Raw genomic sequence first — 110,852 nt, 5'->3', positions numbered from 1 at the left:
TGGATGGTAATATACTCCGGCGTCATTGGATTCGGACATTTTAACGCATATTTATCAGCCGATACGAGCCGTTTTTTCACTTCAATCCCCACTCTTCATCTCTCCTTATGCCTTTTTCATAAATAGGTGGCATTCGTAGGACAGACGCCTTGAGTATATAGCCCCCGCAATCGGATAAAAGTGGAATGTTTGTGCTTAGGCAAAAAAAAGACCCTTCCTAAGAAGGGTCTTTACTTATGTTTGGTTGCGCGCGGCAATATGAAATGTGCCGTCCGCTTGGTTTTCCAAATGGCTTTCCTGGCCGATTCCCTGTGTAAAGCTGAACCCGACAGCAACAAGCAGCAATCCTGACAACAGTTTAGATTTCATATAGACAATCTCCTCTCTGGATTTGTTTTTGGGCGTGCACCATTTTTTCATAAAACGTGAGCGCTTTTTCAGGCTGTCCATGCTCCATGTAAAATTTGGCAGCGTCATGCGCCAATTCTTCAACATACGGATACAGCATGTGTTCCTCCAGAAACTCAAAGGTATGCCTGACGCATGCGTTATCCATCTTGCCATATAACGCATGTAAAAATTGAAACAGCTTGACAAACAATTCATCATTGTATTCGCGGGCGATACTAAGCCCGAGGCGGTATTGCTTCTCTGCTTCGGCAGTGGTGTTCTGTTTATAAAGGACCTGTGTTAATGAGTAAATAGAATGCGGAAGATTATCGAACTTTTCTGACTTGCAAATGGAAACGGATGTCTCAAAATATTCGGCTGCTTTAGAGAGGTCTCCCATTTTTTCATAGCAGTTTCCGAGATTATATAAGGCTGAACTAATAAGACGGGGATTGCCTTCTTGTTTCGCAAGATCTAAAGCAAGTTCTAAGTGGGGCAATGCTCTTTCTGGATACTGCATGTCATCATAATTCCCTGCAATAACGAATTCACATTGGATTCTGCGGACGTTGTACGTCTCATACGATTGGTACGTTTCAAGGGCTTGTACGGCATAACTCATGGAGACGTAGGTTTGTTTCAGGTTGTAAAATATCTCGGCCATTTTAAAAGCAAACTCAGCTTTCTCGATGTCATCAGAAACGAGTGCAAGTTTTTTTTCAGCCCGTTTGTAATACATCATGGCGTTTAGGAACATCTTCTGTTTAAATTCATACATTCCTCGAAAAAAATTAAAATAGTAATCAAGCAGTCCTGTCAGCTTATACTGGCTGCCTTCAATGTCTTCCAATAATTCTGAAAACTCAGGCTGAGAAGGGTCCTCCTTTAAGGGCTTAATGTAATCCAGCATGACGCGGTGTCTGAATTCCATTAATGAATAATACAGCAGCAGATCCTGATCTTCTTCCATATCCTCGATCTCTCTCTCTACTTCACGTTTGACGCGCTCCGCCTCAAGGACGTGAAACTGCCGGATATGGGTATACCATTCATTAATTTTGAGCCCGACAAAAGAGGACGGAATAGTCTGCTTCATCCTCAATTAATCCCCCCTTTTGGAATGACCGAGATATGTCATATTTTATCATATTTGCTAGAAAAAGAAGAACGCAAAAAGACCGCAATTGTCGAATTTCGGAAATCCGCAACGATTTATCTTCATCAAGAGCTTATTGCTTGTTTCTTCCGTGCCGTTGATATAGCATATCCTTGCATCATTTTAATTCTTGATCAAATGGGGGTTTTCACATGACAGCACAAAATCAATTGGTCAGCCACTTTCTGTCACATCGAAACGTGACGATTGAGCTGGCGGAAAAAATCAGCCGCGAACATTACGATTACAAGCCGGCAGAGACATCAATGTCCGCTCAGGAACTTGTAAAACACATCGTTTATTCTTTTCTCATGTTTGCAAACGTCATTAAAGACGGAGACGGATCAGCCATCCAGAACAAGCCGAAAGAAGAAGCGGAAACAGACCTCGTCAAACTGGCGGAAGCATGTACTGAAAAAACGACAGACATCCTGTCACAGCTGACTGAAGAGCAGCTGAACCGCGAAATTGACCTGACTGCCTCTTTCGGCAGAAAAATTACCGGCTCCGCTCTCCTTCAGCTTGCGATGGAACATGAAATTCATCATAAAGGCAATCTTTTCGTGTATGTAAGAGAAATGGGCCACACGGAACTTCCGTTTTATCAGCAAAAATCATAATCCTGCCATCCGCCGGTCTGCGAAATAACAGCAGGCTGGCGGATTTTTTTGTTCTGTATAAAATTTTCCGAAAATTTAATTGATAATCGCCCCTTAATCATATATAATCTGATAAAAATAGTAGGATTATTCAGGGGGCACACAGATGACTGTAAGCATTGTGTTTATGGGGTTCATTGTCGGAACGCTGGTCGGATTGACGGGTGTGGGAGGAGCGGCGCTTTTGACTCCTTTACTGATCGTTTTGGGAATCAACCCGTCAATTGCCGTCGGCACGGACCTTTTATATAACTCCATCACCAAACTGTTCGGTGTCGTTTCTCATTGGAAGCAGCGCACCGTTCATTTTAAACTTGTCGGCTACTTGGCGCTCGGAAGTATTCCCAGCGCAACAGCCGCCATCGGCATTCTTCACCTGTTTCCCGCTTTTCACCAGCATCAGGAGCAGATTATCAAACAGGCGCTCGGCTACGTGCTGACTCTTGTCGCCATTTCCATTATCGCCCGCCTTTTTTTCGATAAAAAACTGCGGCCGAACCGCTGGCAGCAAAAAACGCTTGAAGAAAAACGGACACTTATGATACTGATCGGCGTCATTTTCGGTTTCATCGTCGGCCTGACATCTATCGGATCCGGCTCATTATTCGCGATCGCCATGCTGTACCTGTTCAGAATGAAAACTGCAGAAGTGGTGGGAACGGATATCGCACATGCCTTTTTGCTCGTAACGGCCGCAGGTCTGTTAAACGCAAGCTTCGGCAGCGTCGATTACCTGCTCGTATTGAATCTTCTGCTCGGCTCCGTACCGGGTGTGCTCCTCGGCAGCTTCTTTTCGCCGAAATTCTCTCCGCGCCCGCTGCAGTTTGTAATGGCGGCGATTATTTTGATCAGCGGAATAAAATTAATATAAAAAAAGCGTCCTTTACAGGAACGCTTTTTTATTTTTCGATATCACCTTACACTTATTAAAATATAAACAGCAAACGCGACAATGTATACCAGAAATGATCCGGTCATAAATTTTACGGGTTTTCTTGAGAAGTTTAATACTCCTCTTAATCCGTCATTCAAAATCATTCCGAAAAATGTCACCAGTGTAACTCCTAAAGCGAGCATTGAAATCCCAAAAATAACCTGATCCATGTCAAATCACCCTCCATTTACATTCTATTTTTTCAAATATGCCTATTAGTCTGGGAAAAAGATAAGACGATTGCGACCGGACATTTTCATTACCAGAAATGAAACGTTACGAGGTTCATTGCAGCAGAAAAAATGTCGCTATTAAAAACCATTCCGTTTTGATTGCTCTTTACAGCGTCATTCCAAATTATAACTTAATCAAGTATGCAGTAACATTTTTCCTCTGCCTGCATTTTCGCACATCCCACTTTCACAATTCATTTCCAAAATAAAAAAGCAACCCTTTCACGGATCGCCTTTTCTCTTATAACGTCACACCGGACTTAAAAATCGCAAGCTCCCGGAAATCATTTTTTATTATTGGTGAATTCTGCGCTTGCCGCTTGAATGATGTATAAAGCCTCTTCCAATGTAATGTGCTGCCAGCCGTTTAAATGAATCATAATCAGATAAAAGATCAATGCCGCGGCTGATGGATTTGACAATCATGAGTTCTACAGCCGGTTTTCCGTCCTTTATTCCCTGCAAAAGAAGCGTAGATACCGTCCTGCTCATTTTAATATTTGATTTTCTCATAGCCTCTCGGCTGTACGGCGGCTATGCTTCTCGTTAAAGTCCGTCAATTGATTCAATTGATCGATCTGCCGGACTGATAAAGCCCGCAAGAAATTGCCTTCACCGAGCTGAAGGACTTTTTCAGGATATTGAATGTATCTGCCGCAAGTTGTCCGCCTCCTGCTGTATTTATGCACACGTTAACATTTTTTTGTGCAAAAAACCCGGATATTCAGACGGGGCAGTTTATGTGAGTTTTTTGATTGAATCTCTTATTATCACCTCAGTGTTTTCATATATTTTTCCCGCCGCCGTATTCGGATCAGCGATAAGCGCCAGAATCTTCTCTGCGCCGAGGATACTGATTTTTTCAACCGGGCGTTTTACGGTCGAAAGTCTCGGCGTCATGTATTGTGAAATGCCGATGTCATCAAACCCAATGACGGATATGTCTTCGGGAACGTTCAGACCTTTGGCGAAAATGGCGTTCATCGCTCCGATCGCCATATCATCATTTGAACAAAAAACAGCGGTAGGCGGTGATTGAAGCGCCAAGAGTTTTTCCATCGCCTGACTGCCGCTCTCCATATCGTAGTTGCCTTTTACACTGTATTCTTGCTTAATCGGAATAGCATGATCAATTAAAGATGACAAATAGCCTTCTTTCCGCTGAGAAGTTGACCTGAATCCTTCTTTTCCCTCAATGATCGCGATATTTCTGTGTCCGTTTGCGATCAGGCAGTCGACCGCCTGTCTGGAGCCTTCTTTATCGTTTGACAGGATATTCGTGAAGCTCCGGTCATCAATGTCCCGGTTCAGCACGACGAGCGGGATGTTTTTCTCACGGATATGATAAATAAAGGAATTATCACTGTCGCTTTGGCTCATTAAGATGATTCCGTCATATCTCATGGGCGTAATGGTTTCAAAGCTTTTCAGGTCGTCAATAGCGCGGACGAACAAATTGTAATCCTCGCTGATTGTGCGGTTTACCCCTTTGATGGTATCGGAAAAAAAGCTGTGTGAAGTTCCGTTTGTGATGCTTGTAAAAAACAGTCCGATCGTATGGGACTTTTGCATGGCAAGGCTTTTTGCATTTACATTCGGTGTGTAATTCAGCTGTGAAGCGAGCTCTAATATCTTCTGTTTTGTATGCTCTTTAATGTAGGGGCTGCCGTTCAGTGCCCGGGATACCGTTGTGTGGGATACGTTGGCGAGTTTTGCGATATCTTTTATGGTTACCATCGGTTTTCCTTTCTCCCTGTATACTGTCATTTATTTCTATTGTACCATTAACGGACAGTCCATAAAATCACTAAAGTTGAGGTTTTGCATGATGTAAGTCCTGAACGGGCTCGGCATGCTGCCTGTCTGTCAGCTTATCTGTCATACCGATAATCAGCATGGCGCACAGCAAAAGGAGCCTAAAACGTGTCTTTCGTCTGAGATGTATTCGGGATATAGCCGGTATTGATCAGCCTGATGCCTGAAAGAAACACTGATGACGGATGACGGAAGACAGAAATTCAGCGCATCAGCCGCGGTGCTGACTGTTCACGTTAACATTCAGACATAAAAAAACACTGCCGAGAAAGTCGGCAGTGTCATTTGAAGGATTAGTAAGCCAGGCTGAATAATCCTTTGATATGTGTTAAATAACGTACGTTACTTGCTTCTTTCATTAAAGATGCCGGAAGACCTTTCAGCGGAGTAGAGTTCGCTCCGATGATGGCAACCGCGTCTTTACGTCCGAGACTTGCAAGCGTACCAGAGTTTACAGGCTTGAATGTTTCAAGCGTTTTTCCTTCTAAGTAAGCGAACAGGTTGTAACCGACAAGTTCACCCATCTGCCATGCGATTTGCGCTGTAGGCGGGTATGGACGGCCGTCCGGCGCAAAGTATACTGCGCTGTCTCCGACAACAAATACATCTTCGTGAGAAGTAGATTGTAAGAAATCATTAACAGTCGCGCGGCCGCGGTTCACTTCAAGACCTGATTCGCCGACTAACGGGTTGCCTTGTACGCCGCCTGTCCATACAAATGTGTTGGCAACGACTTTTGAACCGTCTTTCAGATCAATGACGTTTCCTTCCACGTTTGTAACAGGAAGACCTGTTAAGAACTCAACGCCGCGTTTTTCAAGGCTTTTTGTCGCGCGTTCGATAAGATCATCAGGAAGAACAGGAAGAATTTTCGGACCTGCTTCAACTAGTTTCAGTTTGATTTCTTTATGGTCTACACCGTATTTTTTCGTAAGGTTCGGCATGATGTCAGCAAGCTCACCGACAAGCTCAACGCCTGTTAAGCCGCCGCCGCCGATAAGAATCGTTGCATCAGCTTCGTTTTTCGTTTTAGAGTATTCACGCACACGGTCTTCCACGTGTTTGTATACTTTGTTGGCATCCGCAGCAGATTTGAGCACCATGCTGTTTTCTTCGAGTCCAGGAATGCCGAAATAAGCCGTAACTGAACCAAGTCCGACAACAAGCGCGTCATAAGTCAGCTTAGAACCGTCAGAAAGGGCGACTTCTTTTTTATCAACTGAGAAAGAATTGACTTCTGCGATTTTAATGTCAACGTCTTTTCCTTTAAGAAGTTTTTCAAGCGGCATAGCAACAGCCTGTTCAGACACGTTGCCGGCTGCAAGGCGGTGCAGTTCCGTAATAATTTGGTGAGTCGGGTATTTGTTCACAACGGTTACGCGTGCTTCATCTTTACTGTAATGTTTGCGAACGGTTAAAGCAGAAAGAACTCCGCCGTAACCAGCGCCTAAAATGACAATATGTTTTGACATCGTATATCCTCCGTCCTTTATATCAATTTGAATCTGAGATTATTTTTGTTTTTCGTTCATGATTTCAAGATAGCTGTTAGCAAAACGGAACAGCTTTTGCGCTTGAGGATCTTTCAGCATGCGCAGCAGGCCGAAAAGTCCGATCGTGTCATTGCTTGCATCCGCGCGGTCTTTTGCTTCGATCGCAGTAGCCGCAATGTCTTTCGCTGTTTCTTTCACAGGCTCAAGAATTTCTGTAAGCGCACCCACTGTATCGCTCTTCAATACTTCGTCTGTCGCTACAGACTGTGCAAAATCATAAGACTTCGTTAAAATATTTACTAACTCAGTCAGTTTTGGTAGCTGATCCACTAAAACAGTCAGTGATTCTTGAACTTCAGGTTTTAGCAGCTGATCAATAAGATCGCGTTGGCCTTGGCTGACAGATGCATTTGTTTGATCGATTGTTTCTGGCATATCCGATTCTCCTTTACTATAAGCAGTGTGCTGATTTTTTTGGAAAGGGTAGCCTTTCTCCTCTCATGCAGAAAAGCATGAAAAAGCAAGATTGTGAATCCGTGCACAATCAGTTACAAAAATAAATGTTTACTACCCAGTTTTTCACTTTGCCATATTCAGTATTATTTTTATATCAACAAAAACAATTGAATAAGTCAAAATTTCTTTTTCCTCTCTGAAAATAGCAAACATAAAAAACCCCAATTTGAATTACTCTTATATAATAACACTTTTTGAACAAAATTTGAACGTGAATTGTTTCGTTTATGAAATTATTTATATGGCCGGGGTGTAATAACGTTTCTTTTAGGCTATTTTTTTACAGACCATCCGCTTTTCCCCTGTCATTTCTCCCACAATTTTATAAGCGGGCCCGTTTTTCCCGTAAAGGGATCATATTCCGGGAGCGGGACACGGCTGATTTCTTCTGAAGTTCTATCATTTTTCTCCGTTTTTGTGTCGTACTGCCGGCCGCCCGGATAAGCCCCGATCACGGTGAAATCAGAACTGGCCGACAGTTTTTTATGTCCGGTGCCGGCCGGAATGACCGCTGCGTCTCCAGTTTGAAGAACGGCGTCTGCGCCTTGTTCCCCGCCGAACCTCAAAACCGCGTTTCCTTTTACCGCGACGAGAACTTCGTGGGTGGTGCTGTGAAAATGGTGATACGGAAATACTCCGCCCCTCCAGCTGTTCGACCAATCGTGCCGGCGGAGGACGGATTCCGCTTTCTGTACCGTTTCTTCATTAAATACCGCTTTATAAATGATAAGCGGGAGATTCGGGTTATTCGGAATGCGGCCGTCATCTTCAAAATAAAGAACTTCAATATCCTCTTTCTGCATTGTGTTCACCTCCGTATATGTCTGTTTCCCATTCATCTGTTGTTAAAACGCTATTTTCACATATTCCATTGCGAAGCCTGCCGGTGAATAGTATAGTATAAAAAAATATGTGTCAAAATGAGGGATTTCATGAAAGCCATCATATTCGGAATATTGGCATCTCTGTTTTTTGCAGTTACATTTATTTTAAACAGGGCGATGGAGCTTTCCGGCGGAAACTGGATGTGGAGCTCTTCCCTGCGTTTTCTTTTTATGGTTCCGTTTTTATTTCTGATCGTTTATGCGAAAGGAAAATGGGTGCCGCTCTGGCATGAAATCCGGAAAAAACCGTTTTTTTGGCTGAAGTGGAGCTTTACCGGCTTCGTGCTTTTTTATGCCCCGATTACCTTTGCGGCGGCATACGGGCCGGGCTGGCTGATCGCCGGCACGTGGCAGGTTACAATTGTCGCGGGTGTGCTCCTGTCGCCGTTTTTCTATGAAACAAAAGATTCACCGGCGGGCCCGGTTCCCGTCAGACAAAAGATCCCGCTGATTTCGCTGGTTACTTCCGTCATCATCCTGATCGGAGCAGGCCTGATTCAGCTTCAGCATGCGGGCTCTCTGTCCGGGCGCACGATACTATTCAGTGTTGTGCCGGTCGTCATCGCCGCATTTGCCTATCCGCTCGGCAATCGAAAAATGCTGGAGCAATACGGCGGTAAACTCGACACGTTTCAGCGCGTGCTCGGCATGACGCTCGCAAGCCTTCCGTTTTGGCTTCTGATCGCCGCTTTCGGCTGGCACAGAGACGGGCTTCCGTCAATGGGGCAGACATTTCAATCTTTTATCGTCGCGCTCAGCTCGGGCGTTATCGCGACAGTGTTATTTTTCCGCGCCACCGATATGGTGAGGAATGAGCCGCAGAAGCTCGCTGCTGTTGAAGCGACGCAATCCGGAGAGGTTCTGTTTGCGCTGATCGGCGAGATCGTCTTTTTATCCGCAGCGTTTCCGTCACTTCTTTCGTTTGCCGGACTGTTCATTATTATTGCGGGAATGGTCATGCATACATTCGCTTCACGGCAGACAGACCCGAAAACGGCGGAACAAACGGCAGCCGATCTCACCGGTTCCTGATTTTTTACGAAAGGTGTCATCCTGTATGAAAGAAGAAATTCCGGCAATATCTTTTCTGTCGGCCGGCAAACATTTCAAACAAAACAATACGTCCTTTGATGTCCTAAACCAGGTCACCGGACATATCCAAAAAGGCTCTATTACGGCGTTGATAGGGCCGTCTGGCGCGGGGAAAAGCACGCTGCTGTCACTGTGCAATCTGATGAATACACCTGATGAAGGCGAAGTTCTTGTATTCGAAAAAGAAATAAGGCGCTGGGACATCAGAGAGCTCAGGAAAACCGCGGGCCTTGCATTCCAGTCAGCTCCCGTCATCGACGGCACGGTGCGGGACAACCTTCTGCTCGCAGAAAAACTTCACGGGACACAGCACTATACGCCTGAAGAGCTCGCAGACTTCACTGATCTTCCGCACGGGCTTCTGGATCAGAATGCAAAAGAATTATCCGGCGGACAGCGGCAGAAGCTCTCGTTGGCGAGAACCCTCGCCAGCCTGCCGTCCATCCTGCTTCTCGATGAAATTACATCGGCCCTGGACCCCACATCTGTTCTCATCATCGAAAAGCTGATTACAAAGCTCCATCGGCAAAAACAGCTGACGATCCTGTGGATCACTCATAACCTTGAACAAGCGGAACGGATATCCGATACGGTGTGGTTTATGGCCGAGGGCAGGCTTTTAGAGATCGCGGAAACGAAAACGTTCTTTAAAGAACCGAAACACGAAAAGGCCCGGGCGCTTTTACAAGGGAGCGGGTGCTGATATGGATTATCTCTCTCTGTTATTTACAAGTGTATTTGTCATTATCGCTTTATTTCTGTCTAAATCTTTTAAAGCCGGCGTAGAAAAAGATATGATCATCGCAACCGTCAGGGCCATCATTCAGCTTCTCATCATCGGCTATGTGCTGTCGCTGATTTTCCACGGTGATCACCCGGTGTTTATCCTACTCATGGTGCTTCTTATGCTCACGGCCGCTTCGCATAATGTCGCCAAACGGAAAAAAATGCGGATCGGTTCATTTTGGCGCGTTTTTCTGACACTGGCTATTGTGGAAATCGTGACACAGGGAATTTTACTGGCTCTTCATATCATTCCGTTCACTTCAAGATATGTCATTCCGATAAGCGGCATGGTCATCGGAAACTCCATGGTGCTTTCAAGCCTGTTTTTAAACCGGCTCAGTTCGGAAGCGGATCTGCGGAAGGAAGAAATTCAGCTGATTCTCTCTCTCGGCGGAACGCCTAAGCAGGCAGTCCGCCATATATTGACGTCCAGTATGAAACTCAGTATGATACCGACACTGGAAAGCCAGAAAACATTAGGTCTCGTTCAGCTTCCCGGCATGATGACGGGACAGATTTTAGCAGGGGCTGATCCGATACAGGCCGTGCGCTTTCAGCTGTTGATCGTTTTTACAACGATGGCCTCCGCTCTTCTTACATGTATCATACTCAGCGCCTTAACGTATCCATCCCTTTTCACAGAACACTGGCAATTAAAAAAATTCAGCAGGGAAGCTTAGGCTTTTCCCTGCTGAATGATTGTTTATGACAAGGTCAGAGATTCATAATAACGGGATAATTCAATAATCATCGCTCCCATCCGCTCAATGTCCGGAGCAAGGACTCTCTCCACCCCTTCATCCTTGATCGCTTCAGCCGTCACTTTGCCGACTGCGGCGGCAAGAACATGGTTTTCGAAAGCTTGCTGCAGTTCTTTAGCGGACCCTTTTTCTTTTGCATAATCAAAGAGAGAACGCACTTGAATGGCTGTCGTAAAACAGACAGCGTCAACCTCGCCGTTTAACAGCTCTCCCAGCAGTTTATCAACCGTCTCCCTTTCAGGCGGAATATGCTGATAAGGCAGAACGGGGAATACCTCCGCTCCGTTTTTCTCGAAGAATTCCGTTAAAACGGGCGCTTTTTCGCCATGAAGCTGTATCATGACTTTTTTATCTTTAAAGTCAAACCGTTCCAAGGAGCGGATCAGCCCTCTTGTTGTACCGTCTTCATCAGAGGCATGCGGCGTGATGCCGAGCTTCTTTAAGGCCGCATATGTTTTATAGCCTCTGCAGCCGATTTTCGCTTCATGTACGGCCGCTAGAAATTCTTCTTTCAGACCTATTTTTTCTGATACGGACAATAACGTTTCCGTCCCGATGCCTGTGGTAAATATCACCCAGTCGGCTTTTTGCTCAGCAAATATTCTTATGTCAGGTTCTATCTGATCCTCCGCCAAGTATACGGTTCCTTGGAGGGAACGGGTGACTGCCGTTCCGCCCTGCTTTTCTATTAATCTTGTGATCTCTTCTGTTTTCCGCGAACCGCCGATGGCAATCCGTTTACCTTTCAATCCTTTTCCCATCGCTGTTTTTTCTTCCCTTCAGATGCCGGGCGCCTCATGGCAGGCCGTCATTTATTTCTATTATTGTTACGCAATCAGCCGGGAAAATCAAGATATGCTCCGTTGAATCCCCCGTGCAGTTGCTGTATCATTAACCGGGCAGAATGATTTGATTCGCGGAGGGACTTTCAATCATGGAAACAAAAAAAGAGTTCGAAACAAAAGGTTACGATACTTCGGTCATTTATGAGTTCAATGAATATCCTGATGTTCACAGCGGCCGATGTGATAATTGCGACTATACGCTGTTTAAAAGCTCAGTGAAGGGCGGAAATTTTTTGCGGGAATGCCGGAGATGCGGCATGAAGAAAAATATATAACAAAACAGGCAGCCGTCCGGCGCTGCCTGTTTTTTCAATCAATTTTCGACGGACGCCTCTTTCAGAAATTCTTCAATGGCACAAACAGCCTGTTTGGCGCCGCCGGTTTCTTCTATTTTCTGCTGCATGCTTTTCACACGGCTGAGGATGTTTTTATCACCGTAAACTTTCTGAACATCTTTTTGGAGACGCGCCGCAGTGACTTCCTTCGGCGGCAGATGCACGCCGAGCCCCAATTCATCCACGCGCTTTGCAGTGACCTCTTGTTCGTGCATTTGCGGAACGACAACGAGCGGAACACCCGCATTCATCGCCTCCATTGTACTGTTCATCCCGCCGTGAGATACGAACAGCTTTGCTTTCTCCAGTACATCAAGCTGCGGAACGTGCTGGCGGATAATAAAGTGATCGGGCACATCCGAAAAACTGTCCGGATCAATTGTTGTGCCGACTGACATAATAACCCGCCAGTCTGAGTCCCGAAACGCATCGATACACATTTGGTAAAATTCAGGCCAAGCGTTAAACGCAGTTCCCAGTGAGATAAGCATAAGCGGACGGTCATCAGCCGCATCAATTTCCAAACTTCCCGTATTTGTGCGTTTCCCAAGGGACGGACCGGCAAAACAAAACCGTTCATCAAAGGTTTCCTGTTTCGGCTGAAAGGCTCTTGGCATAAAGACGATATTCAGTTTTTCAGGCATGAAAAACTCTTCCATCGTCATCCGTTTCAGTTGTTCATTTTCAATTTTCTCCTGATATTCTTCTATCGCCTGTTTGGCGGCTTCCATCGTTTCTTCGTCTCTTCCTAATTGAAAATACTCATTCATTGCATAGCTTGGGCAGAACTTTACGGCCGGGATGCCGCCATTATCCGCAAACAACTTTCCGGCAAGCGCTAAAAAATCAAACAGGACGATGTCGGGAAGGTCGTCTTTGTACAGCTCTTCCAGCTGCGGAAGCACTTCAACCGCTTCTTCCAGAAACATCACAAACGCGTCATTTTTATTTACCCGTTCTTTTATCGTCTTCGGATCCGCCTTAATGCTTGTGCGGTATAAAAGAGGAACGGCACCCGTTTTGGCAACGGAAGCCTCGAATTCCTCAGTCGTAGCGAATGTCACTCTGTGCCCGCGATTGACAAGCTCTTCGGCTACGGGCAGCGTGGGATTGACATGGCCGTGAGCGCCCACATTAATAATGGCGATGTGTGTTTGTCTCATCTTTGTTTCTCTCCCTTATTTTCGTTTATCTCCGCTTCTAAAGACTCCAGCCCGTACATGACACTGTTTCGGATCGGCTCAATCCGGACGGGCTCCAGGTGTGGAAAGGACTTTACAATTCCTTTCAGCGCAACTTCCGCTTCAAGTCTGGCAAGCGGGGCTCCTAAGCAGAAGTGTATACCGAACCCGAAGGAGAGGTGCCGATTTGACTCGCGATGAATATCAAATACGTCAGCCTGCTCAAATTTGTTTTCATCACGGTTGGCAGATGCAATATAGCAAAGAACGATATCCCCGGTTTTCAGACGGCGGCCGCACAATTCAGTATCATGCCGGACCGTTCTTCTGACAAATGGAGCGGGAGCGCGAAAACGCAGTGTTTCCTCCACCGTTTGCGCGATGAGAGAAGGGTCCTGTCTCAGTTCTTTATAAAGGCCGGGCGTCTCTAATATACTGTAAACCGCATTTGAAATGAGATTAGTCGTTGTTTCATTTCCCGCTACTAAAAGCAAATTGCAAAACGGAATTAGGTCTTCTGCCGATAGCTTCTCCCCCTCTTCTTCCTCTTTGATCAAAATAGAAATAATGTCTTGGCCGGGCTGTTTTCGTTTGCGTTCTATTATTTCCGCAAAAAACGCCGCCAGCTCCGCCTCACATTGGTCACGCTCCTGCTGATTTTTCTCCGCCGCTTCAGGACTCGCATCTTTCGGCATACTGACGAGAATGTCCGACCATTTTTTAAACTGCTCCATGTATTCGGACGGGACGCCTAATAATTCTGAAATCACCGTAACCGGCAAAGGATAGGAAAGATCTTTCACGATATCAATCCGCCCTTTGTTCTTTGCCTGTTTCAGCAGATTCTCTGTAATGTCTTCAATTCTCGGCTCCCATTCCTTCAGTACGCGCGGAGTGAAAGCGCGATTGACGGCCGATCTGATTTGGGTATGCTTCGGCGGGTCCATATTCAGCATGGACTTTGCAATCGAGCTTTTCACGTCTGGCATAAGGCTTGAGAAAGTCTCTTTATCACTGATGACCCTTTTGACATCATCATATAAAAACACACTCCATACCTTAGTTTCTTCATCAAATTGAATGGGGCTTTCCCGTCTCATTTTTTCGTACCAAGGAAAAGGGTTGTATACGTCCAGGCCGTTTTTTCCTTTCATCAGGGTTCTTTGGATGGCTTGTCTCGGGCTCCTCAGCTTACTCATGTTTTATCACTCCTGATTGTTTCATATTTGAACAGTTGACCTACTTTGAATTTTATCCTAGCACATATTTTCAATTTTTTTCTATTCATAACCTTAACTATTAACATAACACAACAAAAGTCATGAATCCCGAGGTGAAATTTTTCCCAAGAAAGCAGCGTGAACGCACAAAAAACCCGAGCCGTATGAGAGGCTCGGGGGGTGATGTTCACTCATTCGTCTGCGGTTCCTGATGGTGCTTTTGGTCTTCAGGAGGCCGTGTATTTCTCTCCATATCGCCTGTATCAGCACCCATGCCTTTCAGGAAAGAAAACAGCAGCGTGACGGCCTTGTTGATTTCCGGGTCTTTTAAAGCGCGGATGATATCAAAATAACCCGTCTTTTTGCTGCTGTCCTTCTCCTCAACAGCCTTTGTGACGCCCGCGTTGATTTTGACGATAAACGGCTCAAGCTGTTTTACATCAAGCATGCCGAGGACGCCGGTTAACAGCAGGAGATTTTTCAGCATATTGGCCGTTTCCGGCGTATTCGCCTTCTTCACGAGGATATCCATCACTTTGTCGCCCTGGCCGAAAAGTCCGCGCAAAAGCGCCAAAACGCCGCGCTCATTCATGTGCTGAAGAATGTGCAAAGACTCCAAAATCGCGTCTTTATTTTGCAGAAGAGCCGTCTCAATCTCTTCTAAATCCTTTCTTCGTTTGTCTTCTTCCGTGACGGTCTGTTTTCGGATGGTGCGGGTTGCTTTAGCCATTTTGCTGTTTCCCCCTTTTTACCGCGTCTCCCGGAAATACATAATCTTTTCGCGCCCATTTCCGCTCAACCTGGACACCGATCTGCGGCTGCGGGTTTCCGTAACGGAAATTGATTTTCGGAAGCGGATTAATGCCTTCTTTTTTCAAAATCTCCATCTTCGCTGAGGTTTCTTTATAGGCTGGTGTATCCGTATCCTTATCCGCATAGCTGCTTGTTAAAAGGTTAATGGCGGCATCTTTTGAATCGTTCATCGGCAGATAAACCTGTTTGCCTTTTACCCGGTCTGTAATGACGCATTTGACTTTCACATTTCCGTACGGTGATGTCAGGCGGACAAGCGTCCCGTCTTCAAGCCCTCTTTCTTCAGCGAGTTCGGGTGAGACCTCCAGAAACACACTCGGTGTTTTTTCGGAAATTCCTTTTGACCGGTAAGTCAGGTTTCCTTCGTGAAAATGCTCAAGCAGCCGCCCGTTATTCACATGGAGATCATACTCTTCATCAAATTCTTTCGGCTCGGTCCACTGAACGGGATAAAGAACCGCTTTGCCGTCTGAAAACGGGAACTTCTCCGTAAATAAAAGCGGTGAATCGGTTCCATCCGCTGCAACGGGCCATTGCAGTGAATTGTAGCCTTCGAGACGTTCGTAAGTGACGCCTGCGTAGAGCGGTGAAAGCATCGCCGCTTCTTCCATAATGTCTGCCGGATGTTCATAGCGCCAATCAGCGCCCAGCCGGTTGGCGATGTCCGTAATAATCTGCCAGTCAGGCTTTGAATCGCCCAGCGGTTCAAACACTTGGTAAAGGCGCTGCACCCTCCGTTCCGTATTCGTAAATGTGCCTTCTTTTTCAAGGCTCGGGCTTGCTGGGAGCACCACATCGGCGAACTCGGCCGTCCGCGAGAGAAAAATATCCTGCACAACGAAGAAATCAAGCTTTTCAAAGGCGGCATGAACATGGTTAATGTTGGAGTCGACAAGCCCCATTTCTTCTCCTTTTAAGTACATCGACTTCAGTTTTCCCGAGTGGATGCCTTCGATCATTTCATGATTTGTCATTCCGATTTCTTTCGGCAGGTCTGCTCCCCAGCCCTGTTCATACTTTTTGCGGGCTTTTTCATCCGTTACTTTTTCATAACCGGGGAAGCTGTCAGGCATGCTGCCGAAATCACTGGCACCTTGCACGTTATTATGGCCCCGAAGCGGATATGAGCCTGCCCCGGGCTTGCCGTAATTTCCGGTCACAAGCAGCAGGTTGGAAATGGCCGTGCTCGTATCACTTCCTCCGATATGCTGGGTAACCCCCATTGCCCACAGCGCACACACACTGCCGGCTTCATGAATCATCCGCGCTACTTTGATTAAGGTCTCCTTGTCCACACCGGTATGTGTTTCAGCATATTCCATCGTGTAAGGTTCAAGGCTTTTCACGAATTCATCTAATCCGTTCACTCTTTCATTCAGAAATGCAGTATCCGCCAAATCGTGATCAAGCAGATACTTCGATACGGCGTTCAGCCAGACAATATCCGATCCGGCACGCGGCTGGAAAAACACGTCGGAGCGCTCGGCCATTTCATGCTTTCGCAAGTCCGCCACGACGAGCTTCTGTCCGTGCAGCTTATGGGAACGTTTAATACGTGTAGACAGAACGGGGTGAGACTCAGACGTATTTGAGCCGATAATCAGTACGAGCTCAGCTTTTTCTATATCTGTAATCGATCCTGAATCGCCGCCGTAGCCGACCGTTCTGAACAAACCGGCCGTAGCTGGAGACTGACAGTAGCGTGAGCAGTTGTCGACATTATTTGTGCCGATCACGGCTCTGGCAAGCTTCTGCATCACGTATGATTCTTCATTCGTGCATTTGGAAGATGTGATAAAAGCAAGCGCGTCCGGGCCGAAATGTTCTTTTATATCGGTAAATTTATCGGCGATCAGCTGCAGCGCTTCATCCCATTCCGCCTCCCGAAACGAATCCCCTTCCCGTATAAGCGGTTTGGTAAGGCGCTTTTCACTATTGACGAAATCCCAGCCGAATTTCCCTTTTACACACGTCGAAATTCCGTTTGCGGGCGCCTCGGCCTGAGGTTCTACCTTTAAAATGTCTCTTCCTTTCGTCCATATATCAAAACTGCAGCCGACACCGCAGTATGTGCATACGGTTTTCGTCTTTTTGATTCTTTCATCACGCATGGCTGATTCCATATCCGATATGGTCAAAATCGATCCGTAGCCGGTTTCGACGCCTTTTGTGATGTCAATCATCGGCCGAAGCGTCTCTTCATTGATGCCTGTTAAATAGCCCGCTTCGCCTTCCATGCCTTTTTCCATCATGGCATTGCACGGACATACGGTTGAACAATGTCCGCAGGAAACACATGATGATTCATTAATCGGCACATCCTGATCCCAAATGACCCGCGGACGTTTGCGCTCCCAATCGATACTTAACGTCTCGGTTACCTGTACGTCCTGACAGGCTTCGACGCAGCGTCCGCATAAGATGCACTGATCGGGATCATACCGGTAAAACGGATTTGATTCATCTTTAGGATACGGTTTTTGATCGAACGGAATGCTTTGATGATTGATTTTCATTTCCTTTACGGTATTATGTACTTCGCAGCTCCCATTGTTGTAATCACAAACCGTGCAGTATAATTCATGGTTGTGCAGAATGTTGTCCATGCCGATAATCTGCGCTTTTTTCACATCGGACGAAAGCGTATCAATGACGTCTCCGTCCTTTATTTGTGCGGAACACGAACGGACGAGTTCCCCGTTAACACTGACGATACAAGTATCGCACGTTTCAATCGGACCGAGACTCGGATGATAGCACACGTGCGGCACGTCAATTGAACTATTGTTCAAAAGCTGCAAAACGGTTTGTCCGTCTGCGGCTTCCATTTCAACGCCATTGATTGTAACCTTCTTTGTATCAGCCATTTTCTTTTCCCCTTTCTGTTCCCCTCTATACATCCTTTATGATTCCCAGCCCACCTTTCACTAAAACATCCCGTTTAACTGAGGAAACATACGGGTATGAGCGGTAAAAAGGAGGCATTCACATATGCTGAAGAAAAAAACACTCATCACGGGATTGTCGGCCGTGATGCTCACAGGCGGCGCACTCAGCGCAGAAGCAGTTTCGGATACACAGTCCGTTCATGCCGAAGCCGCTTCAAAAACGGAAAATCAACGTGCACAAGAACTGGTGAACAGCCTTTATCAATCGGCGTTTCAAGGAGAAATGCCGCAACAAGTGAAAGGCCTGAAAATCAACCAAAGCACAAGACAGGATGTTTACGATAAAATCGGCGAGCCGGAACAGAAAGCGGACAGCCGCTATCCATTTGATTTATACAGCTGGAACATGGGAAACCCCGGTTATGGATTTTCCTATCATAAAAACGGCAAAATCTCAGAAATCCGCTATTTCGGGACAGGGGTGGAACGGCGTTTAAACCTCGGCAGCGTCACACCTGACGTTTTAAGCAAACAAATCGGCAGCGCTGACAAAATCCTGACAGTGCCGAAAACGGGCGAAACAGATTACGTCTATCATACGGGACAGTATGAGCTCCGCTTCGTCATCGGCAGTGATCAAAAAGCAGACCATGTCAACCTAAAAGAAAGATAATCCGAAAAAGCGGCCTCCCGGGCCGTTTTTTTCATTCATAGACAGCTTCTCCGTCATTCCTTACAATACATGGGAGTACAAAAAAAGGGGAACAGTGTGAAGTGAACAGACATCGATTGACATACGGGGAATTGACCGTTCTTATCATCGCCCTCGGTTTACTATCCAGAACCGCCTGCATTACCAACCTATTGCCCGGCATGATAAACGCTTATTTAGGAGATGCCCTGTGGGCGGCAATGATTTTTACCGGATTCGGTTTTTTATTTCGAAACATCCGGACGGAAACAGCCGCTATCCTGAGCCTCTCGTTTTGCTGTCTGATTGAATGCAGCCAGCTGTATCATGCGCCATGGATTGACGCGATCAGAAGCAGCACGCTCGGCGGGCTGATCCTCGGCTGGCAATTTGTCTGGAGCGACATTTTCGCCTATACCCTCGGAGTATGCGCGGCCGCACTTTTAGAATGGGCCGTCAAAAGAAAACGCCGGCTCTCTTCATAATCGGAGCACGCCGCCGATATGAAGGGATAAGGAGGTGGAAGCTATGGATATCCCTGCGTTATCAATCGCTATGCACCAGGCATCTCTGGCGCAGAATGTAAATATCGCGTTAACAAAAACCGTCATGCAGAATGCCCAGGCCGCTGCGGAAGAAACCGTAAAAATGCTGCCGGTCCAGCACCCGACTGCCGGCCATTCCATTGATGTGAAAGTGTAAAAAAAGATGCCGGATGATAACCGGCGTCTTTTTTTCTGCCCGGTGTTCGCACACCATACCGGGCATACAGGAATATGGTAAACGGAATAACTCTTTCAAAGGAGGTTTTCCTCTTGTACGATCCTTTTTATCATGAATACACAGCCGAGAGCCACGAACGGGTGCCGTATCATTATCCCCGGCCGCCTTATTATTTCCCCAGACCATATCCATACTATCCGCGGCCGCCTTATTATTTCCCCAGACCGTATCCATACTATCCGCGGCCGTATATCCCGTTCTATCCTTGGTATTAATGTTTGAAAAAGAAATGACCGCAGAAAGGGGAGCTTCCCCCTTTTTGCTATTCAACTTTGACGGACAGGATATACGGGAGGGATTGAACTTTCTCCATCACCGCGGCTTTTCCGCTTTTGCTTTTCACCCTTCCCTTCACTTCAAGCACCGCCTTATTCAATTCATAGGACGTGATGAGAATTCCCTTTGCTTCAAGCGAAGTTAAAATTTCATGCATAACGGCTTTCTCCTCAATCTGGAAACTGACAGACAGAGAATGCGCCGCCGGTTTAAACAGAAAATTTAAAAGTTCAAGCCCGATTAACGCCAATATCGTGCCGCTGATACCGATGACATACATACCCGCCCCGATCGTCAGACCGATCCCGGACGTGGCCCAAATCCCCGCGGCTGTCGTAAGCCCCCGCACGACATGCCGCTGCAAAATAATCGTGCCGGCCCCTAAAAATCCGACACCGCTGACGACCTGCGCCGCCACCCGGCTCGGGTCAAAGGACGTATGGCTGTTGGATAACAAATCAAAAAATCCATATTTGGAAACAATCATCATCAAGGCGCTGCCGACGGCCACTAGAAAATGCGTCCTCAAACCGGCCTCCTTCGCCCTGAATTCTCTCTCCAATCCAATCAGAGCCCCAAGCAGCCCCGCAACCGCCAGACGAATCACAAAATCAAGTTCCATCCGTCTCTCTCCTTTCCTTATCTTCTTACCCGCTTTTACAACCCAATCATGCGGTGTATCTTTTTTTAAAATGCACCGACTAATTGACATAAGGAGGTTTTATGAAATATATTCTGTGGTTTTTTATATTATTGTTATTTAGCTTATTTATTTTGGGAGGATATAAAGCATCCGTTTCTCACCCGGATTTCCCGGTGCCATTATTCGCTATGCACAGCAAAACAAAGGAATATGAAAAAGGAAAATACGTTTCAAACTATACATACCGTTTCGCAAAAGAAGAAGAAGGTCCGAGCGGTTTATACCAATTGGAAATAGCCCGAAAAGGCTGGAAACTTAAAAGTCAGGAAGGACTTATCGGAACCTATGAAAAGCGAGGAGAACGCGTTTCACTTTTTTTCGGTACGGGGGAAATAAGCGTCATTGAAGAATGATCCTTCTCAAAAGAAAGGCTGACATCCGCAAACGCCATATCTTTTTCAACTCCCTTTATCTTCTCAATTAAGGCGAACACCTTTCTGATCCAAAAAATGCCGCCTCCGATGAGAAAATCATTATAAAAACAAAAGCGCAACTGAAAAAGGATAAGCACCTCATAAAAAAAGCCCTCTTTTTAAAAAGAGGGCTTGCTAAATAGGACTTTTTCTACCTTCAACATTGTAAACCCTATTATGAAGAACAGCTGTTGAAGTGTTTTGCAAAGCTCTTAAAATTTTTTGCGATTCCACCTATCCCAAGCAGATTTATATTCTAAATATATTCATTTAGAACTCCTTCAGTTATGTCCTTGAACCATTTCTTTAGTTTGCAACTGCATCTCTCAAACAGAATGTCCGGCTATCACCTCAAAAAACGAGGTGAAATCTGTCAGTATCCCGTCATCCGCCAGCTGTTTTTCTTCAAATAACGCGCGGTTTTTTCCGAACGGGTCAATAGCCACAATCTTGCCCGCACCTGCTTTTTTCGCTGCTGTGAGCCCGGAAAAGGCATCTTCAATGACTAGGCACTCTTCAGGTTTAAGGCCTAATTTTTCCGATGCGATGATAAAAATATCCGGCGCCGGCTTTCCGGGGAAGCTTCCGTCATCAAACGTGACTTTGTCAAAATCAAACCACTTCCCCAAATGAAAGACATCAAAGTAAAACTCGACATTTTCCTTTACCGTAGCCGTGGCGATGGTCATCGGCATTCCTGACTTTTTCAGATGGTTTAAGACGCCGGTCAGGCCCTTCGTCAGCTTTAACTCCGCTTTGTTTTCAAGGCATAATTCTCTGTAGTAGGCTTCTTTTTCAAAAGACATCTTCTTGATTTCTTCATTTGTTAAATCGCCGGAAATAAAATGCGTCAGGATTTCACTGTTTGTTCTTCCGTGAATGTTAATGAAAATATCTTCATCAGAAATCGCTTTCGGAGCGTATTTTTTCACCATGTAAAACCACGCTTTTTCATGGAGATGTGAATCTTGAAACATCGTGCCGTTGAAATCAAAAATAACCCCTTTCATCGAACCGCCTCCCCTTTTTATTTTTTTGCGATTTTGACATCCACATATTGCTCATAATGGATCTGAACATCTTTCATCACTTTATCATCCGTAATCAGATAATCCATATCGTGTAAGTTGTAGAACACGTAAAAATCTTCCCGGTTGAATTTTTTATTGTCCGCCAGCAAAAATTTCGTCCGCGAATTATTCAGCGCGATTTGATGGGCTTCTCCTTCTTCAATGCTATAAGAAGAAATCTCATCATTATGTATGCCGTTTGCGCTGATGAAGGCTTTCGTAAAATTGAATTTCTGCAGATTGCCGTTTACAATAGGCCCAACAAATGCACCCGTGTTTTTTCGGAAATCGCCGCCAATCAGAATGGTATCCGCAGTGTCGCCATGCTTTAAAATATCAAACACGGGGTAGTTATTGGTGATAATTCGGATCCTCTTATGCAGCAGGTGTTTCGCTAAAAGTTCAATTGTCGTGCCCGGTCCTAAAAAAACGGTATCGCCATCATTTACATATGAAGCCGCGAGTTCCGCGATTTTCCCCTTCTCCTCCATTTGAACATCCAGTTTTTCATTATGCGATAATTCGTGGTCAATGGAATAAGAAATGCTCTGTGCGCCTCCATGAATACGCACGATTTTTCCGGCTTTATCCAGCTCATCCAGATCTCTTCTCACCGTCATATCAGAAACTTCCAATTCATCGATAATATCACTCACCGTAATAAACCCCCGCGAGTTTACGATATCGATGATTTTTAAAAGACGCTCTTTTTTTAACATGCTCAATCATCCCCTCAACTTTACACACAATCTAACATACCGCGGCACTTCGGTCAACAAAAACAAACATTAACAAACAATATTATCAACATATAAAACATTGAAAAACTTGTTTTACCCTTGTAAACACAGTTATTATTTCCTTATGAAGCTATTGACAACAAAAATGTATGCGTTTACTATTAAACAAAAGATAACATTTACAAACATTAACAAACTTCAATTTACACATTGGCGAAGGAGGATTCAGTAATGCTCAAATTACCTCATGACTTTATTTTCGGCGGGGCGACTGCGGCATACCAAGCGGAAGGCGCCACAAAAGAAGGCGGCAAAGGGCCTGTAGCCTGGGATGAATTTCTTGAAAAACAGGGAAGATTCAGCCCTGATCCGGCAAGTGATTTTTACCGGCAGTTTCCGGAAGATATCAAACTATGTGAGAAATTCGGAATAAACGGCATCCGCCTTTCTATAGCATGGACGAGAATTTTCCCTGACGGCACGGGCGAAATCAATCAGGAAGGCGTGGATTACTATCATCGTATTTTCTCAGAGTGTCAAAAACGCAGCGTCACCCCTTTTGTCACGCTTCATCATTTCGATACGCCGAAAGGATTATTTGATCAGGGAGATTTTCTCAACCGCGCCGCAATAGATGCGTTCGTCAGGTATGCGGAGTTTTGCTTTAAAGAATTCAGCGAAATCCGATATTGGAGCACGTTTAACGAAATCTATCCTACAGCCACCAACCAGTATTTACTCGGCGTTTTTCCGCCATCTGTTAAAAGTGATATCACAAAAGTCATTCAATGCCTCCATCACATGATGGTCGCGCATGCGATGACCATCAACCTCTTTAAAGAAGGCGGCTATCCGGGAGAAATCGGTGTCGTCCACTCACTGGAAACAAAATACCCCGCCAGTGACTCGGAAGAAGACCGCCATGCCTGCTTTCTCGATGACGCGTTATCAGTGAGATTCCTCCTGGATGCCACCTACCTCGGCTATTATTCTGAAGAAACGATGCGTGCTCTGGATGAAATCTGTGAGGCGAACGGCGCTTCATACGAGTTTTCAGACAGCGATTTTGACGTGATGAAAAAAGCGTCAACGCGCAATGATTATCTCGGCATCAATCATTACCAATGCCATTTCGTCAAAGCGTACGACGGAGAGACCGTTATTCACCATAACGGAACGGGCGATAAGGGCACTTCGGTCTATAAAGTAAAAGGGATCGGCGAAAGAATTTACAAAGAAGGCCTGAAACGGACCGATTGGGACTGGCTCATTTATCCTGAAGGCATGTATGACATGCTGATACGCATCAAACGGGACTATCCGCAATATAACAAAATTTACATTACCGAAAACGGCATGGGCTATAAAGATGAGTTTGAAGACGGCATCATTATGGATAAGGCAAGAATCGACTATTTAAAAGTATATTTAGAAGCCGTCAGCAAAGCGATTAGCGACGGGGTCAACGTAAAGGGATATTTCTTATGGTCCTTAATGGATTTATTTTCATGGACCAACGGCTACAACAAACGTTACGGTCTTTTTTACGTCGACTTCGACACCCAAAAACGGTATCCGAAAGAATCGGCCTACTGGTACAAACTTGTAAGTGAAACAAAAACAATCATTTAACGATCATACATGGTGAAAAGAATCTCTTTTCATCATGTGTGCCGTCTTTAGGAGGTTTTTTCATGACAAAGGAAGAATTGCAGATGCTCGGTTTTGAAATTGTCGCCTATGCCGGCGATGCCAGAAGCACTTTATTGAAAGTCTTGAAAGAAGTCCGTGCGGGAAACTTCGAAAACACGGAAGCAGCATTAAAAAGCGCAGATGAAAATCTAACCCTCGCCCACAATGTGCAAACGAAAATGTTAGCTGAAGAAGCTGACGGCAAGGACATGGAATTAGGGTTTATTTTCGTTCACGGCCAGGACCATTTAATGACAACCCTTCTGCTCCGTGATCTTATTCAGGATTTTATAGAACTCTACCGAAGCCGCCGATAAGGAGTGGAAAAATGAACGGTATCATCAAGCAAATCGAAAAGGGAAAACCGTTTTTTGAAAAAATCTCAAGAAACATTTATTTAGGCGCGATCCGCGACGGCTTCTTAACGGCCATGCCTGTTATTTTATTCGCCAGCATTTTCATCCTCACCGCGGCTGTGCCGGAAGTGTTGGGTTTCACTTGGCCTAAAAGTGTTTCTGAATGGCTTTGGAAAGTTTATAACTATTCAATGGGCGCCCTCGGCCTGATTGTTGCGGCAACAACTGCGAAATGCCTGAGTGAATCAATGAACCGGAAAATGCCGAAAAACAAAGGGATCAATCCCGTTTCAGCGATGCTTGCTTCAGTCGTCGGGTTTCTCATTTTAAGCGTCACTCAAATCGACGGCGGATTCTCGACGGAATATCTCGGAACAAAAGGCCTTTTAGCCGCTTTTGTATCCGCTTTCATAACAGTGAACGTATACAGATTCTGCGCTCTGAAAAATATTACGATTAAAATGCCGAAAGAAGTTCCGGGAACCATTTCACAAACATTTAAAGATGTTTTCCCGTTCGCCTTTTCCGTTTTGGCCATGGTGATTATTGATTTATTGATCAGGAATACGCTGAACGTATCGTTCGCGGAGGCTCTCTCCTCTCTCTTATCGCCGTTTTTTACCGCTGCAGACGGTTATCTTGGGATTTCTGTCATTTGGGGAATGATGGCGCTGTTCTGGTTTGTCGGCGTTCACGGGCCTTCTATTGTGGAGCCTGCCATCGCGGCTATTATTTACGCAAATGTGGAGGCGAACCTGCAGCTTCATAATGCCGGTGAGCAGGCGTCCAACGTGCTGACCGTCGGACTCGGAAATTTCGTCGGCACAATGGGAGGAACCGGCGCAACCCTTGTTGTTCCGTTTATCTTTCTTCTTTTCGCGAAATCCAAGCAATTGAAAGCAGTCGGAAAAGCATCCGCGGTTCCGGTGTCTTTCGCAGTAAACGAACCTCTTCTCTTTGCTGCGCCGATCATTTTAAATCCATATTTTTTCATTCCGTTTGTTGTAACGCCGATGGTGAATGTCTGTCTGTTTAAATTTTTCGTTGACGTCATCGGAATGAACAGTTTTATGTATGTTCTTCCGTGGGCTGCCCCGGCTCCCGTCGGCCTGATTCTGGGGACCGGGATGGGGCTTTCGGCTTTTGTCCTCACAGCCGTGTTAATCATTGTCGATTTCCTGATATACCTGCCATTCTGCAAAGCTTACGACAATGTATTAGCGGCGAAAGAAGTCCAACACACCGAATCTGAAACCGCGCCGCAAACATCCCGGGAGATACAGCCCGCAATGGCCGGCGCCTCAGAAGACGCGGCCTCGGTCATCAGCACAAATCTTCAGGAATCCTCATCCGCCTTGGAACACGGCACCAATGTGTTAGTGCTGTGCGCCGGAGCGGGAACGAGCGCCATGCTTGCGAACGCACTGACAGAGGGCGCCGAGGAATATAACGTGCCGATCACCGCCTCAGCAGGCGCCTACGGATCCCATTACGACATCATGAAAGACTTCGATATGATCATTTTGGCTCCGCAAGTCGGCTCTTATTACGATGACATTAAAGAAGATGCGGACCGCCTGCATGTGAAACTCATCGCAACGAAAGGAGCGGAATATATCGGCCTCACCAGGAATTCACACAAAGCCATTCAGTTCATACTGGAGCATACCTCAAAATAGAATCGGAGGGTTATCATGGATGACAAACGTTTGAAATCAAGATTTAAAGACGTTTTCCAGAGAAGTAACGGGGAACTGTTTTTCGCACCCGGCCGGATCAACCTGATCGGGGAACATACGGATTATATAGGCGGCCACGTTCTTCCCTGCGCGATTACGATCGGAACATATGCCGTCTGCGCAAAACGCGGAGATCACCAAATCCGGTTATTCTCAGAAAACTTTCCGGACAGCGGCATTGTCTGCCTTGATCTCCACGATACAGCATACAAAAAAGAAGACGGCTGGACCAATTATCCAAAGGGAATGATCCGTTACCTTCTCCAAGCCGGCGGCCAAATAGACAGCGGAATGGATATTCTTTTTCACGGTACGATTCCAAACGGCGCCGGATTAAGTTCCTCCGCTTCTATTGAAATGTTAACCGGTGCCATTTTAAGAGAGTTATTCAGTCTGAATGTTTCCGATACTGAACTGGCGCTTATCGGAAAAAGAGTCGAAAATGAATTTATCGGCGTGAATTCAGGCATTATGGATCAATTCGCAGTGCAAAAAGGCAAAAAGAACATGGCCATTCTTTTAAACTGCGATAAGCTTGAGCACGAAATGATTCCGGCTGCTTTTAACGGATATAAAATCGTCATCATGAATACGAACAAGCGCCGGGAGCTGGCAGCTTCAAAATATAATGAACGCCGCAGTGAATGTGATGAGGCTCTTTCAGAACTTCGGCAATATCGGAATATCGCATCACTTGCGGAATTAACGGCAGAAGAATTCAACAAACTCGAACACCTTCTCTCCCGTGAAACATTGCGCAAAAGAGCCCGTCACGGAATCAATGAAAACGAGCGGACCCTCTCAGCCGCGGAAGCTCTCAAATTGAATGATTTGAAAACGTTCGGAGAGCTGATGAACGCGTCCCACCGTTCATTACGCGATGATTATGAAGTGACCGGTGCCGAATTAGACGCGCTCGCTGAAGCAGCCTGGAAGGAAGGTGCGCTCGGGGCGCGGATGACGGGCGCGGGGTTCGGCGGCTGCGCCATAGCCATTGTGGAAAGCGGAGAAACCGCCGGCTTTATCCGGGCCGTTTCATCTCAATACCGCAGCAGGACGGGACTTGAAGCTTCTTTCTACGCCGCGGATATAAGCGATGGCGCTGCTGAATGGAGGGTGAAATAAGCGATGGCCATTCTCGTTCTCGGCGGCGCAGGCTACATCGGTTCTCATGCGGTTGATCAATTAGTAAACAAAGGATTTAAAACGATAGCTGTGGATAATCTCCAGACAGGCCACCGGAAAGCCGTTCATGAAAAGGCAGTTTTTTACCATGGAGATATCCGCGACAAACCGTTTCTTCGCTCTGTTTTTGCGAAGGAGAACATAACGGGCGTTCTCCATTTTGCCGCTCAATCCCTTGTCGGCGAATCAATGAAAGACCCGCTTTCATACTTCAATCATAATGTGTACGGCACACAAATTACACTGGAGGTCATGCAGGAATTCGGGGTAAAACACATTGTATTTTCTTCATCCGCCGCTGTATACGGCGAACCTGAAAAAGTGCCCATCACAGAAGACATGCCGGAAAAGCCGGAAAGCGCATACGGCGAATCAAAACTCATGGCAGAAAAAATGCTGAAGTGGTGCGATGCCGCCTGGGGCATAAAATATGTCTCCCTTCGGTATTTTAACGTGGCCGGCGCGAAAACGGACGGTTCCATCGGAGAAGATCATCATCCTGAAACCCACCTTATCCCTATCCTTTTACAAACCGCGCTCGGTCAGCGGGACGAGGTTTTGATATTCGGCACTGACTATGATACTAAAGACGGCACGTGCATCCGCGATTATGTTCATGTTTCTGATTTAATCGATGCCCATATTCTCGCTCTGGAATATTTGCAGAACGGCGGAGACAGCGGCATTTTCAATTTAGGCTCAAGCAGCGGATTTTCCGTATTAGAAATGGTCAAGGCAGCCCGGCAAGCAACCGGGAGAGGCATAAAAGCAAGAGCGGTCGAAAGAAGACCCGGTGATCCGGGTACTCTCATCGCATCAAGCGATAAAGCGCGGAACATTCTCGGCTGGAATCCGAAACAAACGGACATAACGGAAATCGTTGCATCAGCATGGAATTGGCATCTGCGTCATCCAAACGGATACAAAGACAAATGAAATGGAGGCGGCGGTCATTGAAGTTTTTGAATCAGTGGCAGGGTTTCTGAAAGAGAGCACTGTCTTAGGCGACATAAATGAAACAGATGTAATTTATACAAGAAACAGGCTTCTTGATCTGCTCGGACTGACGGATTATGCAGAACCGAAGCATATCAAGAAACAAAACAGGCTTCACTATTTGGACGAAATGGTGAAAGACGCGGTAAAACGGTCAATCATCAACGACACACCGGCTGAAAAAGACATGCTGGAAAGCAGGATCATGGATGTAATCACACCGGCCCCTTCTCTGATCAATGCCACATTCAGCGAATTGTTATCAGATGGCCCGAAAAAAGCAACAGATTATTTTTACCGTCTGAGCCAAAACAACGACTATATGAAGACGCGGGCCATCCGAAAAAATATCGTGTACCGCTCACCAACACCTTTTGGCGAGTTGGAGATCACGATTAATTTATCAAAGCCGGAAAAAGACCCTAAAGACATCGCCCTGGTTAAAAACAGCCCGGAAAACCGTTATCCGAAATGTCTGCTCTGTATGGAAAATGAGGGATATGCCGGAACTTTACATCACCCTGCCCGTTCAAACCACCGCATCATCCGGCTTGACTTAGCGGGAGAACAGTGGGGTTTTCAATATTCACCTTATGCGTATTACAGCGAGCACGCCATTTTCCTTTCAAGCGCGCACAAGCCGATGAACATCAGCTGCTGCAGCTTCAGAAGACTTCTGGCCATTACGGAAATCTTCCCGCATTATTTCGCGGGATCAAACGCAGACTTGCCGATCGTAGGGGGATCCATTCTTTCACACGATCATTATCAAGGCGGCGCTCATGAGTTTCCGATGGCAAAAGCGGACTCCCTTTATCCTTTTCGTATGCATCATTTTCCAGACGTTCAGGCTTTTGTCGTGAAGTGGCCGGTATCAGTGATCCGCCTGCGGGCAAAAGATCCGGATTTGCTGACTGAGGCGGCTGCATATGTTTTTGAAAAGTGGCGGGAATATACAGACGAAACTGTCGGCGTCATCGCAAAGACGAATGAATTCCATAATACCGTCACTCCAATTGCCAGACGCAGGGGAACGGATTTTGAAATCGATCTCGCCCTCAGAAACAACCGCATCTCCGAAGATTATCCGGATGGCATTTTTCACCCGCATCAAGACGTTCATCACATCAAAAAAGAAAATATCGGTCTGATTGAAGTGATGGGGCTCGCCGTTTTACCTCCCCGCCTGAAAGATGAGCTGGCAGAAGTGAAAAAGTATTTACTGAATGAACCTCATGACATCAAAGATATTCATCTTCCGTGGGCTGAAAACATCAAAGCGGATAAAGACGTGACACCAGAAAATGCAGCCGCTGTTTTACAAAGAGAAACCGCGAATGTATTTTTACGCGCGCTGACCGATGCAGGCGTTTTTAAAATGACAGCCGAAGGCATTCAGGCGTTTCAGCGTTTCACGACGTTATTGGAGAATGGCAGCTGAAACATTCAGAGTGAACTCAATCAACAATCTTTTTTATCAGGAGGTATTGTGATGTTCAAAAACCAGGTGAAGCGTGTATTTGTAAATATCATCTGTCTTTCCCTCATTTTCACCGCTTTTACATTCATTGAGAAGTCTCCTAAAGCAAAAGCGGATGCCCCGTTTGCCTATGGCGCTGATATAGGTTGGCTGAAACAAATGGAGGATGAAGGTGTGCGCTGGCTGGATGACGGCGGGAAACAGAAAGATGCCTTGCAGATTCTTAAAGATCACGGAATAAATGCCGTGAGACTGAGAGTGTTTGTGAATCCGCCAAGCAGCTATTATTGGCTGAAAGACGGCACAACATGGACCATGCTCGGCTATAGTGACAAAGCGGGCGTACTTGCGGCGGCCAAAAGGGCAAAAGCGTTAGGAATGAAGGTCATGGTTGATTTCCATTACAGTGATGTGTTCGCCGATCCCGGCCATCAAATCAAGCCGAACCAATGGACCGGCTATTCAAACAGCCAGCTGCAAGGAGCGGTGTATAACCATACGTACGACGTCATGAAAGAACTTAAAAATAACGGCATCTCCCCTGATTGGGTGCAAGTAGGAAATGAAATGAATTCAGGAATTTTACTGCCCGACGGCAGCACGAACGATTTCAGCAAATTGACCGCCTTATTGAACACAGGCTATGACGCCGTGAAATCCGTCAGCCCGGCCACCAAGGTAATCAGCCATTTGGCACACGGCACGGACAACAGCCTATTCAGATGGTGGTTTGATCAATTCTTTAAAAATGGCGGCAAAACCGACATCATCGGCGTTTCGTTCTACCCCTATTGGGAAGGTAAGCCGTACTGGGAGCTCACCGGCCAATTATCCTCTAATTTAAATGACATCGCCTCCCGCTACAACAAGGAAGTCATGGTGGTTGAACTGGGCGGAGATGAAAATAATCCGAAAGATTCCTACTGGACCATAAAAGACACCATAAAACTGGTGAAAGCGGTTCCGAACAGTAAAGGAACCGGCGTATTTTACTGGGAGCCCGAGGCTCACTCCAGCGTTCTGTCAGACGCGTATCCATTAGGCGCAACCGCCAAAGTGTCTAAAAACGTCTTGAAATACACCACCGCAATCGACGCTTTTTATGACGCCGCAACAGGAAAATGATTGATGCGATTCTCAAGCAGGCTATTGCGCAGCCTGCTTTTTTATAAGGCTGTAGAGTTGGCCTGTTATGAAAAAGAGCAAGTAACGAATACGGAAAGAAAAATACCCGAAAAACCACGTTTCGGTTAACTCTCAGTTCCTAAAACAGCTTTACGATTGTTGAAATAGAAACAAAAATTTTATACTATTGTGTAAGCACCACCGAGCAGGAGGACGGGCCATGGACAAAAAAGAACAGCTCCTCACGAATTTCAGGGACTTTTTTAACAAGATGGTGTGGCTGAATAGGCTGAAGATGGAAGAAAGCCTTAAGGGGCATAAACCTTCTGAAGTGCATTGCATCGAAAAAATCGAGAAAATTGAAGAAGCCAATGTGACTAAACTTGCGGAGTCCCTTTATATGACAAGAGGCGCCATCAGTAAATTAACGAAGAAGCTTATCAATAAAGACCTTATCGAAAGCTATCAGAAGCCGCTTAACAAGAAAGAAATCTATTTCAGGCTTACCGAGCAAGGAAAAGTCATTTATAAAATTCACGAGGAATTGCACAAAGAGTTTCAAGAACGGGACAAAATCGTGTTTGAACAAGTAACTGATGAACAATTTGACACGATGCTGAACTTCGTGGAAACATACAGCAGGCATCTGGATTCAGAAATAAAGAAACTTGGTGCAGACATAAAATCGGAATAAATATGAATAAAACAAAAGGCAGCCCTGCTCCATGAAAACGGGCTGCCTTTTTATCCCCCTCTTATTGTTGACAAAGAAACAAAAACACTCTATTATTTTGTTGACAAGGAAACAAAGACAGCAATTTTGAGAGGAGAATAATATGTCAACACATAAAAGAAAGGAACTTCGGCTGCCAAAAGAAGTTCTCACAGCCGCCTGGGCTATTGCATTGGGAGCAATCGCTCCAATGCTTGATTCTACGATGGTAAACATCGCTATCGGCAAACTGACTGAAGACTTCCACACGACATTGGATGCCATTCAGTGGTCCGTTACAGGCTATATGTTAGCACTTGCGATTGCAGTACCCGTATCCGGCTGGCTTATGAACAAATATAACGGCAAGAAAATCTTCATCGGCTCAGTCATCGCCTTTGGTGTCATTTCTGTTTTTGCGGGAATGAGCCGTGACGTTTCCAGCTTCATCTTCTTCCGTTTGCTTCAAGGATTCAGCGCCGGCATTATCACTCCGCTTATGTCAACACTCTTGGTTAAAACGGCAGGTCAGGAAAACCTGGGAAAAGTGATGGCAATCGTCAGCACCCCTATGATCTTCGGCCCGATCTTAGGACCTGTCATCGGAGGCTTCATCGTCCAAGGTGCTTCATGGCATTGGATTTTTTACATCAACGTGTTCATCGTTTTGATTGCTGCACCGCTTATGATGAAAACCATTCCGAACTTTGAACCATTCAACAAAGATCGGAAACTCGATATTTTCGGGATTATCAATTTGTCATTAATGAGCGCGGCATTGATGTACGGTATTACGAAAGCGGCGGCTCATGCATCATTTAACAATAGCGACACGATCTTATGGGTGGTCATCGGTCTTGTTTCAGCAGCGATTTACCTCGTATATAATCGGATCAGAAAAAATCAAACCGTGCTGCCGATGAATTTGTTTGCTCACAAGAGCTTCTTAGCATCAGCGATCGGGTTGTTCTTAGCGAATGTTGCCATCATGGGGCCGATGTTAATACTTCCGCTGTTTTTTCAAAACTTCCGTCATTTCACGGCAGTCGAAGCAGCACTCGCTTTAATCCCCCAAGGAGTCGGAATGCTCGTAACTCGTCCGCTGACCGGAAAAATGATTGATAAGATTGGTGCGAAATACGTGGTTATGGTCAGTCTTGTTCTGTCGCTGATCGGATCAGTCCCGCTTATTTTTATCACCGATAACACAAGTATGATTTGGATTTCCGTCATATTGTTTATCCGCGGCACCAGTTTTGGAGGAATTATGCTCCCATTGATGAGTGACGCTTATACAGGTCTTGACAGTAAACAGCTTCCGGAAGCAGGTGTCGGTATTCATATGATTGAAAACCTCGGTTCCAGCTTTGGGTCAGCTGTGATCGCAACCGTTACCGCAACTGTCATACAAGGATTGCAGCCGACGATTTTGAACAGTTTAAAAGGCTACCATGCCGGATTCTTAATATCCGTCATCATCCTTGCGGCCATCTTCATTCCAAGTCTGTTCCTTACCCATAAAAAGACTGCAGTATAAAGAACTTTTCAAAGTAAAAAACCCTTGCGCAGCAAGGGTTTTAGTGAATAAAACTGATAATTGTTGCTGACAGAGTCGGCCAACAACAGACAAAGCCTTTTACTCATTCACATTGCTTTTCATTAACCATTCTACTTCCGTTAATTTTTGTTTTTGAACGTCTTTTGTGTGCTTTTTCGTGAAATGGATTTTAACAGCTTCTTCGTTTTCCCAAATCTCCCAAAGCATGATTTTGCGTTCTGATGGTTCAAGCGGATGAGCATGGAACTGAATACAGCCTTCTTCTTTGTTCGTTTCTTCCTCAAGTTTTTTGAATTCCTTCATGATTTCATTAAGGTCTCTGTCGCTGATGATTTTTAAGCATGCCGTTATGTAATGCATCACAATTCCCCTTCTTCCCATTATTTTATGGCTCTTCATTATCACATTTATCGAAAAAAATACCGCGTTCTCAACATATAAAAAACCGGTCATAAAAATGAACGGCAATGTTTATTTAAGGCCATCAAGGGCGGCTTTTGCAGCCTCCGAGATAAGAGCATTATGATAATTGGCATCTTCCGTAAACCGGTTTGACAGGATTGCCAAAACAATTGGAGCTCTGTCAGGCGGCCAAACGATCGCAATGTCGTTTCGTGTGCCGTAACTTCCGGCTCCGGATTTATCGCCGACTTCCCATCCTGCAGGAGCGCCTGCCCGAATCAGTTCGTCGCCGGTAGCGTTGCCCCGCATCCAATCTGTTAAAATCGTGCGCTTGTCAGCCGTGAGAGTATTACCCAAAGCGAAAGTCTTAAGGTCAGTTGCCAGTGCTTTTGCGGTGCTTGTGTCACGACGATCCCCGGGAATCGCAGAGTTTAAATCCGTCTCGAATCGATCAGCTTTCGTTACATGATCCCCGATCTGTTTCAATGACTTTTCGAAACCTTTAGGGCCGCCAAGCTGCTGCAGCAATAGGTTCCCGGCGGTATTATCGCTGTAACGGACAGCGGCTTCGGAGATTTCTTTCAGGCTCATGCCTGTATCCAAGTGTTTTTCTGTGATTGGAGAATATGTAACAAGATCATCTTTGGTGTAGCGGATGATGTCATTAAGTTTTTCATTTGAGCTTGTCTTCAGAACTGCAGCTGCGGCCAGCACTTTATAGGTTGATGCGTAAGCAAACCGGTCATTCGGCCGGTAGGCGATTGTCTTGTTTGCCCCCGTATCAATCGCATAAACCCCGAGCCTGGCATCAAATTTTTTCTCAAGCTGAACAAATTTTTTGTTCGTTGTACAGCTTGTCATTTTTGTGTCTTCTATGGATTTCGCTTCAGCATGCGCTGAGCCGAATAAAGGGCTGAAACCGGTAAAGCTTAAACATAAAAGCCCAATGCATATTCCAACCTGTATTCTCGCTTTATTTTTCACATCCAGACCTCCTCATTATAATAATTTTGTATACTCCTTCTAATAAACATCACAAACAGGAAAACAGTCAATATTTTTCCTGTGAAATGTTTTCCGTGACAGTTAGGAAAGCAGCTAAAAAACGCCTGCTGACGGTAAACAGCCAGAGTCAATCAATCGAGCAGAAATGTTTACTGCCTCCTGTGAAGGCGGTCAAGGCCCGCACTCATTTACTGAGCCCGATAAAATGCGCCGCCCTCTAATGGAAATAAAACCAGAACCCTACCCCCTCAGCCCCAAAACTATTCTCAGCGCCATCGAATCCCCCTTATTTGATTTGACAATTGACTGATTCAAATGTTCCGGTGGCATAGGTCCCCTTTCCAGTCTTATTCCGGATTGTTTTCACGTTGAATAATTTCAGAGGCGTTGCTGTTTTAAAGCTGCCTGCTGTGCTTCTTGTATAAGTCGCGGCATCCGTGAACACCCGGATTCATTTTGCAGCCGGACCAAGCCGCGGAAGCAGACGGCGCAACGACCGCCGCTCTCGTAAGTAATACCGCTGATAGAAATTCCTTGTTATTGCTTCTCCTGCTTTTTGTATTCTGCGATTTCCTTAGGGGTGGCCCTCCGGATTCCGTCTGTGTCTGTCCTGTTTGCCGCTTGAACGCCCTCCATGTTTTTCACCTCGCCGACTACTCCCAAATGCTTTAAATACACATGATCACCAATCTTGAAACGATTCTGTTTGGCCCGCTCCTCGATCACGCTCCTGTATTCAGTTGCGGCTTTCTTTTTTAAATCAGCCAGACACTTTTCACAAAGTGTTACTGTTACAGAATTGCCGTTAAAATCAGTAAACGAAACCGCTCTGACAGATTTCTTTTCCGGATGCATCGTGCATGTTTTCTTCATAGGCGATGGCCGTGTAAATTTAATCATTCCGCTTCCTCCTCAAAACATGTCTTTTCGTCCCTCTGACATAACAGCGGATGAATGGGAAGGTCCATTCACCCGCATACGAACCGTCACGACACATGGAGATTGCCTTTCCTTCGCCGGCTGACGGATATTCATACATCCTTCATAGCTGTAAGCCTATTTTTCTTTATATTCCCAATGCTCACCGCATTTCCCTGTTATGATGAAGTTTTTAAAGCTGTTGACCAGTTGCCCATGTTGGTTCCATGCGAAAAGCAGTTTGGACGTCGTAGCCTAATTCATTCGGGTAATTTTCAGCCCTCTAATATGTGTGTATGCTTTTTAAAGGAGATGCATCACATGATGTTCTAACAACCCATTCAACTTAAACAAAGTGATTTAGTCGACAAAAAGATTGTCAGGAGCAAAAAGAAAGGTGAATCTAAAAGCAATTGATCTTTTTGAATATGGATTGTAAGTCAACGCATTTTCCAAATTAATAAGAAGCCCCCCTCAGTTAATGGTGGGGGGGCTTGATAACGTGGCCGAATATTTCTTTATTGAACTCAAATGTCTGCATTCCAATATCGCCTGCAGGTATCCTTTCTCTAGATTGGAATAGCATGAATAAGGATAACAACTGAAATATACGAAGATTATGCAAAAATTGATTGATGAGGTGATGATTTTGCCGCCATGTTAATGTACAAATATTCAATTAAAAAGGAAAAGAATTAAACAAGGGGTTAGATGTTTCAAATTAAGGTCCTTCAGAGCGATGGAGAAGAAACATAAAGAACTTGCTTAATGCTGATTTTTTATCCTTTAATGCTCCGCTTTATTTTTCACTTTTGTTATTAAGATAAGAGAACCACAATAAACTTATGAACCCAGCAGCTCCTATAATTGTAGATATAATGTAAGTCCAATTAAGTAAATCCATAAACTTTCTCCTCTAAGAAAAAATTTCAATACGTCTAAATAAAATGATTATTTCATAACTGTAAGGAGTTTTAACATTTTATGTTTTTTCCTGATTAATAAATCGCCTTATTCTTCCTCAAATTTATTTATTCTGCTTAACATTCTCCTATCATTTTCCGAAGCTCTTTTCAGTGATTTTTTCTCATATGATTCACCTTTATTTATCACCACAAAATCAGAATTATTTTGCACGTAAACTTGAGAGTCAGATGATTCATAGTAACCCGTAACGTTTTCTAAAACCGTCTTGGAATTGTCTTTATTATATAGATCATAGTTGACCGGCGGTCTGCTGATTGCAAATTTCCCAAAAACAGCAACATCATCCTTACCGGGAGTATGGCTCGCTCCTTTAATAAATATTACGCTAAATATTAAAATCAAAAAAATTGCAATTAAAGTTCCTGCAAACATAAATTTTTCATTTCTTTTCCAATTCAACATAAACAACCCTTTTCTTTATCATGCCGTGTTGATATAAGTAAATCTCACAATTTATGTACTAACAAATTTAAACAAGCAGCTTTCATTCAACATACTTAAATCGTGGCTGCTGATAAATGTCTCCCAGGATTGATGCCCATTTCCCCCAGCCTTCCGCAACAACAATGTTTTTTCTCTCTATCCTCAATCCATTCACTTCAAAGTTACTCACTCTTCCGAAATTGTACAATATTTGAAGTGAAGGGAAGAACTAAAGATCAGAGCAAATAATACGCTGAATAAATATATCTCATAACTCGCTAGTATAGACCCTATTGGGTTATAAGGTTCAAAGAGAACCGCCATGATTAGCCATGCAATAAATGAAAACACTGTGTATATTAAGAGATATTTAAAATTGAACCTTCTAGCTTTTCGGTTTAAGAAAAGCTGCAATGGCAATTCAAAAATTGAATAACATGTCAACATGATCCCGCTAATTATAAGATAAGGGACATATTCAGCTTGATCCAAGGTGATAACATATACCAGTGCAGAGCATATGGCCGACAAAATAAGGACAGCTACGTATCTTACTGCCATCAAATCTATCTCCCCTTACGGTTAAAAATCAAACATGCTTGCAATTGCTATTTTTCGTAATAATAAGATTTGACCCAAGGATAGCTTCTGCCCTTATTTTCACACCATTCAACAAATCCCTTTGATTGTTCTTCTTTAAACAACAACCAGTCATTCAACAAATCTTGATAATAGTTAAGCTGTTCGTTATTGCTTTTTCTTGTTTGTTGACATTCTATCTTATTGTTCAACTGCCGGGACTTGGTAAGAAGTGCTTGATCTTCTTTAATATCGCCTAAGTATAAATCTTCGGATATGTGATGAAATGAATACCACAAGGCGTTCAAATGAATATCGATTAATGTTAATAAAGATAATTGTTCATTACTGCCGCCTAGTCTAAGTGCATTATTTAAGTAATCGACACGGTTTTCAGTATTTAAAAACACACCATACCACCTGTATGGTCTTGGATCTTCGGGGTTAGCCTTCATCCATGATTCAAGCAAAGGCTTTAAAAGATCCATTTCTAAAGGGTGAACAAGTATATGGTGAATATCATCGGAGGTTTCTAATAAAGCGAATAGCCAACAAGCAAAATTCTGTTGTGCATGATTATCCCACGTTTTGGCTTCATCGATAAACGAAGATAATGCTTTAAAGGATTCTTTACGTAACCCTTTTTCTTTGAGAGAGCAAAACTTTTTAAATAATGGGTATTCATCCAGTCTGTCATTTTTTAAGATATTAGTTAAGACATCTATCATGATTCACAGCTCTCTTTGCCAAGAGTAAACTTAAACAATTTGAAATACGGCATACAATGCAACTTCAGCGACAAGCAAATAAATTATATATCTAGCATAATTTAATACTTCTTCATCAGTATTTTTCTCTTTTTTAAAAGTCCATGCAAATAACCCTAATACAGTTGCCACTAACACGATTTCAATTATTGTTAAAATTGACATACCTTCCTCCTAAAAAAGAACAGGATAAATAGGTTAATTTTCATTGAATTAAGTCTCTTCAGTCAGGATGTACCTTATGAAAAATTTCCATTTCTTCATGTTCATTACCTTCAATGAGTTCAAAGCCGCCCGGTACATTATACATTATTTTCCGTTAACATATCAATTCCGGTTAATAACTCACCTTTATCCTGAATTACACCATTTTCATCTTTTACACACTACAATTCATTATCTAATAATACTTTCTTTTCAATGAAATTGTTTCATAATTATTTCTCCTTATTAAAGTAATATTGTCTTTAATAAGACTGTTCCAACCTTTTTACCCCGCTTACTCTTTCCAATTCACTTAATTAGGTCAAATGATTCATTTTTCCATTTTAGATAGTACATTGACATTGACCTTATTACTCATTCCTCCATGGTAAAATCTTGTTGAAATATTTCGAGTGAAAGGACATGGTCATGAAAGTTTTCGAAGCAACCACCCTGCTGTCCGCTGCCAAACAGCGCGCGGGTGAATATAAAAAACTGCGCGGTCAGATGGTCAATCTGAAAAAAGCGTTTCAAGGTATGGCTGATCTCGGTGACGGCGATTTCTCAGGCCGGGGCGCCAATAACATTAAAGCTTTTTTCAAGGACCACGCCGGCGTCACAGACAGCTGGCTTGATCTGATCGATATGAAAATCGCATTTCTCACAAGCCTTCCCGGTAAGGTCGAAGATGCCGGACTTTCCAATTCGCATGTGGAGGAATCATTTCTGGAGCACGAGCTCACCCATGCCCTCAGTAAATCAAAGGCGATTATGGAAGAGCAGAAAAAGGACATGCGCTCCATCCTCGGAGAGATCGAAGACATCATCTCGCTCGAATTGTTTTCAACCGAAAACACGGATCAGAAGCTCTCTTCAGCTGACAAAAAAAGAAGCGAAACGATACATAAGCTCGGCAAACTTGATCACGATTTAACGAAAGAATACGCAGAAACCGAAGCGAACGAACAGTTCATTCAAGCCGACTTCCAGCAGCTCCAAAACGCCACAGGCAAAGGAAAAAGCGCCACGCCGCTTCACTACAATGCCCAAGCGTACCGAGAAAGCGACACCCATAAGAAAAAAGGCGATATCGCAAGACATTCGGATGCTTATTTGACGATTAAAAAGGAAGAGGCGAAAGAGCGGGAAATCAAGGATCTAAAGAAAAAGCTGGCTGATGGTGTGACCGATCCGGATGAATATTTGGAAATCGCGAAGAAGATCGGCTATGAAAACCTTGAACACGCTCAGGTGCAATATGTGATGCAGCTTGAACAAACAAAACAGCTCGAAGAAGTCGGCGAAACGGCTTGGGATATCGTCAAAGGAATAGGCGTCGGCCTTTATGATGTCGGAAAAGACACCATAACAGGCGTCAAAGATCTGGCTGTCGGCGCATGGGATTTTTACCATCTCTCTGATGAACAAAAAGTCGCTAAAACCATATCGGCTGTACTGAACACGCCCTCTTACGCAAAAATCATATGGACAAACCTGGCGGATTCATGGAATGATAAAATGGTTAACGGGGATGCATATTCAAGATCACATTACATCACCTACGCCATCGGGAGTATCGTCGGACTAAAAGGTTCCGGCTCAGCTGTAAAAGTATCAAGCAAGCTCGCGAAAACAGGCGCCGCCAAAGTGGATAACGTCTTGGAAGCCGGAGAAAAAGCGGCTGCAAAACATGTAAAAACCGGGATTGAAAAAGGAAAAAATTATATCAATTCCGTTTCGAAAAACAAGTACGAACCAGCGCTTGCCGGATTAGCACAGGATATTGAAAATACTCACAATGTGAAGAATACGCCTTTGTTGAAAAGTATTATTGAAGAGCAGAAAGAGAGTGTTCTCAGGCAATCTGTCAATTCAAATGGTATTAATAAGAAAACGATAAAGCACGTATATCATGGTGAAGTTAATAGGAAAAATAAAGCTGTAGGTTATCATCATGAGAGTATGATGGGTGGCAATATAATACCTGGAACAGAAGAAGTGCCTGATATAAATGGGGTATATAGAGCTAAAGTAGAAGTAAAAGGAATAAAAAAAGTAGCAAGGTCAACTTTCTTTCCAAAAGAATGGGATAGAATAAAAGTTTACAATACAATTTCCGAAGCTTACAAAAACAAAAAACAAGTACGAGATAATAAGTATATCGGCAAAACATCATCAGGGATTGATGTAGAAATGTATATTAATAAAGATGGCTCAATAGCTACTGCATATCCTTTATATAAAAAACCAAGGGAATGATTGAATTTATTATGGAATATTCATTTGAATGTAAAAGAGACCATTTAGGATACTTACGAGTAGTTCTCCCCGCAGGGTTAGAATACTTTTCTGACTTCATTGAAGACATTGTTTCGGTAGATGAAGCTGATGAATACTTGAAAATGATTCAAGACGTATTGGATGGTTCTTCTGAAGAATATGAGATTCAACTAAATACAACCATTGCATATATAAAAGAAGATCAAACAGTCATAGAACACCTTTATACAGAAAATGAAAACGATAGAAGCTCCATGGAGACAGAAAAATTCAAAAAACTTATACTCGACTGGAGAGACAAGATCCCCCAAAGGTATAAGAGTGATGATTAAAACTTTAGGTCCCTTGAAATTCAAGGGACCTTTTTATTACCTTAATACCGCTTCAAGTTTCACTTTGTTTTCGATCCGCAGTTACTATCTGGAGAACTCATAAGGAACGGTCTGACGAATTTTTGGTTTTCAGTGCATAATAGCTATCAATGCCATTTCCTTGCCCTTCTTACTGGAATAATGTAAGCCTCTAGAGCCGTTTCAATAAAAAGTAAAAAACCCTTGCTACGCAAGGGTTTCGGCTATGATTCCGACTGGGCTCGAACCAGCGACCTCTACCCTGTCAAGGTATCCGCAAGTGATCCGATAAGTCAGTCGGTAAGTCAAACGTTGGTATATCAGCGTTAAGTCATGCAACTAACATTGAACGTCCTTATTCTATTATCTCCGATTATAAACTATGGCCCCTCAACCACGCAAGGTAAAGAAGAGTATAATTTTAACACTCAGTCAATCTCGATAGAAACTTTGTTTTACGGTTGCTCTCGTAATTCGTCGTCAGCTAATTCCGCAAGCTTTTGAAAAGCTGCGTTATTTTCTAACGGTCCTGCCTCGCATTCATACCCGCAGCTCTTAAGTTGTTCAACGATTTCATTTAGCGTTTTAAATTCAGACAATTTCCTCATCCTTTCGTCTAGTTTTTGAAGGTATTTTGATCTTATATGCAGAAATATATACCAAATGGAGGTGATAAAATGAACCTAGTCCCAGTTAACTCTTCAAATTTAAGCGCTGTTGGATACAATTCTCAATCCAAAGTGCTACGGATTGTTTTTAACAGCGGCACTTACGATTATTTTGATGTGCCCCAAGGTGTGTATGATGGTCTAATGTCGGCTCCTTCTAAGGGAAGATACCATCATGCTTTTATTAAAAACAGCTATAGATATGCAAGAGTTTAGAAAATTCCCTTATATTTTATAGTTGGCAAACGTATGACGAATGAAACTAAAAGGCGGCATTAGCCGCCCTGCTTCGTCAACTCCGGTATTACCACCCATCCAACAACTCCGCCGTGTTGATTTCATCCATCATTTCCCGATCAGAGTATGGAAAAGTAGCGTCGGCAACCTTCTGACTGTCTCTGTTTACTCCTGATTCAATCGCTTTCAAAACACTTCACCCCACACCACTGCGAGGCCGCTGGTTCCGTACGCACTTTCTAAGCACCCTTGCGCGATTACAAGACTGGCGAGAATTTTATAATTCACGTATATTTTCTACGCATCCGGAGCGATTTTCTTTATGAAGTCCGTATTTCCCATTCGAAATCACCTCCCGCTCCTTAGACTTTCTATATCGAGGCCGTCTTGTTGGATCGCGCTGATATGCGGCTCAATGACGTGGCCTAGTTCGTATCCATCTACGATTATGGAAGCGCCGCCTTTCGTCTTAATCGCCTGCTCAATCGAACTGAGCGCGCGCAACATATCCGAGGATAAGCCAGACTCTCCTCCGAGCCCCGCCGTATGCCCTGCGTCAATCATTCGCATAAGATTCGCCTGTTGCGCTTCAGTAAGCACCATTTCGTTACGCAGGGCCCGGATATCGACTTCGTGGCTCATCGGATTAGCAAATTGAGACGCTAGGCCGCCGATGTGAAGTTTATTGATCTGTCCGAGGCCGATAACGCCGCCAGTGTGGTAGGCGCCCTCATTCCCTCTTCCCCGACTTACAGCTCGCTCTGTCTTCATGGAGACATCCGATGTGATTGTTGTTATTCGCTTCGAGATGTCCTTACTTAGAGCAGCGTTCATTCTATTGGCTTCTGACGTAATCTCCTCGACTCGTCCTCTTGCGGTACGAAGGTTTGCGATCTCATCGTCAATTGCTTTAACAGACTTTCGATATTCATCCGTTTTACGATCGGCTGCTGTCGTGTTGTTTTTCAGATTCGCCTTCGCATCTTGTAAGCGCCCAATCTCCTTATCGATCACTCTCACGCCTTCGCCCTTTTTGGCGTTTAATCCAACTTGACGGAGCTCAAGGTCGATCATCTTCTGACGAATAGTATCCAGCTTAGATATTTCTTCGTTTACCTTATCAAGTTCGGTCTTTTTAGCTGAAATTTTCTGTAAGCTGGTGTCTAATTGGCTTCTTAGTGTCTTTAAGGTCCCTTTCTGAACTTCAAGGACAGTCTCTTGTGAAGCTACTTCTTTCGTGTTTCCTTCGAGTTTAGCGTCTCTTATATTCCCTTCAGTTTCTTCAATTAGAGCAAGCTGATCTGCTATCTCACTCTCGCTTTTGTGCCTCTCTTTTGTCAGATCTTTTATTTCTCCTGTAAGCTGCTTCTGCTTACTTAGGTTGTCTTCATAATTTTTATCTGCGAGGTTTTTCTGTTTTTCCAGATCAAGTCGCAAATCTTCCGCCTTTTCCTCAGTCAGCCGCTTTAACGCCTTAGTATTTTTTGCGAACGCATTACCTTGATCGGTGATCGCAGCGCTTGTTTGCGGTGCCTTCTCTAAAACCTTGTCGTTAAGCGAAAGGTAGCGATTAAATTCCTCGTTTGTCAGTCCAGATTTCTTACGCAACTCTTCCTGTTCTTCCTTCATTCGTTTGATAGAATTGGCATCCGTCTCCGTTTTAATTCGATCATTCAAATCGAGATAGTAAACGAATTCATCGGCAGTCAGCTTCGTTTTATTTTGAAGTTTATCGAACTCTTTCGTTAAGCTGTTGATAGAATCTATTTCCTTCTGTTTCGACTCGGCCGCCTCTAAACTAACAGTATTCATCTGATCGTATCCCGCTTTTACCCCGACAAGTGCTCCCGCTAATAAAGATAGCCCGGTGATTACCCATCCGGCCGGACCCATCGCAACGAACAAACCGCGTACTGCAATTCCGAGTTTCATCATGGACGACGCAACCAGCGCCACTGCTGCCGCCGCGCCCGCCATTTCGAGGCCCGTCGTGATGATCCCCGGATTCAGTTCGCTAAGGAACTCGACTACCTTCGTACCAGTTTCGACAATTTTTCGGAAAGTAGGTAAAAACTCGTTACCGATCGCGATTCCGAGGCCGTCGAGCGCAGACGTAAACTGTTCGAACGACCCTTTGAGGTTATCCATCTGCGTTTTCGCTACTTTGTCCGCAGTCCCGCCGGCTTCCTTCAGTGTCTTCGAATAGTTGCGCAGTCCCTTTTCTCCGACGCCCAAGAGCGTAACGAATCCGGAAGCCGCTTCAACTCCGACGAGCTGTGCCGCCGCTGCCGTTTTCTGTGCCGATGTCATCCCTTCGAATTGCTTCGAAATATGACCGACAAGTTCCGGTATCGGCTTTAGATTTCCCTGCGCGTCCTTTACTTCGATGCCGTACTTTTTCATCGCTTTGGCCGACTGCCCGACCGGATTCGTAAGGTGTAAGAGTGACGCACGAAGCGCCGTACCCGCCATCGATCCCTGAATACCGGCATCTGACATTTTCGCAACGGCCGTCGCAGTGTCTTCGATTGAATATCCGAGAGAGTGCGCAACAGGGGCGACGAATTTCATTGCATCGCCTAATTGCGGCAGATCCGTGTTGGCCGTCGTCATCGCTTTTACGAGTACGTCAACGGCATGCCCGGAGTCTTCCGCTTTAATGCCGAAGCCGGTCATGATGTTCGAAACGATATCCGCGGAACGTCCGAGCCCTTCGCCTGAAGCTGCCGCCAAGTTGAGCACGGCCGGCAACGATCCGACTTGCGCTTTTACGCTGAAGCCCGCCATCGCAAGATATTGAAGACCCTCGGCCGCTTCGACCGCGGTATATTTTGTTTCGGCGCCCATCTTAGCCGCGATATTCTTCAGATCTTCGAAGTCCTGACCGGTCGCACCGCTGATCGCTTTAACTCGCGACATGGCCTCCTCGAAGTCAGCCGCTTTCTTGACGGAAACACCGATGCCGGCTACGACTGCGCCGCCGACCGCAAGCGAAGCCTTTTGGATGAGGCCCATTTGTTTCGACAGATTCGCTGATGAACGGCCCATTCTCGTCATATCGCCCCTGACTTGCGTCTGTCTCCGCGACCAATCATTCATATCAAGTACAAGGCGCGCCCGGATCTCACCTACCGTCGCTCCGCTCATTCTTTACCGCCTTCTTGTGAGCGATTGAAGAAAAGCACAATCTCCTCTGCGCTGTATTGATCTAAGACCTTAGTTGCTTCAACTATTTTTTCTCCCTGCTCGTCTGTAAAATTCCCGTTGCCTTTAAGGACTTTTTCTGTCACCCATTCGATAACACCAACTGCATATGCGACTCTGTCTGCTTCTTCTTTCGTTACAAAAGGAATTACTTCTCCCATCTCATTCGCTCCTTTTAGGTAAAATAAAAAAGGGCGCCCATTTCGGACACCCTTGCTTTTCGTGCTCTATTAAATTACTCTTGGCTGGAATACGCTTCTGGATTACGGAGATAGTCAGCCACCTGATGGCCAAACGTTTTAGTCGCAACATTATAATACTGATCATATTCCGGAATAAGTGGCTGATCTTTTTTACTCAATGCGGACTCCTTAATCTGTTGAGCTTGTTTTTGTTCTTCGGTAGACGCCACGTTTGTCAGCTTCATATTTATATGGCCGAGCTTGAGTTGGCTTGATACATCTTTATCAACAAAAGAAGCTGCCAACGCCGGAAACTCAGCCATCATTTTCCGAGCAAAATACGGGTTATCAATCGTGTTGACGAAAGCTTCTAGTTTACTCAATCCTGTTTTAGTATTTGCCGCCAGTACAGTATCCGTTTTAAGGGCGGTAAGACGTCGCTCAAATTCCGCTTCTACTGCTGCGGACGGTTTTTCAGGCTCGGCGAGAAGGATTTCATCCGCAAAAGCGACCGCACTATCGGAAATCTTATCGAATTCCTTTTTAGCACTCTTAAGTTGGCCTAATAGTTGGTTTAAATATTGAGCGCGCACCTTATCTAGTTGCTGTTTTTGGCCTACATGTGTAAGGGTAACGTCTCGAAGGATTTCTGTTTCGCGCCTCTCAAAACCCTGTTTAGCCTCCCTAACCAAGCCTTTGACTGATTCACGAATTTGTTCCATTTGCGCGTAACTCTGGCTCATCTTTTCAAATCTATTCATTATAAAGTCCTCCTTTATTTTGTCTTACTGGTTGTTTATTCAGCGGGGATTTCTCCTTTTAACCATGCCCGGTGTATTTCCGGCTCAATGATCCCGTATGGGTTTGTCCCGTTAGGTCTATACGTGAAGGTCGGCTCTGTGACGTAAATTCTCGGTTTGTGCCTTTCGAATAGCCCATCGTAGGTAGCGAATTGCGCTTCACCTATCTGTCGGCCTACATCGAAGTACGTTTGACGGCATTGAATATTAATTAAATCGTGGTAACTGGCTGCGGCTTCTAAGTATTCCATCTTAGCTTTACGTACGCGGTCAAGCGCTGCCTGCTCATGTTTGCTCTTATGTGCGGTTACTTCATCTGATAACTTCCGGAGGATGTCTCCTTTGACCGCATGTATCTTTTGTTCGTGCGCCTGCTTAACGGACGTTTTCCTCTCGTATCCGCCCGAAACTTCCAGCCGCAACGATGCAACGGTTTCCCTCGCCTTACGCTCTTTCGTTCTCTTTGCTGAAGATGCGTCGAGCGCTAGTTCCATTGTGGCCGCTTTCAAATCTTCCTCAGCCTTTTGAAGCTCCTTCGCTAACTTTTCGTCGTGTTCCTGAAGCCTTTCGAGTGCTTTTTTCTTCTGCTCCTCTAGGCCCTCAAGCTCCGACAATTTTTCTTTGAGTTCATCTGAATACTTAAACTTCATCGTACCCCTCCTAAGAAATGATAATTTTATTGTTGAAAAGGCAATTTTTCAGCAGTAATAAACGCCCCTTAAACGTCCGCCAATTACCCAGAACCTCCATCGCATCATCCATTACGGAAACTTCTTCCGGACATGCTCCCATTTCGTTAAAATCTGTCGACGCAAATTCATGCGACTGGAACCGGCCGGTCAAACGTACAGAATTCTGATAGATGGTTGGGTATTTCGGACGCTCAACCTCGACCATTTCGAATGCCAAGTCAATGAGCGAGTGGTCAAAGACGATCGTTAGGTCGACAACGCCCGCTAAAGCCGATGCAGCTCGTAAAGCGCGCTGAAAAGCGATATGATCGGTCATCTGGCCGTCGTGCCTGTGCTTGCCCGCAGTGATGAAATGGCCGGCGGCCTGTATGCCCTCGTAATTTGTAACGATGTAAGCGTAGGCCGCCCGTTTCTCGTCGCCCACCTTCGCGATATAGAGTGTATGCTTCATATGTCCGCCTTCTCTTCCGCAAATAATTCCGCCTCATACTCATCTAACGGCACTCTTTCCGATCCGCGTAGCACAAACGCATTCTTGGCGCCGAAGTGTATTGCGGCATCGGTGACCGCTTCGAGGAGTACACGTCGGAAATCGGTGTCACTGGCCTTCTGATTCCGCTTGATGGTCGACATCGCTATGATCCCGCCATCGCGACCCGATACAATATAGGTTCCTCTTTCCGTATCCAGTTCGATAAGTGCAATGCGGCCGGGCAGCAATCCCGTAAAGCTCCCGCCTTTTGCCTCTCGGATGTACGAGCCGCCTGATTCTCCGTAACTCCCCCAAAATTCGGTCATTTTAGATACGCAGTACATACATCTTCCTCCCTCTGATAAACGATTGTGGGTACTTCGCCGGCATTCTGGCAGTAAAAAAGCGCCTGTGACACGAGTAAGTCCCGGTGACAGCCGCTAATCTTTCGTAATATTTCACCTGTTTCCACGTCTACCGTGAGCACTTCGTCAGGTTTTACGTAGACCAAGACGTTAGTCAAAGATGTACCTCCTTTAGATTCAAAAATCGAAATCTAATAGTAATATAGCCGGGTGCCGGTTTTTGCATTTGAAAAGCCCGTCATATCAACGTTTACAGACGTCTAAATCGTCATTCTTTTTCTTTGTCTATCACGATAATCTCGATTCCTTCGCCGACTATTTTCCTTTTCACTTTTAACCGCACATCCGGCGCAGTATAGTTGCCGGTTACTTTTGCGCTCGAATCGATGGCCGCAACGTTTGCATTTTTCCGCCCTGTTCGACTTGCTCTGTAACGGATGATCGGATTGTAAATATTCGAGATACTTCCGCATTAAAACCGGATCTACGGGCAGAACGTTTCGCATAAAGTAGGGACAAACATTCCCCGGCATTGAATCCGTTTTGATTTCAACGGTACACACACCGCAACGCTGAAGATCACAGGCACCACTGCTTTTGTAATTAGCGCATTGGTTTCGGGCGAGGCGGCCAAGTTTCGTTCGCATCGTGTTGATCTTTCGCTGGTTCATTTAATAACCTCCGTCTGCGCGTAGAATTCAAGCAGGCTAATCACTTTAGCAGGGTTAAGATCCAATTTATCTGCTAATCTTGTAGAGACTTTTGGAGTAAGTTTTCGCTTCCCGTTTTCGACCATGCAAATGAAAGCTTCCGAAACCCCTGTTAAATCTGCTACATCTTTTTGGGATAGCCTGTAAATTCGGCGAATTTTTAAAAACTGATCACCGGTTAATTCCATATGGTCTACCCTCCTTGTTAAATTTTCTTAACTTAGTATCGAAAAAAAAGGCAGAAAAAAACATTAGCCAGAATGGCTAATGCAAGATTGAAGGAGATGCCACGCGCCAGCACCCTTCTCACTATATACGTGTTTTTTCCCGTTTGTATGGTAGATTTTAAGACCGGACGCAATATCAACCGTAAAGATTCCCGGACTTTCACCATCCCTGAATCTTTCGTACTCCGATTTCTCTTCCCCGCTGCCCCAAACTCGGCCAAACTTTATATCGCCGTGCTGTTTTGCTTCTGTATTTCTACGAGGAGAATACGGGCGATTTCCGTTCAATTCACGCTTCCCATATAAATGTATTCGATCAGAAAAAACGAGTCTCCCTTCGTCTTTTTTTCCGGCATTCTCTTCTCGGTTAAGCAAATATCCGTCACGTTTTGGAGCTAAGTACGTGCCTGTTCGTTCCAACCGTTTACTGGCGTCTCTTTGCTCTTGACCGCATGCGTCACTGCAATATTTCTTTTTTCCGAGGCGCTTAAAAACATTATTACAATTCCAACAGGCGCACACTCGATATCCTGATTTAACCTCGGAAGGCGTTGGCGGTATGTACTTGTCCTCCTCGCGCTCCCACTCTTCGCGGGTACGTTCCTTTACTTGAAGCCGCTCGATATTTTCGTGAACCTTGACGAGCAGATCGCTTATAGGCTTCATCAATCCGGACGCCGATTGCATCGGGCTTTTTCCGGTGGCCTGAACGTATTCCGAGAGCGCGGCATCAATCTCGCGATTCAGGTGGAAAGCGTCCACAAAATCGGAATTAACTTCGGTTTTCCATCTATTTATTTTTTGTTTGAGCTCTTCCTTCGGTTGACTTATTTTCATTTTTATTTCCTCCTTTCTTTTTGAAACAAAGCAATCGTTCGCTTTCGCTCAATCTTGCAGATATTATTTATCGCGATAGAATTCATTTAATTAATAAGTATCTGCGCGAAAGTATTTTAATTGAGTGCTATTATTTGTTGGTATGTTTAACGTTGGTATGTTTCTATTGGTATGTTTACTTGGGTATCTAGCACCTTCTTGCATACTCTCCTCTTATACATGTATCCAAACAGCCCTCTGTTGCTTGTATCACTTATAAACAGAAAGATCGGGCAGTATTTTTTCCCCACCTTCCGAAACTATATAGCCGTCATCACTGATCCTCGGACAAAAAGAAACAAAGTACCATTTATACCGACTTGTCCCGATCCAAACGTCCCTCGCTTCGAGTAACAAACCGTTTGTTAGCAAAATATCAACGAGCGGCTTAATTCGCTTCTCTGCAATCCCTAAGTCATCTGCAATTTTCTGTCTCGCTGGAAAGCTAGCTCCAAAGCGTTTACTTTTTTCGCCACTCTCTAACGTATGCTTGCCGTCGACATAGGAAAGTAGATAAAAGTACAAAGCGATAATGTCTCTAATTTGTGGCTTTCTTTGTTTTCGTTTATAAATTTGATCAAACTCATCAATAATACGTGGAAACACCCTGCGCATAAGATCGAGGTTATACATTTCAAAGTTTGTTTGTTCTAATAATTCAGTCTTATCATTCGGCAAATACTTTTTAAATTGCTCCATTTACTTATCCTCCTCCCACACAATGTTGTGAGTGTTTTTATTTCTCACTAATATAACGGGTAGGTAGCAGCCAGTATTGCGACATCTTGCACAAAACAATATGCAAGTAAGGTGAAAACCGCGCAGTTCACTAGATAATACCCGTGACTTTTTCAAACCGCACAATTCAACGTGGATTTGTTCCATCGTTTTAACTGCGTACCAACTTCCGGATTGGCACAAACTTCCGTCGGTTTCGTCCTACACTTGTATAATGGGTAGGCTACCGTCAATTTTGCGACATGGATGACGAAACTTTCTCCCCCGTCATTTATAACTGCGAATACACTTCGGAAAATGGACAAAAAAATAAGCCGGCGTTTAACCGGCTTTTATTGCGGAACCTCAATCAATTAACTTTTCCGGAACATCGTGAACGGTTCCCCGCTGTCCCTCGATCGTATATATCCGCTCTTCGTGCTGCCGGCGGATTACCTTACCGGTCATGGCTTCGGCTGATAACCACGTCAAGCCGTCCGTCTTAACGCCCCAAAAACGCACAGTTTCGCCTACTTTATACATGGCCTTCTCCTCCCGTGAAAAACATCCGCTTGAACTGCGCGACACTCATATCTGTTATTTCGCGGCCGTCGAGCTTCTTTAGGGCCGCCGTAGTCTTAGCGAATTCAAATGTGAATGATTCCGGGTGCGCATCGGCGTATAAGTGGTATCCGTCATTCTTTTGCGTTAGGCCGCCCGTGTCGTAAAACGCAAATCTGCCGCCGCCCCACGCATCAAAATCGCACAATGCTACCGTATCAGCTGCGATTAAATAGGCGTCATGGGTTTCTTTATATGGAAAATCCGCCGATCCGTGCCGGACCAGATGCACCTTCTGCGCTTGGAACTGGCTCATGCTGGCTGCGCCTCCTGCTCACCAAAAAGTTCAAATGCCGCAGCAACACTAATTTCTCCGCAGCCAGAACGTACCCACTGAGATACTTGCGGTAAAAGAGCGAAAAAGTCCTCCGGCTTCAAATTGACATAACGGTCAATTCCTGCCGGATACACGTTAAACCATCCGACAATTGTGCGTGCATAACGAACTTGCATTTACGCCGCCTCCTTTCGATATTTACCGGCTAAGAACAGCATAAGCTCGACCGCTGACATGGATGCGATCTCTTCTAAACTCGGAATGCGGCCGTTTTTCGGTATTGAATACATTACATTTTCGCTTATTTCGGAATGCCAGCCGATTTCCGGACCGTAAGAACCTTCATATATCGTATGAATCATGACATAATGATCCGGTTCAGTTGCATCGGTCATTGTAAGCGCATAGCCATTCCCAAGGTCAATTGCCTCGACTGTCTCCTCAATTCGTTTTCCTTCCTCCATAAAATAAAAGTGATTGATTTTGATCTTTTCCATTATTCTGCACCCTCTTTCGATTGAGCTATTTTAATCATGAATTCAAGTACGGTCATATTTGCGATCTCTTCGGATGTAAGTTCAATTTCAATGCCGGTTTCAAATTCAGCAAGCTCCTCGGCTTTGTCGCCAAGCTCCGGTTTACCTTCTTCGTTGTAATGCAATCGCGATAAAGATATATAACCTGAGCTAACATCTAGCGTGATGTCGTTTCCGATATGCAAAACCTCAATCGGCTCTCGATAGCCTTCCGGATCACAGACGTTTGGATAGTTTACATAGTCGACAGTTATTCGTTGCCATTTGTCTGCAGAAAGAATTTCCTTTTTGATATCAATCGTTTTCATTTAAATGTTCCTCCCTTTAAATTGTTACGCTTTTAAGTACCAACTTACTTCCGATTATATGGTACGCTATTGCGTATAGTCAAGAAAAAAATACATCTGGAGGTCAATTAATGAAAAAAGTTAAAGTTAATATAGGGGATCTTTTGGAAAAGCAGAATCTTTCGCTCCGAGCTCTCGCTGATATATGTGGAATTAGACATGCAGCGTTAAGTGAGTTAATAAACGGTAAGAGGCAAAATATTAATTTCGGACATATTGAACGTATAGCAAATGCCTTAGACATTGAAGATATAAACGAGATTATAAGTTTAATCGAAGTAGAAGGAGAGAATCATGATATTTGAAGGAGAAAAGCAAGAATGGCTACTCTTTAAGGAAAGGGATCTATCGGTGAGAGTTTTCGAAGCCAATAATACATACGAAGCATACGCGACAATAGCAGGTAAAGGTACGCATGTAGCACGCGGACTAGAAAAATGGTCAACAATTTCTGAGGCAATAGAAGGTGTCATAAATAAAAAATAAAAAGGAGAGGTTCCTAATTGATTTTCAAAAGCAATATTGATATTTATAAAAATGCTTATCCTAACTGGCAGAAAACTTTCAGATCCCACGATGAACATTTAATACTATATTCCAATTACTTTAAAGAATCTGCCGATAAGTTAATTTCATCATACGAAGGCTTGAACAATCATTCCATTGATAGTACAATCATTCCAATTATTTATCTATACAGACACTCAATTGAGTTATGCCTAAAAGCAATTTTATATCATGCTTACATAAAGAGAAAATTAGACAAAACAAAAATCCAAGATAAATTAAATAGACATAACTTAAGTCCATTATGGGATATGGTTACCTCTGAATTACGTAAAAGTTATTTATTTTCAAAAGATAATGAAAGCAAAAAAGTATTAAGAAAGCTTCATGTATTAATAATTGAGTTAAATAATTTTGATCCATACTCCATTTATTTTAGATATCCTTTCGACCAACAGCTTGAGGAGAATGTTTACGGTGATGGTAAAGAAAACTTTGGCATTGATTACATTCATATGAAGAACGAGGTTAATTTTTTGTATGAAAAACTATATTACTGGATATACGATAAAGTATCCAAAGATAATTATGTATAACTAACATTTAAGCAGATTTTTTTAAACTAGACATCGTAAACTTTTTATAAAGTGTGAAAATCCACTTATAAAACTCAGTATATTTTTTGCATCGCTTATAGTTAATACAAAAAGGACGCCCGTAAGGCGTCTTCTTCATTTTTAAAGTATTCTAAAGTTACCCGCGTCTAATTGTTGAAATTTAACGCCCTTAGACTGCTTTAACGCTCCAATTATAAGACTAATATCACCTGAACAACCTCTTAATTTTATTACGTACAACAAAACTCCAAAATAAAACACATCTGAAAATTGAGATAAATATGTCTTGAAAAGTAATAAAAACAACAAAAATATTAATGAAAGCGTAATTGCAGGCGCAATTGCAATAGTAACGAAAGCAATCTTACTGATTTTTGCATCACCCTTAAATAGACAACATGGTTTGAAAAATTTTTGTCCATCTCTAAAATGTTTTTTATCTTTATTACGGTAGCTAATCTCAGTTTTCAATGAAAAGCAAGAAGCCGCGTATGCATGAGCTTTTTCGTGTACCACAGTGAGTAATACTTGCAAAAACATAAAGAAACTTAAGTTCAGTAATATATAGTAAGGAAGCTGGAATTCTCGCATGTAAGCAAAACCGAAGAGTAAAATTGGATAAATAAACCAGCACAGTATACTAAGACACATCGCTAACCTATCAACAATTGGGTGTGAACTTTCTAAATAGCGCAATATATATTATCACCTCAAATATAATATCGGTTGTTTTAAAAAAATATTTAGATCAAACGCTTTTTGCGATAACATTATAAATTAAACGAAGGGATCTCCTATAATCCGTTTTTCTTCTTAATCCGGTGCTTTAGCTAGCGATCTGATTGCTTATTTTTCGCATTTTAAATCTGCGCTAAAAAACTGGATAAACTATCCGTTCTCTATTTAAATAAATTATAATGGTCGCAGAGGTGGTCGAAATGAAACTAAACGCAACGCCGCGTCTAAACGCCGTTATGAAGACGAAAGGGTGGACGCAGGTAAGACTATCGGAAGCATCGGGTGTGCCGCAAGGTTCAATATCACGTTTCGATAAGAATAGTCGACATGAAGACTGGCACGTTTTTTCGATTGCGAAGGCGCTCGGCGTAGAAGTCGATGAGCTATTCGAAATTGAAGAAGCCACGGAAGAGGACGCTGAATAAATCGGCGTCTTTTTTCGTATGCAGCAACCCGTCGAGTTTAAAAATTTGTGCGCTAATTAAAAACAGAAGTTGCGGGGGTCGTGTTAGGGGGCTTTGGGGGTCGTGTGATTAAAAATATTCTTTTCGGTTGGTTCTGTATACCTGATTCATATTATTGAATACCGAATTTAACAGAATGAACTTGAGTTACATTCGAAATCATCGACAATCATTGATACAATAACGTTTAAAGACGTTTCGAACGCGCATTGTTTCTTACGTATTTTATGCAACGCTTAAACCGCGCCGTATCAACGTCATGCCGGATGCCCTATGCCGCATACAATGTATAAGATACTGCATACTGGTTATGCGTTAGTGTTACATGCAGTCATACACATGGGCGCAATATGCCCCGAATATACTGCGGCCTATTATCCGGCTAATCGTTGATCTGACGCGGTTTGCTGCGCCTTCATTCCTGTGCTACCTACCGCATGCCTACGACTCTGTGCCGTATTGCTGGCGTAACATGCCGCCACCCCATGAGTTCGGGGCGACCGTCCTCGGTAGGTGTGGCTGGTTACTGTAACCCCTATACTTCGATAGCCTCGTAAGCTACTTCGGATTCTTCCGCAGTAATGCCGATATACCTCAACGTCTGGGACGTCGTATTAAACTATAATTTTCAAGGTAATTTTCTAAAATTTTTATCCGTATCGTTGTTAACTTTTCTCTTACGACCAGCCTTACTACTGATTTGCACAAGAGGCGAGAATTTATCGTGCTGTTCTTTCAACGATTTTCCGGATAAATGCGTATACCTCTTGATCATTCGAAGATCATTATGTCCAAGTATCATCTGTAAATGCCGGATGTCTCCTCCGGCTTCTAAAAACATAGTTGCCCCGGTATGACGCAACAAATGAGGATGCACGCGCTTTTTGATGCCGGCCCGATCAGCATAGTTGTTCAAACGCTGCCTAAAGTTATTAGTTGTCATCTTCTCACCGTAGTTTGCTAGAAAAACATACTCACTATCGAATTCTTCGTTCTCTTTAATCAGTTCTTTTATAAGCCTCACTGTCCTACCTTGTAAAGGTATTAGTCTTCCTTTTCGGGTTTTCGTATTTGTCCCTTCTAATATTAAAAAGTTTGAAGAAAAGTCTATATTTTCAATTTTCAACGAAAGTATCTCGCCTACCCTACACAAAGAATCGATTAAACAAGTCATAATTACGAAGTCTCGGAATTCTGGATAGGACCTTAGGTATGGTGCAGCTAGTAATTGTCTAAGTTCTGATTTGGTCAATATCTCAATAACATCTTGCGGTTCCGTAAGGAGTTTCAACTTCAAAAAAGGATTTTCCATAGCCAAATCCTCATCGATCAAAAAACGAAAGAAAGTCCGTATGGTCTTGATATAGTCGTTAACTGACCTCGGGGATAACCCCTGCGTCTTATGCTCGTTCAATTTGAAATTATGACCGTCGAACTTTATTTTATCGTTGATCAACCACGCGACAAACCCGCGCGCAAAGTCAACGTCAATATGGCGTATGTCTGCGGACACCCCGATCTCTTCCGCGTACTTCGTTAAATACCGACAAGCGCGCATGTACTTATCGATCGTTTCCTGAACGACGTTTTCGGCGCGCTTGGCACGCACTAAGCGTTCAAATAATTCCTCTAACGAATAAATATTTGTACGCTCCATTTTCATTTTTCTTTTTACACGTTTACCTTTTCGGTTTTCTGAATGCATAAAAAATCGCCTCCCATTTTGAGATTACCGAAAACAGGCATTAAACATAAGAGTAATAACGAAAAATAACCCTATTTAACTAAATAAAAACAAACATATCCCAATAAAAACCGAACTATAATAGGTAATTAATCCTTAAATACCAACGAAACACGAACGAAACTATCCGCTAACAAAACGACGAATTAACGCACGAAGACGTTAACAAGGCGTTAACGAGGCGTTAACGAATCAAATCGCGCAGCAAATAGCCCATCGAGCATCCGATCCAGTACGCCGTTAAAATAGCCGGCCAAGTTGCGGATAGGCTTCCGTTTAGTCGCTATAAACGTTTGACGAACGGATTCCAGTCCGATTCCTTGAAGAATATCGGCAGCATACACGCCTTTTAAATACGACGTATGCGCAAGGTATATGCCGTACAGCTTGCTCGTTAATTTCCGATCGCTAACAAACGTATTGACCGCAGATTTAAACGCAGCATACGTATTCTGTAAGAACTTTAATTTGCTTTGAGAAATAACAGCTTCGTTTTCCGTTTTCGGTGCCTCGGCCGTTGTCTCCGTTGGCTTTTCGGCTTCTTGGCGGGGTAACACAGACGGAGTAACATCGGCCGCCGGCTGGATGACGTACATATTGGCGCCGTTGCCGCCGGATATCGGCCGGTATTTAATTTCTTTGCGGATAATACCGAGATCGACTAAACGCTTAACGGCCCGAATCACGGTAACGCGGTGCCGGCCGATTAATTCCGCGATAGATGCGAGCTTCAGGTACGCCACGCCCGGCGTTTTGACGGCATGACGAGACAACACCTTTAGAACCTCGATTGCGGCAGGCGTTAGATCGGACTTATTGTGGTATATGTGCGTACGGATGGCGCCATTTAGCTCGTCCACTGAACGGAACGACGCCATTTTAGAGGCTTCTTTCGTGTACATACGGCTTTCTCCTCGTTAAGAGACACCGTTCCGTCGGAAAATCAGGCGCGCTTAAATAAACGTAGACAAGTACGCTTTTTTTCGATAAGATAGACGTAGGTTAGGGCGTCCTATCTATCGGAATTTATTTCCTTTGGATGGCGTTCTTTTTTTTGTGTGTGTTTTTAGGATCTTTTTATTTTTCGGGGCATAGCTTGAGCTTTGATAATATAGTTCATCACTGTATGTTTGGCATGCGCCTTCGCTACGGATTTATCAGCCACGTGTGTATATCTCTGAATCATTCGTAAATCTAAATGACCGAGTAGCTTCTGAAGCATTCGGCTATCTCCTCCATTCTCCAAAAACATAGTAGCGGCTGTATGCCTAAATAAATGAGGGTGCACCTTCTTTTTCACGTTAGCTTTTGCCGCGAAATCAACTAATCTCTTTCTAAAATGATTTCTGTCAAGACGAGCTCCGTAGTTTGTCAGAAAAACATAATCACTTTTAAAATCCAATTCATTTTCTGCGATTAACTCTTGAACTAACCGACATGTAGTAGGTAGTAAAGGTATATATCTTGTCTTTCGATTTTTCGCAATAGATGATCGAATCGTTAGAATATAGGATTTAAAATCAAAATCTCGCTTTTCAACATGTGTTATTTCACCGATCCGCATCATTCCGTCTAACAATACGTTCATCAATACATAATCACGAAAATCTGCAAAGTTTTTCTTATCAGGCGTTTTTAAAAGGCGTTGTAGCTCATCTGGTTGCAAAATAATAATAGGCTCTTCTATTTCTTGTACGTTCTTAACTCTGTGCATTATATTATTATCAATAAGTCCTTCGCTTTCTAAGGTGTTATACATTACTCGCAGTGTTTTTAAGCGCGTATTTATCGTGCTATCTGATAGACCTCGCTTCTTTTCCTCATCCGATATATAAACGTTCCCCTTAAATTGCACCCAATCATTGCGCATATAGTTTATGTAGTCCCGTATTGTATCTCGATCAATAGCCGTAGGAGAACGAGGTATATCGAATTCCTCAAGAAACGTAGTAAAAGATTTATAATTATCGCGATACTGTTGTAACGTTCCTTTCGCTTTCCCTTCGGCCGTCTTTATCGTGATGAACGTCTGAAATAATCCGTCTAAGTCACCGAGATCACGGAGTTTACGCCTGCGTGTTCGCTTAATCGGTTTCCCTTTTCGAATATCATCCATAAAAAAAGAACGCCTCCTATTCCGGTTTAATAGAATAAGAAACGTTCAAACACGGTAACGGCCCGCCGCTACCCTGCGCCTTAATACGACTAAGTCAACACAATAAAAAACGGCTAGAAACGTTAATATAACGCCTCTAACCGCAGTGTATGATTCCGACTGGGCTCGAACCAGCGACCTCTACCCTGTCAAGGTAGCGCTCTCCCAGCTGAGCTACGGAATCATGATATGTATGTGTTGCTGGGTATGTTGTTGTCTCTCTGACATTTATAATTATATATCCTGCTTAGCCGTTCGTCAACACTTTTTTATCAAAAATAAAAAAAGGGGCGGCGCTCAATTGGCGCCGCCCTTTTCATTTATAATCTGACTTTGGCGGGAGTTATTTTTTTCAATGCCTGTTCGAAGTCGCGTTCTAAATCTTCGGCGTTTTCGACTCCGACGCTCAGGCGCAGAAGGCCGTCTGTGATGCCGCGTTTTTCCCTCTCCGCTTTCGGCATGGCGGCATGCGACATAGTTGCAGGGTATGAGAGAATGGATTCAACGGCGCCGAGGCTGACCGCAAATACCGGAAGAGATACATTTTCGACCAGCTTTTTGACGGCTTCTTTGCTTTCCAGTTCAAAGGACAGGACGGCGCCCGCTCCGCTTGCTTGCCGTTTATGGGTATCGGCTCCCGGGTGTCCGACAAGGCCGGGATAATAAACGTTTTTGACGGCGGGGTGCCCGTCAAAAAAGGCAGCCAGCCGTTCAGCCGTCCGGCTCGCTTTTTCCAGTCTGACCTGCAACGTTTTTAAGCCTCTCAATACGAGCCAGCAGTCCTGTACGCCGAGCACCGCTCCAAATGAGTTTTGCAGCTTATACAGCTGATTGCCGAGCTCTTCATCCTTGACGGCGGCAAGGCCTGACAGCACATCGCTGTGGCCGCTTAAAAATTTCGTCGCGCTGTGAAGCACGATATCTACGCCGAGATCAAGCGGCCGCTGCAGTGCAGGCGTCATGAAAGTGTTGTCAAGGTATGTCAGACAGCCGTGTTCTTTTGCCAGCTCGACGACGGCTTTAATGTCCGTGATGCCGAGCGTCGGGTTTGACGGTGTTTCCATATAGATGGCTTTCGTATTCGGCCGGATGGCGCGGGCAACCGCTTCTGTGTCCGTCATATCGACAAAAGTGTGTTCGATTCCGAAACGGGACAGCACTTCTGTCACCATGCGGAATGTTCCGCCGTACACATCCTCCGTGACAAGAACATGGTCGCCTTGGGATAAGAGCAGAAACGCCGTCGAAATCGCCGCCATTCCGGAGCTGAAAGCAAAACCTCTCGTTCCGCCTTCAAGACCTGCGATCGTTTCTTCAAGCGCTGTTCTTGTCGGTGTGCCTGAGCGGCTGTAGTCATATGTCCCGAATTCTTCAAAGGAAGACTGATGAAATGTGGAAGCATGCTGAATCGGCACGCTGACGGCTCCTGTAGCTCCGTCAGTTTTAAATGGATTGTGCACGAGCTGGGTTTCCAGCGTCCAATTTTGATTACTCATATGACACGGCCCCCTCTTTTACTTGCTGTAACGCCTGCTTTACATCCCGCTTCAAATCTTCTGCATGTTCAATTCCCACTGAAAATCTCAGCAGGCGGTTGCAGACGCCGTTTGCGATACGGATATCTTCCGGAATGTCCATGTGCGTCTGTGTCGCGGGGTATGTAATAAAGCTTTCCACCCCGCCGAGACTTTCTGCAAAACAGATCGTTTTCAGCGCCTTTAAAAATGGATTGACCCATTCCTCTTTTTGCAGCCGGAAAGAAAGCATTCCGCCTCTTCCGGGATATAACACGTCGGCGATTTCTTCTTCCTGTTCTAAAAATTCTGCAAGTTCACGGGCGTTTTCTTCATGACGCCGCATTCTGAGCCCGAGTGTTTTCATCCCTCTCATTAAAAGCCACGAATCAAACGGCGGGAGAACGGCTCCGATCGCATTTTGGTGATTAAACATGATGTCGCCGAGCTCTTCATCCTTTACGACAGCAAGACCGGCAAGGAGATCATTGTGCCCGCCTAAATATTTTGTGGCGCTGTGAATGACGATATCGGCTCCCAGTTCAAGCGGGCGCTGGATGACCGGGGTATAAAACGTATTATCGACAATCAAGAGCAGGCCGGCTTCTTTCGTAATCCGGGCGATTTTTTCAATGTCCGCCTCCTGCATTAACGGGTTTGTAGGCGTTTCAACAAATACCGCTTTCGTGTTTTCCGTTAATTTGGAGCGTAAACAGTCTTCATCGCTGAAATCATCGTAAATAAAGCTTAAGCCGTATTTTCTCCATTCATTTTCAAACAAACGGTATGTGCCTCCGTATAAATCGGAGGATACAATCAATTCATCCCCGCTTTTAAATAAAGCCATAATCGTTTGAATGGCTGCCATTCCCGAGCTGAAAGCAAAGCCTCTCGCACCGTTTTCCAACACGGCGATAGCGTCTTCAACGAGCTGGCGTGTCGGGTTTTTCGTGCGCACGTAATCAAAACCTGTAGATTCTCCTATTCCTCTATGTCGGTAAGCGGTGGACAGATAAATCGGCGGACTGACCGTTCCTGTTGCTTCTTCGCTTCTATTTCCAATTTGGGCTAATTTTGTTTCAACATGCTGCGTCATCAGTAAGCACCATCCTTTTCAAAAATAAAAAAGCTCCCTCTTCATAAGAAGAAGGAGCTTTTCTCTTCCTCTTATCTTCCAAGCATGTGAATCGCTTGCTGGATTTAGCACCTTGGCACTTTGCCTTCCCGCGGCAAAGCAAACCGGTTGCTGAGGTTTCAAAGGGCCAGTCCCTCCACCTCTCGTGATAAGAATATTGTTTTGTATTTTCTGATTGTTCTATATTAACGCACTATAAAATGGATTTCAACAACTTTTTAATTTTCTGAACTCTCGCAAGAAGTGCATCTGAAGAAAGAAATTTCTAATAATTCATGGTACAATAGGGAAAAACCATCAAGACAAGAAGCGGCCTGGAGGAATGCGAAGTGGCACCGAAAACCGGAATCATTCATGAGAAAAAACTTTTCTCTCATGAGCTTGAAGAAGAAATGACCGTTTTGGTCTACCTGCCCAACACTTACTCCCCTCTGTATAAATATCATACGGTCATCGCCCAGGACGGCCATGATTATTTCAGATTAGGGAGGATCGGGCGGCAGGCGGAAGAGCTCATGTCAAAAGGGGAAATTGACCGCTGCATCATTATCGGCGTCCCATATAAAAATGTGCGGGAGCGAAGAAACACATACCATCCCGAAGGCTCTAAGTTCGCCTCATATAAACGGTTTATCGCAAATGAGCTCGTTCCTTTTATCGACAAAGAATATCCGACTTATCAAGTCGGATACGGCCGCACCATGATCGGGGATTCCCTCGGCGGAACCGTCTCGCTCATGACGGCGATTGACTATCCGAACATGTTTGGAAACGTCATCATGCAGTCTCCGTATGTTGACGGGCACGTGCTGGATGCCGTCCGGCAGTCGGAGGATCTCAAACAGATTTCCGTTTATCATCAAATCGGAGAAAAAGAAACCGATGTCCACACGACGGACGGCCAGGTGCTTGATTTCACCGCGCCGAACGAAGAGCTCAAACAGCTGCTGGAAAGCAAACAGTCTGAATACACGTATGAAACCTTTGACGGGGATCATAAATGGACATACTGGCAGCCGCTCATCACGCCGGCGCTGAAAAAAATGCTGTAACCATTCATTAAGGAGGGAACTTTCATGAAATACGGTATTGTTTTATTTCCATCAAAAAAATTACAGGATCTCGCAAATTCGTACCGGAAACGCTACGACCCGAGCTACGCGCTCATACCGCCGCATCTGACGGTAAGAGATCCGTTTGAAGCGACAGAACAGGAAATCGAGCAGATCGTATCACAGCTGAGACAGACGGCGAAAGAGTCGCATCCGCTCGTTCTGAAGATCACAAAATACAGCTCGTTTTCTCCTGTGAATAATGTGATATATATGAAAGCGGAGCCGACGGAGGAATTAAAAACTCTGAGTGAGAAATGCTATTCAGGAGCATTGTCCGGTAAGCCGGAATACAGCTTCGTTCCGCATGTCACGGTCGGCCAGAAGCTGTCGTCAGATGAACATTCCGACGTACTCGGACAGCTGAAAATGCAGGACATTTCCCACGAAGAAGTCATCGACCGTTTTCACCTGCTGTATCAGCTGGATAACGGCTCATGGACTGTGTACGAAACATTTTTATTAGGCGGAGGAGAATAACTGTTTGGAAGCCATCGTTGCAAAAACTGAAAAACATCTGAACGACGCTTTTTTCGTCAGAAAAGAGGTCTTTGTTAAAGAGCAGCACGTTCCGGAAGAAGAGGAAATTGATCAATTCGAAGACGCGTCAGAGCATATTGTCATTTATGACGGCGGTCAGCCGGTCGGAGCCGGCAGATGGCGCTTGAAAGACGGGCGCGGAAAATTAGAGCGTATCTGCGTGATGAAAAGCCACCGCTCTCTCGGTGTCGGAGCCATCATGATGCAGGCGCTTGAAAAAGCGGCGGCCGCCCAGGGCGCCGGCAGCTTTATCTTACATGCGCAGACGCAGGCGGTTCCGTTTTATGAAAAACAAGGGTACCGCGTCACATCCGGCGAAGAATTTCTCGATGCCGGCATCCCCCACCTGGAAATGATAAAGGAACACAAACGATAAAATCAAAAGCACTCCTGCTGATATGGCAGGAGTGCTTTTTTTATGAAAATATTACTTTTTCATGAATTTTATTGAATTTTATGGAAGGTTGATGTATGTTTAGTATACGAAGTATTACAATTCATACAAAAAATACAATTCACACAACGGAGGGATACACATGACAGCACCTAAAGGAAAGCATATATTCGGGACCGTTAAAGTTGGCACAAAAGGCCAGATTGTCATTCCTAAAGAAGCAAGAGATGTTTTTGATATAAATCCCGGGGACTCACTGCTTATGCTCGGGGATGACCAGCAGGGTATCGCACTTGTTAAACAAGAACTCTTTTTCGAATTTGCAAAAGATATTTTAAACGCAAAGCAAATTGACGCAGATGGCGAGGATGAGTAAATGCACGCGATTGAGCTGAAGCAATTAACGAAACATTATAAAGAAACCGCCGCCGTTGACCGTCTTGATTTTTCAGTTGAAAAAGGAGAATTTTTCGCTTTACTCGGTGAGAACGGAGCTGGAAAAACGACATTAATCAGCATGCTTTGCGGCCTCCTTTCTCCGGATGAAGGTGATGCATCAGTGCTCGGCTTCAGCATTTTGACTGATTTGGATAAAATTAAACCGAAAATGAATATATCTCCGCAGGAAACAGCCATTGCCCCTCATTTAACAGTACGGGAAAACTTAGAGTTTATAGCCGGAGTCTACGGAATTCCAAAAAAAGAAGGAAAAAAAAGAACGGATGAGATGCTTGAATTGTTTCAATTAAAAGAGAAAGAAAGAGCAAAAACCAAAACATTATCAGGCGGAATGCAGCGCCGGCTCAGCATCGCCATGGGCATGATTACAAAGCCGGATATTTATTTCTTAGATGAACCGACATTAGGGCTGGACGTCCGTTCACGCCGCGAGTTGTGGAAAAATCTTGAGGCATTAAAGGGGGACATGACGATTATTTTAACGACACACTATTTAGAAGAGGCCGAAGCCCTGGCAGACCGTATTTGCATTTTAGAAAATGGGACATTAAAAGCACTGGGTACGGCAGAGGCTCTGAAAAAGCAAACTCATTCAGCCACATTTGAAGATGCCTTTTTAGCGATTTGTGACGGGGAGGCGGGTCTTTATGCTTGATTTCGCCATACGCAACCGCAAAGAGATTTTTCGTGATCCCCTATCTATCATCCTTGGAATCGCACTGCCTGTTATTCTATTGTTTCTGTTTACGGCGATTGAGAAAAATGCGCCGCTTGACACCTTTAAAGTCCAGCATTTAGCACCCGGACTCATTGTTTTCGGCTTTGCTTTCCTTACGATGTTCTCTGCATTGCTGATCGCAAAAGACAAACAGACCGCTCTTCTGACCCGTTTGTTTGCTTCCCCTTTAAAAACAGCCGATTATGTTGTCGGTTATACACTGCCGATGCTGCCCTTAGCCGTTTTACAAATTGTCATTTGTTTTACCGCAGCAGCGGCGGCCGGTTTATCAGCCGAATGGATCAATCTTCTCGCCGGTATCGCTGTACTGCTGCCGATTGCGATGATGTCCGTTTTCTTCGGTTTATGTTTAGGTGCTGTGTTTACGGACAAACAAATTTCGGGTATCGGAACGATTTATATAACACTCGTACAATTTCTGGGCGGAGCTTGGATGGATGTCAATCTGCTCGGTGAGACGTTCAAACATATCGCTTATGCCTTGCCGTTTATCCACTCGATCGAGCTGGCTCAGGAAGTCATCTCCGGAGATTATTCTTCATTTCATCAGCATGTTTGGCCGATAGCGGGATATGCCGTTTTGGCGCTTGCACTTGCTTTCCTTTGTTTTATGAAAATCAGAAAGAGATAAAAAAAGCCGGCACTCCGTAATGGGAGCGCCGGTCTTCTTTATTGCTTTTCTTTCAGGAGGCTTATCGTATGCGGCAGCAGACGGTCATCCCCCGGACTGCCATGGCCCGGAACGACAATGCTGATGTCCTGATATCTTTTCATCACTTTGCGGACGGCTCGCGGCCAGTGGTCCGGGTAAAACCCAGGAGTAGGCACGATTTCCTTTGTTTCTAAAGACTTGATTAAACATCCGCCGAATAAGAGCTTATCCTGAGGCAGCCAGACAGTCATATTGTCTTCCGTGTGCCCTTTACCCGGATAAAACGTTTCAACTTTCATATCGCCAAACTGCAGCTTGGTCACGTTTTTCAAATCTCCGAGCGGCCGGTCATATCCCTGCTTCCGGGCGAAGTCGGCTGTCAGCTTCGTGCTGTGGACCTTTACGCCGTATGTATACAGGGTGTTCAGCCCGCCGATGCGATCGTCATGGGCGTGTGTCACAATGGCATCGGTCATCTTTTTACCGGGAAACTGCTGTTTTATTTTTGTCATTAATTGCTCTGTGAGACTGTCATTCCATGGCGTATCAATGAGTACGATTCCTTTGGACGTCTCAAGGAGCAATCCGTTCGCAGGGACGGGATTTCCGTCTGCCATGCCGGTGCTTGTATGCATCCAAACATGCGGCGCCAGCTGTGTGAGAGTGACATCTTTTGCTGCGGAGCCCGCCTCTGCGTGCGCCGGTTTCATTCCGGCAATAAAGAGGCCGAATAAAAATAACCCCGCGATGAATAATGTAAACCTTCTCAAAAAAATCATCTCCTTCTTCACCTTTTATATATACGACTCAAAAAAACCCGGATATTTTCCGGGTTTTTCACACGTATTGATTAATCAATCGGCCTTTTCCCATAATTTGCGGCAGACGGGAAAGAGAGCGCTTACGTTTTTCCTCATGTACGTTCTTTTCTGCGGCTGCGGTGTTTTCCTGGCGGCGCTCCACCTCTCTGTACCTCCTGTCATTGGCGAGGGCGGCCGCTTTCGTAATGCCGGCGTAATCAGGCCTATAACCCGCTGTCCGGTTTGCGTATTGAGTATACTGCTGGTTTTGTATCCGTCCTGCATAAATCATATGTACCCCTCCCCTTCAGCTTTTCATTTCCCTTAATCTTACTTTTTGAAACGCGGTTCTTTTGTTATGATATTCTTTGTCTATCAAATGGATGAACACCTTTTAATGGGAGGACCCCTTTTTGAAATGCGCCCGACTGAATAACCGAACGATACATTTACATACATATTCTAGAGAACATTACCAATTCCTTTTTGAAGAAGCTCAGAAAGGAAATATTTTTTGCGCACATTGTGACCAGCCCGTCTTCATGCGGCTTTCGATTTTAGAGCAGCCGGCGTTTTATCACCGGCAAAAGGGAGACTTTACCGCCTGTGAAAAAGCATGCGCGGCCAAGGAGCCAAAAGCGGAGAAGGAAAAGGATGAGTATAAGGAAGCCGGCATGTTCCGCCTGCCGAAAGGAAAAGCGATTTCAGAGAATCCGAAACCGATCGTCTCAGAATGGAAAAGCCCGAAAAAAGTGCCTGCAGCCGAGCCGTTTTCACCAATATCTGAAGCAGCTGATACATCGCTGTTTCCCGGTATCGGACTGAACCGTGAACAGATGCGGGCAGTCACAGAAACCGACGGGCCCCTGCTGGTGCTCGCCGGAGCGGGAAGCGGAAAAACGAGGGTGCTGACAGCCCGCGCCGCCCATATGATTGAACATCTCGGCATTTCACCTGAGAACATGCTGCTTGTGACCTTTACGACAAAAGCTGTCGCCGAAATGAAAGAGCGGATGGCGACTGAATACGGGCTGGCAGCCGGCAAAGTCTCCCGTCTCGTGACGGGAACATTCCACAGCTTTTTCTATAAAATACTCTATCATTTTGATTCTTCAAAATGGAACGGCAGCCAGCTTCTAAAAATGGAATGGCAGAGAGAGCAATATGTAAAAAAGGCGCTCTATGAAGAACATTTGGATGAAAAAGAGTTTCCCGTCGACCAGGCGCTTCAGCTTATCGGCTGCTGGAAAAACACGTACCTCCCCCATGAGACAATTCCGCTTGCGGATGACTGGGAGAAAAAAGTATACAGGCTCTATGAACATTATGAACGGCAAAAGCGGGAAAATCGGCAGTTTGATTTTGATGACATGGCCCAAGGCTGTTATGAGCTGTTAAAAAGCCGGCCTGATATTCTCGCACAGTATCAAAACAGATTTTCTCATATTTTGATTGATGAGTTTCAAGATATTAATCCTGTACAGTATAAAATTATGCAGCTGATCGCAAGCCCTGAGAATAACCTGTGCTGCGTGGGGGATGACGACCAATCCATTTATGCGTTCCGCGGCAGCAGCCCGTCTTTCATCCTTGATTTTCAGAAAGACTATCCGGCAGCAACAACCATTTACTTAACGGCAAATTACCGCTCGCCGCATCCGATCGTCTCAAGTGCTCATACCGTCGTAAAGAAAAATAAAAAACGGTATGAAAAAACACTTTCTGCCGTCAAAGACGGCGCTCACGATCCCGTGATGTTTTATCCTTACGATGAGGAAGAAGAAGCGACCATGATCGTTTCGGATATAAAAGAGAAAATTCAAAACGGTGCGAGCCCTGGCGATTTTGCCGTGCTTTACCGGACAAACAGCGCCGGGCGGGCCATTTATGAAAGACTGCATCAATCATCAATCCCTTACCATGCCGACAGGGGTGTGCAGACATTTTACAGCCGCAGAATCGTCCGGCAGATCCTCGCCTACCTATACGCGAGCCAGAACGAGGATGATACGGATGCAGTGAAAGATCTGCTTTCGGCCTTATTTTTAAAGCAATCCGCCCTGCAAACGCTAAAGGCGCTGTCAATCACAGAAGATTGCACGATGATTAAGGCGCTGACGAAACTGCCTGACCTGAAGCCGTTTCAAATAGGGAAGATCAAGCAGATCGTTCCGTTTTTCGCCAGCATCCGGACAATGAAGCCTGTTGAAGCCATCACCTTCGCCGAAAGCAAAATGGGCTTTTCCGAGTATTTAAAAAAACGGGGCAATGAAGGAAACAAGCTGGAAAAAGGCTCTGATGATCTTCGGGATGTCAAAGTGGCCGCCAAAAAATTTAAAACCATTCCGGATTTTCTGGCGCATGTCGATCATATGCGCGCCGCCGAGAATTTGAAAACCGATGAAAACGGCGTCGAACTGATGACCATTCACCGCTCAAAAGGTCTTGAATTCAATACGGTCTATATTTTAGGCGCGGCTGACGGCTCAATCCCCCATGACTTCGCGCTTGAGACGGCGAGACAGGGCGATCCCGCTCCGCTCGAAGAAGAAAGACGGCTTCTGTACGTGGCAATGACAAGGGCCATGCAGCATTTATATGTATCATGTCCCGCGAACAGACGGGGGAAAACAGCGCGCAGTTCAAGATTTCTCGAACCCCTTCTTCGGACGGACAGACGGAGCGCACTCAGAATATAAAGAACCCGGCAGATCACTGCCGGGTTCTTCTCACATAAAAAGGCCTTCAATAAGGCCGGCTGACGCCTATTTTTTGTCCATCATTTTAGAAATGGTGCCAAAATCAAGTTTCTCTTTACCGCTTGTAATTGATTGAACGATTTTGTCTTCCAATTCTTTCGGTACACGTTTGTTAGCCAGCTGGGATACCTTCTGAATGACACCTCTCACCGTGTTTTCATCTTTGAAATTTGCATTTTGCAATGATCCCGCGAGGTTCATGACATCCTTCATGCTGACGCCTGTTTTCTTCTCAATATTTTTAAAAAATTGATTATCCATGTTGTGCCTCCTTTTTGTGGAGTAATACGATATTGTATGAACAAAGGGCGGAACATGTGCCCGTAAGACAACGGGAAATTCCGCATACCCCGTTTTCATACATCAGGCAAGCACGGGAACGATCCCGCGCTTATCCTGGGTCTAGCTAAGGTTTAGCCGAAAAAGGATGCACCGACAATGATCAAGAGGATGAACAATACGACAACAAGAACAAATGTTGAGCCGTAACCGCCTCCGACATAGCCGCCACCGTATCCGCCGCAGCCGTAGCCGCCTCCGAATCCGCCATATCCGAATCCCATACTTAAGCACCTCCTTTACTCTCTATACTCTATGTGATGAGACTTGTTTGGCTTGGATAAATGCATAGGGCCGGTGCGGATTTCATTTCATTTTATTGAGAATGCTCATTTTTCTTCAGTTTGGCTTCGGTTTCAGCGGCAAACACATCTATCCATTCCTCGAAGCGCAAACCGGCTTCATCAAACTCTGACAGCTGCTTTTCAATAGATAAGATATGTTTGTTATACTCCCGCTGATTTTGATTGTGTCTGCGGTATTTTCCATTGATCAATGCTTCAAATATATTCATAACATCCCCTCCTCCTATGATCTATGCGGAACAGGGACCGGTGTTCGGCAAAAAACAAAAAAACCGGAATCCCCGGTTTTTTTAGAAAACGGCTATCTCGGTTTTTTCTTTTGGCCGCAGCCGCAGCCTTTCTTTTTAATTTTTTTTTCGTAAGGCTGGTACTCAGTGGATTTGTATGGAGTTTTTTGGGAAGGTTTGCTTGATTGATTCATGTTGATCCTTCCTTTCCTTATGTCATATATACCATTTTATGCAGAAAATAATGGTAAGTTGCTGATGGAACCGCCTTATTCCTGGAGAAGACGCGAAACCGCAGCTTCAATGATCCCCGCTGCCCCGGCTATGGCTAAAAGTAAAATCAGCCATTGCGCAGCCTCGGGAATCACAATCTGCGCCGCAATTAAAAAGGCGGCGCACCATACGCCCGTACACCAGTAACAGCTGAGCAGTTCACCGATAAAAGCCCTGATGCCTTTGCCTTTTATGACAATATAGGTTTCTGTCGTGCCGTCTGGTGCGGTTTCTGTTTTTTCCTCGTGAAAAAGGCTCCGGAGCGGCGCCATTATGGTGTCAAATACGAAAAGCCTGGCCAGCCGAAAAACGGCAAACGATAACAGAATAAATGAAAGCCAATTGATAACCACCTGTTCACTCCTTTTTAAAACTTGACCTCATAATATATATGCGAAAACCCTGTTCTTCATGAATCGCACCTTGTCCGGGAAAAAAATAGGTGCGGTTTAGTTGTTTTTCTTATTCCGCTCGGCGTTTCATTTGCATTATATAAAGTATGAATGAGAAAGGAGTGAAGGTTATGTCGTTTGAAGAAAATGTTGAAACACTGCAACCACAAATATTCGAACAATTATCCAACGAATTCGAGCAGAAGATCGAAGTGATTGATTGCGAAAATGTCACAGTAGATACAACACATATAACGGCCGCTCTTTCTATACAAGCCTCAGTTACTGCGGCGATTATCCTCGCGACACAGCTCGTGATCGCAGATGAAGACACAGCCGACCAAATGGTAACCGAACTGCTGATCCTGGATGATTGCCAAATAAAAAAGAGGACCGTCATTCAAGTTCTGAACAGCCGCAATGTCAAAATCACACTGACAGCAGACGATATCATGGCCTTTGTACAAATTTTGTTTCAATTATTAAATGTACTTTTTGCTGAACTAGACATCCTTTAACTCTTTCTATTCAAATTTTTTAAAATAGAGGTGAGAACAAATGGCAGATAACGAAAAAATCAAAAAAGAACTCGAAAATCTACCAGAAGTGGACCCGCTTTTAAAAGTGCTTGTCAGCAATGTCTTCAAAAAACACGGCGTAACAAAAGATAAATTACGGGAAATACCTGACGAAGAAAAAGAAATGCTGATCGCTTTAGTCAAAGACATGCAGGCGAAATCAGAAGCTTTTCTTGAAAGCCAGAAACAGAAAAAAGAGCAGGAAAAAGCACAAGAGCAGCAGAAAACTCCGCAAACCCGCAGAGAACAATTAATCGAACAGCTCCGGCAAAGACGCCAAAATCCCGGTCAATAACTAAAAAATAGTGATTTTTATCAGGATATATGCCTGAGTCAAAGTAAGGGGCCGGCTCATTTAATAATAGTAAAAGAAAAGGAGGAATAGATATGGAAAGCAGACCATACTCTTGGGTTGCACTTGATCCTGAATGCGAACATCCGCGAGAAGAAAAAGAAGAAAAAGAAGGCAGAAGATGCAGTGTTTGCTGTAACGGAAACGGATTCGGCGAAGATAACGCCTTCCTTGACCAAGACCTGGCCCAAGCGAACATCAACAAACAAGTTTCTGAAGAAGCGATTATTATCAGAGATTCTTGCGATATTAACGTGACATCGACAGACGTTCAGGCAGTCACTTCCGTTGTAACAGCGCTTAATGCAGCAGTCGTAACGGCTACTCTCACTTCAATCGCTGACGGAGTCATCGCTGAATTGGTCGCACAAGACTTACTGCAGCTGACAGCCAACAAACAAATCAACCGCCAAAAATTACTCATCGAAAACTCCCGCGGCGTAAACGTGACAACAGTAGATGCCGATATCGCAACGCTGATCTCAACAGCGACAAATACACTGGTTGCCATCTTAGTCATCACTCTCGTCCTCTAAAAAGAAAAGCAGAGCTAAAAAACGCTCTGCTTTTTCTTATTTTCTCCGCATATGATGAATATATAGACGTTCACCCACACCAAGTGAGGCTCGCGTACATATGTTGTTAAAGACAAAAGTCAAATACCCTAAAAGAAGGAGCTGAAATCCATGAGCTGCGGAAAACACCATGGCCGAGATGAAAATTGTGTATGCGATGCAGTCGAGAAGATTTTAGCAGAACAAGAGGCTGTTGAAGAACAATGCCCGACTGGATGCTATACCAATCTGTTAAGCCCGACGGTTACCGGTAAAGATACCATCCCGTTTCTCTTGTTTGATAAAAAAGGCGGTTTGTTCTCCACATTCGGGAACGTCGGAGGATTTGCGGATGACAGCCAGTGTTTCGAGTCTATTTTCTTCCGGGCAGAAAGAGTTTGCGATTGCTGCGCGACGCTTTCAATACTGCGCCCCGTAGATGTGCACGGCGACACCCTCAGCGTCTGCCATCCTTGTGATCCGGATTTCTTCGGTTTAGAAAAAACAGATTTTTGCATTGAAGTTGATCTGAGCTGCTTCAGCGCCATTCAATGCCTTTCACCCGAACTTGTCGACCGGCCTGCGCCGCACAAAGAGAAAAAGCATCACGGATAGTCATTGATTCGCATCTTTTCTAAAGAGGAATCCCCTTCCAACTTTCTATTACAGATGCAATCATCAGCCCGCCCGGACGCCCGGGCGGCTGACTCTCCGATATCGTTTAATCCGGTGCCATTTAAAACGTGAAGTCAGGAGGGAAATTATGAGCAAGAATACAACATACTGTGTGCGTGAAGCGGTGGAAAATATTGAGGACCTGCAAAATGCGGTTGAGGAAGATTGCCCGGCCGGATGCTATTCCAACCTTTTATCGCCGGGTTTTTCATTAGGCGATACAGTGCCGTTTGTGCTTTTCACTTCTAAATCATCGCCGTTTATCGCCTTCGGAAATGTCGGCGAGCTGGATAACGGTCCGTGCTTTAATACTCTTTTTTTCAGAGTTGAAAGAGTCTGTGACGGCTGTGCCACATTAAGCCTGCTTATTGCTTTTGACGAACATAAGCACATCCTTGATTTTACAGATAAAGATTCTGTCTGTGATGTATTCCGTTTAGAAAAAACAAACTATTGCGTTGAAGTCGATCTTCACAGCTTCTGCGCCATCAATTGCCTTAGCCCGAGATTGCTGAACCGCACACATTCTTAACCGAAAAGCATAAAAATAAGCTGCCGGAGTAAAGAATTCAGGCAGCTTTTTGTATGGTTAAAAACCGAGCGGATGCAGCGAGGTGATATCGCTGATGGCAAGCTCAGCAGGCGCACCGTTGCTCGTCGTCCTCAAATAGATGGCATCATTTTTTCTGCCGACGATTACGCCTCTGTAAGTTTTCCCGTTGGCTTCTATCAAACAAAGCGCCCGGGGCATATTATGCGGCAGTTTCGTTAAGAAATCAATTTTTTCAAGAATGGACATTCTGCTCATCGGCTTTTTCACGCGCTTTGGCGGAACCCTCTCCTCCAAGGCGTCATTGTGAACCGCTTCAGGCTCTTTTTCTGCGGCGTCGGGCTCAGCAGCATCCTGCACTTGCGCCGGAATTTCTTGTGCGGCTTCCTCTGTTCGGCTGTGCTGTTCAGGTGTCTGCTTTTCTGGTTCGGCAGGCGCTGCTTCGACAGGCTGAGTCTTACTTTTTTCCTCCTGTCTTCCTTGCGCAGGCTCTTCTATAGGCGGCTGAGGTGTTTTCCTTTTGATTAATATATCCTGCATTGATGATTGCGTGTCTGAATAATCCGGCTGCACAATATACATGAGCGGTTTTTTGTCCGCGTTTCTGTTTTGTTTTGACATCTTCATCCCTCCGATTCTGTCATGTTTTATCTATATGACGGAATGATTAAAATCAGAAGAAAGAAAAAGCAATCCCTAAAAAGGGACTGCTTGTCAATTAACGTGCGGTAATATGGAAACCGGAATCAACGTGAAGATTTTCGCCCGTGATGCCTCTTGACAGATCACTGAACAAGAATGCGGCCGTGTCACCCACTTCTTCAGGTGTTGTCGTGCGGCGCAGCGGCGCGCGCTCTTCGATTTCCTTCAGGATAGAATTGAAATCACTGATTCCTTTTGCAGAAAGCGTGCGGATCGGTCCTGCTGAAATGCTGTTGACGCGGATGTTTTCTTTTCCTAAGTCAGCCGCTAAATATCTGACACTTGCATCAAGAGACGCTTTTGCAACACCCATTACGTTATAGTTTGAAACGACGCGCTCGCCGCCGAGGTAAGTGAGTGTGACGATGCTGCCGCCTTCAGTCATGATCGGACGAGCTGCTTTTGCGACTGCTGTCAGAGAGTAAGAACTGATGTTATGCGCAAGCAGGAATCCCTCACGGTTCGTATTTAAATATTCACCGACAAGCTCCTCTTTGTTTGCAAACGCGATGCAGTGCGCAATGCCGTGAATCACACCGACCTGCTCTTTAATGCTCGCAAAGCAAGTTTCGATCTCAGCGTCATTTGTCACATCACACGGAAGAATGAGAGAATCATTTCTTTCTAATGTAGCCGCAAGGTCATGAACTGATTTTTCCAATCGCTCCCCTGCGTAAGTGAAAATGAGGCGCGCTCCGGCTTCATGAAGCGAGCGGGCGATTCCCCAGGCGATACTGCGTTTATTGGCAACGCCCATCACAACGATGTTGCGGCCTTCTAGTGAGAAATTCATATGTATAAAGCCTCCTGTAATCGTCTTAAAGACATAATTTAGTACCTGATCTTAATTTTTATCATATCATAACCTTGTCCAGATTGAAAGCATGGGAAAAAGACCGCGGGGTGTTGAAGCGGTCTCTTTTTATCTCGTCTGCAGGCTGTTTCTTTTATAAGCAAAATGATTTGTCGGCCCGTGTCCAGCTCCGATGCCGAGCGTATGTTCCACGGCTTCACGCACAAAGTTGGCGGCTGTCTCAAACGCGGCTTGAATATGTTTTCCTTTTGCGGTTTCCGCCGTCAGCGCAGCCGCAAATGTACAGCCCGTTCCGTGGGTGTGTTTCGTGTCAATATAAGCGTGACTGATTCCGGTAAAAGATGAACCGTCAAATAATAAATCAACGATTTTCCCCTGTTCAGGCTGGTGTCCGCCTTTTATGATGACGTTCTTTGCCCCAAGATGGCAAAGGCGTTCCGCCGCTTTTTTCCGGTCTTCAAACGTACGGATTTCCATTCCGGTCAATGCCTCAGCTTCCGGAACATTCGGCGTAATCGCATAACTGCGCGGAATTAACAGCTCTTTTAACGCGGCCTGTGCTTCCTCACGCAGCAGGGATGCGCCTCCTTTGGCAATCATGACGGGATCGGTGATGAGATGCTCCAGTCTGTACTGATCCATTTTTTCCGCAATTTCCGCAATCATCTCCGCGCTCCACAACATTCCCGTTTTTATCGCGTCAGGCCGCAGATCTTCCGCCACCGCGTCGATCTGGCTGCCGAGCGCTTCCCGGGTGAGCGGGTAGATGCCGTGAACACCCAATGTATTCTGGGCGGTTACCGCTGTAATGGCTGACATCCCGAAGACGCCGAGCTCCTGAAAAGTTTTCAGGTCCGCCTGTATACCGGCCCCTCCTCCTGAATCTGACCCGGCAATCGTCAATGCTTTGCAAATGCTCATGCTGTTTTTCTCTCCTTTCGCATTATCCGATCCATTTATGATAAAAGGATTTCGCTCTGCTGATGTCGCTTGTGCCGTGAATTAATGCTCTGCCGTCACGAAACAGAACCATCTTGAAACTGTCTGTCGTGAAAGAAATTAAATACGGATTGGCCGAAACGTCAAGCCCGGCCCGTCTGAGCTGTTCCGAAAGCCTTTGCAGGTCAAACGGCTCTGAGATTCCCGTTCTGATCTGTACCGTGTTTCTCCCGCACAGAACAGCCGCTTTTGACTGATTCTCGTAAGATAAAAACGGAAAATCGTTTGTGCCGCAGCTCGGGCAATCCGCTTTCTTGAGACGGGCAACGTTTATTTCGGATCGTTCATTTTTCCACAAATCAAACGAGCGGAGAACATGCTCAACAGGTGCGCCCGTTAACAGCTTCAGCGCGTCTGCAGTCTGAAAAACAGCCGTCTGTAATACAGCCGGACTGATAATTCCCGCCGTATCACATGTCATACCGCCTAAAGGCAATGTCTCAAGCAGACAGTGAAGGCACGGCGTGACACCGGGAATGACGGTAAAGGAGAGTCCATAGCTGCCGACACAGGCGCCGTACAGAAAGGGAATTCCTTTCTGTACAGCCGCATCGTTCACAATCAGCCTCGTTTCAAAGTTGTCAGTCGCGTCAATGATAAGAGATGCGTCACAAATCAGTCCGGGTGCGTTTTCCGCAGTGACATCCATGACAAATCCTTTCACATCTACATCGCTGTTGATGGATTTAAGCCGTTTTTCAGCTGCCGCGGCTTTCGGCATTTCCTGTCTGACATCATCTTCGGTATAAAGCTGCTGGCGCTGGAGATTACTCCACTCCACATAATCTCTGTCAGCGATCGTTACCTTCCCGACCCCTGCTCTGACAAGCATCTCCGCATTTGCCGCACCAAGCGCACCCGCGCCGATAATCACGGCATGAGACGACCGGAGCTTCTCCTGTCCGGAGGGACCGATCGGCTGATACAGCTCCTGTCTGGAATATCTGTCCGTCATACCGGAAGACCGTCCCGCGGACTGCTTGCAGTTCCGTAATCTTTCACCGGAATCCGCCCGGCTTCATAAGAAAGGCGGCCCGCTTCTACGGCAAGCTTCATCGCCCGGGCCATTTTGACCGGATCATCAGCGCCTGACACAGCGGTATTTAATAACACGCCGTCAGCTCCGAGCTCCATCGCGTAGGCGGCGTCTTTTGAAGATCCGACACCGGCATCAACAATGACCGGCACCTTCGCCTGTTCAATGATAAAGGAAAGATTCAGCGGATTTAAAATTCCCTGACCGGAACCGATCGGCGAAGCGCCCGGCATAATGGCATGCACTCCGAGCTCCTCAAGACGTCTTGCGAGCACGACATCGTCCGACGTATACGGAAGCACGATAAATCCCTCTTCAAGCAGCTGTTCTGATGCTTTCAGCGTTTCAACCGGATCAGGCAAAAGTGACCGGCTGCATCCGATGACTTCTACTTTTATCATGTCACAAAGTCCTGAAGCTTTGGCAAGCCTTGCGATTCTGACCGCCTCTTCAGCCGTTGCGGCGCCGGCCGTATTCGGCAGAAGCGTGTACTTAGACAAATCAAGCTGTTCGAGAAAGTTTGGCTGAGACTGTTCAAAGATGTTCATCCGCCGCACCGCAAAGGTTAAAATATCTGATTCCGAGACGGCCACCGCCTCTTTCTGAATCTCAAAACTCGGATATTTCCCCGTTCCTAACAGCAATCTTGACTGAAACTGTTTTCCGCCTATTGTTAACATCCTCATCCGCCTCCTACAAAATGGACAATTTCTATAACATCGCGATCACATAAACTTGTGTTTTCATAATTCTTTTTTTCGATGATTTCTTTATTTCTTTCTACAACTACGATTCTTTGATCAAGCTGATACGATTCAAGCAAATCCTGAACCGTCCCCTCTTTTCGATTCCAATCAATTTGTTTTCCGTTCAGCTGAAGGATCATATTTGAACAGCCTCCTTGCGATCAATTCGAAACGCTTCTTCCCATTCATGTTTAACCTGTCTTCCCAGGATCATATCCCGCACCATTTCAGCCGTTGCCGGAGCTAGCAGGATGCCGTTTCGAAAATGGCCGGCGGCGAATATGATGCCGCTGTTATCAGGATGCCGCCCGATAAACGGCTTTCCGTCTTTTGTCCCCGGCCTGAGCCCCGCCCAAAACCGGTCTATTTTCATATGTTCGATGGCGGGAAGCATGGTTTTCGCTTTCGCAATGACAGCCTCAATCCCGCCGATGTCAGGCGTGTCGCTCCAGTCGCCCCGTTTCATCGTGGCGCCGATGACAAGCCGCCCGCTTTTTCTCGGAACGACATAACAATGATCATGGTAAAGGGTTTTGGTCAGCGGGATTTCGTCATTCCACACAGAGAGGCATTCTCCTTTCACAGGGAAAAAAGGCTGTCCCAAGCCGAGCTGGCTGAAAAACCGGCCGCTCCATACACCGCTGGCAACTGCGACTTTGCCAGCATAAACATCCCCGCCGGACGTTGTGATGCAGTATTCCCCGTTCACCCGTTTTACGGAAGTGACTTGTGTATGCTCACATATGTCAGCGCCATAACGCCGCGCCCCTTTTGCATATGCTTTGCAAACATAGTAAGGTTCGACATGGACATCGTCTTTTATAAAATATGCGCCGAGAATGTCCTTTGAAGTGTAAGGTTCTTTTTCAAGAACCTCCTCCGCTGAGAGCCAAGTGACGGAAGGCAAATCATCCATTTTCCGTAAACGGATCATGTCTTCTTCTGTATACGCCAGTTTAAGCATTCCGCCGTTATGGCGCCTGATATTAATGCCGCTGGCTTCCTCAAGCTCTTGCCCCGCCGCTTCATACAGTCTTTGGCTGTGCATAGCAAAATCAAAAAACGCATCCCGGTTTTCACATTCCGCGTGAGCGCCAAGCATTCCCGCCGCAGCGCTTGTCGTTTTTCGGCCGATTGCTCCGTCTTCAAACAAGACAACGTTCTGCTGCGTCTTCGCCAGCTCATAAGAAATGGCGCATCCGATAATTCCGCCCCCGATAACCGCCGTATCATAGTGCTTCTTCATAATCAGCCTCCCTCACCGCGCGTGCACACCGTTTTGCCGCCTCCTCAGGATTTTCAGCTGAGAAAATGCCTGACATGACAGCAATTCCGTCCGGTTTCGCCTGCTTTGTGAGCCGGATCGTCTGCAGTGTCATTCCGCCGATTGCAATGACAGGGATGGAAAGCGTGCGTTTGATCTCTGAAAGCAGGCTGATGCCTCTTGCTTCAAGTCCTTGTTTACATTCGGTTTCAAACACATGGCCGAACACCACATAATCCGCATCTTCCTTTTCAGCTCGGATGGCTTCTTCCAGCGAATGAACCGAACGTCCGATATGAAGATGGGGAAATCTGCTTCGCACCTGCTTTACGGAAAAGCTGCTGGACGGGAGCTGAACACGGTGTATGTTGGCAAAAAGCGCGATATCCGCTCTGTCATTGATGATCAATTTGTCCTTATCCGCACCTCCCTTTTTCAAAAGGGACAAAAGCTGCATGATCTCTCCCGCTGTTTTATCCCGCTCACGGATATGGATAAAGCTTACTTCGCGCTGAATCGATAGAATATCCTCGGCCAGTTCGGCAACGGGTTTACGATTATCAGTTACGGCGTGCAGCTCCAAAGGACTCCACCTCTTTTCCGCCCTTCTCGGACCAGCCTTCTTTTTGATAAGCCATTCCCCAAAATTGATATTCATAATAGCTTGAAATCACAAAATTCTCTTTCATTTTCGCGCGGATTTCCTCTGTGCTGTTTTCAGCAATCTCGTCAAAACGGCTGATCTGTTCTTCGACCTGCTGTCTGAACCAGTCTCCGCCGTATGTACCGATCCATTTTTCGTAAATCGGATGTTCCGGTTTACATTCCTTTAAGCGTTCGCCGACTTCATAATAAAGCCAATAGCAAGGCAGAAGCGCGGCTAAAATTTCTCCAAAATTGCCGCTCATCACCGATCTGTACATATGAGACGTATAAGAATAGGCTGTCGGCGCCGGCTTAAATGCCGCGCGCTCTTCTTCTGTAATCCCTAAAATCTCCGTAAATTCGCGGTGCAGCGCCATTTCCGCTTCATATGTGCCTTGAGCGTGGCCCGCCATCCTTCCCGTCGTAAACAAGTCTTCGGCATATGCGGCTGCAAACGCCTGAACTTTTGCAAAATGCGTCAAGTAGTAGGAATCTTGCAGTACATAATAACTGAAACGGTCTAACGGCAGGCTTCCGTCACCGATCCCTGTTACAAACGGATGAACAAAGCTTCCGTCCCACCATTCGGCTGCCGCCAGTCTGCATTCTTCAGAAAATGTCATAAAGTTTTCCCCCCTGATAAAATAAAAAAACCACTTTCCCGCATCGGAAAAGTGGTTTGGAATTTATCTGGATAAAAGGAACCCGAAAAATACCGCTCCACTTCCCTACGCAGGTCTGAACCTGTTCAAGTTATGAGGGTCTAAAAGTCTCACTTTTATCTCAGCCCTTATGAAGGACACCCCTAGTGGTCATACGATTGATCATTTACTTGTTATGCCTTCTATCTTATCACGAAATGCAATTTGGTCAAGCTTCAAGGATTTTTCTCAGCTCCGACACGTAGTTGCGCGAGCCCGTAACGATGAGACGGTCTCCTGTTTTCAGCCTCGTGTCCCCATGCGGAACGATGCTGTCCACACCTCTGAAAATCCGAACGAAAATCACATCGCCCATCAGCGGAAATTCGCGCAGAATAATGCCGTTATACGCCGTATTTTCCAGATTGATCTGATAAAGCGAAGACTCTTCATTCGTTAGAAGGTTCATCACGCCCGGCGCCTCAATTAATGCGCGCAAGAGCGTCTTTGTAGACAGAAGGATAGAAAAAATACTGATGCCCTCTTCCTTCAGTTTTGTTTCATGTTCAACCGAGCCGACGCTTGCGATGATGCGCTCAGTCCCTTTCTCTTTCGCCATTAAGGCGATTTCAGCGTTCACATCTTCATTTCCCGTCGCCACGACCAGAATATCCGTTTTAAAAATACCGTGCGACTCAAGCGTGCCGGGCTCGTAATCAGAAATCGTTTCAACAGAAAAAACGGATTCCGCAAGCTTTTCCCCGGCATTTTCCTGATACACATGGACGACCCGCACATCATATTCCTCATCAGGCAGCTCCAGCGTCACCGGAAGCGTCATTTGGTTGGCGCCGATAAATGTAATGCGCTTCTTTTCCTGCGGCGCACTTTGCCGCTTGAATAATTTTTTAAAGCCGACCGGTGTGATGATGCTGGCGATAACCGCAACTAAAGTCAGCGCGCCGGACATATTGGCGCTGATAATGTGAAGCCTTTCTCCGATCGTAGCCGCCGCGATAACAAGCGACAGCGTAGAAGTCAGCAAAAACCCCGAAGCAAACACGGTTCTTTTGTCATACCATTTCTTTAAATAAAGCACCGGGAACATTTTGCTGATAAACAGCGCAAGCAGAAGCAGCGGAATCATCGTCAATGTTTTCGGATCTTGGAAGAGCGTCCATATGTCCAGCTTCACCCCGACCATGACGAAAAAGATCGGAATTAAAAACCCGTAGCCGAATGAATCCAGCTGCTCCACCATTTCTTTATTCGGCGACAGAAGCGATACTAAAACGCCTGCTAAAAATGCACCGAGAATATTTTCCGCCCCGAGAGATTCCGATAAAGCGACAAGCACGATAATCAGTGTGAAAATGGCTCGCGTGCCGATCTGGACGGTGCCTTTAGACATCGACTGCACAAATGAGCGGTGTTTAAAGATCCTGCCGAAGAAATACAGCACCACCCCCGCGGCAAAGAGAATCAGAAGAAGCCACATATTTCCGCTGTCTTCCCCGTAAAGAGAAGAGAAGAAGGCGAGCAGAATCATCGTAGCCAAGTCCGCAATAACGGCGACAAGCAGAATGATCTGGCCGATATTGGAATTCATGATCCGTTCTTCCTTTAAAGTCGGAACGACCACACCGAGTGATATTGTCGAAATAATAAGCGTCATTAAAAACGCGTTTTGAATAAAACCGGCTAATACAAAGGCATAGGACAGCAGCAATGATAAAATAAAGATGCCGAAAAATATGATCAGTGCGGCAGAAAACGTATTGGGTGCTTCCTTGCCGTTCGGAAGGAATTGTTTTTTCTTTCCTTTCTCAAATGACGAAAAGTCAATTTCCAATCCGCTTAAAAACATTAAAAAGATAAAGCCGAGAACAGACAGCGTCTCCAGCCACGTGTCTCCCTGAACGACGAGATTCAGGCCGCTTTTTCCGATAATAAGCCCCATGATGATTTCCGCGACAACGACCGGAATGCTGAGCTTAAACCGATGTAAAAGGAGCGGCGTCAAAAAAGCGACGATCAGAACGACGACTAAAGAAGCGACTGATGTGTGTTCCATTTGTAAATACCTCCTTAAAACAAGGGTTATAAAAGCCCGCTTAAAGCGGACAATACCTTACTTTTTTTAAAAACATAACGCATATTCTAACAAGGCTGGCGGCGAAAAAAAAGTGATAAGGCATTATTTCTTCAAATTCTTTTTTTAATTTGTACCAAAACAGCGTAATTAGGTAAAGGAATTAGTCCCATAATAAATAAAAAACCGGAAAAGGGAGGCTGACAGAATGGCATATGACATCATCAGCGATATACACGGATGTTATGACGAAATGATCGCGTTAATGCAAAAGCTCGGATATGAAGTGAAAGACGGAATGCCCGTCCATTCTGAAGACAGAACGCTAGTCTTTGCGGGAGATTTAACAGACAGAGGCCCCAAATCCGTAGATGTGATGCGTTTCGTGGCAAAAGCATATGAAAAAGGCATCGTCCGTTATGTCCCGGGAAATCATTGCAACAAACTGTATCGTTACTTAAAAGGAAACCCCGTAAAAGTGATGCACGGACTGGAAACGACGGCAGCCGAACTGAAAGAGCTGTCTCCCGCCGACAGAACGGAAGTCTCCAGACAATTTATCCGATTATATGAGTCAGCGCCGCTTTATGACATTTTACATAATGGCGATCTCGTTGTCGCCCACGCCGGCATAAAAGCTGACGATATCGGTAAATACTCGCGTAAGGTTAAAGAATTTGTGTTGTACGGCGATATCACGGGTGAAACGTATCCAGACGGCAGACCCGTCAGAAGAGACTGGGCCGCCGCCTATGAAGGGAAAGCATGGATTGTTTACGGCCATACCCCGGTAAAACGCCCCCGGATCGTCAACCGTACAATCAACATTGATACAGGATGTGTCTTCGGGAATCAGCTGACAGGCTTTCGCTTTCCGGAGCATGAAACCGTCTCTGTTGAAAGCTCAATGCCCTATGATGCTTCACGCTTTCGCGAAGATCAAGGCAGTCAGACATGGAAAAAAGCCCGAAACCGGTAAACGGTTCGGGCTTTACATATGTTCGATCAATGTTTTCATATCGTCAGGAACGGGGGCATGAAAAACGAGCGTTTCTCCTGTTATGGGGTGTACGAATGAAAGCCGCTCACTGTGAAGCGCCTGCCGTGCAATTCCCTCGTTTTTCCCGCCGTACAGCGTATCACCGACTAACGGATGGCCGAGGTAACTCATGTGCACCCGGATTTGATGCGTCCGCCCCGTCTCAAGCCGCAACTGCACAAGCGTAAACACACGTCCGGTTTTTTCCGTTTGAAAATGCGTTACCGCTTCTTGTCCCTCCGGCGTTACCATCCGCTCAATAATGCTGCTGGGTTTTCTGCCGATTGGCGCGTCCACCGTTCCTTCTTTCTGCTGCATGACGCCGTGTACGACAGCGAGATACCGCCTGCTGACAAGCCCCTTCTTCTGCGCTGCCGACAAAAGAGAATGAGCAAGCCGATGCTTGGCGATCAGCATCGCTCCCGACGTATCCCTGTCAAGACGGGTGACGAGATGAACCGTGGACTGTACGCCGCTTTTTAAGTAATGGCTGATCACTCCGTTAGCGATGCTTTCCGACGGGTGTTCCCGTGATGGAATTGAGGAAACAAACGGCTGTTTATTGACCACCAGCACATGGTCATCTTCATAAAGAATGTCAAGCGGAACCGGCTCAGGCAAAAGCGTTTCACTCACATGCTCCTTTGGGAATTCAATCTTAAGCACATCCCCTGCCGCTAATACGGCGCGGACGGTTACATGCTCTCCATTGACAAGAAGATCTCCCCCGCCGAATTTAATGTCAGCGAGAAGCCGTTTCGAAATGCCGAGCTGTGCCGTATATTCTTTTACCGTCATGCCGGCTTCCCGGGCTGAAATATTCTTTTGGATAAAAAAGTTGTTCAATCCGTTTCCTCTTTCTATTCGCCTTTTCCGATAAAGGAATCCTGCACTCTTTTCCAAAACGGAAAAGGGCGGAATCTTGCAAATCTGACTTTTTCATTTGCCACCCGGCATAGAATAGATTTGACATCCTTATGCAGCAAGGTCAAATGATCAATCGTGACTTGGAAGTCGACGTCGTTTCTCGGTTTGATGACACAGTTATGATGATCGGGAAGCAAAAGCGGCGAACCGACAGTCCTGAACACTCTGTTGTTGATGGATGCCATTTCCGCGAGCTGAATCGCTCTGATGGAAGGATGAATGATCGCGCCGCCTAACGCTTTATTATAAGCCGTGCTTCCGGAAGGCGTTGACAGACATAAACCGTCTCCCCTGAACGTTTCAAACAGCTGGCCTTTAATTTCAACGTCAGCGACGAGACTGCCTTCAATGCTTTTGATCGTACATTCATTCAAAGCCAGATACCGTTCCTCACGCTCTTCATCATGATAAGTGACAACCACTTCAAGAAGGGGATATTCCACGGTATGATACGGCGTTTTGGCGATGGCAAGAACAAGCTTTTCTATCTCCTGCGGAACCCAATCGGCATAAAAACCCAAATGCCCCGTGTGAACCCCGACAAAAGCCGTTTTATCCAGACGGTCGCTGTATCTGTGGAATGCGTAGAGAAGCGTTCCGTCACCGCCGACGGAAATAACAATTTCCGGCTCTTTTTCATCCAAGGTCATATCAAAATCAAGTAAATACGCCTGTATTTTGCTTTTCAGTGTATCTGAAACTTCGTCTCCTTTTGAAGAAACGGCAAATTTCATGCCATTCCCCTCCTTTCTACTGGTGGCCTCCCGCTTTTTTCTTTCGTGAAAACGCGGCTTGGGCTTCCTGAATCTCTCCGCGGATTTCAGACATTTCTTCATCGAGCCGGGATGCGGCTTCCGAGGCCCGCTGCAGCCTCAGCTTTACTTTTTCGGGAATGTTCCCGCTGTATTTGTAATTCAGTGAATGCTCAATGGTGGCCCAAAAGTTCATGGCAAGCGTCCGAATCTGTATCTCTACAAGAACATGCTTTTCTCCGGACGCAGTTTGTAAAGGATATAAAACGACAAGGTGGTAAGACCGGTATCCGCTCTCTTTATGCTCTGCTATGTAATCCCGCTTGTCGACAACGGTAAAATCTTTTCTGGCAAACAGCATATTTTTGACGATCTGGATATCATCGACAAATTGGCACATAATACGCAGTCCTGCGATATCCTGCATCGTTTCAATCTGATGAAGCGGTATGCTTTTCCGTCTCGCTTTTTCAAGTATGCTTACCACCGGCTTCACGCGGCCTGTCACAAACTCAATCGGTGAGTGGTCATCTTCATACTCATAAAGGGTTCTGACGCCTTTCAGCTTCACCTTTAATTCCTCAACAGCCTGGCGGTATGGCGCTAGAAATTGCTCCCATTGTTTGTCATCCATCGTACATCCCCCAATTCCGAACCTGTTCTAAAGAAATACGCTTTTCACTTTTTCTTCCATATCTCCGTAGTTTGCATTATCTTTAATATTTTCAATAAGATAATCGAGTTCTTCATGCAGCCCTGAAAGTTCAACCGTTTTGCCGCCGGCCTCCAGCACCGCCGGTTTTCTTTTGTCAAAGGCCTCTTTCAGATCCGGCCATACATGTTCTTTTATAATGACATATTCAAAAGAGTCAGCTGTTTCAAGTATGTATACAAAAGCAAAGTGATCGGAATCAACAAGCATTTGACCTGAGGCTTTGCGTTCCGCTCCGCTTAAGTCCTCTCCGCACTTCAGGCGGAGCACGTCTTCTGTTAATGATGCATTTTGAATTTCAATTCTCTTTTGCATAATGTTCTCCTTTTTTAACAAAGTACAGCATTTATTTTATCATATCAAGGTCGATATTGATAAACGTAACCTCTAAAGAGATAATGGGAATTATACAATTTTTCGTCCTGAAAGGAAGACTGTCATGACCCAAGAAATAGAAATTGAATTCAAAAATCTGCTGACAAAATCAGAATTTCAGAAGCTGAGTGAAGCACTCGGCATGAAAAAACATGATTTTAAGCAGCAAATCAATCATTACTTCGATACAAAAGATTTTTCTCTGAAACAAAAAAAATCAGCCCTCCGCATCCGTGAAAAAAACGGCGCGTTCGTCCTGACTTTAAAAGAGCCTGCCGCGGTCGGTCTGCTGGAAACGCACCAAGAGCTTGCAAAACAGCCTGACCTTGACAGCTTCAAGATCCCCGAAGGCCCTGTAAAACGGCAGCTGGACGGTCTCGGCATCCATTCAGAAGCCATTTGTTACTTCGGAACGCTGTCGACTGAACGCGCGGAAAAAGAATCAGAAAAAGGCTTAATCATTTTAGATCACAGCCGATATTTAGAGAAAGAAGACTTTGAATTGGAATTCGAGGCTGCTGACTGGGACGAAGGAAAACGGGCGTTTGAACAATTGCTCAAGCAATTCGGCATCCCTCAGCGGGTCACTAAAAATAAAATCCAGCGTTTTTATGAACAGAAACAAAAAAAGGTGGAATGACACAGTGAATATAACGAATTGGGCGGCCCTTCTCCAGCTTCAATCAATGGCGCTGCAATCAATGTCTAATACAAGCACCGCTTCAAGCGGACAATCTGCAGAAAGCCCGCTTGCAAATTTCAGCGCGCTGCTCAGCCAATATACGGGCACAGCCGTCCGGCAGCAGCCGGAAGCGGGAATTTTAAACGGGGTACGGACCGATCATACTTCATATTCACCGAGAATTCCGGTTTCAGTCAGTCCCGCGGCCGCTTCACAGACCGCTTCTTCCGTCATAAAACCTGCGCATACAGCTTCTGACATCAGCACCGGAAACTTTTCAATAGACAGTGCCATTCAAAAAGCTGCCGAAAAATACGGAGTCGACGAAAAGCTGATCCGTGCGGTTATTAAACAGGAATCAGGCTTTAATCCGAAAGCGGTCAGCGGTGCGGGGGCGATGGGACTGATGCAGCTCATGCCTTCCACGGCTGAATCACTCGGGGTGTCAAACCCGCTTGATCCCGTCCAGAACGCTGACGGCGGGACGAAATACTTAAAGCAGATGCTCACAAAATACGACGGAAATGTGTCTCTGGCGTTAGCCGCCTACAACGCAGGCCCCGGCAACGTAGATCAGTACGGAGGCATTCCGCCGTTTAAAGAAACACAGCAATATGTCAAAAACATCACCCAGCAGTATTACGCGTAAACCAGAGAGGCTTCCTTCTCTGGTTTTTTTGCGGAGTAAATCTTACACATGAATGAAGTCGATGTGATATGATATGAAATACAAGCGCCTGACAGAAAGGCACTTTGTTTGTAGAAATAAAATGTTATTGCTAAAATATACAGTAACTGAAGATAGTAAAACTGAAAGATAATTTCGCAATAGGAATTATGATTCCTATTAGCCATATAAAAGGAGTAGTCAACATGGGACAATCGTTTAACGCACCATATGAAGCGATTGGAGAGGAACTTCTATCGCAACTTGTTGATACTTTTTATGAGCGTGTCTCGTCTCATCCCTTGCTGAAGCCGATATTCCCAAGTGATTTGACTGAAACGGCCAGAAAACAAAAGCAATTTTTAACCCAGTATTTAGGCGGGCCTCCCCTCTATACTGAAGAACATGGCCATCCCATGCTCAGAGCAAGGCATCTTCCCTTTCCGATTACGGCAGAAAGGGCTGATGCGTGGCTGAGCTGTATGAGCAGAGCGATGGATCATGTCGGGCTAGAGGGCGATATTCGTGAATTTCTGTACGGGCGTCTGGAATTAACGGCCAGACATATGGTAAACCAGTCAGAAGCGGAGGATCGATCATATTGACGAATTATCAGCATGAGCAATACTTCGCCCATTGCCACGGACATCCAAAAAAACCGCTGGAAATTTACATGTTTGTCGACCCTTTATGTCCTGAATGCTGGTCGCTGGAGCCCGCCATAAAAAAATTAAAAATCCGATACGGACGTTTTTTTACGCTGCGGATCATTGTTTCCGCGAGCATCACATCACTGAATAAGCAAAAGCGTAAAAAACACCTTCTTGCCGAAGCTTGGGAAAAAATCGCGAACCGTTCCGGGATGCCGTGTGACGGAAGCCTTTGGCTTGAGCAGGATCAGCCCCTTTCATCACCTTATCTGGCGGCACTCGCTTTAAAAGCGGCCGAACTGCAGGGAAGAAAGGCCGGCATCCTGTTTCTCCGCAACATGCAGGAAAGCCTGTTTGTCTCAAAGCAGAATATTACAGATGAAGACGTTCTTTTAGAGATTGCCAAAAAGACGAAATTGGATGTCGAAGAATTTAAACGCGATCTCCATTCACAAAGCGCGGTAAAAGCGCTGCAGTGCGATATGAAAATCGCCGCGGAAATGGACGTCACCGTTAATCCGACATTGACGTTCTTTAACAGCCTGCATGATGACGAAGGGCTGAAAGTGCCCGGCAACTATTCTTATGAAGTATACGAAGACATCTTATTCGAAATGCTCGGCGATGAACCGAAGCCTTCTGAAACGCCGCCTTTGGAATGTTTCATTGAATATTTCCGATTTGTCGCATCGAAAGAAATTGCACTTGTTTATGATTTAAGCCTTGAGGAAGTTGAAAAAGAAATGAAAAAACTGGCGTTCGCCAAAAAGGTCGCCAGAGTGGATGCAAAGCACGGTCTGTTTTGGAAATCCTTAACCGGAACCAAAGAGGATGTTACCTGCTGCGATCATTAAAAAAAGCTGATTCCTTACGGAGCCGGCTTTTTTTGTGCAAATAAAGAAACCGCGCCGGGATAAGCGCGGTTTCATATGTCTTAACGACAACAAAGGGGATGGGAGAAATTTTTCACGGTCAAACAAAGGGGTAATGTTTGTTTGTGATCAATTTCACATCCTTATCATATCAAATCTTGTCGAGTTTTGACAACCCATAAGCTTAATGTTCATATTTTTGTCACAAAACATAACTGACTGCTTGTTTTCATAGAATATATCAATGTAAACAAGGAGGGACATACATGCTTCGCACCGTATTGACCATCGGAATGATTGTGTTTTTCTTCTTTTTAAATCTGCTGGCCATGATGCACATGCTGCCGATTTACATTACATCTCCCCTGCTGTTTCTGTCGATATTGTTTGCCCTGTACCGGCTGAATCACCGAAAAACGTTTAAAGGATTTTAAAAAGCCTGCGCATCTTCTGCACAGGCTTTTTCTATTATGAAGGGTTCACTTTCGAAAGGAGTTCTTCCATTTCATTCAGTTTCTCTTCAAACATTTTGCAGGCCGCCTCGATCGGTTCAGGCGATGTCATATCGACTCCCGCTTTTTTCAGTATGTCGATCGGGTATTCTGAGCTTCCCGCTTTTAAGAATTCGGTATAACGCTCAACCGCAGGCTTGCCTTCTTTTAAGATCTGGCTGCTCAGCGCTTGTGCCGCACTGTAGCCTGTCGCATATTGATACACATAATAATTGTAATAGAAATGCGGAATTCTTGACCATTCCAGGCTGATTTCTTTATCAATCACCATGTTGTCTCCGAAATACTTTTTATTGAGATCATAATAAAGCTTGCTCAGCAGTTCAGGCGTCAGCGGCTCGCCTTCTTGCGCTTTCGTATGAATCAGATGCTCAAATTCAGCGAACATCGTCTGTCTGAAGACTGTGCCTCTGAAACCTTCAAGCATGTGGTTGAGCAGGTACAGACGCTGTTTTTCATCTTTTAAGCTGTTCAGCATGTATTCACCAAGCAGCGCTTCATTGGTCGTAGAAGCGACTTCAGCGACAAAAATGCTGTAGTTTCCGTACGGATACGGCTGATATTTTCTCGTATAGTAGCTGTGCACGGAATGGCCGAACTCGTGAACGAGCGTAAACAGGTTGTTGACATTGTCATGCCAGTTCATCAAGATGTACGGATTCGTGCCGTATGTACCGGACGAATAAGCACCGCTGCGTTTTCCTTTGTTTTCGTATACATCGACCCAGCGGTTTTCAAGTCCTTCTTTTAAAACAGACGCGTATTCCTCGCCTAACGGAGCAAGCCCTTTGAGCATATAATCTTTTGCTTCCTCATATGTGACCTTCATTCCCGAATCTTTTACAAGCGGTGTGTACAGGTCATAAATATGGACTTCATCAAGGCCGAGCACTTTTTTCCGCAGATCAATGTAGCGGTGTAATAACGGAAGATGTTTATTGATCGTTTTGATCAGGTTATCATAAACTTCTTCAGGGATGCTGTTATTGGATAAAGCCGCTTCCCGTGCTGATTTGTATTTTTTCACACGGGCGTAGAAATTGTCTTTTTTCACAGTGCCGCTGAGTGTAGTCGCCATCGTGTTTTTATACTGTCCGTATGTTTTATATACGGCTTTAAAGGCGTTTTTACGGACTTCCCGGTCGCTGCTTTCCAGAAAATTAATAAAGTTGCCGTGTGTGATTTGAGCTTCCTTGCCGTCTTCATCTTTAATTGACGGAAACGTAATATCGGCGTTATTTAACACACTGAATGTGTTGGAAGGCGAAGACAGCGCTTCTGACGCTTCCGCAAGCAGGGCCTCTTCTCTTTCACTCAGCACGTGCGGACGCTGTTTTGTAATTTCTTCAATTGCATGGGAGTAAAGCTTCAGCTCTTCTTTTTCCAGAATAAACTGATGCAGCTTGTCCTCCTGAATCGCCAGAATTTCCGGTTCAATATAAGCAGTCGCACTGGCAGCCTGAGAATACAGACTTGCGGCTTTGTCGTTCAGCCCTTGGTAGAAAGAATTTCCCGTATCCTGGTCTGAACGCATATGCGCGTATGCATAAAGTTTCCCCAAACGGCTCGTCACTTCATCCTGTGCGGTAAGCGCCGCGTATAAATTATCGGCTGAATGAGCAAGTGTGCCTTTAAAGGAAGATAAATTCGGAATTAATTCTTTAACCGCTTGAAATTCTTTATTCCAGGCCTCATCACTAGGAAAAATATCCTCTAGTCTCCATGTATGCTCTGCCTTTACTTCACTTCTGTCAGGCAGCTGTGCTGCTTTATTTTCCTCAGTCATGGTGATCCCCCTCGTTTTCTTTACTTCAAGCCAATTGAAAAAACGATTGTTTCTCCAAAAACTTGTGTTGTGATTATCTTCCGGCTTTTCACTGCCTTTTGTCAAATCATATGCGGCATATAAGACCAAGCATACCAATAATCCAGTGAAAAAACGAAAACAAAATGCCCGTACGCCCTTCACATTCAGCCACCACCTTGACGTTAGGGTGAACGAAATCAAGCATTCTCATTCTCCAAAAAAGAGCTGATCCCGCTGACGCAGCTCTTCAGCCGTTTGAGGGCGCTTCTGTTGAGGTGAGGGCATATATACTTCATTCTCAGTTTCCCTTAAAAAATCCTGCAAGCATAAGAAATCCGCATATTGTTTTACCGCCATTCCGATGAGATGTTCGTGAGAATCGTACCGCATCCGGATTTCCTGACGGCGGATGTTATGCCGTACATCTTGAATCATGCCGGATAACCGGATCGGTGCTCCTTTTTCAAAAAGCTCCGCAAGCCGCAAGTATAAATGGCCCTGCCACACGAAAACGGGACTTGCAAACACAAATCCCGCTGAAACGGGAATAAACACTTCAGAAGGCAGAAAAGGAAATGCAACCTGGTGTCTCTCGTAAAAAAGCCGCCGGATGAGACCGGCATCCTCAGATAAAAACCGGCCGCTTTTTTTGCGGAATCCGGCTACGGCGCGTCTCCAATTGGAAAGTTTGACGCTGTGCCGCCCTTCCGGATGACAAATGTCTTTCAGGTTTGCTTTGTGAAGAGGGATCGTGGTTAAGCCGGCATAAGAATAGCCGGTGTAAAACGGGGTGATGGAATGCAGTTTGTAAAAGGAGCGGGCGTCGGGGCAGTAAAACATCAAGGATGAAAATGAATTAGCTTCAAAGAACTGCCAGTGATATGCAGAAAGCCGGAAAAAATGCGCAGCCAGCCGTTTCAGGCGTTTTGCCCCGATGATCCAGACCGGCCGGTATCCGGCGTTTTTCAGGCCTGCCGTCCGGCTCTTTAAAGAGTCTGCCGAAAGGTTCGCACATTGAAATTCAATAGCCAGCCTCTCTTTTCCGTTTTCAGCCGTCAAGTCAGGCCGCTGACCTGCGGAAGTCAGATACGGCTCCAGACTGACGGTGCACCCTTGTGCCTTAAGCCAGAGAAAAAGCTGTCTTTTTCCTTCCAGATGGTATTCACTTTCAGGCTCGGATTCTCCCGGACACAGCCTGCTTTTTTTATGGGCGAAGTGCGGCAGTTTCTCCCGTCCAAGTTTGATATCAAGCTCACTTTTACACACGGGGCAGAACCAACGCTTATTTCTCAGCTCCGCCGCCTTTTCCTTTGAATAGCTTCCAGCCAGCTGAATGAGCCGGCCGTCGGCATTCACAGCACTGAACATATTGCATCTTCTCCTTTCCTGAATCTTGTTGTATTCAGCAGAAAGAAGGCATAATCCTGTTTGCGGGTGAGCGCTGTTATGGGGTTTTCAGCCGTTTATCATGTCATTCAGAACAAAAAAAACCGATTTCTGCTGAGAGAAATCGGTTTGTTATGATGCAAAGTGTTTTTTTATCGTATATAACGCATGATCAGCGATCACCAATTTTCCGTATTCTTCAAGACGGTGAATGCTGACTGACGATTCGTGCGCGTACTCCAACAGGATGCTTAGCTGATTTTCAACCTCTTCATCAGTTTGCTCATAAAAATCTGCATATAAATAATATCGGTTTTCAAACGAATACAGGGTCGTTTTAATTCCGTTAAGATTCAATTTTGATAGCGAGATGAGATCCTCAAAATCATCGAACCGCAAAGTGAACTGAAGCTTTTGCTCCTTATCTTCCCGGCTCTCGGCCTGCTCTTCTTTCTGGAAATCATCAAGTAAAGCATCGAGATTTTCATCTGCCGGCTCTTGTTTTTTATCTTCCGGGATCGGCAGTTCGAGTTTTTGTCCGTCCTTGGAAAGCTGGGCTTTTGTTACGATTATTTCCAGTCCTTTGTCCAATGCCTGAACCTGAATCCAAAGAGGACCCTCGACAGCGAATTCTTCTTCATCATGAACTTCATCCATGACTTCCCAGAACAGTTCTTCACTGCGCTCGCGATTGTACCAGATTTCTTCTCTGTCAAAACCGCGATCTTCAATATCACCATAAGACATATAAAATTTTACAGTATGCTCGTTAATTCTTTCTATTTCCATTTTGCCAACCTTCCCTTCTTTATAAGATGTTGAAGGGACATCTAAGCTCCCGATGAATAGTACTTTACTACACTTTACCCATTCCGTCCACATCTTAACCTTATAGAAGACAGCACAAATTCTGTATATTTCTATTTTATGATAAAACAGTTATAAAAGAAATAAAAATGCATTTTCACGCCGAAAAACAGGCTTTCTCCCGGTTCTCATCATAAATGGCGCACTGCTTCATATATTAGCTGTACAAGCAACCGATCTATAAGCGAGGTGTTACCATGCCGCACGATTACCTGCTGTCCCTTCTGCTCATTATCGGAATTGATCTCATTCTCGGCGGTGACAATGCCGTCGTCATCGCGATGGCCAGCCGGAATCTGGCGCATAAACAAAGACAGCAAGCGATCCTCTTCGGAACGTTTATCGCAGTCGTCTTGAGAATCGTGCTGACGAGCGCCGCGGTCTATTTATTGAATGTTCCTTTTTTACAATGCGCAGGCGGGGTGTTTTTATTGTATCTCGGCTATCAGCTTCTGATTGAGAAGAAAGATGCGCAGCATGTGAAAAGCAGTTCTTCCCTTTGGAAAGCCATCCGCACAATTGTTTTGGCTGATATCTTTATGTCTCTTGACAATGTCATCGCAGTAGCCGGCGCTTCTCACGGTGAGCTGACGCTTGTAGTGATAGGGCTTTTCATCTCGGTGCCGATTATCATTTGGGGCAGCAAGCTCGTTCATACCGCTATGGAGAAAATGCCTTTACTGATGTACGCCGGAAGCGGCCTTCTCGCATTTACCGGCGGTGAAATGATTGCCGGGGACAGCAAGCTGTCTTTCTTCATGGCGGAACACGGCACTATACAGATGATGCTGCCGGTTTTGACCGTCGCTTTTGTCATCCTCGCCAGTATGATTTATCAGCAGACTGAAAAATAATAAAAAGCCCAAACCGCGACGGTTTTGGGCTTTTTTCATGCTTATCGTAAGCTTATATCAGTTAGCCAGACGCTGTGCTTCTCTTAATTGGAAAGAACGTACTTTTCTAGGCAGGAATCGTCTGATTTCATCTTCGTTATAGCCGACTTGCAGACGTTTTTCATCAATGATGATCGGACGGCGGAGCAGTCCCGGATGCTCATTGATCAAAGTGTACAAGTCTTGAAGCGGCATTGATTCAACATTTACGTTCAGTTTCTGGAATACTTTAGAACGGGTAGAGATAATTTCATCCGTACCGTCTTCAGTCATACGCAGAATCTGCTTGATCTCATCAATTGATAACGGCTCAGAGAAAATGTTTCTTTCTTCAAACGGAATCTCGTGCTCCTCAAGCCAAGCTCTTGCTTTTCTGCATGACGTACAGCTAGGTGATGTGTATAATGTAACCATTAATCTTCACTCCTCTAATTAGTAGGATGAACATGTTTGTATTCTCAAATTGAAATGACTTTAAAAAAGGAATCTTTATAGGTATTATACTATAAAAAAGTAAGTATGAACAGTCTCCTGAGAAAAAAATGTGTCAATCCGGCAAATTTACGTTTTCGGATTATTTCCCATTCTCAATTAGCTCAGCTGATCGAAAATGTTTTTTCGTTTGTTCTCCTCAATGACTTTGAGAACTTCATCCGTTTTTTCGTATGATTCTCCGTACCATTTTTCATCTTTATAAGTGTGAATGTTTTCATATGTCTGTTTCATCGCTTCAAACATTTCTTCTTCTGACTCCGTCTTAGGCGACCAGTACAGAATCTCCATTTTGTTCACTTCATTCGTAGCCAATGACCGGCGCCGATACCCGATTGACTGCGCGTGCTTGAAATGCTCTCTTTGATAAAAACGCAAGCGCTTCTGTGTGTCCGTGTCATCCTCATCAACAGGCTCCACTTCAAGAAGAATCGGTTTGTTTTTCTTTTTCAGCCTGCCGATCAGCTTGCTTCCGAGACCTTGTCCTCTGGATTTCTTCGACACAAACAGGTAATCAATAAAGATGAAAGAGTCAAATTCCGCATACATCAGCACGTAGTACTGTCCTTCTTCTTTATGATAAACATCGCTTCGCTCCTTTAACAGAGCTTCCATATGCGCTTTTGATTTCATTTCTTCAATCGGAAAATATTCACTCAGCTTTTCGTACCAGTTCATTCATTTGCTCCTTATGGGTTCGTTGTCTTCACACTTTTAGATATACCCCATTTCCGATTGTTTAAACAATCTTACATCTATTAAGACGTGTGACCCTTTGACATGGTTTCAATTTTTTTAAAATGGTGTGTAATCGACATTTTTTGTATAACGGTTTGCCGCATCCCATAATAAAAATTCGTCAATTCCTTCATCATGCAGCGCTTTAATCTGGTCTTCCACCTGGCTTTTCCCGTACTTTTGATAATTTCCGCTGCCAAGATAAGAAGCCGTGAAGTCCTGAAGCCACGGGCGCGACACAGGCGGGTGTTTCAGTTTAGACAGTTTGTTATTTTCCACCTTCGCGTATTCTTTGACGACATTGTAAGGCTCAAAATCCGGTTTATCAATGCCGAAATAGCTTGTCCAATGGCTCGGATAAATCATAGATGAAATGACATCGACCTGTTCTGAAATTTTGCTGAAATTCTGGCCGATCCCAGGCGCCTCCGGCAGTGTCGCAGAATAGCCAAAAATATCAACCGACACATTTGCGCCATACGGCTTGAGTTTTCTCTTCGCATATCCGACAAAATCGGTGACGGCATGAACGCGTTTTTGCACATTGCTGTCTGCTGTTTTTCCGTAATCGCCGTGTCCGTATGTCAGTTCGCCATCACGTTTTTCAAATCCTTCAGGAAAACGGACATAATCAAACTGAATTTCCTGAAAGCCCATCTTCGCAGCTTGTTTTGCAATCTTTACATTATAATCCCATACCTCTTTCATAAACGGATTGACGAACGATTCTCCGCGGCCGTTTTTCCAGACGCTTCCGTTTTTTTCTTTAAAGGACCACTCCGGCTTTTCGTTCGCGAGTTCGCTGTCTTTAAATACGACAATACGCGCGATCGGATAGATCTTTTTTTCCTCCAGCTTTTTCATCATCTTTTTTGGGTCTTTGATGTACGGTTTGGCGATTTTGTCATACTCAGAATGACCGTCCGGTTTAAAGGTAAGATTTCCGTTGTCGTCCTTCACATCAATCACCATTGTGTTGAGCTTCGATTTGTCCACAAAGTCTGTCAGCTCCCCGAATTTGCTCCCACCCGCTGAATGTCCTGTGACGTAAATGCCCCGGACCTTATCAGGACGTGTAAAATGCAGTCCTGACGGATAAGCAAACCTCTCATTTGCTTTTGGCAGCTCTTTTTCAGTCAGCGCTATTTTTACAAGCGGCTGCTCTTCTTTTACAGCCGCCTGTGCCGGATAAGCGGCTGCACTGAAAAACAGTCCCGCCGCAAAGGCGCATAAAATGGTTTTCATACTGATCTCCCCCTTTTTTTCCATTATAGGAAAACGGGAGCAGACTGAATAAACTTGGATGTGCGCGAAAAAAAAATCCTCCAAGACTGAGTCTTGAAGGATGCGGCTTTTATAGATAGGTTTTAAATTCAGCTTCTGTGCACATGACAAAATGTCCCGGTTTCACTTCGCGAAATTCCATCTTTTCTCCGTCTTGGAGCTGATGAATTGACGGATCATATTTCTTTCGCACGCGATTTCTTTCATAGTCCGGATCAGGAAGCGGGATAGCGGACAGCAATGATTTCGTGTAAGGGTGAAGCGGATTTTCGTAAAGCTCATCCGCCGGCGCAAGCTCCACCAGCTTCCCGAAATACATGACGCCGATGCGGTCGCTGATGTATTTGACCATTGATAAATCATGGGCGATAAACAGATAAGTGAGCCCTTTTTCTTGCTGCAATTCTTTCATTAAATTGACGACCTGCGCCTGAATGGAAACGTCAAGCGCCGAAATCGGTTCGTCCGCAATGATAAACTCCGGATCAACCGCCAATGCTCTGGCGATTCCGATACGCTGGCGCTGCCCGCCCGAAAATTCATGCGGATAGCGGTTGGCGTGCTCTTTATTTAAACCGACCGTTTCCAGCAGTTCGTGAACCCGCTGCATGCGCTCTTTTTTCGTTTTGGCCAGGCGGTGAATATCTATTCCCTCGGCAATAATGTCGGCGACTGTCATTCTCGGATTTAACGAAGCGTACGGATCCTGGAAAATCATCTGCATTTTCCGGTTAAACTCCAGCAGTTTCTTGCGGGATTTTTTCCCGTGGACATTTTCCCCGTTAAAGAGGACTTCCCCGCCGGTTGCCTCATACAGCCGGATAATACTGCGGCCCGTCGTTGATTTACCGCAGCCCGATTCTCCGACAAGGCCGAGCGTTTCGCCTTTATAAATATCAAATGATAAATCATCTACGGCTTTTACCGTTCCTTTCGGCGTAAAAAAATGCTGTTGTAAATGTTTGATTTCAAGCAGTTTCTCAGTCATTTTTTTCACCTTCCTTCATTAAAACAGGCTGCTGATACGTATTCGGCAGCTGACGGATTTTAGCCTTCACCGCTTCTGGCGGCTCGACCTTAGGCGCATCAGGATGCAGAAGCCATGATTTCACAAAATGCGTGTCGGACACTTTATACATCGGCGGTTCCTGTTCAAAGTCAATTTTCATCGCATACGAGCTGCGGAGCGCAAATGCGTCCCCTTTCGGAGGGTTTGTGAGATCAGGCGGCGTGCCCGGAATGGCCGTCAGTTTTTCCTGATCTGTGCTGTCCAGACTCGGCATTGAGGCAAGCAGCCCCCACGTATACGGATGGCGCGGATCATAAAAGATTTCATCCACCGTGCCCGATTCAACCACCTGACCCGCGTACATGACGGCGACCCGATCGGCGACATTGGCGACAACGCCGAGATCGTGCGTGATGAAAATGATAGACGTATCAATTTTCTTTTGCAGATCTTTCATCAGCTCAAGGATTTGCGCCTGAATCGTCACATCAAGCGCTGTTGTCGGTTCATCGGCAATTAACAGCTTCGGATTTGCCGCGAGCGCCATCGCGATGACGACGCGCTGTCTCATACCGCCTGAAAATTCATGCGGGAATTGGCCGATCCGTTTTTCAGGCATCGGGATTCCGACGAGATCAAGCAGCTCTATGGCGCGTTTTTTCGCAGCTTCTTTTGAGATTTTTTCATGTTTGAAAAGCACTTCCATAATTTGTTTTCCGACTTTCATCGTCGGGTTCAGAGAGGTCATCGGATCTTGGAAAATCATTCCGATCTCCCTTCCCCTGATGGCCTGCATTTCTTTTTCGGACATCGGCACGATATCGCGCCCGTCAAAAAGAATCTGTCCTCTTTTGAAATAGCCCGGAGGCATCGGAATCAGCTTCATTATCGCCTGAGATGTCACACTTTTTCCGGAACCTGACTCCCCTACGATCGCCAGCGTCTCTCCTTTATTCAAATGGAAATTCACGCCGCGGATTGCCTGTACCTCTCCGCTGTATGTTTTAAATGAAATGGCTAAGTCTTTTACTTCTAGCAAGCGTGTCACTCATATCACTCCTTATTTGCGTAACTTAGGATCCAGCGCGTCTCTTAACCCGTCGCCGACAACGTTAAAGCCGAACATCGCCAGGCAGATAAATCCTGCAGGGAAGAACAGACGCCAAGGGTAATAGGTTAATGCAGGCAATCCGTCTGAGGCCATCGTCCCCCAGCTCGCAAGCGGCGCAGGTACGCCAAGCCCCAAATAACTTAAAAATGCTTCTGTAAAAATCGCCGTCGGAACCGTGAGCGTCATCGTTACAAGTATAGATCCCATCGCATTCGGGACGATATGCTTAAACAAAAGCCGGCCGGTTTTGGCACCGAGTGTCTGTGAAGCAAGCACATACTCCTGATTCTTTAATTGCAGCACCTGTCCGCGGACGATTCTCGCCATATTGATCCAGCCCGTGATCGTCATGGCGACGATAATGGTCAGCAATCCTTTCGGCAGAACAACCATCAGCAAAATCACCATTAATAATGAAGGAACAGCCCACAGAATGTCGGCGATGCGCATCATCACTTCATCTGTGCGTCCGCCGCGGAATCCGGAAATACTGCCCCAGATTACGCCGATTAATAAATCCAGCACGGCAGCTGCGACTCCGATAAAGATCGAAATCCGCGCGCCCACCCATGTCCGGACAAATATGTCCCTTCCAAGGTCATCGGTGCCGAACCAATGATCTTTCGACGGGGCTTTATCAGCATTTAATAGATTGGTAGTCGCATAATCATATTTTGAAAAAACAGGTGCAAAAATCGCCATAAGAATAATAAGAACGATCAGTACCAACCCGACCATCGCAAGCTTATTGCTGCGGAAGCGGAGCATGGCGTCTTTCCAGAGGGAAAGGCTTTTTTTACTTATTTTTTCGGCATCGCCGGCATTAGCTGAAGCTGGTTCAAACATATTTTTAGGAATGTTCTGCATGGTCTAGGCTCCTTTCTTTGCTTTAGAAAGCTTGATTCTCGGATCGATTAATCCGTACAGCACATCTACAATCAATACGCATAAAAGCAGGATCACGCTGAAGAACACGGTAACTCCCATAATGACCGTATAATCACGGTTTGTAATGCTGTTTACAAAATGCGCGCCTAAACCGGGAATTCCGAAAATCGATTCAATGATGAAACTTCCCGTTAAAATGGACGCCGCCATCGGCCCCATATATGTCACGACGGGCAAAAGCGCGTTTCGAAGCGCATGGCGCACGGTGACTGACGGCCGGGAAAGGCCTTTTGCTTTTGCAGTCCGTATGTAATCGCTGTTTAACACTTCAATCATGCTTGAACGGGAGAGTCTGGCGATAAATGCCATCGGCATGGAAGCGAGCGCAATGGAGGGCAGAAAGGTGTATGCCCAGGATTCCCACCCCGCGACCGGGAACAGTTCTAATTTAATGGAGAAAATATATTGCAAAATCGTTGCCAATATAAAACTCGGAACTGAGATCCCAAAGATCGTTAAAATCGCAATGGTATAATCCTGCCATTTATTATGGTACAGGGCAGCCAGCACCCCGAAAAGCACACCAAACGCTAATGCGAGGAGAATTGCTTCTGCACCGAGAGTGAATGAGACGGGGAAGCCGGAATTGATTAAATCATTAACGCTTTGGCCTTTATATTTAAAAGAAGGCCCAAAGTCCCACATCGCTACAGATTTTAAGTAGCTGACATATTGAACGAAAAGAGGCTTGTCCAGACCATAGTGTTCGTTTAAGTTTGCTTCAATTTCAGGCGTCAGCTTTCTTTCGCCGGAAAATGGTCCGCCCGGGGCTGCCTGCATTAAGAAGAAAGTGGCGGTGACAATCACAAACAGCGTGATGATCATGTAAATGAATCGTTTACCGATGTATTTCAGCAAGGTGAACACCTCCATATTTTTTACCATTTTAAACTTAATAAGCAAGAAAGGTATACGGGGACATCCTCCCCATATACCTTGGGTCTTTTGTTTTCAGAACCGCCTGTTATTCAAAAGAAGCGTTTCTGAAGAAAACGTCACCTGTTCCGGTCAAGATTACATTTTTGAGGTTTTTATCCTGCACCCAAGTATCTGTATAGAAGTAAACTGGCGCGACCGGCATTGCGTCCATAAAGATTTTTTCTGCTTTTTTCAGCTCTTCGATACGTTTATCCGGATCCGTTTCAAGCTGAGATTGGTTCAGCAGCTTTTTAAACTCAGGGTCTTCCCATCCTGTATCATTGTTTCCCCCATCTTTATCGCGATATGCTTCAAGGAAGTTAATTGCATCATTAAAGTCGCCTAACCAGGCCATACGCCCGACCTGATAATCTTGGCTGTGCAGCTTATCGATGTACACATTCCATTCGGAATTATCAAGCTCAGCCTTGACACCTAAGTTCTTTTTCCACATTTCCTGTACGGCCTGCGCTATTTTCGCATGCGCATCATTCGTATTGTAGGACAATTTGATTGCCGGAAGGTCAGAGACGCTCTTGATACCTAATTCTTTCAGTCCTTTATTTAAGTATTCTTTAGCTGTTTTGACGTCATTGTCTTTGAAATAGCCTTTTTTGTTATCCTCGAATCCCTTCATTGACGGCGGCACTGCAGCCATGGCCGGGATTTGTTCCCCCTGCGTCACATTTTTCACGATAGATGAGCGGTCGATCGCATAAGCAAGGGCTTTACGGATGTTCACATTGTTCAGCGGTTTCGCTTCTGTGTTGAATTTGTACCAATACACACCTGCGATCGGTTCAACATGGAGCGATCCATCCTTTTTCAAAGTCGGCAGAGATTCGGTCGGAAGCTGGCCGAGCGGCATTCCTGCCCAGTCAAGCTCACCCGCCTGGAATTTTTTCAGTTCGGTGTTGTCATTGTTAATCATCACCATGTTGATTTTCTTCAATTTCACAGCGTCTTTATCCCAATATTGATCGTTCTTTTCAAGCGTGATGGAACCGCTGTGTTTCCAGGCTGTCATTTTGAACGGGCCGTTTGACACGTAATTTTCACCTGCGTTTGTGTTCCAGTTTTTATGTTTTTCAGCAATTTTCTTGTTGATCGGCATATACGTATAGAATGAAGTTAATTGCAGGAAGTAAGGTGTCGGGTTGTTCAGTTCCACCTTTAATGTTTTGTCATTTACGGCTTTTACGCCTACGTCATCAAGCTTGCCTTTTCCTGTATTGGCGGCTTCAGCGCCTTTGATGTAGTAGAGCTGATAAGCGTATTGTGATTCGTTGTTCGGGTCAAGCACCCATTTCCATGCATATTCAAAATCCTGCGCAGTCACGGGATCGCCGTTAGACCATTTCGCACCATCACGAATCGTAAATGTATAGGTCTTTCCGTCTTTGCTTGTTTCAATTTTAGATGCCATTCCTTCTTCAGGCTCACCTTTGGAGTTTACGCGTGTCAATCCTTCATAAATCTGGCGGATTACGCCTCCTGAAACGGAATCATTCGCTAATCCCGGATGCATTGAAAACGGCTCAGTTTTAATATTGATATTAAGTGTAGTCTGTCCTTTGGTGTCTTTTTTACCGTCGCCTGATCCGCCGCTGAATCCGCCGCACGCACTTAACACAAGCGAGAAGATAAGCATCAAACCTACAATAGACCAACGCTTTTTCATGCACTAACCCCCTAATCAAATTTTCAGCCTTTACTACTAAATACTCAGAAATATCAGACAAAATAACGTAATATTTTTCTAAACTTTAATTGTGTTCCGTCTTTTCTGATTATTTTATGTAAAGAAGCTGTAACAATAGAGTGAACAAGTTCATTATAATGAAATGAATAATTTATTGCAATACTATTTTCTCAATTTAAAATATTTAAATTTGGTCAGTTTTTCTGCCAAAAAGGTGATACACTTCTATAGTTTAAAGCATGACCTAACTAAATATTTTTATTGTAATTTCCAGTTCATATTGCTTTTTACATATAATATTCGTTATACGAAATGTTGATATCCGTTATCTTTTAGGCATTTTCAGTTCTTTTTGCGGATTTTCAGCCTTTAAGCAAATTGGAAATAAGCTTGCATTCTTCTGATGACATTTGGCTATAATTGATTTATAATAGATCAATCAAAGAACATTTTGTTGTGATTGCTATGATGAAGAGTAGTACACATATCAACCCGTTTGAAGAGAGCCTGCGGTGCTGGGAGCAGGTAACGGGCCCTGTGGAATGGACTTCTGAGCAGCTGACCGAACGTAAAGTAGGCCCAGCCGGAGCAGCCTCCGTTACCAACGTCTCGAGCGATTCCATTGTAATGGAATAATCAGGGTGGCACCACGGTTCATTCGTCCCTTTTTTCTACGGGAAGAATGGGCTTTTTTATTATGTTTTAAGAAATGAGGTAAGAACTATGAAGAAAACGATTTTTTCAGGCATTCAGCCGAGCGGCTCCGTTACCCTCGGCAACTACATCGGCGCCATGAAACAATTTGTCGATTTGCAGCATGATTACAACGGATATTTCTGCATCGTCGATCAGCATGCAATTACGGTTCCGCAGGATCGGCTTGAGCTGCGGAAGAACATACGCAATCTGGCGGCTCTTTACCTGGCCGTCGGACTTGACCCCGAGAAAGCGACCCTCTTTATCCAGTCAGAGGTTCCCGCTCATGCCCAGGCGGGATGGATGCTCCAATGTGTCGCATATATCGGCGAGCTTGAGCGGATGACGCAGTTTAAAGATAAGTCAAAAGGCAAAGAAGCCGTCGTCTCAGGGCTGTTAACATATCCGCCGCTGATGGCCGGTGATATTTTACTGTACGGCACGGATCTTGTTCCGGTCGGAGAAGACCAAAAACAGCACCTTGAACTGACCCGCAATCTGGCAGAGCGCTTCAATAAGAAATACAATGACATCTTCACGATTCCTGAGGTGAAAATCCCTGAAACGGGCGCGCGCATCATGTCACTGGCTGATCCGCTCAAAAAAATGAGCAAATCAGACCCGAACCAAAAGGCATACATCACGCTGCTTGATGAGCCGAAACAGCTCGAAAAGAAAATCAAGAGCGCCGTGACTGATTCGGAAGGCATTGTAAAGTATGATAAAGAAAATAAACCGGGTGTTTCTAACCTTTTGACGATCTATTCTATTTTAGGAAACACATCAATTGAAGAATTAGAGGCGAAATATGAAGGCAAAGGCTACGGTGAATTCAAAAGCGATTTAGCCGAAGTCGTTATCGGCGCTTTGTCACCGATCCAAGAGCGCTATCGTGAATTAATTGAAAGCGACGAGCTTGACCGCATTCTCGACGAAGGGGCAGCGCGCGCAAACAAAACCGCCGGCAAAATGGTGAAAAAAATGGAAAACGCCATGGGTCTCGGACGGAAAAGAAGATAAAGAAAAGAGGCGGGATGATCCCCGCCTCTTTTTTAGTTCACTTTTGATTCCTGTTCCATTTCCCAAAGCTTTTCGAAAAACGGCTGCCCTTTAATCAAATTTTCACAGAACGCAAGATGCTTGTCTGACCAGCCTTCGATTGTTTCATTATAAAGCATGTCCCAAATCTCTTCGAAGCTCATCCGTTTGATCTGCTCGTACATATGCGGATTCCATTCCGTGTACCAATACACTATTTCCGCGCGGTTTTTCAGCCCTTTCAGCTGGTCAAGCGCCATAAACATCAGCTGCTTGATCTGCCGTTCTTTTCTCGTCAGCCCTCTGACATGCTCCGGCGCCAATGATAAAATGTGATATTCCTTTGAAGACTCCAATTGTGCAGGCTCAAATTGAAACGATTCCGGCTCTACATCCTTTACCATTTCATAAACAAGCTGCTCCTGCCTCGGAATCAGGCGGCTCTTTCTGACCGGAATGGTATACCCGATCGTATCCACGGCAATGATGCCGATTCCGTCAGTCACGACAAAACAGTACTCAAGCTTCGTCCGTTCATGATTTTTTCGCACATATGACTTTTGATGCACTTGTTCCAGCAGCTCTTTCGGAAGCTCTGATAAGTCGTTTTCTATGTAATGAAATAATACCGACGGCACTCTGAGCAGCGGCGTCTGATCCAAAAGCTCAACCGTGTCTTCCTTCCGCCATTCGTGAAAATGGCATACATTGTAGCCATTCTCTTCCCCTTCAAACCAATTGACCCACACATCATGAAGAAATAACATATTCGACCCCTCACTTTATAAAAACTGTTGTCCACAGTATAGGCAAGGGATAGATAAATTATTCCATTTCGATATGAGATTTCCGCAATAGGGGGCTGGATTTCTGACTGCATCGCAACAAAAAAATCTCCCGTTCCGTCCGGGAGATCATTTCACATTTTTCGGATCAAGCGCGTCACGCAGACCGTCTCCGACAAAGTTGAAGCACAATACAGTAAGAAGAATCAACAAACCCGGGAATAACGGGTACCACCAAGCCTGAATCATAAGCGTAAAGTTCTGTGCATCCTGGAGCATATTGCCCCAGCTTGCGATCGGCGGCTGAATCCCGAAACCGAGATAACTCAATGTAGATTCTGCCAAAATAACCGTTCCGACCTTTAATGTGGCCGAGACAATAATCGGTCCAAGCGCATTAGGCAATATATGAGAAAAAATAATATGATGATTTTTTGTACCGATCGTCTTTGCAGCCAGTACAAATTCTCTGGAACGAAGCGATAAAAACTCCCCCCGCACAAGGCGTGCTGTTGTTGTCCAGCCTGTAAGGGAGAAAATTAAAATTAATTTATCCATTCCGGGCTGAAAAATCGTAACAAGTGTAATAAGCAAAAATATATCAGGTATGGATAATACGATATCAACAGTTCTCATGAGAACGGCATCGACAATCCCCTTAAAATAACCGGCAACGGCTCCGACAACAGTTCCGATTGTAATCGCACCGATCACAGATGCGAATCCGACAAGCAAGGAAACGCGCGCCCCGTACAGAACCCTCGTAAAGATGTCTCTTCCGAATTTATCTGTTCCCATTAGATGTTTTAAACTCGGCGGCTTCAAACGATTGATAAGAGATTGACTCTCTGGAGAGTAAGGAGCGATTACCGAAGCGAATAAAGCTGACAAAATGATGATGGTTAATATAACGGCTCCGATTACAGCAAGTTTGTTTTGAAAGAACTTTTCGAAAAAAATCTTAGTCATTGTTTCCGGTTTGGATTGAATATTTTCTTTTAATTTTATTTCACTGGGGGGTGTGCCGGTATTTGGCTGTAACATTTGACCTCTCACCTCTCTTTGTTAATATTCAATACGGGGGTCAGCCAACGCATATAAGATGTCTGCAATTAAATTCCCCACTACAACCAAAACAGCTGAAATGACCGTCATGGCCATGATAACCGGATAATCTCGTGAAAAGGCTGAATCAATAAACAATTTGCCGAGACCCGGCCAAGTAAAAATCTGTTCTACAACTACCGCTCCCCCGATAAAAGACGGTATCATCAGACCAAAAATAGTGATGACAGGAAGAAGTCCGTTTCGCAAACCGTGTTTAAAAATCACTTTATTATCTCTGAATCCTTTCGCACGCGCCGTGCGTATATAATCCTGTTTTAACACATCAAGCATACTGGATCTTGTGTATCTCGTTATTCCAGCCATGTCTGCCGTTGCGAGCACAAAAGCAGGCAGAATCAAATGATGCAAACGGTCAAATATGTTAAAGTCCGCATTCAAAGTGCTTACTCCGCCAGTGGGAAACCACCCAAGATTCACAGATAAAACCATAATTAAAATCAAACCGAACCAAAAATTCGGAATGGCAAGCCCCAAGAATGAAGTAACAGTTATCCCGTAATCCAATTTTGAATAAGGACGTTTCGCTGACAAAACACCAAATGGAATAGAAATCAGAAGAGCGACAAGGGTTGAGAAAAGCATAAGCACAATCGTATTCGGTAAGCGGGATAAGATAAGTTCAGAAACAGGGGTGCCTTTCTTCACAATAGAAGTCCCGAAATCGCCTTTCAGCATATTCCCCAGCCATTTCACATATTGAACCGGTTCCGGATCGTTCAACCCGTATTTTTCAATGAATTTCGCCCTGTCCGCTTGACTGATTGTAGGGTCCATCATGAGCGACATCGGATCTCCGGGCGCTGCTTTCATGATAGCAAACGACAAAATTGTAATGCCTAAGAGAATCGGCAAGGACATTAATGTTCGCCGTAAAATATATGTAACCATGTTCTTGTCCCCTTTTTAAATAGGATAAGAGAGGAAAGGAAACTCCTTCCCTCTCAAGGGCTTCTGCTATTTTTGGTCCAGCCACCATTTTTCAATATTATACAAGTCATTTTTAGGGTGGAATACATAGCCTTGTAAATTATTCGGCATCGCTCTGTGATAGTTGTAATAGAATAAGAAGCTGTACGGCTGATCTTCCGCAATCAATTTGTATATCTCTTCATATTTCTTTTGGTATTCTTTTCTGTCAGTAATTGACTTCGCCTCTTCAAGCAGCTTATCGACTTTCGGATTTTTGTACCAAATATTATTCAGCCCGTTTTTAGCTTGGCTTGAATGGAAGATGGAGAACTGATCCGGGAACGTAGCAAGACTCCATCCGAGAAGAAGAGCGTCATAATCCCAATTAGGGGCACTGGTCTGTTCAATTAACGCACTGAATTCAACAATCCGCGGCTTAGCCTCAATTCCTACTTCTTTTAATTGCTGCTGAACGACAACCGCTAAATCTTCACGAATTTTATTGCCTTGATTCGTTTTAATTTCAAAAGAGAATTTTTTTCCGTCTTTATCAAGGTAGCCGTCACCGTCATGGTCTTCCCATCCGGCTTCTTTTAACAGCTGCTTTGCTTTTTTCGGATTATAATCAAATGTCGGCACTTTAGACTTCGGATAATTCCATGACAGCGGACTTTCAGGAACATTTGCTACCTTACCGTCTCCATTCAGCACTTGATCCACCATTGCCTGTCTGTCAAGAGCATAAGTCAATGCCTGACGCACTTTTTTGTCCTTAAAAAGCTCTTTTTTCTCATTCCAGCCGATATAGCTGTAGTTTAAGCCAAGATCAGATTTAACCTTTACGTTTCCAAACGTTTTAACCGTATCAAAATCTGTGCCCGGCACAACGAAGAAATCAATGTCTCCCGCTTTTAACTGGGCCACGGCCGCGTTGGAATCAGGAATTGTTTTGACTGTCACTGTATCAAGATAAGGTCTGCCGCCAAAGTATTCATCATTTGCTTCCAGTTTGACATACTCACCCTTTTTCCACTCAACAAACTTAAACGGACCGGAGCCGATTGGGTTTTTACGGTTAAATTCATTCTCTCCCAGATCAGCAACCGGAACCTTACCCAATATATGTTTTGGCAAAATGCCGTAACTGTCGAGAACGACATTGTAGAAATAGGCATCTTTTTTCTTCATTTTAAACTGAATTTCATATTTTCCTTTTTTCGTTACGGATTTAAGTGACTCAAAACCTGAGCCTCGCTCACCGTTGTAATCTTTGTTAAGAGGAATACTGTAGGTGAACACTACATCGTCGGCCGTGAGCTCTTTTCCATCATGGAATTTTACGCCTTTTTTAAGTTTTACGTTGTACGTTAATCCCCCGTCAGCTTCTGTTACTTTTTCAGCCAGCGACGGCTTGACGTTCAATTTCTCATCAGTTTCTAATAATGTGCTGTAAATCATTCCTTCAATATCGGAACTTGCAACATCGGTGGAGTAAAGAGGATTAAAAAGCGTTGGTTCCCCAGTTGACCCAACAACCAAATCTCCGCCTTTTTGCGGTTTTCCGGCCGGTTTGGATTCGGTGTTTGTGGATTTTGAGCCGGAGCAGGCTGACAGGAAGATGGCGAACGCCATAAAAACACTTAGCATCATCAGTGCGGTTTTACGTAATTTCATATCAATTCCCCCTTTGTGATATATATGCAGCAAACAGGTTATGTAATCCGGCATACCCCCTCTCGATGCTTGTCATTTCAGGTGTATAAATGGCAAGCGACGTAATGGCCGGGAGCGGCTTCTTCAAATGCCGGGATTTGTTCCTTACAGATCGGTTTGGCCATCGGACACCGCGTGTGGAACACGCAGCCTTTCGGCGGGTTTGCCGGGCTCGGCAGTTCTCCTTTCAGGATGATTCGTTCCCGCTTGACGGCGTCTTTTTTTCTCGTGACTGGCACTGAAGATAACAGCGCTTGCGTATAGGGGTGAAGCGGATTGTCGTACAGCTCATGTTTATCGGTCAGCTCCATCATTTTCCCCAGATACATAACGCCGACTCTGTCACTGATATGGCGGACAACACTTAAATCATGGGATATAAACAAATAGGTCAGGTTGAATTCTTCCTGCAGTTCTTCCATCAGATTGATGACCTGAGCCTGAATGGAGACATCAAGCGCGGATACAGGTTCATCCGCAATAATCAGCTCGGGATTCAATGTTAAAGCCCGCGCAATCCCGATCCGCTGACGCTGCCCTCCGGAAAATTCATGCGGATAGCGGTTTGCAAAGCTCGGATGGAGACCGACTTTCGCCAGCAGCTCCTCTACTCTCTCGTTCCGCTCGCGAATGCTGTACATATGGTGAGTCTGGTACGGTTCTTTAATAATGGAGCGCAGTGTTTTTCTCGGATTAAGCGATGCGAAGGGGTCCTGGAAGACCATCTGGATGTTTTTGCGGACGCTTTTTCTCAGCTTTTCTTCTGATAAGCCGGAAATATCCTGACCCTTAAAAAGAATCCGGCCGTCTGTCGGTTTGTATAAACGGATCATGGTCCTTCCCGCCGTTGATTTGCCGCATCCTGATTCACCGACGATGCCGAGCGTCTCGCCGCGCTTCAGTGAAAAAGAAACACCGTCGACAGCCTTTATGTCTCCGACTTTTCTTTGAAAAAAACCGGAACGGATCGGGAAATATTTTTTTACGTCTTTCAGCTCTAATATCGTTTCTTGGCTCACAGCTGTCATTTTGATTGGGCACCCTCTTCCTCATATAAAAAACACCTTACAGAACGGCCGCTTTCATGTGTTATCAGCTCAGGCTGCCCCGTTTTGCATTTGTCCATCGCCTTTGCACACCTCGGAGCGAATCGGCAGCCTTCCGGAAGATGATCCGGTGTCGGGACACTGCCTTTGATCGCTTTTAATGTATCAATCTCTCCGTCTATCACCGGTATGGAGTTTAACAGCCCTTCCGTGTACGGATGAAGGGGGTTTAAAAATAAGTCTTCCACGCTCGCGCTCTCAACGACTTGTCCGCAGTACATCACGATCACCCTGTCGGCGGCTTCGGAAACGACGCCTAAATCGTGAGTGATCAGCAGAATGGAAGTATCGAATTTTTTGCAGAGGTCTTTCATCAGCTCCAATACTTGGGCTTGTATCGTCACATCAAGCGCTGTCGTCGGTTCATCGGCTATCAGGAGCTTCGGGTTGCAGCTGAGCGCAATGGCGATCATCACCCTCTGTCTCATCCCCCCGGAAAGGCGGTGCGGATATTCTTTCATTACTTGTTCCGCTCTTGAGAATCCGACGAGCTTGAGAAGCTCAACGGCCTTATTCGCGGCTTCTTTTTTACTCATTTTTTTATGGTATTCAAGCACTTCGGTAATTTGTTCGCCGATGGTCAGCACCGGGTTTAGAGAAGTCATAGGTTCCTGAAAGATCATAGAGACGTCATTTCCGCGGATTTTGCAATATTCGTTTTCGGTGAAGGAGGCCAGGTCCCTGCCTTCCAGCTTAATCGAGCCGTCCACAATTTTCCCGCCCGAGCCTTGAACAAGTCCCATAATAGAAAGCGAGGTGATGCTTTTGCCCGAGCCGGATTCTCCTACAAGGGCGACGGTTTCGCCCTTGTTAATGTGAAAATCCACCCCGTCGACTGCGGGAATCGGCTGTTTCTTTCTGAAAAAATAGGTCTTTAAATTATTCACTTCTAATAGTGTGCTCATGATACGCCCCTTTCTCATTCCGCTGCAGCAGAGGGAAACATACGTTTCGCTATCACAAAATATAGAATAGTCAAAAATTTTATAGTTGTATATTATTACATCATTATTACAAAAGCAAGAATTTTTTAGGATAAATGTAATATCCTTAAATAATTACCATTCTTTTAATCTTTTAAAGCGTTGCTTCCAGAAAGGTTTTTGAAGGGATGGCCAATGCTTCTTTTACTGTTTTTTGATGATCGGTTAAATATTTTTTTACTATATTGAATCCGACGGCATAACCAAGCATTGAGGGGAAGTATCCTTTTCCGTATAAGAGCTGTGAAAACATTCTGCTGTCTCTCGTTAAT

Annotated in this window: 129 protein-coding genes, 1 tRNA gene, 3 pseudogenes, 2 riboswitches and 1 other annotated feature (2 of these 136 cut by a window edge); of the genes and pseudogenes, 47 read left to right on the top strand and 86 right to left on the bottom strand. The window is 45.0% G+C overall.

The window, feature by feature from the left end:
- The 3 genes from ICW23_RS01875 to ICW23_RS01865 form a co-directional block, all read right to left on the bottom strand.
- On the bottom strand, nucleotides 1-92 hold the start of the coding sequence (locus ICW23_RS01875) for an N-acetylmuramoyl-L-alanine amidase (RefSeq protein ID WP_188153947.1). Its footprint begins 862 nt before the window's first position; 92 of the gene's 954 nt are visible here — the first part of the coding sequence; the start codon lies at nucleotides 90-92; the stop codon falls past the left edge of the window.
- A gap of 142 nt (nucleotides 93-234) precedes the next feature.
- Complete coding sequence (locus ICW23_RS01870; RefSeq protein ID WP_188153946.1) at nucleotides 235-369, bottom strand: PhrA family phosphatase inhibitor; 135 nt, start codon at nucleotides 367-369, stop codon at nucleotides 235-237.
- Nucleotides 359-1,492: a response regulator aspartate phosphatase gene (locus tag ICW23_RS01865; protein WP_188153945.1), complete on the bottom strand. Its 1,134-nt coding sequence runs from the start codon at nucleotides 1,490-1,492 to the stop codon at nucleotides 359-361. Before ICW23_RS01865 ends, ICW23_RS01870 begins: the two co-directional genes overlap by 11 nt.
- 206 nt (nucleotides 1,493-1,698) lie before the next feature.
- On the opposite strand from ICW23_RS01865, the gene ICW23_RS01860 reads away from it, so the two are divergent.
- On the top strand, nucleotides 1,699-2,166 hold the full coding sequence (locus ICW23_RS01860) for a DinB family protein (RefSeq protein WP_016936470.1): 468 nt from the start codon (nucleotides 1,699-1,701) through the stop codon (nucleotides 2,164-2,166).
- Nucleotides 2,167-2,311: 145 nt separating this feature from the next.
- The gene (locus ICW23_RS01855; protein WP_047475431.1) at nucleotides 2,312-3,076 is read left to right on the top strand and encodes a sulfite exporter TauE/SafE family protein; all 765 of its coding nucleotides are present in this window, start codon (nucleotides 2,312-2,314) and stop codon (nucleotides 3,074-3,076) included.
- Between the two features lie 41 nt (nucleotides 3,077-3,117).
- On the opposite strand, the gene ICW23_RS01850 is transcribed toward ICW23_RS01855, so the two are convergent.
- The 6 genes and pseudogenes from ICW23_RS01850 to ICW23_RS01825 all read right to left on the bottom strand — a co-directional run bounded on the left by ICW23_RS01850 (nucleotide 3,118) and on the right by ICW23_RS01825 (nucleotide 7,999).
- On the bottom strand, nucleotides 3,118-3,309 hold the full coding sequence (locus tag ICW23_RS01850) for a hypothetical protein (protein WP_064778311.1): 192 nt from the start codon (nucleotides 3,307-3,309) through the stop codon (nucleotides 3,118-3,120).
- A 417-nt stretch (nucleotides 3,310-3,726) separates the two neighbouring features.
- Nucleotides 3,727-4,061 (bottom strand): annotated as a pseudogene (locus ICW23_RS01845) (tagaturonate reductase); the annotation flags it as partial.
- 49 nt (nucleotides 4,062-4,110) lie between these two features.
- Entirely contained in the window at nucleotides 4,111-5,109 is a 999-nt protein-coding gene (locus tag ICW23_RS01840; RefSeq protein WP_016936472.1) for a LacI family DNA-binding transcriptional regulator, read from the bottom strand.
- Between the two features lie 371 nt (nucleotides 5,110-5,480).
- The gene (locus ICW23_RS01835; protein ID WP_016936473.1) at nucleotides 5,481-6,659 is read right to left on the bottom strand and encodes an NAD(P)/FAD-dependent oxidoreductase; all 1,179 of its coding nucleotides are present in this window, start codon (nucleotides 6,657-6,659) and stop codon (nucleotides 5,481-5,483) included.
- Between the two features lie 39 nt (nucleotides 6,660-6,698).
- Nucleotides 6,699-7,115: a helical membrane plugin domain-containing protein gene (locus tag ICW23_RS01830; protein ID WP_016936474.1), complete on the bottom strand. Its 417-nt coding sequence runs from the start codon at nucleotides 7,113-7,115 to the stop codon at nucleotides 6,699-6,701.
- 386 nt (nucleotides 7,116-7,501) lie between these two features.
- The gene (locus ICW23_RS01825; protein ID WP_016936476.1) at nucleotides 7,502-7,999 is read right to left on the bottom strand and encodes a cupin domain-containing protein; all 498 of its coding nucleotides are present in this window, start codon (nucleotides 7,997-7,999) and stop codon (nucleotides 7,502-7,504) included.
- Nucleotides 8,000-8,128: 129 nt separating this feature from the next.
- Here ICW23_RS01825 and ICW23_RS01820 point away from each other — a divergent pair, with 129 nt between their 5' ends.
- The 3 genes from ICW23_RS01820 to ICW23_RS01810 are packed head-to-tail and all read left to right on the top strand — an operon-like array spanning nucleotide 8,129 to nucleotide 10,638.
- Nucleotides 8,129-9,112 (top strand): DMT family transporter, encoded by a 984-nt coding sequence (locus tag ICW23_RS01820; RefSeq protein ID WP_099745174.1) that lies wholly within the window; start codon nucleotides 8,129-8,131, stop codon nucleotides 9,110-9,112.
- A gap of 25 nt (nucleotides 9,113-9,137) precedes the next feature.
- Nucleotides 9,138-9,875 carry an ABC transporter ATP-binding protein gene (locus ICW23_RS01815; protein ID WP_095240876.1) on the top strand — a complete coding sequence of 246 codons (738 nt, stop codon included), beginning with the start codon at nucleotides 9,138-9,140 and terminating at the stop codon, nucleotides 9,873-9,875.
- 1 nt (nucleotide 9,876) lies between these two features.
- Entirely contained in the window at nucleotides 9,877-10,638 is a 762-nt protein-coding gene (locus ICW23_RS01810; protein ID WP_099745172.1) for an ABC transporter permease, read from the top strand.
- 23 nt (nucleotides 10,639-10,661) lie between these two features.
- On the opposite strand, the gene ICW23_RS01805 is transcribed toward ICW23_RS01810, so the two are convergent.
- The gene (locus ICW23_RS01805; protein WP_188153944.1) at nucleotides 10,662-11,480 is read right to left on the bottom strand and encodes a uroporphyrinogen-III synthase; all 819 of its coding nucleotides are present in this window, start codon (nucleotides 11,478-11,480) and stop codon (nucleotides 10,662-10,664) included.
- 173 nt (nucleotides 11,481-11,653) lie between these two features.
- On the opposite strand from ICW23_RS01805, the gene ICW23_RS01800 reads away from it, so the two are divergent.
- The gene (locus ICW23_RS01800) at nucleotides 11,654-11,839 is read left to right on the top strand and encodes a DUF8096 family protein (RefSeq protein ID WP_188153943.1); all 186 of its coding nucleotides are present in this window, start codon (nucleotides 11,654-11,656) and stop codon (nucleotides 11,837-11,839) included.
- 38 nt (nucleotides 11,840-11,877) lie between these two features.
- Here ICW23_RS01800 and ICW23_RS01795 read toward each other — a convergent pair whose 3' ends face one another.
- The 4 genes from ICW23_RS01795 to fdhF all read right to left on the bottom strand — a co-directional run bounded on the left by ICW23_RS01795 (nucleotide 11,878) and on the right by fdhF (nucleotide 17,980).
- Nucleotides 11,878-13,062: a macrolide family glycosyltransferase gene (locus ICW23_RS01795; protein WP_016936480.1), complete on the bottom strand. Its 1,185-nt coding sequence runs from the start codon at nucleotides 13,060-13,062 to the stop codon at nucleotides 11,878-11,880.
- Nucleotides 13,059-14,279, bottom strand: coding sequence for a cytochrome P450 (locus ICW23_RS01790; protein WP_188153942.1), 1,221 nt, complete (start codon nucleotides 14,277-14,279; stop codon nucleotides 13,059-13,061). Before ICW23_RS01790 ends, ICW23_RS01795 begins: the two co-directional genes overlap by 4 nt.
- Nucleotides 14,280-14,487: 208 nt before the next feature.
- Nucleotides 14,488-15,030: a helical membrane plugin domain-containing protein gene (locus tag ICW23_RS01785; protein ID WP_188153941.1), complete on the bottom strand. Its 543-nt coding sequence runs from the start codon at nucleotides 15,028-15,030 to the stop codon at nucleotides 14,488-14,490.
- Nucleotides 15,023-17,980: a formate dehydrogenase subunit alpha gene (gene fdhF, locus ICW23_RS01780; RefSeq protein ID WP_188153940.1), complete on the bottom strand. Its 2,958-nt coding sequence runs from the start codon at nucleotides 17,978-17,980 to the stop codon at nucleotides 15,023-15,025. Before fdhF ends, ICW23_RS01785 begins: the two co-directional genes overlap by 8 nt.
- Before the next feature lie 124 nt (nucleotides 17,981-18,104).
- On the opposite strand from fdhF, the gene ICW23_RS01775 reads away from it, so the two are divergent.
- From ICW23_RS01775 to ICW23_RS01760, 4 genes are all read left to right on the top strand, one after another.
- Nucleotides 18,105-18,674 carry a YjgB family protein gene (locus ICW23_RS01775; protein ID WP_188153939.1) on the top strand — a complete coding sequence of 190 codons (570 nt, stop codon included), beginning with the start codon at nucleotides 18,105-18,107 and terminating at the stop codon, nucleotides 18,672-18,674.
- A 101-nt stretch (nucleotides 18,675-18,775) separates the two neighbouring features.
- A complete protein-coding gene (locus tag ICW23_RS01770; protein ID WP_188153938.1) occupies nucleotides 18,776-19,177 on the top strand; it encodes a ribosomal maturation YjgA family protein in 402 nt (133 codons plus the stop codon).
- Nucleotides 19,178-19,220: 43 nt separating this feature from the next.
- Nucleotides 19,221-19,394, top strand: a complete 174-nt coding sequence (locus ICW23_RS01765; protein ID WP_188153937.1) for a YjfB family protein — start codon at nucleotides 19,221-19,223, stop codon at nucleotides 19,392-19,394.
- Between the two features lie 113 nt (nucleotides 19,395-19,507).
- A complete protein-coding gene (locus ICW23_RS01760; RefSeq protein WP_072177299.1) occupies nucleotides 19,508-19,690 on the top strand; it encodes a hypothetical protein in 183 nt (60 codons plus the stop codon).
- Between the two features lie 286 nt (nucleotides 19,691-19,976).
- On the opposite strand, the pseudogene ICW23_RS19205 reads toward ICW23_RS01760, so the two are convergent.
- A pseudogene (locus ICW23_RS19205) lies at nucleotides 19,977-20,373 on the bottom strand (MgtC/SapB family protein); the annotation flags it as partial.
- Between the two features lie 101 nt (nucleotides 20,374-20,474).
- Between ICW23_RS19205 and ICW23_RS01750 the strand changes: the two are divergent.
- Nucleotides 20,475-20,807: a hypothetical protein gene (locus tag ICW23_RS01750; protein ID WP_188153936.1), complete on the top strand. Its 333-nt coding sequence runs from the start codon at nucleotides 20,475-20,477 to the stop codon at nucleotides 20,805-20,807.
- A 386-nt stretch (nucleotides 20,808-21,193) separates the two neighbouring features.
- Here the strand turns inward: ICW23_RS01750 and ICW23_RS01745 are convergent, their stop codons facing one another.
- Together ICW23_RS01745 and ICW23_RS01740 are read right to left on the bottom strand one after the other, a co-directional pair.
- Complete coding sequence (locus tag ICW23_RS01745) at nucleotides 21,194-21,877, bottom strand: HAD family hydrolase (protein ID WP_047477963.1); 684 nt, start codon at nucleotides 21,875-21,877, stop codon at nucleotides 21,194-21,196.
- A gap of 17 nt (nucleotides 21,878-21,894) precedes the next feature.
- On the bottom strand, nucleotides 21,895-22,656 hold the full coding sequence (locus ICW23_RS01740) for a DeoR/GlpR family DNA-binding transcription regulator (protein WP_045925377.1): 762 nt from the start codon (nucleotides 22,654-22,656) through the stop codon (nucleotides 21,895-21,897).
- 252 nt (nucleotides 22,657-22,908) lie between these two features.
- Between ICW23_RS01740 and lacG the strand changes: the two genes are divergently transcribed.
- The 9 genes from lacG (at nucleotide 22,909) to ICW23_RS01695 (ending at nucleotide 33,499) form a co-directional block, all read left to right on the top strand.
- Nucleotides 22,909-24,309 carry a 6-phospho-beta-galactosidase gene (gene lacG / locus ICW23_RS01735; RefSeq protein ID WP_188153935.1) on the top strand — a complete coding sequence of 467 codons (1,401 nt, stop codon included), beginning with the start codon at nucleotides 22,909-22,911 and terminating at the stop codon, nucleotides 24,307-24,309.
- 62 nt (nucleotides 24,310-24,371) lie between these two features.
- Nucleotides 24,372-24,686, top strand: coding sequence for a PTS sugar transporter subunit IIA (locus tag ICW23_RS01730; protein ID WP_016936492.1), 315 nt, complete (start codon nucleotides 24,372-24,374; stop codon nucleotides 24,684-24,686).
- 11 nt (nucleotides 24,687-24,697) lie between these two features.
- A complete protein-coding gene (locus ICW23_RS01725) occupies nucleotides 24,698-26,404 on the top strand; it encodes a PTS lactose transporter subunit IIBC (RefSeq protein ID WP_188153934.1) in 1,707 nt (568 codons plus the stop codon).
- A gap of 15 nt (nucleotides 26,405-26,419) precedes the next feature.
- Nucleotides 26,420-27,589, top strand: a complete 1,170-nt coding sequence (locus ICW23_RS01720; protein ID WP_188153933.1) for a galactokinase — start codon at nucleotides 26,420-26,422, stop codon at nucleotides 27,587-27,589.
- A 3-nt stretch (nucleotides 27,590-27,592) separates the two neighbouring features.
- On the top strand, nucleotides 27,593-28,585 hold the full coding sequence (gene galE, locus ICW23_RS01715) for a UDP-glucose 4-epimerase GalE (protein ID WP_188153932.1): 993 nt from the start codon (nucleotides 27,593-27,595) through the stop codon (nucleotides 28,583-28,585).
- Nucleotide 28,586: 1 nt separating this feature from the next.
- Nucleotides 28,587-30,086 (top strand): UDP-glucose--hexose-1-phosphate uridylyltransferase, encoded by a 1,500-nt coding sequence (gene galT / locus ICW23_RS01710; protein WP_188154198.1) that lies wholly within the window; start codon nucleotides 28,587-28,589, stop codon nucleotides 30,084-30,086.
- Between the two features lie 51 nt (nucleotides 30,087-30,137).
- On the top strand, nucleotides 30,138-31,250 hold the full coding sequence (locus ICW23_RS01705; protein ID WP_188153931.1) for a glycoside hydrolase family 53 protein: 1,113 nt from the start codon (nucleotides 30,138-30,140) through the stop codon (nucleotides 31,248-31,250).
- A gap of 220 nt (nucleotides 31,251-31,470) precedes the next feature.
- Nucleotides 31,471-31,944 carry a MarR family transcriptional regulator gene (locus ICW23_RS01700; protein WP_188153930.1) on the top strand — a complete coding sequence of 158 codons (474 nt, stop codon included), beginning with the start codon at nucleotides 31,471-31,473 and terminating at the stop codon, nucleotides 31,942-31,944.
- Nucleotides 31,945-32,086: 142 nt separating this feature from the next.
- Entirely contained in the window at nucleotides 32,087-33,499 is a 1,413-nt protein-coding gene (locus ICW23_RS01695) for an MDR family MFS transporter (protein WP_188153929.1), read from the top strand.
- A gap of 99 nt (nucleotides 33,500-33,598) precedes the next feature.
- Here ICW23_RS01695 and ICW23_RS01690 read toward each other — a convergent pair whose 3' ends face one another.
- The 8 genes and pseudogenes from ICW23_RS01690 to ICW23_RS01660 form a co-directional block, all read right to left on the bottom strand.
- Nucleotides 33,599-33,919, bottom strand: coding sequence for a putative quinol monooxygenase (locus ICW23_RS01690; RefSeq protein WP_188153928.1), 321 nt, complete (start codon nucleotides 33,917-33,919; stop codon nucleotides 33,599-33,601).
- 72 nt (nucleotides 33,920-33,991) lie between these two features.
- Nucleotides 33,992-34,912, bottom strand: a complete 921-nt coding sequence (bla, locus tag ICW23_RS01685) for a class A beta-lactamase (RefSeq protein WP_155816706.1) — start codon at nucleotides 34,910-34,912, stop codon at nucleotides 33,992-33,994.
- A 301-nt stretch (nucleotides 34,913-35,213) separates the two neighbouring features.
- Nucleotides 35,214-35,454 (bottom strand): annotated as a pseudogene (locus ICW23_RS19140) (hypothetical protein); the annotation flags it as partial.
- A 10-nt stretch (nucleotides 35,455-35,464) separates the two neighbouring features.
- Nucleotides 35,465-35,827, bottom strand: coding sequence for a hypothetical protein (locus tag ICW23_RS01680; RefSeq protein WP_016936502.1), 363 nt, complete (start codon nucleotides 35,825-35,827; stop codon nucleotides 35,465-35,467).
- A 1,029-nt stretch (nucleotides 35,828-36,856) separates the two neighbouring features.
- Nucleotides 36,857-37,231, bottom strand: coding sequence for a hypothetical protein (locus ICW23_RS01675; RefSeq protein WP_155816708.1), 375 nt, complete (start codon nucleotides 37,229-37,231; stop codon nucleotides 36,857-36,859).
- 210 nt (nucleotides 37,232-37,441) lie between these two features.
- A complete protein-coding gene (locus ICW23_RS01670; protein ID WP_016936505.1) occupies nucleotides 37,442-37,816 on the bottom strand; it encodes a UPF0715 family protein in 375 nt (124 codons plus the stop codon).
- Between the two features lie 47 nt (nucleotides 37,817-37,863).
- Nucleotides 37,864-38,562 (bottom strand): hypothetical protein, encoded by a 699-nt coding sequence (locus ICW23_RS01665; protein ID WP_188153927.1) that lies wholly within the window; start codon nucleotides 38,560-38,562, stop codon nucleotides 37,864-37,866.
- Between the two features lie 30 nt (nucleotides 38,563-38,592).
- Entirely contained in the window at nucleotides 38,593-38,766 is a 174-nt protein-coding gene (locus ICW23_RS01660) for a hypothetical protein (protein ID WP_188153926.1), read from the bottom strand.
- Between the two features lie 468 nt (nucleotides 38,767-39,234).
- On the opposite strand from ICW23_RS01660, the gene ICW23_RS01655 reads away from it, so the two are divergent.
- Nucleotides 39,235-41,064, top strand: a complete 1,830-nt coding sequence (locus ICW23_RS01655) for a T7SS effector LXG polymorphic toxin (RefSeq protein WP_188153925.1) — start codon at nucleotides 39,235-39,237, stop codon at nucleotides 41,062-41,064.
- Nucleotides 41,061-41,417, top strand: coding sequence for a hypothetical protein (locus tag ICW23_RS01650; protein WP_016938186.1), 357 nt, complete (start codon nucleotides 41,061-41,063; stop codon nucleotides 41,415-41,417). Before ICW23_RS01655 ends, ICW23_RS01650 begins: the two co-directional genes overlap by 4 nt.
- A 473-nt stretch (nucleotides 41,418-41,890) precedes the next feature.
- Here the strand turns inward: ICW23_RS01650 and ICW23_RS01645 are convergent, their stop codons facing one another.
- The gene (locus tag ICW23_RS01645; protein ID WP_188153924.1) at nucleotides 41,891-42,034 is read right to left on the bottom strand and encodes a hypothetical protein; all 144 of its coding nucleotides are present in this window, start codon (nucleotides 42,032-42,034) and stop codon (nucleotides 41,891-41,893) included.
- Nucleotides 42,035-42,079: 45 nt separating this feature from the next.
- Between ICW23_RS01645 and ICW23_RS01640 the strand changes: the two genes are divergently transcribed.
- Nucleotides 42,080-42,319 (top strand): KTSC domain-containing protein, encoded by a 240-nt coding sequence (locus ICW23_RS01640; protein ID WP_375804999.1) that lies wholly within the window; start codon nucleotides 42,080-42,082, stop codon nucleotides 42,317-42,319.
- A 369-nt stretch (nucleotides 42,320-42,688) separates the two neighbouring features.
- Here ICW23_RS01640 and ICW23_RS01630 read toward each other — a convergent pair whose 3' ends face one another.
- The 15 genes from ICW23_RS01630 to ICW23_RS01565 all read right to left on the bottom strand — a co-directional run bounded on the left by ICW23_RS01630 (nucleotide 42,689) and on the right by ICW23_RS01565 (nucleotide 52,327).
- Nucleotides 42,689-45,487 (bottom strand): phage tail tape measure protein, encoded by a 2,799-nt coding sequence (locus tag ICW23_RS01630; protein ID WP_188153923.1) that lies wholly within the window; start codon nucleotides 45,485-45,487, stop codon nucleotides 42,689-42,691.
- The gene (locus tag ICW23_RS01625; protein ID WP_041482358.1) at nucleotides 45,484-45,705 is read right to left on the bottom strand and encodes a hypothetical protein; all 222 of its coding nucleotides are present in this window, start codon (nucleotides 45,703-45,705) and stop codon (nucleotides 45,484-45,486) included. Before ICW23_RS01625 ends, ICW23_RS01630 begins: the two co-directional genes overlap by 4 nt.
- A gap of 74 nt (nucleotides 45,706-45,779) precedes the next feature.
- On the bottom strand, nucleotides 45,780-46,487 hold the full coding sequence (locus tag ICW23_RS01620; RefSeq protein ID WP_188153922.1) for a hypothetical protein: 708 nt from the start codon (nucleotides 46,485-46,487) through the stop codon (nucleotides 45,780-45,782).
- A gap of 35 nt (nucleotides 46,488-46,522) precedes the next feature.
- Entirely contained in the window at nucleotides 46,523-47,176 is a 654-nt protein-coding gene (locus tag ICW23_RS01615; protein ID WP_188153921.1) for a hypothetical protein, read from the bottom strand.
- Nucleotides 47,177-47,186: 10 nt separating this feature from the next.
- Nucleotides 47,187-47,669 (bottom strand): hypothetical protein, encoded by a 483-nt coding sequence (locus ICW23_RS01610; protein WP_188153920.1) that lies wholly within the window; start codon nucleotides 47,667-47,669, stop codon nucleotides 47,187-47,189.
- Nucleotides 47,666-48,034: a hypothetical protein gene (locus tag ICW23_RS01605; protein ID WP_188153919.1), complete on the bottom strand. Its 369-nt coding sequence runs from the start codon at nucleotides 48,032-48,034 to the stop codon at nucleotides 47,666-47,668. The genes ICW23_RS01610 and ICW23_RS01605 overlap by 4 nt, the downstream gene beginning before the upstream one ends.
- Before the next feature lie 281 nt (nucleotides 48,035-48,315).
- The gene (locus tag ICW23_RS19305) at nucleotides 48,316-48,702 is read right to left on the bottom strand and encodes a hypothetical protein (RefSeq protein ID WP_223152223.1); all 387 of its coding nucleotides are present in this window, start codon (nucleotides 48,700-48,702) and stop codon (nucleotides 48,316-48,318) included.
- Nucleotides 48,703-48,722: 20 nt separating this feature from the next.
- The gene (locus ICW23_RS01600; protein WP_188153918.1) at nucleotides 48,723-48,953 is read right to left on the bottom strand and encodes a helix-turn-helix domain-containing protein; all 231 of its coding nucleotides are present in this window, start codon (nucleotides 48,951-48,953) and stop codon (nucleotides 48,723-48,725) included.
- Nucleotides 48,954-49,016: 63 nt separating this feature from the next.
- Entirely contained in the window at nucleotides 49,017-49,829 is an 813-nt protein-coding gene (locus ICW23_RS01595) for a hypothetical protein (protein ID WP_188153917.1), read from the bottom strand.
- A 249-nt stretch (nucleotides 49,830-50,078) separates the two neighbouring features.
- Nucleotides 50,079-50,567, bottom strand: coding sequence for a hypothetical protein (locus ICW23_RS01590; RefSeq protein WP_188153916.1), 489 nt, complete (start codon nucleotides 50,565-50,567; stop codon nucleotides 50,079-50,081).
- 384 nt (nucleotides 50,568-50,951) lie between these two features.
- Complete coding sequence (locus ICW23_RS01585) at nucleotides 50,952-51,128, bottom strand: hypothetical protein (RefSeq protein ID WP_188153915.1); 177 nt, start codon at nucleotides 51,126-51,128, stop codon at nucleotides 50,952-50,954.
- A complete protein-coding gene (locus tag ICW23_RS01580) occupies nucleotides 51,121-51,462 on the bottom strand; it encodes a hypothetical protein (protein WP_188153914.1) in 342 nt (113 codons plus the stop codon). Before ICW23_RS01580 ends, ICW23_RS01585 begins: the two co-directional genes overlap by 8 nt.
- Nucleotides 51,459-51,659: a hypothetical protein gene (locus ICW23_RS01575; RefSeq protein WP_188153913.1), complete on the bottom strand. Its 201-nt coding sequence runs from the start codon at nucleotides 51,657-51,659 to the stop codon at nucleotides 51,459-51,461. The genes ICW23_RS01580 and ICW23_RS01575 overlap by 4 nt, the downstream gene beginning before the upstream one ends.
- Nucleotides 51,660-51,980, bottom strand: a complete 321-nt coding sequence (locus tag ICW23_RS01570) for a hypothetical protein (RefSeq protein ID WP_071347032.1) — start codon at nucleotides 51,978-51,980, stop codon at nucleotides 51,660-51,662. It lies immediately after the preceding gene.
- Nucleotides 51,980-52,327 carry a hypothetical protein gene (locus tag ICW23_RS01565; protein ID WP_125122412.1) on the bottom strand — a complete coding sequence of 116 codons (348 nt, stop codon included), beginning with the start codon at nucleotides 52,325-52,327 and terminating at the stop codon, nucleotides 51,980-51,982. The genes ICW23_RS01570 and ICW23_RS01565 overlap by 1 nt, the downstream gene beginning before the upstream one ends.
- Before the next feature lie 110 nt (nucleotides 52,328-52,437).
- On the opposite strand from ICW23_RS01565, the gene ICW23_RS01560 reads away from it, so the two are divergent.
- From ICW23_RS01560 to ICW23_RS01550, 3 genes are read left to right on the top strand one after another with little or no spacing between them, the layout of a single operon-like run.
- Nucleotides 52,438-52,671 (top strand): helix-turn-helix domain-containing protein, encoded by a 234-nt coding sequence (locus ICW23_RS01560; protein WP_160222970.1) that lies wholly within the window; start codon nucleotides 52,438-52,440, stop codon nucleotides 52,669-52,671.
- Nucleotides 52,661-52,852, top strand: a complete 192-nt coding sequence (locus tag ICW23_RS01555; protein ID WP_188153912.1) for a hypothetical protein — start codon at nucleotides 52,661-52,663, stop codon at nucleotides 52,850-52,852. The genes ICW23_RS01560 and ICW23_RS01555 overlap by 11 nt, the downstream gene beginning before the upstream one ends.
- Before the next feature lie 17 nt (nucleotides 52,853-52,869).
- A complete protein-coding gene (locus ICW23_RS01550; RefSeq protein ID WP_160222968.1) occupies nucleotides 52,870-53,469 on the top strand; it encodes a hypothetical protein in 600 nt (199 codons plus the stop codon).
- A gap of 141 nt (nucleotides 53,470-53,610) precedes the next feature.
- Here ICW23_RS01550 and ICW23_RS01545 read toward each other — a convergent pair whose 3' ends face one another.
- Complete coding sequence (locus ICW23_RS01545; protein ID WP_188153911.1) at nucleotides 53,611-54,186, bottom strand: metalloprotease family protein; 576 nt, start codon at nucleotides 54,184-54,186, stop codon at nucleotides 53,611-53,613.
- Between the two features lie 242 nt (nucleotides 54,187-54,428).
- On the opposite strand from ICW23_RS01545, the gene ICW23_RS01540 reads away from it, so the two are divergent.
- A complete protein-coding gene (locus tag ICW23_RS01540) occupies nucleotides 54,429-54,653 on the top strand; it encodes a helix-turn-helix domain-containing protein (RefSeq protein ID WP_069473309.1) in 225 nt (74 codons plus the stop codon).
- A gap of 667 nt (nucleotides 54,654-55,320) precedes the next feature.
- Here ICW23_RS01540 and ICW23_RS01535 read toward each other — a convergent pair.
- The 6 genes from ICW23_RS01535 to ICW23_RS01510 all read right to left on the bottom strand — a co-directional run bounded on the left by ICW23_RS01535 (nucleotide 55,321) and on the right by ICW23_RS01510 (nucleotide 61,201).
- Nucleotides 55,321-56,397 (bottom strand): tyrosine-type recombinase/integrase, encoded by a 1,077-nt coding sequence (locus ICW23_RS01535; protein WP_188153910.1) that lies wholly within the window; start codon nucleotides 56,395-56,397, stop codon nucleotides 55,321-55,323.
- A gap of 212 nt (nucleotides 56,398-56,609) precedes the next feature.
- Complete coding sequence (locus tag ICW23_RS01530) at nucleotides 56,610-57,338, bottom strand: helix-turn-helix domain-containing protein (RefSeq protein WP_168768883.1); 729 nt, start codon at nucleotides 57,336-57,338, stop codon at nucleotides 56,610-56,612.
- A 164-nt stretch (nucleotides 57,339-57,502) separates the two neighbouring features.
- Nucleotides 57,503-58,552 (bottom strand): tyrosine-type recombinase/integrase, encoded by a 1,050-nt coding sequence (locus tag ICW23_RS01525; protein WP_024085137.1) that lies wholly within the window; start codon nucleotides 58,550-58,552, stop codon nucleotides 57,503-57,505.
- A gap of 150 nt (nucleotides 58,553-58,702) precedes the next feature.
- Nucleotides 58,703-58,775: transfer RNA gene (locus ICW23_RS01520), tRNA-Val, on the bottom strand.
- 136 nt (nucleotides 58,776-58,911) lie between these two features.
- Complete coding sequence (gene metC, locus ICW23_RS01515; RefSeq protein WP_016938187.1) at nucleotides 58,912-60,087, bottom strand: cystathionine beta-lyase; 1,176 nt, start codon at nucleotides 60,085-60,087, stop codon at nucleotides 58,912-58,914.
- Entirely contained in the window at nucleotides 60,080-61,201 is a 1,122-nt protein-coding gene (locus ICW23_RS01510) for a methionine biosynthesis PLP-dependent protein (RefSeq protein ID WP_016938188.1), read from the bottom strand. Before ICW23_RS01510 ends, metC begins: the two co-directional genes overlap by 8 nt.
- Nucleotides 61,202-61,269: 68 nt before the next feature.
- Nucleotides 61,270-61,395, bottom strand: a riboswitch (SAM riboswitch).
- A gap of 174 nt (nucleotides 61,396-61,569) precedes the next feature.
- Between ICW23_RS01510 and ICW23_RS01505 the strand changes: the two genes are divergently transcribed.
- From ICW23_RS01505 to ICW23_RS01480, 6 genes are all read left to right on the top strand, one after another.
- Nucleotides 61,570-62,292, top strand: a complete 723-nt coding sequence (locus ICW23_RS01505) for an esterase family protein (protein ID WP_016938189.1) — start codon at nucleotides 61,570-61,572, stop codon at nucleotides 62,290-62,292.
- A 24-nt stretch (nucleotides 62,293-62,316) separates the two neighbouring features.
- Nucleotides 62,317-62,832: a YjcG family protein gene (locus tag ICW23_RS01500; RefSeq protein ID WP_016938190.1), complete on the top strand. Its 516-nt coding sequence runs from the start codon at nucleotides 62,317-62,319 to the stop codon at nucleotides 62,830-62,832.
- 4 nt (nucleotides 62,833-62,836) lie between these two features.
- A complete protein-coding gene (locus tag ICW23_RS01495) occupies nucleotides 62,837-63,268 on the top strand; it encodes a GNAT family N-acetyltransferase (protein ID WP_016938191.1) in 432 nt (143 codons plus the stop codon).
- A gap of 160 nt (nucleotides 63,269-63,428) precedes the next feature.
- Nucleotides 63,429-63,662: an AbrB/MazE/SpoVT family DNA-binding domain-containing protein gene (locus ICW23_RS01490; protein ID WP_016938192.1), complete on the top strand. Its 234-nt coding sequence runs from the start codon at nucleotides 63,429-63,431 to the stop codon at nucleotides 63,660-63,662.
- Nucleotides 63,663-64,400 carry an ABC transporter ATP-binding protein gene (locus tag ICW23_RS01485; protein ID WP_016938193.1) on the top strand — a complete coding sequence of 246 codons (738 nt, stop codon included), beginning with the start codon at nucleotides 63,663-63,665 and terminating at the stop codon, nucleotides 64,398-64,400.
- Nucleotides 64,393-65,115, top strand: coding sequence for an ABC transporter permease (locus ICW23_RS01480; RefSeq protein ID WP_049628272.1), 723 nt, complete (start codon nucleotides 64,393-64,395; stop codon nucleotides 65,113-65,115). Before ICW23_RS01485 ends, ICW23_RS01480 begins: the two co-directional genes overlap by 8 nt.
- A gap of 38 nt (nucleotides 65,116-65,153) precedes the next feature.
- Here the strand turns inward: ICW23_RS01480 and bla (ICW23_RS01475) are convergent, their stop codons facing one another.
- Together bla (ICW23_RS01475) and ICW23_RS01470 are read right to left on the bottom strand one after the other, a co-directional pair.
- Nucleotides 65,154-65,915, bottom strand: coding sequence for a subclass B1 metallo-beta-lactamase (gene bla, locus ICW23_RS01475; protein WP_395940943.1), 762 nt, complete (start codon nucleotides 65,913-65,915; stop codon nucleotides 65,154-65,156).
- Nucleotides 65,916-65,973: 58 nt separating this feature from the next.
- Nucleotides 65,974-66,228 carry a hypothetical protein gene (locus ICW23_RS01470; protein ID WP_099745149.1) on the bottom strand — a complete coding sequence of 85 codons (255 nt, stop codon included), beginning with the start codon at nucleotides 66,226-66,228 and terminating at the stop codon, nucleotides 65,974-65,976.
- A gap of 121 nt (nucleotides 66,229-66,349) precedes the next feature.
- On the opposite strand from ICW23_RS01470, the gene ICW23_RS01465 reads away from it, so the two are divergent.
- Entirely contained in the window at nucleotides 66,350-68,635 is a 2,286-nt protein-coding gene (locus tag ICW23_RS01465) for an ATP-dependent helicase (protein WP_188153908.1), read from the top strand.
- 66 nt (nucleotides 68,636-68,701) lie between these two features.
- On the opposite strand, the gene spoVIF is transcribed toward ICW23_RS01465, so the two are convergent.
- From spoVIF to ICW23_RS01445, 4 genes are all read right to left on the bottom strand, one after another.
- On the bottom strand, nucleotides 68,702-68,956 hold the full coding sequence (spoVIF, locus tag ICW23_RS01460) for a sporulation-specific transcription regulator SpoVIF (RefSeq protein ID WP_016938198.1): 255 nt from the start codon (nucleotides 68,954-68,956) through the stop codon (nucleotides 68,702-68,704).
- 152 nt (nucleotides 68,957-69,108) lie between these two features.
- A complete protein-coding gene (locus ICW23_RS01455; protein ID WP_016938199.1) occupies nucleotides 69,109-69,258 on the bottom strand; it encodes a YjcZ family sporulation protein in 150 nt (49 codons plus the stop codon).
- 92 nt (nucleotides 69,259-69,350) lie between these two features.
- Entirely contained in the window at nucleotides 69,351-69,548 is a 198-nt protein-coding gene (locus ICW23_RS01450; RefSeq protein ID WP_016938200.1) for a hypothetical protein, read from the bottom strand.
- A gap of 287 nt (nucleotides 69,549-69,835) precedes the next feature.
- A complete protein-coding gene (locus ICW23_RS01445; RefSeq protein ID WP_015388440.1) occupies nucleotides 69,836-70,192 on the bottom strand; it encodes a DUF1360 domain-containing protein in 357 nt (118 codons plus the stop codon).
- A gap of 170 nt (nucleotides 70,193-70,362) precedes the next feature.
- Between ICW23_RS01445 and ICW23_RS01440 the strand changes: the two genes are divergently transcribed.
- The 5 genes from ICW23_RS01440 to cotZ all read left to right on the top strand — a co-directional run bounded on the left by ICW23_RS01440 (nucleotide 70,363) and on the right by cotZ (nucleotide 72,922).
- Nucleotides 70,363-70,749: a spore coat protein gene (locus ICW23_RS01440; protein WP_016938202.1), complete on the top strand. Its 387-nt coding sequence runs from the start codon at nucleotides 70,363-70,365 to the stop codon at nucleotides 70,747-70,749.
- Nucleotides 70,750-70,789: 40 nt separating this feature from the next.
- Entirely contained in the window at nucleotides 70,790-71,104 is a 315-nt protein-coding gene (locus ICW23_RS01435; RefSeq protein WP_016938203.1) for a hypothetical protein, read from the top strand.
- Nucleotides 71,105-71,196: 92 nt separating this feature from the next.
- Entirely contained in the window at nucleotides 71,197-71,697 is a 501-nt protein-coding gene (cotX, locus tag ICW23_RS01430) for a spore coat protein CotX (protein ID WP_016938204.1), read from the top strand.
- A 150-nt stretch (nucleotides 71,698-71,847) separates the two neighbouring features.
- On the top strand, nucleotides 71,848-72,330 hold the full coding sequence (gene cotY / locus ICW23_RS01425; protein ID WP_047478023.1) for a spore coat protein CotY: 483 nt from the start codon (nucleotides 71,848-71,850) through the stop codon (nucleotides 72,328-72,330).
- Between the two features lie 148 nt (nucleotides 72,331-72,478).
- A complete protein-coding gene (gene cotZ / locus ICW23_RS01420; protein WP_016938206.1) occupies nucleotides 72,479-72,922 on the top strand; it encodes a spore coat protein CotZ in 444 nt (147 codons plus the stop codon).
- 57 nt (nucleotides 72,923-72,979) lie between these two features.
- On the opposite strand, the gene ICW23_RS01415 is transcribed toward cotZ, so the two are convergent.
- From ICW23_RS01415 to ICW23_RS01370, 10 genes are all read right to left on the bottom strand, one after another.
- A complete protein-coding gene (locus tag ICW23_RS01415; RefSeq protein WP_316936352.1) occupies nucleotides 72,980-73,561 on the bottom strand; it encodes a CotO family spore coat protein in 582 nt (193 codons plus the stop codon).
- Nucleotides 73,562-73,658: 97 nt separating this feature from the next.
- A complete protein-coding gene (fabI, locus tag ICW23_RS01410) occupies nucleotides 73,659-74,435 on the bottom strand; it encodes an enoyl-ACP reductase FabI (RefSeq protein WP_013351851.1) in 777 nt (258 codons plus the stop codon).
- A gap of 129 nt (nucleotides 74,436-74,564) precedes the next feature.
- Nucleotides 74,565-75,377, bottom strand: a complete 813-nt coding sequence (gene thiD / locus ICW23_RS01405) for a bifunctional hydroxymethylpyrimidine kinase/phosphomethylpyrimidine kinase (RefSeq protein WP_099745147.1) — start codon at nucleotides 75,375-75,377, stop codon at nucleotides 74,565-74,567.
- A gap of 22 nt (nucleotides 75,378-75,399) precedes the next feature.
- Complete coding sequence (locus ICW23_RS01400; protein ID WP_099745146.1) at nucleotides 75,400-76,410, bottom strand: thiazole biosynthesis adenylyltransferase ThiF; 1,011 nt, start codon at nucleotides 76,408-76,410, stop codon at nucleotides 75,400-75,402.
- Nucleotides 76,407-77,177 (bottom strand): thiazole synthase, encoded by a 771-nt coding sequence (thiG, locus tag ICW23_RS01395; RefSeq protein WP_099745145.1) that lies wholly within the window; start codon nucleotides 77,175-77,177, stop codon nucleotides 76,407-76,409. The genes ICW23_RS01400 and thiG overlap by 4 nt, the downstream gene beginning before the upstream one ends.
- Nucleotides 77,174-77,377, bottom strand: a complete 204-nt coding sequence (thiS, locus tag ICW23_RS01390) for a sulfur carrier protein ThiS (protein WP_003155008.1) — start codon at nucleotides 77,375-77,377, stop codon at nucleotides 77,174-77,176. The genes thiG and thiS overlap by 4 nt, the downstream gene beginning before the upstream one ends.
- Nucleotides 77,374-78,483 carry a glycine oxidase ThiO gene (gene thiO, locus ICW23_RS01385; protein WP_099745144.1) on the bottom strand — a complete coding sequence of 370 codons (1,110 nt, stop codon included), beginning with the start codon at nucleotides 78,481-78,483 and terminating at the stop codon, nucleotides 77,374-77,376. The genes thiS and thiO overlap by 4 nt, the downstream gene beginning before the upstream one ends.
- Entirely contained in the window at nucleotides 78,467-79,084 is a 618-nt protein-coding gene (tenI, locus tag ICW23_RS01380) for a thiazole tautomerase TenI (RefSeq protein ID WP_188153906.1), read from the bottom strand. The genes thiO and tenI overlap by 17 nt, the downstream gene beginning before the upstream one ends.
- Complete coding sequence (gene tenA / locus ICW23_RS01375) at nucleotides 79,062-79,769, bottom strand: thiaminase II (protein ID WP_099745143.1); 708 nt, start codon at nucleotides 79,767-79,769, stop codon at nucleotides 79,062-79,064. The genes tenI and tenA overlap by 23 nt, the downstream gene beginning before the upstream one ends.
- Nucleotides 79,770-79,854: 85 nt before the next feature.
- Nucleotides 79,855-79,963: riboswitch (TPP riboswitch) on the bottom strand.
- Nucleotides 79,964-80,016: 53 nt separating this feature from the next.
- Nucleotides 80,017-81,861: a monovalent cation:proton antiporter family protein gene (locus ICW23_RS01370; RefSeq protein WP_045925340.1), complete on the bottom strand. Its 1,845-nt coding sequence runs from the start codon at nucleotides 81,859-81,861 to the stop codon at nucleotides 80,017-80,019.
- Nucleotides 81,862-82,087: 226 nt separating this feature from the next.
- On the opposite strand from ICW23_RS01370, the gene prpE reads away from it, so the two are divergent.
- Nucleotides 82,088-82,858 carry a bis(5'-nucleosyl)-tetraphosphatase PrpE gene (prpE, locus tag ICW23_RS01365; RefSeq protein WP_188153905.1) on the top strand — a complete coding sequence of 257 codons (771 nt, stop codon included), beginning with the start codon at nucleotides 82,088-82,090 and terminating at the stop codon, nucleotides 82,856-82,858.
- Nucleotides 82,859-82,870: 12 nt separating this feature from the next.
- On the opposite strand, the gene ICW23_RS01360 is transcribed toward prpE, so the two are convergent.
- From ICW23_RS01360 to ICW23_RS01345, 4 genes are read right to left on the bottom strand one after another with little or no spacing between them, the layout of a single operon-like run.
- Nucleotides 82,871-83,764: an RluA family pseudouridine synthase gene (locus tag ICW23_RS01360; protein WP_188153904.1), complete on the bottom strand. Its 894-nt coding sequence runs from the start codon at nucleotides 83,762-83,764 to the stop codon at nucleotides 82,871-82,873.
- A gap of 14 nt (nucleotides 83,765-83,778) precedes the next feature.
- Nucleotides 83,779-84,579, bottom strand: a complete 801-nt coding sequence (locus ICW23_RS01355) for an NAD kinase (RefSeq protein WP_047477853.1) — start codon at nucleotides 84,577-84,579, stop codon at nucleotides 83,779-83,781.
- A 16-nt stretch (nucleotides 84,580-84,595) separates the two neighbouring features.
- A complete protein-coding gene (gene yjbM / locus ICW23_RS01350) occupies nucleotides 84,596-85,231 on the bottom strand; it encodes a GTP diphosphokinase (RefSeq protein ID WP_016938218.1) in 636 nt (211 codons plus the stop codon).
- A 27-nt stretch (nucleotides 85,232-85,258) separates the two neighbouring features.
- Nucleotides 85,259-85,624 carry a UPF0738 family protein gene (locus ICW23_RS01345; protein WP_016938219.1) on the bottom strand — a complete coding sequence of 122 codons (366 nt, stop codon included), beginning with the start codon at nucleotides 85,622-85,624 and terminating at the stop codon, nucleotides 85,259-85,261.
- 124 nt (nucleotides 85,625-85,748) lie between these two features.
- Here ICW23_RS01345 and ICW23_RS01340 point away from each other — a divergent pair, with 124 nt between their 5' ends.
- The 5 genes from ICW23_RS01340 to ICW23_RS01320 all read left to right on the top strand — a co-directional run bounded on the left by ICW23_RS01340 (nucleotide 85,749) and on the right by ICW23_RS01320 (nucleotide 88,989).
- Nucleotides 85,749-86,324 carry a CYTH domain-containing protein gene (locus ICW23_RS01340; RefSeq protein WP_049628264.1) on the top strand — a complete coding sequence of 192 codons (576 nt, stop codon included), beginning with the start codon at nucleotides 85,749-85,751 and terminating at the stop codon, nucleotides 86,322-86,324.
- Between the two features lie 4 nt (nucleotides 86,325-86,328).
- A complete protein-coding gene (locus ICW23_RS01335) occupies nucleotides 86,329-87,015 on the top strand; it encodes a lytic transglycosylase domain-containing protein (protein WP_016938221.1) in 687 nt (228 codons plus the stop codon).
- Nucleotides 87,016-87,239: 224 nt separating this feature from the next.
- Nucleotides 87,240-87,638, top strand: coding sequence for a globin domain-containing protein (locus ICW23_RS01330; protein WP_016938222.1), 399 nt, complete (start codon nucleotides 87,240-87,242; stop codon nucleotides 87,636-87,638).
- Entirely contained in the window at nucleotides 87,635-88,537 is a 903-nt protein-coding gene (spxH, locus tag ICW23_RS01325) for a protease adaptor protein SpxH (protein ID WP_016938223.1), read from the top strand. The genes ICW23_RS01330 and spxH overlap by 4 nt, the downstream gene beginning before the upstream one ends.
- Nucleotides 88,538-88,821: 284 nt before the next feature.
- On the top strand, nucleotides 88,822-88,989 hold the full coding sequence (locus ICW23_RS01320) for a hypothetical protein (RefSeq protein ID WP_016938224.1): 168 nt from the start codon (nucleotides 88,822-88,824) through the stop codon (nucleotides 88,987-88,989).
- Nucleotides 88,990-89,023: 34 nt separating this feature from the next.
- Here the strand turns inward: ICW23_RS01320 and pepF are convergent, their stop codons facing one another.
- From pepF to mecA, 3 genes are all read right to left on the bottom strand, one after another.
- Nucleotides 89,024-90,853 (bottom strand): oligoendopeptidase F, encoded by a 1,830-nt coding sequence (pepF, locus tag ICW23_RS01315; RefSeq protein WP_188153903.1) that lies wholly within the window; start codon nucleotides 90,851-90,853, stop codon nucleotides 89,024-89,026.
- Nucleotides 90,854-91,081: 228 nt separating this feature from the next.
- Nucleotides 91,082-92,242, bottom strand: coding sequence for a competence protein CoiA family protein (locus ICW23_RS01310; RefSeq protein ID WP_188153902.1), 1,161 nt, complete (start codon nucleotides 92,240-92,242; stop codon nucleotides 91,082-91,084).
- Between the two features lie 150 nt (nucleotides 92,243-92,392).
- Nucleotides 92,393-93,049: an adaptor protein MecA gene (gene mecA / locus ICW23_RS01305; protein WP_045925332.1), complete on the bottom strand. Its 657-nt coding sequence runs from the start codon at nucleotides 93,047-93,049 to the stop codon at nucleotides 92,393-92,395.
- A gap of 275 nt (nucleotides 93,050-93,324) precedes the next feature.
- On the opposite strand from mecA, the gene ICW23_RS01295 reads away from it, so the two are divergent.
- Nucleotides 93,325-93,981 carry a TerC family protein gene (locus tag ICW23_RS01295; RefSeq protein WP_064777832.1) on the top strand — a complete coding sequence of 219 codons (657 nt, stop codon included), beginning with the start codon at nucleotides 93,325-93,327 and terminating at the stop codon, nucleotides 93,979-93,981.
- Nucleotides 93,982-94,038: 57 nt separating this feature from the next.
- Here ICW23_RS01295 and spx read toward each other — a convergent pair whose 3' ends face one another.
- The 8 genes from spx to ICW23_RS01255 form a co-directional block, all read right to left on the bottom strand.
- Nucleotides 94,039-94,434, bottom strand: a complete 396-nt coding sequence (gene spx / locus ICW23_RS01290) for a transcriptional regulator Spx (RefSeq protein WP_003327578.1) — start codon at nucleotides 94,432-94,434, stop codon at nucleotides 94,039-94,041.
- Nucleotides 94,435-94,611: 177 nt separating this feature from the next.
- The gene (locus ICW23_RS01285; protein WP_016938230.1) at nucleotides 94,612-95,190 is read right to left on the bottom strand and encodes a GNAT family N-acetyltransferase; all 579 of its coding nucleotides are present in this window, start codon (nucleotides 95,188-95,190) and stop codon (nucleotides 94,612-94,614) included.
- 117 nt (nucleotides 95,191-95,307) lie between these two features.
- A complete protein-coding gene (locus ICW23_RS01280; RefSeq protein WP_016938231.1) occupies nucleotides 95,308-96,495 on the bottom strand; it encodes a putative glycoside hydrolase in 1,188 nt (395 codons plus the stop codon).
- A 109-nt stretch (nucleotides 96,496-96,604) separates the two neighbouring features.
- Nucleotides 96,605-97,522, bottom strand: coding sequence for an oligopeptide ABC transporter ATP-binding protein OppF (gene oppF / locus ICW23_RS01275; RefSeq protein WP_016938232.1), 918 nt, complete (start codon nucleotides 97,520-97,522; stop codon nucleotides 96,605-96,607).
- Nucleotides 97,515-98,591, bottom strand: a complete 1,077-nt coding sequence (locus ICW23_RS01270; RefSeq protein ID WP_188153901.1) for an ABC transporter ATP-binding protein — start codon at nucleotides 98,589-98,591, stop codon at nucleotides 97,515-97,517. The genes oppF and ICW23_RS01270 overlap by 8 nt, the downstream gene beginning before the upstream one ends.
- 12 nt (nucleotides 98,592-98,603) lie before the next feature.
- A complete protein-coding gene (gene oppC / locus ICW23_RS01265; protein ID WP_016938234.1) occupies nucleotides 98,604-99,521 on the bottom strand; it encodes an oligopeptide ABC transporter permease OppC in 918 nt (305 codons plus the stop codon).
- A gap of 3 nt (nucleotides 99,522-99,524) precedes the next feature.
- Nucleotides 99,525-100,460, bottom strand: coding sequence for an ABC transporter permease (locus tag ICW23_RS01260; RefSeq protein WP_016938235.1), 936 nt, complete (start codon nucleotides 100,458-100,460; stop codon nucleotides 99,525-99,527).
- A 106-nt stretch (nucleotides 100,461-100,566) separates the two neighbouring features.
- A complete protein-coding gene (locus ICW23_RS01255; protein ID WP_016938236.1) occupies nucleotides 100,567-102,201 on the bottom strand; it encodes a peptide ABC transporter substrate-binding protein in 1,635 nt (544 codons plus the stop codon).
- Between the two features lie 477 nt (nucleotides 102,202-102,678).
- Nucleotides 102,679-102,891, top strand: a binding site (T-box leader).
- A gap of 54 nt (nucleotides 102,892-102,945) precedes the next feature.
- On the opposite strand from ICW23_RS01255, the gene trpS reads away from it, so the two are divergent.
- Nucleotides 102,946-103,938, top strand: a complete 993-nt coding sequence (gene trpS / locus ICW23_RS01250) for a tryptophan--tRNA ligase (RefSeq protein ID WP_016938237.1) — start codon at nucleotides 102,946-102,948, stop codon at nucleotides 103,936-103,938.
- Nucleotides 103,939-103,970: 32 nt separating this feature from the next.
- Here the strand turns inward: trpS and ICW23_RS01245 are convergent, their stop codons facing one another.
- The 7 genes from ICW23_RS01245 to ICW23_RS01215 form a co-directional block, all read right to left on the bottom strand.
- A complete protein-coding gene (locus ICW23_RS01245; protein WP_016938238.1) occupies nucleotides 103,971-104,723 on the bottom strand; it encodes a YjbA family protein in 753 nt (250 codons plus the stop codon).
- A 147-nt stretch (nucleotides 104,724-104,870) separates the two neighbouring features.
- A complete protein-coding gene (gene opp4C, locus ICW23_RS01240) occupies nucleotides 104,871-105,785 on the bottom strand; it encodes an oligopeptide ABC transporter permease (protein ID WP_016938239.1) in 915 nt (304 codons plus the stop codon).
- Nucleotides 105,786-105,806: 21 nt separating this feature from the next.
- Nucleotides 105,807-106,757, bottom strand: coding sequence for an ABC transporter permease (locus ICW23_RS01235; RefSeq protein WP_016938240.1), 951 nt, complete (start codon nucleotides 106,755-106,757; stop codon nucleotides 105,807-105,809).
- 66 nt (nucleotides 106,758-106,823) lie between these two features.
- A complete protein-coding gene (locus ICW23_RS01230) occupies nucleotides 106,824-108,452 on the bottom strand; it encodes a peptide-binding protein (RefSeq protein ID WP_188153900.1) in 1,629 nt (542 codons plus the stop codon).
- Between the two features lie 77 nt (nucleotides 108,453-108,529).
- Nucleotides 108,530-109,519, bottom strand: coding sequence for an ABC transporter ATP-binding protein (locus ICW23_RS01225; RefSeq protein ID WP_188153899.1), 990 nt, complete (start codon nucleotides 109,517-109,519; stop codon nucleotides 108,530-108,532).
- Entirely contained in the window at nucleotides 109,516-110,502 is a 987-nt protein-coding gene (locus ICW23_RS01220; protein WP_016938243.1) for an ABC transporter ATP-binding protein, read from the bottom strand. Before ICW23_RS01220 ends, ICW23_RS01225 begins: the two co-directional genes overlap by 4 nt.
- 172 nt (nucleotides 110,503-110,674) lie before the next feature.
- Nucleotides 110,675-110,852: the 3' end of a DUF2268 domain-containing putative Zn-dependent protease gene (locus ICW23_RS01215; protein WP_016938244.1), read on the bottom strand. Its footprint extends 608 nt past the window's final position; 178 of the gene's 786 nt are visible here — the last part of the coding sequence; the start codon falls outside the window, past its right edge; its stop codon occupies nucleotides 110,675-110,677.

The sequence above is a fragment of the Bacillus sp. 1021 genome (genome assembly GCF_014534735.1).
GTDB classification, from domain to species: domain Bacteria; phylum Bacillota; class Bacilli; order Bacillales; family Bacillaceae; genus Bacillus; species Bacillus siamensis.
Note: the sequence above shows the minus strand (reverse complement) of the source record. Positions and strands in the feature narration are given on the sequence as shown.

Bases quoted from the DNA above. Each gene is read 5' to 3' on its own strand.
- ICW23_RS01870 (WP_188153946.1), bottom strand. From the start codon at position 369: ATGAAATCTAAACTGTTGTCAGGATTGCTGCTTGTTGCTGTCGGGTTC.
- ICW23_RS01860 (WP_016936470.1), top strand. From the start codon at position 1,699: ATGACAGCACAAAATCAATTGGTCAGCCACTTTCTGTCACATCGAAAC.
- ICW23_RS01855 (WP_047475431.1), top strand. From the start codon at position 2,312: ATGACTGTAAGCATTGTGTTTATGGGGTTCATTGTCGGAACGCTGGTC.
- ICW23_RS01850 (WP_064778311.1), bottom strand. From the start codon at position 3,309: ATGGATCAGGTTATTTTTGGGATTTCAATGCTCGCTTTAGGAGTTACA.
- ICW23_RS01840 (WP_016936472.1), bottom strand. From the start codon at position 5,109: ATGGTAACCATAAAAGATATCGCAAAACTCGCCAACGTATCCCACACA.
- ICW23_RS01835 (WP_016936473.1), bottom strand. From the start codon at position 6,659: ATGTCAAAACATATTGTCATTTTAGGCGCTGGTTACGGCGGAGTTCTT.
- ICW23_RS01830 (WP_016936474.1), bottom strand. From the start codon at position 7,115: ATGCCAGAAACAATCGATCAAACAAATGCATCTGTCAGCCAAGGCCAA.
- ICW23_RS01825 (WP_016936476.1), bottom strand. From the start codon at position 7,999: ATGCAGAAAGAGGATATTGAAGTTCTTTATTTTGAAGATGACGGCCGC.
- ICW23_RS01820 (WP_099745174.1), top strand. From the start codon at position 8,129: ATGAAAGCCATCATATTCGGAATATTGGCATCTCTGTTTTTTGCAGTT.
- ICW23_RS01815 (WP_095240876.1), top strand. From the start codon at position 9,138: ATGAAAGAAGAAATTCCGGCAATATCTTTTCTGTCGGCCGGCAAACAT.
- ICW23_RS01810 (WP_099745172.1), top strand. From the start codon at position 9,877: ATGGATTATCTCTCTCTGTTATTTACAAGTGTATTTGTCATTATCGCT.
- ICW23_RS01805 (WP_188153944.1), bottom strand. From the start codon at position 11,480: ATGGGAAAAGGATTGAAAGGTAAACGGATTGCCATCGGCGGTTCGCGG.
- ICW23_RS01800 (WP_188153943.1), top strand. From the start codon at position 11,654: ATGGAAACAAAAAAAGAGTTCGAAACAAAAGGTTACGATACTTCGGTC.
- ICW23_RS01795 (WP_016936480.1), bottom strand. From the start codon at position 13,062: ATGAGACAAACACACATCGCCATTATTAATGTGGGCGCTCACGGCCAT.
- ICW23_RS01790 (WP_188153942.1), bottom strand. From the start codon at position 14,279: ATGAGTAAGCTGAGGAGCCCGAGACAAGCCATCCAAAGAACCCTGATG.
- ICW23_RS01785 (WP_188153941.1), bottom strand. From the start codon at position 15,030: ATGGCTAAAGCAACCCGCACCATCCGAAAACAGACCGTCACGGAAGAA.
- fdhF (WP_188153940.1), bottom strand. From the start codon at position 17,980: ATGGCTGATACAAAGAAGGTTACAATCAATGGCGTTGAAATGGAAGCC.
- ICW23_RS01775 (WP_188153939.1), top strand. From the start codon at position 18,105: ATGCTGAAGAAAAAAACACTCATCACGGGATTGTCGGCCGTGATGCTC.
- ICW23_RS01765 (WP_188153937.1), top strand. From the start codon at position 19,221: ATGGATATCCCTGCGTTATCAATCGCTATGCACCAGGCATCTCTGGCG.
- ICW23_RS01750 (WP_188153936.1), top strand. From the start codon at position 20,475: ATGAAATATATTCTGTGGTTTTTTATATTATTGTTATTTAGCTTATTT.
- ICW23_RS01745 (WP_047477963.1), bottom strand. From the start codon at position 21,877: ATGAAAGGGGTTATTTTTGATTTCAACGGCACGATGTTTCAAGATTCA.
- ICW23_RS01740 (WP_045925377.1), bottom strand. From the start codon at position 22,656: ATGTTAAAAAAAGAGCGTCTTTTAAAAATCATCGATATCGTAAACTCG.
- lacG (WP_188153935.1), top strand. From the start codon at position 22,909: ATGCTCAAATTACCTCATGACTTTATTTTCGGCGGGGCGACTGCGGCA.
- ICW23_RS01730 (WP_016936492.1), top strand. From the start codon at position 24,372: ATGACAAAGGAAGAATTGCAGATGCTCGGTTTTGAAATTGTCGCCTAT.
- ICW23_RS01725 (WP_188153934.1), top strand. From the start codon at position 24,698: ATGAACGGTATCATCAAGCAAATCGAAAAGGGAAAACCGTTTTTTGAA.
- ICW23_RS01720 (WP_188153933.1), top strand. From the start codon at position 26,420: ATGGATGACAAACGTTTGAAATCAAGATTTAAAGACGTTTTCCAGAGA.
- galE (WP_188153932.1), top strand. From the start codon at position 27,593: ATGGCCATTCTCGTTCTCGGCGGCGCAGGCTACATCGGTTCTCATGCG.
- galT (WP_188154198.1), top strand. From the start codon at position 28,587: ATGGAGGCGGCGGTCATTGAAGTTTTTGAATCAGTGGCAGGGTTTCTG.
- ICW23_RS01705 (WP_188153931.1), top strand. From the start codon at position 30,138: ATGTTCAAAAACCAGGTGAAGCGTGTATTTGTAAATATCATCTGTCTT.
- ICW23_RS01700 (WP_188153930.1), top strand. From the start codon at position 31,471: ATGGACAAAAAAGAACAGCTCCTCACGAATTTCAGGGACTTTTTTAAC.
- ICW23_RS01695 (WP_188153929.1), top strand. From the start codon at position 32,087: ATGTCAACACATAAAAGAAAGGAACTTCGGCTGCCAAAAGAAGTTCTC.
- ICW23_RS01690 (WP_188153928.1), bottom strand. From the start codon at position 33,919: ATGAAGAGCCATAAAATAATGGGAAGAAGGGGAATTGTGATGCATTAC.
- ICW23_RS01680 (WP_016936502.1), bottom strand. From the start codon at position 35,827: ATGATTAAATTTACACGGCCATCGCCTATGAAGAAAACATGCACGATG.
- ICW23_RS01670 (WP_016936505.1), bottom strand. From the start codon at position 37,816: ATGGCAGTAAGATACGTAGCTGTCCTTATTTTGTCGGCCATATGCTCT.
- ICW23_RS01665 (WP_188153927.1), bottom strand. From the start codon at position 38,562: ATGATAGATGTCTTAACTAATATCTTAAAAAATGACAGACTGGATGAA.
- ICW23_RS01660 (WP_188153926.1), bottom strand. From the start codon at position 38,766: ATGTCAATTTTAACAATAATTGAAATCGTGTTAGTGGCAACTGTATTA.
- ICW23_RS01655 (WP_188153925.1), top strand. From the start codon at position 39,235: ATGAAAGTTTTCGAAGCAACCACCCTGCTGTCCGCTGCCAAACAGCGC.
- ICW23_RS01650 (WP_016938186.1), top strand. From the start codon at position 41,061: ATGATTGAATTTATTATGGAATATTCATTTGAATGTAAAAGAGACCAT.
- ICW23_RS01640 (WP_375804999.1), top strand. From the start codon at position 42,080: ATGCAGAAATATATACCAAATGGAGGTGATAAAATGAACCTAGTCCCA.
- ICW23_RS01630 (WP_188153923.1), bottom strand. From the start codon at position 45,487: ATGAGCGGAGCGACGGTAGGTGAGATCCGGGCGCGCCTTGTACTTGAT.
- ICW23_RS01625 (WP_041482358.1), bottom strand. From the start codon at position 45,705: ATGGGAGAAGTAATTCCTTTTGTAACGAAAGAAGAAGCAGACAGAGTC.
- ICW23_RS01620 (WP_188153922.1), bottom strand. From the start codon at position 46,487: ATGAATAGATTTGAAAAGATGAGCCAGAGTTACGCGCAAATGGAACAA.
- ICW23_RS01615 (WP_188153921.1), bottom strand. From the start codon at position 47,176: ATGAAGTTTAAGTATTCAGATGAACTCAAAGAAAAATTGTCGGAGCTT.
- ICW23_RS01610 (WP_188153920.1), bottom strand. From the start codon at position 47,669: ATGAAGCATACACTCTATATCGCGAAGGTGGGCGACGAGAAACGGGCG.
- ICW23_RS01605 (WP_188153919.1), bottom strand. From the start codon at position 48,034: ATGTACTGCGTATCTAAAATGACCGAATTTTGGGGGAGTTACGGAGAA.
- ICW23_RS19305 (WP_223152223.1), bottom strand. From the start codon at position 48,702: ATGCGAACGAAACTTGGCCGCCTCGCCCGAAACCAATGCGCTAATTAC.
- ICW23_RS01600 (WP_188153918.1), bottom strand. From the start codon at position 48,953: ATGGAATTAACCGGTGATCAGTTTTTAAAAATTCGCCGAATTTACAGG.
- ICW23_RS01595 (WP_188153917.1), bottom strand. From the start codon at position 49,829: ATGAAAATAAGTCAACCGAAGGAAGAGCTCAAACAAAAAATAAATAGA.
- ICW23_RS01590 (WP_188153916.1), bottom strand. From the start codon at position 50,567: ATGGAGCAATTTAAAAAGTATTTGCCGAATGATAAGACTGAATTATTA.
- ICW23_RS01585 (WP_188153915.1), bottom strand. From the start codon at position 51,128: ATGTATAAAGTAGGCGAAACTGTGCGTTTTTGGGGCGTTAAGACGGAC.
- ICW23_RS01580 (WP_188153914.1), bottom strand. From the start codon at position 51,462: ATGAGCCAGTTCCAAGCGCAGAAGGTGCATCTGGTCCGGCACGGATCG.
- ICW23_RS01575 (WP_188153913.1), bottom strand. From the start codon at position 51,659: ATGCAAGTTCGTTATGCACGCACAATTGTCGGATGGTTTAACGTGTAT.
- ICW23_RS01570 (WP_071347032.1), bottom strand. From the start codon at position 51,980: ATGGAAAAGATCAAAATCAATCACTTTTATTTTATGGAGGAAGGAAAA.
- ICW23_RS01565 (WP_125122412.1), bottom strand. From the start codon at position 52,327: ATGAAAACGATTGATATCAAAAAGGAAATTCTTTCTGCAGACAAATGG.
- ICW23_RS01560 (WP_160222970.1), top strand. From the start codon at position 52,438: ATGAAAAAAGTTAAAGTTAATATAGGGGATCTTTTGGAAAAGCAGAAT.
- ICW23_RS01555 (WP_188153912.1), top strand. From the start codon at position 52,661: ATGATATTTGAAGGAGAAAAGCAAGAATGGCTACTCTTTAAGGAAAGG.
- ICW23_RS01540 (WP_069473309.1), top strand. From the start codon at position 54,429: ATGAAACTAAACGCAACGCCGCGTCTAAACGCCGTTATGAAGACGAAA.
- ICW23_RS01535 (WP_188153910.1), bottom strand. From the start codon at position 56,397: ATGCATTCAGAAAACCGAAAAGGTAAACGTGTAAAAAGAAAAATGAAA.
- ICW23_RS01530 (WP_168768883.1), bottom strand. From the start codon at position 57,338: ATGTACACGAAAGAAGCCTCTAAAATGGCGTCGTTCCGTTCAGTGGAC.
- ICW23_RS01525 (WP_024085137.1), bottom strand. From the start codon at position 58,552: ATGGATGATATTCGAAAAGGGAAACCGATTAAGCGAACACGCAGGCGT.
- metC (WP_016938187.1), bottom strand. From the start codon at position 60,087: ATGAGTAATCAAAATTGGACGCTGGAAACCCAGCTCGTGCACAATCCA.
- ICW23_RS01510 (WP_016938188.1), bottom strand. From the start codon at position 61,201: ATGACGCAGCATGTTGAAACAAAATTAGCCCAAATTGGAAATAGAAGC.
- ICW23_RS01500 (WP_016938190.1), top strand. From the start codon at position 62,317: ATGAAATACGGTATTGTTTTATTTCCATCAAAAAAATTACAGGATCTC.
- ICW23_RS01490 (WP_016938192.1), top strand. From the start codon at position 63,429: ATGACAGCACCTAAAGGAAAGCATATATTCGGGACCGTTAAAGTTGGC.
- ICW23_RS01485 (WP_016938193.1), top strand. From the start codon at position 63,663: ATGCACGCGATTGAGCTGAAGCAATTAACGAAACATTATAAAGAAACC.
- ICW23_RS01480 (WP_049628272.1), top strand. From the start codon at position 64,393: ATGCTTGATTTCGCCATACGCAACCGCAAAGAGATTTTTCGTGATCCC.
- bla (WP_395940943.1), bottom strand. From the start codon at position 65,915: ATGATTTTTTTGAGAAGGTTTACATTATTCATCGCGGGGTTATTTTTA.
- ICW23_RS01470 (WP_099745149.1), bottom strand. From the start codon at position 66,228: ATGATTTATGCAGGACGGATACAAAACCAGCAGTATACTCAATACGCA.
- spoVIF (WP_016938198.1), bottom strand. From the start codon at position 68,956: ATGGATAATCAATTTTTTAAAAATATTGAGAAGAAAACAGGCGTCAGC.
- ICW23_RS01455 (WP_016938199.1), bottom strand. From the start codon at position 69,258: ATGGGATTCGGATATGGCGGATTCGGAGGCGGCTACGGCTGCGGCGGA.
- ICW23_RS01450 (WP_016938200.1), bottom strand. From the start codon at position 69,548: ATGAATATATTTGAAGCATTGATCAATGGAAAATACCGCAGACACAAT.
- ICW23_RS01440 (WP_016938202.1), top strand. From the start codon at position 70,363: ATGTCGTTTGAAGAAAATGTTGAAACACTGCAACCACAAATATTCGAA.
- ICW23_RS01435 (WP_016938203.1), top strand. From the start codon at position 70,790: ATGGCAGATAACGAAAAAATCAAAAAAGAACTCGAAAATCTACCAGAA.
- cotX (WP_016938204.1), top strand. From the start codon at position 71,197: ATGGAAAGCAGACCATACTCTTGGGTTGCACTTGATCCTGAATGCGAA.
- cotY (WP_047478023.1), top strand. From the start codon at position 71,848: ATGAGCTGCGGAAAACACCATGGCCGAGATGAAAATTGTGTATGCGAT.
- cotZ (WP_016938206.1), top strand. From the start codon at position 72,479: ATGAGCAAGAATACAACATACTGTGTGCGTGAAGCGGTGGAAAATATT.
- ICW23_RS01415 (WP_316936352.1), bottom strand. From the start codon at position 73,561: ATGTCAAAACAAAACAGAAACGCGGACAAAAAACCGCTCATGTATATT.
- fabI (WP_013351851.1), bottom strand. From the start codon at position 74,435: ATGAATTTCTCACTAGAAGGCCGCAACATCGTTGTGATGGGCGTTGCC.
- thiD (WP_099745147.1), bottom strand. From the start codon at position 75,377: ATGAGCATTTGCAAAGCATTGACGATTGCCGGGTCAGATTCAGGAGGA.
- ICW23_RS01400 (WP_099745146.1), bottom strand. From the start codon at position 76,410: ATGACGGACAGATATTCCAGACAGGAGCTGTATCAGCCGATCGGTCCC.
- thiG (WP_099745145.1), bottom strand. From the start codon at position 77,177: ATGAGGATGTTAACAATAGGCGGAAAACAGTTTCAGTCAAGATTGCTG.
- thiS (WP_003155008.1), bottom strand. From the start codon at position 77,377: ATGATCCTTCAGCTGAACGGAAAACAAATTGATTGGAATCGAAAAGAG.
- thiO (WP_099745144.1), bottom strand. From the start codon at position 78,483: ATGAAGAAGCACTATGATACGGCGGTTATCGGGGGCGGAATTATCGGA.
- tenA (WP_099745143.1), bottom strand. From the start codon at position 79,769: ATGACATTTTCTGAAGAATGCAGACTGGCGGCAGCCGAATGGTGGGAC.
- ICW23_RS01370 (WP_045925340.1), bottom strand. From the start codon at position 81,861: ATGGAACACACATCAGTCGCTTCTTTAGTCGTCGTTCTGATCGTCGCT.
- prpE (WP_188153905.1), top strand. From the start codon at position 82,088: ATGGCATATGACATCATCAGCGATATACACGGATGTTATGACGAAATG.
- ICW23_RS01355 (WP_047477853.1), bottom strand. From the start codon at position 84,579: ATGAAATTTGCCGTTTCTTCAAAAGGAGACGAAGTTTCAGATACACTG.
- yjbM (WP_016938218.1), bottom strand. From the start codon at position 85,231: ATGGATGACAAACAATGGGAGCAATTTCTAGCGCCATACCGCCAGGCT.
- ICW23_RS01345 (WP_016938219.1), bottom strand. From the start codon at position 85,624: ATGCAAAAGAGAATTGAAATTCAAAATGCATCATTAACAGAAGACGTG.
- ICW23_RS01340 (WP_049628264.1), top strand. From the start codon at position 85,749: ATGACCCAAGAAATAGAAATTGAATTCAAAAATCTGCTGACAAAATCA.
- ICW23_RS01330 (WP_016938222.1), top strand. From the start codon at position 87,240: ATGGGACAATCGTTTAACGCACCATATGAAGCGATTGGAGAGGAACTT.
- ICW23_RS01320 (WP_016938224.1), top strand. From the start codon at position 88,822: ATGCTTCGCACCGTATTGACCATCGGAATGATTGTGTTTTTCTTCTTT.
- pepF (WP_188153903.1), bottom strand. From the start codon at position 90,853: ATGACTGAGGAAAATAAAGCAGCACAGCTGCCTGACAGAAGTGAAGTA.
- ICW23_RS01310 (WP_188153902.1), bottom strand. From the start codon at position 92,242: ATGTTCAGTGCTGTGAATGCCGACGGCCGGCTCATTCAGCTGGCTGGA.
- mecA (WP_045925332.1), bottom strand. From the start codon at position 93,049: ATGGAAATAGAAAGAATTAACGAGCATACTGTAAAATTTTATATGTCT.
- ICW23_RS01295 (WP_064777832.1), top strand. From the start codon at position 93,325: ATGCCGCACGATTACCTGCTGTCCCTTCTGCTCATTATCGGAATTGAT.
- spx (WP_003327578.1), bottom strand. From the start codon at position 94,434: ATGGTTACATTATACACATCACCTAGCTGTACGTCATGCAGAAAAGCA.
- ICW23_RS01285 (WP_016938230.1), bottom strand. From the start codon at position 95,190: ATGAACTGGTACGAAAAGCTGAGTGAATATTTTCCGATTGAAGAAATG.
- ICW23_RS01280 (WP_016938231.1), bottom strand. From the start codon at position 96,495: ATGAAAACCATTTTATGCGCCTTTGCGGCGGGACTGTTTTTCAGTGCA.
- oppF (WP_016938232.1), bottom strand. From the start codon at position 97,522: ATGACTGAGAAACTGCTTGAAATCAAACATTTACAACAGCATTTTTTT.
- oppC (WP_016938234.1), bottom strand. From the start codon at position 99,521: ATGCAGAACATTCCTAAAAATATGTTTGAACCAGCTTCAGCTAATGCC.
- ICW23_RS01255 (WP_016938236.1), bottom strand. From the start codon at position 102,201: ATGAAAAAGCGTTGGTCTATTGTAGGTTTGATGCTTATCTTCTCGCTT.
- trpS (WP_016938237.1), top strand. From the start codon at position 102,946: ATGAAGAAAACGATTTTTTCAGGCATTCAGCCGAGCGGCTCCGTTACC.
- ICW23_RS01245 (WP_016938238.1), bottom strand. From the start codon at position 104,723: ATGTTATTTCTTCATGATGTGTGGGTCAATTGGTTTGAAGGGGAAGAG.
- opp4C (WP_016938239.1), bottom strand. From the start codon at position 105,785: ATGTTACAGCCAAATACCGGCACACCCCCCAGTGAAATAAAATTAAAA.
- ICW23_RS01235 (WP_016938240.1), bottom strand. From the start codon at position 106,757: ATGGTTACATATATTTTACGGCGAACATTAATGTCCTTGCCGATTCTC.
- ICW23_RS01230 (WP_188153900.1), bottom strand. From the start codon at position 108,452: ATGAAATTACGTAAAACCGCACTGATGATGCTAAGTGTTTTTATGGCG.
- ICW23_RS01225 (WP_188153899.1), bottom strand. From the start codon at position 109,519: ATGACAGCTGTGAGCCAAGAAACGATATTAGAGCTGAAAGACGTAAAA.
- ICW23_RS01220 (WP_016938243.1), bottom strand. From the start codon at position 110,502: ATGAGCACACTATTAGAAGTGAATAATTTAAAGACCTATTTTTTCAGA.